The 115,343-nt window shown below is 73.4% G+C and carries 86 protein-coding genes (1 of these 86 cut by a window edge); 51 read left to right on the top strand and 35 right to left on the bottom strand.

Going from position 1 to position 115,343, the window contains the following annotated elements; translation table 11 throughout:
- Positions 1–714, top strand: partial view of a glycoside hydrolase family 43 protein gene (locus tag AC6JBM_RS19345; protein WP_497984983.1) — the end only. It extends 774 nt beyond the left edge of the window; 714 of the gene's 1,488 nt are visible here — the last part of the coding sequence; its start codon lies beyond the left edge, outside the window; the stop codon is at positions 712–714.
- A gap of 22 nt (positions 715–736) precedes the next feature.
- Here AC6JBM_RS19345 and xynC read toward each other — a convergent pair whose 3' ends face one another.
- Positions 737–2,434: a glucuronoarabinoxylan endo-1,4-beta-xylanase XynC gene (gene xynC / locus AC6JBM_RS19340; protein ID WP_497984982.1), complete on the bottom strand. Its 1,698-nt coding sequence runs from the start codon at positions 2,432–2,434 to the stop codon at positions 737–739.
- Between the two features lie 289 nt (positions 2,435–2,723).
- On the opposite strand from xynC, the gene AC6JBM_RS19335 reads away from it, so the two are divergent.
- Both AC6JBM_RS19335 and AC6JBM_RS19330 read left to right on the top strand, forming a co-directional pair.
- Positions 2,724–4,151: an arabinofuranosidase catalytic domain-containing protein gene (locus tag AC6JBM_RS19335; RefSeq protein ID WP_497984981.1), complete on the top strand. Its 1,428-nt coding sequence runs from the start codon at positions 2,724–2,726 to the stop codon at positions 4,149–4,151.
- 109 nt (positions 4,152–4,260) lie between these two features.
- Positions 4,261–5,739, top strand: a complete 1,479-nt coding sequence (locus AC6JBM_RS19330) for a sigma-70 family RNA polymerase sigma factor (protein ID WP_497984980.1) — start codon at positions 4,261–4,263, stop codon at positions 5,737–5,739.
- Positions 5,740–5,789: 50 nt separating this feature from the next.
- Here the strand turns inward: AC6JBM_RS19330 and AC6JBM_RS19325 are convergent, their stop codons facing one another.
- On the bottom strand, positions 5,790–7,238 hold the full coding sequence (locus AC6JBM_RS19325) for an endo-1,4-beta-xylanase (protein ID WP_497984979.1): 1,449 nt from the start codon (positions 7,236–7,238) through the stop codon (positions 5,790–5,792).
- Between the two features lie 354 nt (positions 7,239–7,592).
- Here AC6JBM_RS19325 and AC6JBM_RS19320 point away from each other — a divergent pair, with 354 nt between their 5' ends.
- Together AC6JBM_RS19320 and AC6JBM_RS19315 are read left to right on the top strand one after the other, a co-directional pair.
- Positions 7,593–10,364, top strand: a complete 2,772-nt coding sequence (locus AC6JBM_RS19320) for an FtsX-like permease family protein (RefSeq protein WP_497984978.1) — start codon at positions 7,593–7,595, stop codon at positions 10,362–10,364.
- On the top strand, positions 10,361–13,057 hold the full coding sequence (locus AC6JBM_RS19315; RefSeq protein ID WP_497984977.1) for a hypothetical protein: 2,697 nt from the start codon (positions 10,361–10,363) through the stop codon (positions 13,055–13,057). Before AC6JBM_RS19320 ends, AC6JBM_RS19315 begins: the two co-directional genes overlap by 4 nt.
- Here the strand turns inward: AC6JBM_RS19315 and AC6JBM_RS19310 are convergent.
- The 4 genes from AC6JBM_RS19310 to AC6JBM_RS19295 all read right to left on the bottom strand — a co-directional run bounded on the left by AC6JBM_RS19310 (position 13,030) and on the right by AC6JBM_RS19295 (position 16,866).
- Complete coding sequence (locus AC6JBM_RS19310) at positions 13,030–13,608, bottom strand: DUF3995 domain-containing protein (protein ID WP_497984976.1); 579 nt, start codon at positions 13,606–13,608, stop codon at positions 13,030–13,032. The two genes, AC6JBM_RS19315 and AC6JBM_RS19310, sit on opposite strands and share 28 nt — an antisense overlap.
- 7 nt (positions 13,609–13,615) lie before the next feature.
- Positions 13,616–14,548: an RNA polymerase sigma-70 factor gene (locus tag AC6JBM_RS19305; RefSeq protein WP_497984975.1), complete on the bottom strand. Its 933-nt coding sequence runs from the start codon at positions 14,546–14,548 to the stop codon at positions 13,616–13,618.
- Entirely contained in the window at positions 14,545–15,315 is a 771-nt protein-coding gene (locus AC6JBM_RS19300) for an SDR family NAD(P)-dependent oxidoreductase (protein ID WP_497984974.1), read from the bottom strand. Before AC6JBM_RS19300 ends, AC6JBM_RS19305 begins: the two co-directional genes overlap by 4 nt.
- Positions 15,316–15,441: 126 nt before the next feature.
- Positions 15,442–16,866, bottom strand: a complete 1,425-nt coding sequence (locus AC6JBM_RS19295) for an arabinofuranosidase catalytic domain-containing protein (protein WP_497984973.1) — start codon at positions 16,864–16,866, stop codon at positions 15,442–15,444.
- A 171-nt stretch (positions 16,867–17,037) separates the two neighbouring features.
- Here AC6JBM_RS19295 and AC6JBM_RS19290 point away from each other — a divergent pair, with 171 nt between their 5' ends.
- A complete protein-coding gene (locus tag AC6JBM_RS19290) occupies positions 17,038–18,075 on the top strand; it encodes a LacI family DNA-binding transcriptional regulator (protein WP_497984972.1) in 1,038 nt (345 codons plus the stop codon).
- Positions 18,076–18,218: 143 nt separating this feature from the next.
- On the top strand, positions 18,219–19,592 hold the full coding sequence (locus AC6JBM_RS19285; RefSeq protein WP_497984971.1) for a glycoside hydrolase family 10 protein: 1,374 nt from the start codon (positions 18,219–18,221) through the stop codon (positions 19,590–19,592).
- Positions 19,593–19,689: 97 nt separating this feature from the next.
- Here the strand turns inward: AC6JBM_RS19285 and AC6JBM_RS19280 are convergent, their stop codons facing one another.
- From AC6JBM_RS19280 to AC6JBM_RS19270, 3 genes are all read right to left on the bottom strand, one after another.
- Positions 19,690–20,370, bottom strand: a complete 681-nt coding sequence (locus AC6JBM_RS19280) for a hypothetical protein (RefSeq protein ID WP_497984970.1) — start codon at positions 20,368–20,370, stop codon at positions 19,690–19,692.
- Positions 20,367–20,702 carry a PadR family transcriptional regulator gene (locus AC6JBM_RS19275; protein ID WP_497984969.1) on the bottom strand — a complete coding sequence of 112 codons (336 nt, stop codon included), beginning with the start codon at positions 20,700–20,702 and terminating at the stop codon, positions 20,367–20,369. Before AC6JBM_RS19275 ends, AC6JBM_RS19280 begins: the two co-directional genes overlap by 4 nt.
- Positions 20,703–20,809: 107 nt before the next feature.
- Complete coding sequence (locus tag AC6JBM_RS19270) at positions 20,810–23,200, bottom strand: transglycosylase domain-containing protein (protein WP_497984968.1); 2,391 nt, start codon at positions 23,198–23,200, stop codon at positions 20,810–20,812.
- Positions 23,201–23,389: 189 nt separating this feature from the next.
- Here AC6JBM_RS19270 and AC6JBM_RS19265 point away from each other — a divergent pair, with 189 nt between their 5' ends.
- Positions 23,390–25,999 carry an ATP-binding protein gene (locus AC6JBM_RS19265; protein ID WP_497984967.1) on the top strand — a complete coding sequence of 870 codons (2,610 nt, stop codon included), beginning with the start codon at positions 23,390–23,392 and terminating at the stop codon, positions 25,997–25,999.
- Between the two features lie 1,698 nt (positions 26,000–27,697).
- Here the strand turns inward: AC6JBM_RS19265 and AC6JBM_RS19260 are convergent.
- The 5 genes from AC6JBM_RS19260 to AC6JBM_RS19240 all read right to left on the bottom strand — a co-directional run bounded on the left by AC6JBM_RS19260 (position 27,698) and on the right by AC6JBM_RS19240 (position 41,134).
- On the bottom strand, positions 27,698–31,873 hold the full coding sequence (locus AC6JBM_RS19260) for a DUF6603 domain-containing protein (RefSeq protein ID WP_497984966.1): 4,176 nt from the start codon (positions 31,871–31,873) through the stop codon (positions 27,698–27,700).
- A 29-nt stretch (positions 31,874–31,902) separates the two neighbouring features.
- Positions 31,903–34,131 (bottom strand): ComEC/Rec2 family competence protein, encoded by a 2,229-nt coding sequence (locus AC6JBM_RS19255; protein WP_497984965.1) that lies wholly within the window; start codon positions 34,129–34,131, stop codon positions 31,903–31,905.
- 7 nt (positions 34,132–34,138) lie between these two features.
- Positions 34,139–36,307 (bottom strand): LamG domain-containing protein, encoded by a 2,169-nt coding sequence (locus tag AC6JBM_RS19250; RefSeq protein ID WP_497984964.1) that lies wholly within the window; start codon positions 36,305–36,307, stop codon positions 34,139–34,141.
- Positions 36,308–36,327: 20 nt separating this feature from the next.
- Positions 36,328–39,753 (bottom strand): hypothetical protein, encoded by a 3,426-nt coding sequence (locus AC6JBM_RS19245; protein ID WP_497984963.1) that lies wholly within the window; start codon positions 39,751–39,753, stop codon positions 36,328–36,330.
- A 679-nt stretch (positions 39,754–40,432) separates the two neighbouring features.
- A complete protein-coding gene (locus tag AC6JBM_RS19240; protein ID WP_497984962.1) occupies positions 40,433–41,134 on the bottom strand; it encodes a TetR/AcrR family transcriptional regulator in 702 nt (233 codons plus the stop codon).
- 38 nt (positions 41,135–41,172) lie between these two features.
- Here AC6JBM_RS19240 and AC6JBM_RS19235 point away from each other — a divergent pair, with 38 nt between their 5' ends.
- Entirely contained in the window at positions 41,173–42,582 is a 1,410-nt protein-coding gene (locus tag AC6JBM_RS19235; protein ID WP_497984961.1) for an FAD-dependent monooxygenase, read from the top strand.
- 26 nt (positions 42,583–42,608) lie between these two features.
- Complete coding sequence (locus AC6JBM_RS19230; RefSeq protein WP_497984960.1) at positions 42,609–44,177, top strand: sensor histidine kinase; 1,569 nt, start codon at positions 42,609–42,611, stop codon at positions 44,175–44,177.
- 19 nt (positions 44,178–44,196) lie between these two features.
- Here the strand turns inward: AC6JBM_RS19230 and AC6JBM_RS19225 are convergent, their stop codons facing one another.
- Positions 44,197–45,150: an anti-sigma factor RsbA family regulatory protein gene (locus tag AC6JBM_RS19225; RefSeq protein WP_497984959.1), complete on the bottom strand. Its 954-nt coding sequence runs from the start codon at positions 45,148–45,150 to the stop codon at positions 44,197–44,199.
- Positions 45,147–45,896 (bottom strand): MEDS domain-containing protein, encoded by a 750-nt coding sequence (locus tag AC6JBM_RS19220; protein ID WP_497984958.1) that lies wholly within the window; start codon positions 45,894–45,896, stop codon positions 45,147–45,149. Before AC6JBM_RS19220 ends, AC6JBM_RS19225 begins: the two co-directional genes overlap by 4 nt.
- A gap of 291 nt (positions 45,897–46,187) precedes the next feature.
- Here AC6JBM_RS19220 and AC6JBM_RS19215 point away from each other — a divergent pair, with 291 nt between their 5' ends.
- The 3 genes from AC6JBM_RS19215 to AC6JBM_RS19205 all read left to right on the top strand — a co-directional run bounded on the left by AC6JBM_RS19215 (position 46,188) and on the right by AC6JBM_RS19205 (position 48,535).
- Positions 46,188–46,334, top strand: a complete 147-nt coding sequence (locus AC6JBM_RS19215) for a hypothetical protein (RefSeq protein ID WP_497984957.1) — start codon at positions 46,188–46,190, stop codon at positions 46,332–46,334.
- Positions 46,315–46,923, top strand: a complete 609-nt coding sequence (locus tag AC6JBM_RS19210; protein WP_497984956.1) for an AAA family ATPase — start codon at positions 46,315–46,317, stop codon at positions 46,921–46,923. Before AC6JBM_RS19215 ends, AC6JBM_RS19210 begins: the two co-directional genes overlap by 20 nt.
- Before the next feature lie 217 nt (positions 46,924–47,140).
- On the top strand, positions 47,141–48,535 hold the full coding sequence (locus AC6JBM_RS19205) for a non-reducing end alpha-L-arabinofuranosidase family hydrolase (protein ID WP_497984955.1): 1,395 nt from the start codon (positions 47,141–47,143) through the stop codon (positions 48,533–48,535).
- A gap of 1 nt (position 48,536) precedes the next feature.
- Here AC6JBM_RS19205 and AC6JBM_RS19200 read toward each other — a convergent pair whose 3' ends face one another.
- Positions 48,537–49,103, bottom strand: a complete 567-nt coding sequence (locus AC6JBM_RS19200; protein WP_497984954.1) for a TetR/AcrR family transcriptional regulator — start codon at positions 49,101–49,103, stop codon at positions 48,537–48,539.
- Between the two features lie 102 nt (positions 49,104–49,205).
- Between AC6JBM_RS19200 and AC6JBM_RS19195 the strand changes: the two genes are divergently transcribed.
- On the top strand, positions 49,206–50,276 hold the full coding sequence (locus AC6JBM_RS19195; protein WP_497984953.1) for a saccharopine dehydrogenase family protein: 1,071 nt from the start codon (positions 49,206–49,208) through the stop codon (positions 50,274–50,276).
- A gap of 27 nt (positions 50,277–50,303) precedes the next feature.
- Here the strand turns inward: AC6JBM_RS19195 and AC6JBM_RS19190 are convergent, their stop codons facing one another.
- A complete protein-coding gene (locus AC6JBM_RS19190) occupies positions 50,304–52,211 on the bottom strand; it encodes a GAF domain-containing sensor histidine kinase (protein WP_497984952.1) in 1,908 nt (635 codons plus the stop codon).
- Between the two features lie 217 nt (positions 52,212–52,428).
- A complete protein-coding gene (locus tag AC6JBM_RS19185; RefSeq protein ID WP_497984951.1) occupies positions 52,429–53,664 on the bottom strand; it encodes an amidohydrolase family protein in 1,236 nt (411 codons plus the stop codon).
- Between the two features lie 259 nt (positions 53,665–53,923).
- Here AC6JBM_RS19185 and AC6JBM_RS19180 point away from each other — a divergent pair, with 259 nt between their 5' ends.
- From AC6JBM_RS19180 to AC6JBM_RS19170, 3 genes are all read left to right on the top strand, one after another.
- Complete coding sequence (locus tag AC6JBM_RS19180) at positions 53,924–54,814, top strand: DMT family transporter (protein ID WP_497984950.1); 891 nt, start codon at positions 53,924–53,926, stop codon at positions 54,812–54,814.
- 72 nt (positions 54,815–54,886) lie between these two features.
- Positions 54,887–55,144 carry a hypothetical protein gene (locus tag AC6JBM_RS19175; protein WP_497984949.1) on the top strand — a complete coding sequence of 86 codons (258 nt, stop codon included), beginning with the start codon at positions 54,887–54,889 and terminating at the stop codon, positions 55,142–55,144.
- Between the two features lie 920 nt (positions 55,145–56,064).
- Entirely contained in the window at positions 56,065–57,621 is a 1,557-nt protein-coding gene (locus AC6JBM_RS19170) for a pectate lyase family protein (RefSeq protein WP_497984948.1), read from the top strand.
- Positions 57,622–57,699: 78 nt separating this feature from the next.
- Here AC6JBM_RS19170 and fumC read toward each other — a convergent pair whose 3' ends face one another.
- From fumC to AC6JBM_RS19150, 4 genes are all read right to left on the bottom strand, one after another.
- Positions 57,700–59,172 carry a class II fumarate hydratase gene (gene fumC, locus AC6JBM_RS19165; RefSeq protein ID WP_497984947.1) on the bottom strand — a complete coding sequence of 491 codons (1,473 nt, stop codon included), beginning with the start codon at positions 59,170–59,172 and terminating at the stop codon, positions 57,700–57,702.
- A gap of 4 nt (positions 59,173–59,176) precedes the next feature.
- On the bottom strand, positions 59,177–60,892 hold the full coding sequence (locus AC6JBM_RS19160) for an NAD-dependent malic enzyme (protein WP_497984946.1): 1,716 nt from the start codon (positions 60,890–60,892) through the stop codon (positions 59,177–59,179).
- Between the two features lie 70 nt (positions 60,893–60,962).
- A complete protein-coding gene (locus AC6JBM_RS19155) occupies positions 60,963–61,634 on the bottom strand; it encodes a response regulator (RefSeq protein ID WP_497984945.1) in 672 nt (223 codons plus the stop codon).
- On the bottom strand, positions 61,631–62,764 hold the full coding sequence (locus AC6JBM_RS19150; protein WP_497984944.1) for a sensor histidine kinase: 1,134 nt from the start codon (positions 62,762–62,764) through the stop codon (positions 61,631–61,633). The genes AC6JBM_RS19155 and AC6JBM_RS19150 overlap by 4 nt, the downstream gene beginning before the upstream one ends.
- Before the next feature lie 166 nt (positions 62,765–62,930).
- Between AC6JBM_RS19150 and AC6JBM_RS19145 the strand changes: the two genes are divergently transcribed.
- From AC6JBM_RS19145 to AC6JBM_RS19135, 3 genes are read left to right on the top strand one after another with little or no spacing between them, the layout of a single operon-like run.
- Positions 62,931–63,341: a hypothetical protein gene (locus tag AC6JBM_RS19145; protein WP_497984943.1), complete on the top strand. Its 411-nt coding sequence runs from the start codon at positions 62,931–62,933 to the stop codon at positions 63,339–63,341.
- Positions 63,342–63,380: 39 nt separating this feature from the next.
- Positions 63,381–63,803: a hypothetical protein gene (locus tag AC6JBM_RS19140; RefSeq protein ID WP_497984942.1), complete on the top strand. Its 423-nt coding sequence runs from the start codon at positions 63,381–63,383 to the stop codon at positions 63,801–63,803.
- Between the two features lie 29 nt (positions 63,804–63,832).
- The gene (locus AC6JBM_RS19135; protein WP_497984941.1) at positions 63,833–65,275 is read left to right on the top strand and encodes a multicopper oxidase family protein; all 1,443 of its coding nucleotides are present in this window, start codon (positions 63,833–63,835) and stop codon (positions 65,273–65,275) included.
- Positions 65,276–65,299: 24 nt separating this feature from the next.
- Here the strand turns inward: AC6JBM_RS19135 and AC6JBM_RS19130 are convergent, their stop codons facing one another.
- Both AC6JBM_RS19130 and AC6JBM_RS19125 read right to left on the bottom strand, forming a co-directional pair.
- Positions 65,300–66,532 (bottom strand): MFS transporter, encoded by a 1,233-nt coding sequence (locus tag AC6JBM_RS19130; RefSeq protein ID WP_497984940.1) that lies wholly within the window; start codon positions 66,530–66,532, stop codon positions 65,300–65,302.
- A 66-nt stretch (positions 66,533–66,598) separates the two neighbouring features.
- The gene (locus tag AC6JBM_RS19125) at positions 66,599–67,684 is read right to left on the bottom strand and encodes an LCP family protein (protein WP_497984939.1); all 1,086 of its coding nucleotides are present in this window, start codon (positions 67,682–67,684) and stop codon (positions 66,599–66,601) included.
- A 497-nt stretch (positions 67,685–68,181) separates the two neighbouring features.
- On the opposite strand from AC6JBM_RS19125, the gene AC6JBM_RS19120 reads away from it, so the two are divergent.
- From AC6JBM_RS19120 to AC6JBM_RS19105, 4 genes are read left to right on the top strand one after another with little or no spacing between them, the layout of a single operon-like run.
- Positions 68,182–68,961: a WecB/TagA/CpsF family glycosyltransferase gene (locus AC6JBM_RS19120; RefSeq protein WP_350611387.1), complete on the top strand. Its 780-nt coding sequence runs from the start codon at positions 68,182–68,184 to the stop codon at positions 68,959–68,961.
- 43 nt (positions 68,962–69,004) lie between these two features.
- The gene (asnB, locus tag AC6JBM_RS19115; RefSeq protein ID WP_497984938.1) at positions 69,005–70,891 is read left to right on the top strand and encodes an asparagine synthase (glutamine-hydrolyzing); all 1,887 of its coding nucleotides are present in this window, start codon (positions 69,005–69,007) and stop codon (positions 70,889–70,891) included.
- 43 nt (positions 70,892–70,934) lie between these two features.
- Positions 70,935–71,939: a sugar transferase gene (locus tag AC6JBM_RS19110; RefSeq protein ID WP_497984937.1), complete on the top strand. Its 1,005-nt coding sequence runs from the start codon at positions 70,935–70,937 to the stop codon at positions 71,937–71,939.
- 4 nt (positions 71,940–71,943) lie between these two features.
- Positions 71,944–73,269 (top strand): MATE family efflux transporter, encoded by a 1,326-nt coding sequence (locus tag AC6JBM_RS19105; protein WP_497984936.1) that lies wholly within the window; start codon positions 71,944–71,946, stop codon positions 73,267–73,269.
- 16 nt (positions 73,270–73,285) lie between these two features.
- Here the strand turns inward: AC6JBM_RS19105 and AC6JBM_RS19100 are convergent, their stop codons facing one another.
- The gene (locus tag AC6JBM_RS19100; protein ID WP_497984935.1) at positions 73,286–73,675 is read right to left on the bottom strand and encodes an ArsR/SmtB family transcription factor; all 390 of its coding nucleotides are present in this window, start codon (positions 73,673–73,675) and stop codon (positions 73,286–73,288) included.
- 89 nt (positions 73,676–73,764) lie between these two features.
- Between AC6JBM_RS19100 and AC6JBM_RS19095 the strand changes: the two genes are divergently transcribed.
- Complete coding sequence (locus AC6JBM_RS19095; RefSeq protein ID WP_497986491.1) at positions 73,765–75,744, top strand: heavy metal translocating P-type ATPase; 1,980 nt, start codon at positions 73,765–73,767, stop codon at positions 75,742–75,744.
- Between the two features lie 21 nt (positions 75,745–75,765).
- Here the strand turns inward: AC6JBM_RS19095 and AC6JBM_RS19090 are convergent, their stop codons facing one another.
- Positions 75,766–76,767, bottom strand: coding sequence for a C40 family peptidase (locus AC6JBM_RS19090; RefSeq protein ID WP_497984934.1), 1,002 nt, complete (start codon positions 76,765–76,767; stop codon positions 75,766–75,768).
- Positions 76,768–77,004: 237 nt separating this feature from the next.
- Between AC6JBM_RS19090 and AC6JBM_RS19085 the strand changes: the two genes are divergently transcribed.
- Positions 77,005–77,412, top strand: a complete 408-nt coding sequence (locus tag AC6JBM_RS19085; RefSeq protein WP_497984933.1) for a hypothetical protein — start codon at positions 77,005–77,007, stop codon at positions 77,410–77,412.
- Positions 77,413–77,535: 123 nt separating this feature from the next.
- Here the strand turns inward: AC6JBM_RS19085 and AC6JBM_RS19080 are convergent, their stop codons facing one another.
- The gene (locus AC6JBM_RS19080; protein ID WP_497984932.1) at positions 77,536–78,498 is read right to left on the bottom strand and encodes a M56 family metallopeptidase; all 963 of its coding nucleotides are present in this window, start codon (positions 78,496–78,498) and stop codon (positions 77,536–77,538) included.
- Positions 78,495–78,866: a BlaI/MecI/CopY family transcriptional regulator gene (locus AC6JBM_RS19075; RefSeq protein WP_497984931.1), complete on the bottom strand. Its 372-nt coding sequence runs from the start codon at positions 78,864–78,866 to the stop codon at positions 78,495–78,497. Before AC6JBM_RS19075 ends, AC6JBM_RS19080 begins: the two co-directional genes overlap by 4 nt.
- 168 nt (positions 78,867–79,034) lie before the next feature.
- On the opposite strand from AC6JBM_RS19075, the gene AC6JBM_RS19070 reads away from it, so the two are divergent.
- The 5 genes from AC6JBM_RS19070 to AC6JBM_RS19050 all read left to right on the top strand — a co-directional run bounded on the left by AC6JBM_RS19070 (position 79,035) and on the right by AC6JBM_RS19050 (position 86,142).
- On the top strand, positions 79,035–80,633 hold the full coding sequence (locus AC6JBM_RS19070; RefSeq protein WP_497984930.1) for a dynamin family protein: 1,599 nt from the start codon (positions 79,035–79,037) through the stop codon (positions 80,631–80,633).
- Positions 80,634–80,703: 70 nt separating this feature from the next.
- Positions 80,704–81,222: a hypothetical protein gene (locus tag AC6JBM_RS19065; RefSeq protein ID WP_497984929.1), complete on the top strand. Its 519-nt coding sequence runs from the start codon at positions 80,704–80,706 to the stop codon at positions 81,220–81,222.
- Positions 81,219–83,096, top strand: coding sequence for a dynamin family protein (locus AC6JBM_RS19060; protein WP_497984928.1), 1,878 nt, complete (start codon positions 81,219–81,221; stop codon positions 83,094–83,096). Before AC6JBM_RS19065 ends, AC6JBM_RS19060 begins: the two co-directional genes overlap by 4 nt.
- On the top strand, positions 83,093–85,102 hold the full coding sequence (locus tag AC6JBM_RS19055) for an Hsp70 family protein (RefSeq protein WP_497984927.1): 2,010 nt from the start codon (positions 83,093–83,095) through the stop codon (positions 85,100–85,102). The genes AC6JBM_RS19060 and AC6JBM_RS19055 overlap by 4 nt, the downstream gene beginning before the upstream one ends.
- Before the next feature lie 101 nt (positions 85,103–85,203).
- Positions 85,204–86,142, top strand: coding sequence for a cyclase family protein (locus tag AC6JBM_RS19050; protein WP_497984926.1), 939 nt, complete (start codon positions 85,204–85,206; stop codon positions 86,140–86,142).
- 215 nt (positions 86,143–86,357) lie between these two features.
- Here AC6JBM_RS19050 and AC6JBM_RS19045 read toward each other — a convergent pair whose 3' ends face one another.
- Both AC6JBM_RS19045 and AC6JBM_RS19040 read right to left on the bottom strand, forming a co-directional pair.
- Positions 86,358–87,227: a universal stress protein gene (locus AC6JBM_RS19045; protein ID WP_497984925.1), complete on the bottom strand. Its 870-nt coding sequence runs from the start codon at positions 87,225–87,227 to the stop codon at positions 86,358–86,360.
- A gap of 38 nt (positions 87,228–87,265) precedes the next feature.
- A complete protein-coding gene (locus tag AC6JBM_RS19040) occupies positions 87,266–88,111 on the bottom strand; it encodes a universal stress protein (protein ID WP_497984924.1) in 846 nt (281 codons plus the stop codon).
- Positions 88,112–88,307: 196 nt separating this feature from the next.
- Here AC6JBM_RS19040 and AC6JBM_RS19035 point away from each other — a divergent pair, with 196 nt between their 5' ends.
- From AC6JBM_RS19035 to AC6JBM_RS19025, 3 genes are all read left to right on the top strand, one after another.
- Positions 88,308–89,018 carry a hypothetical protein gene (locus tag AC6JBM_RS19035; RefSeq protein ID WP_497984923.1) on the top strand — a complete coding sequence of 237 codons (711 nt, stop codon included), beginning with the start codon at positions 88,308–88,310 and terminating at the stop codon, positions 89,016–89,018.
- A 208-nt stretch (positions 89,019–89,226) separates the two neighbouring features.
- A complete protein-coding gene (locus AC6JBM_RS19030; RefSeq protein ID WP_497984922.1) occupies positions 89,227–89,826 on the top strand; it encodes a hypothetical protein in 600 nt (199 codons plus the stop codon).
- A gap of 173 nt (positions 89,827–89,999) precedes the next feature.
- Complete coding sequence (locus AC6JBM_RS19025) at positions 90,000–90,740, top strand: sensor histidine kinase (RefSeq protein WP_497984921.1); 741 nt, start codon at positions 90,000–90,002, stop codon at positions 90,738–90,740.
- A 15-nt stretch (positions 90,741–90,755) separates the two neighbouring features.
- Here the strand turns inward: AC6JBM_RS19025 and AC6JBM_RS19020 are convergent, their stop codons facing one another.
- Complete coding sequence (locus AC6JBM_RS19020; protein WP_497984920.1) at positions 90,756–91,220, bottom strand: hypothetical protein; 465 nt, start codon at positions 91,218–91,220, stop codon at positions 90,756–90,758.
- 200 nt (positions 91,221–91,420) lie between these two features.
- On the opposite strand from AC6JBM_RS19020, the gene AC6JBM_RS19015 reads away from it, so the two are divergent.
- Positions 91,421–92,764, top strand: coding sequence for a D-alanyl-D-alanine carboxypeptidase family protein (locus tag AC6JBM_RS19015; RefSeq protein ID WP_497984919.1), 1,344 nt, complete (start codon positions 91,421–91,423; stop codon positions 92,762–92,764).
- Between the two features lie 9 nt (positions 92,765–92,773).
- Here the strand turns inward: AC6JBM_RS19015 and AC6JBM_RS19010 are convergent, their stop codons facing one another.
- From AC6JBM_RS19010 to rfbG, 3 genes are read right to left on the bottom strand one after another with little or no spacing between them, the layout of a single operon-like run.
- Positions 92,774–93,832 (bottom strand): nicotinate-nucleotide--dimethylbenzimidazole phosphoribosyltransferase, encoded by a 1,059-nt coding sequence (locus tag AC6JBM_RS19010; protein WP_497984918.1) that lies wholly within the window; start codon positions 93,830–93,832, stop codon positions 92,774–92,776.
- Positions 93,825–95,084 carry a glycosyltransferase family 4 protein gene (locus AC6JBM_RS19005; protein WP_497984917.1) on the bottom strand — a complete coding sequence of 420 codons (1,260 nt, stop codon included), beginning with the start codon at positions 95,082–95,084 and terminating at the stop codon, positions 93,825–93,827. Before AC6JBM_RS19005 ends, AC6JBM_RS19010 begins: the two co-directional genes overlap by 8 nt.
- Positions 95,081–96,214, bottom strand: a complete 1,134-nt coding sequence (gene rfbG / locus AC6JBM_RS19000) for a CDP-glucose 4,6-dehydratase (RefSeq protein WP_497984916.1) — start codon at positions 96,212–96,214, stop codon at positions 95,081–95,083. Before rfbG ends, AC6JBM_RS19005 begins: the two co-directional genes overlap by 4 nt.
- Positions 96,215–96,683: 469 nt before the next feature.
- On the opposite strand from rfbG, the gene AC6JBM_RS18995 reads away from it, so the two are divergent.
- From AC6JBM_RS18995 to AC6JBM_RS18920, 16 genes are all read left to right on the top strand, one after another.
- Positions 96,684–98,450: an ABC transporter ATP-binding protein gene (locus tag AC6JBM_RS18995; RefSeq protein WP_497984915.1), complete on the top strand. Its 1,767-nt coding sequence runs from the start codon at positions 96,684–96,686 to the stop codon at positions 98,448–98,450.
- Between the two features lie 25 nt (positions 98,451–98,475).
- Positions 98,476–100,251 carry an ATP-binding cassette domain-containing protein gene (locus AC6JBM_RS18990; RefSeq protein WP_497984914.1) on the top strand — a complete coding sequence of 592 codons (1,776 nt, stop codon included), beginning with the start codon at positions 98,476–98,478 and terminating at the stop codon, positions 100,249–100,251.
- Positions 100,248–101,129 (top strand): glycosyltransferase family 8 protein, encoded by an 882-nt coding sequence (locus AC6JBM_RS18985; RefSeq protein ID WP_497984913.1) that lies wholly within the window; start codon positions 100,248–100,250, stop codon positions 101,127–101,129. Before AC6JBM_RS18990 ends, AC6JBM_RS18985 begins: the two co-directional genes overlap by 4 nt.
- On the top strand, positions 101,129–101,383 hold the full coding sequence (locus AC6JBM_RS18980; protein WP_350611435.1) for an acyl carrier protein: 255 nt from the start codon (positions 101,129–101,131) through the stop codon (positions 101,381–101,383). The genes AC6JBM_RS18985 and AC6JBM_RS18980 overlap by 1 nt, the downstream gene beginning before the upstream one ends.
- A gap of 28 nt (positions 101,384–101,411) precedes the next feature.
- The gene (locus AC6JBM_RS18975) at positions 101,412–102,488 is read left to right on the top strand and encodes a Gfo/Idh/MocA family protein (RefSeq protein ID WP_497984912.1); all 1,077 of its coding nucleotides are present in this window, start codon (positions 101,412–101,414) and stop codon (positions 102,486–102,488) included.
- Positions 102,488–103,444: a carbon-nitrogen hydrolase family protein gene (locus AC6JBM_RS18970; RefSeq protein WP_497984911.1), complete on the top strand. Its 957-nt coding sequence runs from the start codon at positions 102,488–102,490 to the stop codon at positions 103,442–103,444. The genes AC6JBM_RS18975 and AC6JBM_RS18970 overlap by 1 nt, the downstream gene beginning before the upstream one ends.
- Positions 103,348–104,991, top strand: coding sequence for a carbamoyltransferase family protein (locus AC6JBM_RS18965; protein ID WP_497984910.1), 1,644 nt, complete (start codon positions 103,348–103,350; stop codon positions 104,989–104,991). The genes AC6JBM_RS18970 and AC6JBM_RS18965 overlap by 97 nt, the downstream gene beginning before the upstream one ends.
- A complete protein-coding gene (locus AC6JBM_RS18960; RefSeq protein ID WP_497984909.1) occupies positions 104,988–106,379 on the top strand; it encodes a class I adenylate-forming enzyme family protein in 1,392 nt (463 codons plus the stop codon). The genes AC6JBM_RS18965 and AC6JBM_RS18960 overlap by 4 nt, the downstream gene beginning before the upstream one ends.
- An 81-nt stretch (positions 106,380–106,460) precedes the next feature.
- Complete coding sequence (locus tag AC6JBM_RS18955) at positions 106,461–108,113, top strand: carbamoyltransferase family protein (protein WP_497984908.1); 1,653 nt, start codon at positions 106,461–106,463, stop codon at positions 108,111–108,113.
- A complete protein-coding gene (locus AC6JBM_RS18950) occupies positions 108,110–108,841 on the top strand; it encodes a sugar phosphate nucleotidyltransferase (RefSeq protein WP_497984907.1) in 732 nt (243 codons plus the stop codon). Before AC6JBM_RS18955 ends, AC6JBM_RS18950 begins: the two co-directional genes overlap by 4 nt.
- Entirely contained in the window at positions 108,823–109,344 is a 522-nt protein-coding gene (locus tag AC6JBM_RS18945; protein WP_497984906.1) for a chorismate--pyruvate lyase family protein, read from the top strand. The genes AC6JBM_RS18950 and AC6JBM_RS18945 overlap by 19 nt, the downstream gene beginning before the upstream one ends.
- Entirely contained in the window at positions 109,341–110,384 is a 1,044-nt protein-coding gene (locus AC6JBM_RS18940; RefSeq protein WP_497984905.1) for an isopenicillin N synthase family dioxygenase, read from the top strand. Before AC6JBM_RS18945 ends, AC6JBM_RS18940 begins: the two co-directional genes overlap by 4 nt.
- A gap of 31 nt (positions 110,385–110,415) precedes the next feature.
- Positions 110,416–111,357, top strand: a complete 942-nt coding sequence (locus AC6JBM_RS18935) for a TIGR03621 family F420-dependent LLM class oxidoreductase (RefSeq protein WP_497984904.1) — start codon at positions 110,416–110,418, stop codon at positions 111,355–111,357.
- An 8-nt stretch (positions 111,358–111,365) separates the two neighbouring features.
- Entirely contained in the window at positions 111,366–111,977 is a 612-nt protein-coding gene (locus AC6JBM_RS18930; RefSeq protein WP_497984903.1) for an HAD family hydrolase, read from the top strand.
- A 17-nt stretch (positions 111,978–111,994) separates the two neighbouring features.
- On the top strand, positions 111,995–113,362 hold the full coding sequence (locus tag AC6JBM_RS18925; RefSeq protein WP_497984902.1) for a condensation domain-containing protein: 1,368 nt from the start codon (positions 111,995–111,997) through the stop codon (positions 113,360–113,362).
- Between the two features lie 20 nt (positions 113,363–113,382).
- Positions 113,383–114,603 (top strand): cytochrome P450, encoded by a 1,221-nt coding sequence (locus AC6JBM_RS18920; RefSeq protein ID WP_497984901.1) that lies wholly within the window; start codon positions 113,383–113,385, stop codon positions 114,601–114,603.
- Positions 114,604–115,343: the final 740 nt, after the last annotated feature.

The raw sequence follows: 115,343 nt of genomic DNA, 5'->3' as shown, positions 1-115,343 counted from the left end.
CTGGGCCGCGAGACGTTCCTGACCCCGCTGCGCTGGGTCGACGGCTGGCCGGTCCCCGGCGACGTGTCGCTCTCCGCGCCCGAGCCGCCCTGGCCGCTGACGGCCGCGGCCGCCGAGCCGGTCCGTGATGACTTCGACCTCGCAGACCTGCACCCGCGCTGGATCTCGCTGCGCGTCCGCACGTCCGAGCACTGCACCACCGGCGACCGGCCCGGCTGGCTGACGTTGCGCGCGCGGGGCGGCTCGCTCGACGACCTCGACGTCACCTTCGTCGGCCGGCGCCAGCAGGACCGGTACTGCGGCGCCCGGACGGCGATCGACGCGGCCGGCGGGCGCGGCGGGCTCGCGGTGCGCCTCGACGAGCGGCACCACTACGCGATCGAGGTCGCGGACGGCGAGGCGCGCGTGCTGGCCCGCATCGGCCCGCTGCGCACAGTCGTCACGGCCCGGGCGGTGCCGGACGGTCCCGTGGTGCTCGGGATCGACACGGGACCCTTCGAGGGCGCGCACGACTCCCGCAGCGGGCCGGACTCCGTGTCCCTCGGCCTCGCCCGGCCGGACGGGAGCCTCGACGCGCTGGCGACCCTCGACGGCCGGTACTTGTCGACCGAGGTCGCCGGCGGCTTCACCGGCCGCGTCATCGGCATGTACGCGGAGCACGGCACCGTCCACTTCGACTGGTTCGACTACCGGCCTACCCCGCCGCGAGGCTGACGGCGGGTGTTCTTCGTGCCGGTCAGGCCACGGTGCAGGGGATGCCGTTGAGGGTGAAGGCCGCCGGTTCGGCGGTGTTGCCGGTGTGGGTGGCCTGGAAGCCGAGGTCGACCGAGGCGCCCGGGGCGAGCGTGCCGTTGTAGCTGACGTTGCGGGCGCTCACCGGGCCGCTGGAGGGGGAGAAGGTGGCGTTCCAGCCCGAGGTGATGGACTGGCCCGAGGGCAGGGTGAAGGCGAGCGTCCAGCCGTCAATGGTCGCGGTGCCGGTGTTGGTGATGCTGATGGCGGCCGTGAAGCCGTTGTTCCAGGTGCTCATCGTGTAGGTGACCCGGGGCGCCGCGCCACCGCCGGTCGACCGGCTGGGCGACGGGCTGACCGGGGCGGAGGGCGTGATGCTCGCCGACGGGCTGGTCGAGGTGCCGCCGATGCTGGTCACGAACGTCATCGCGCTGCGGGCGGGAAGCGTGACGGTGAGCGATCCGTTCGTCATGGCGAGCGCGCTCTGGGGCGCGACGGTCCGGCTGGCGTCGGTGAGCCAGTTCGAGACGCTGCCGGACGCGGCGGTGCCGGCGAGGGTGAACTGCTGGGTCACCGATGCGGTGTTCTTGTTGACGGCGACGATGACGACGGTGTTGCCGCCCCGGTACGCCGAGACGAAGACGTTCGACGCCGGGTTCGCCGTCGCGTCGACCCGCACGTATCCGGGCCGGACGAACCTGGCGAAGTGCGCCATCATGGCGCCGCGCTTGCTGATCTGCCCGTCCTCCCGCATCGGGCCGTAGCTGCGCCGCAGGTACCACCAGACGTACGCCTGGAATTCCGCGTCCACCATGGCGTGGTGCATGTGCTCGGCAACGTCGAGCGCCCCGGGCCAGGCGTCTGCCGAGTCGGTGCTGTTGGGGTAGTAGACCTCGGTCATCCAGAGCTCTTTGCCCGCGCCCTTCTGCTGGAACAGCGGGTACGGGAAGTTCGCGTACGGCGTGCCGTAGAGGTGCGCGCCGATGATGTCCACGTTGGCCAGCGCCGCGGGGTCGTTGAGGATCGGGTCCGACATGGACTTCACGTACTGGAAGGACTCGGGCGCGATCACCCGGGTGCTGATCGCGCCGGCGTTCGCCTTCAAGAAGTTGACGATCTCGGTGGCGGTCCACCACGTCCACGTCGAGGCATAGTCGGGCTCGTTCTGCACCGAGATCGCGTACAGGTTCACCCCGTTGTTGCGCATGTAGGTGGTGAAGTCGTTCAGGTGCTGGGCGTAGGCGCCGTACGCGCTGTACTTGAGGCGCTTCGCGTTGGTCTGACTGCCCCGGGTGAAGGTCTCGGTCATGCTGGCCGGAGGGTTCCACGGCGACGCGAACACCGTGGCCCCGAGCGCGACCGCGCGCTGCGCCGTCGCCAGATCACGGCCCCAGTCCGACTGGTTCTCGTTCACCGGAATTCTCAGCAGCGAGAACCCCAGATGGCCTTCTCCGGTGCCGAACGCGGTGTCCCGCTGCGCCGCCGTCAGGTCGCCGGCCCAGATGGCGTGGGACATGGCGCCGAAGCCGCGGATCGTCTGCCGCGGTGCCGACGGATTGACGTTCGCCGTCGCGGCCGAGGCCTCCGTGGCCCCGAGGACCGACGCCGCGACCGTGAGGACCGGCACGGCCCCCATGGTCGTCAGGACGGCTCTGCGGCTCAGCAGCCTGCTCTCGCCGCGCTCCTGCTGATCTTGACTCATGACTCGCCCTTCCCGTCGTCGGTGCTGGCGATTGTTATCGCTCACAATCGCTTGTGTCGAACGGCGGGCGGCGCAATGCGGCGTTGATTCGCAGTGAACCCCGGTGTGGCGTGAAAGTTCCAATTCGGCGTTTCGGGACTCATCCGGAGTCCGTGTCATAACACTTTTGCGATTGATTGGCCGGCGACGGATGCGCCCTTGAATTGCCGGTGCATTTCTGGCACCGTCGGCGACGCGTTGTGAGCGCTCACACATCGGCACCGTATGAGCCCCCAGAAGGGACACCCCGATGTCTGCACCCTCCATTCGGCGGCGGCGCTGGCCGCTCGTCGCCCTCACCGCCGCGCTGACCGTCGCCGCCGCCGGCGTGACCGGCACGCACCTCGCCTCCGCGGCCACCACCGGCTGCCGGGTCACCTACACCGTGACCAACCAGTGGCCCGGCGGCTTCGGCGCCTCCGTCGACGTCACCAACCTCGGCGACCCGGTCAACGGCTGGCGGCTCACCTGGACGTTCACCGCCGGGCAGACCATCACCCAGCTGTGGAACGGCACCGCCGCCCAGTCCGGTGGCGCGGTCACCGTCACCAACGCCGCCTACAACGCCGCCATCGCCACCGGCGCCACGGCGAGCCTCGGCTTCAACGGCACCTACACCGGCTCCAACCCGGCCCCGGCCACCTTCGCGCTCAACGGCGTCACCTGCACCGGCGGCGTGAGCGGATCGCCGAGCCCGAGCACCTCCACGCCGCCGCCCGGCCCGGCCGGCCCGTGCGACATCTACGCCGGCGGCGGCACGCCCTGCGTCGCCGCGCACAGCACCACCCGGGCGCTCTACGCCGCGTACAACGGCCCGCTGTACCAGGTGCGGCGCTCCTCGGACAACACGACCCGCGACATCGGGGTCCTGTCGGCCGGGGGCTACGCCAACGCGGCGGCCCAGGACACGTTCTGCGCGAACACGACGTGCCTGATCACGATCATCTACGACCAGTCCGGCCGCAACAACCGGCTCACCCAGGCCCCGCCCGGCGGCTTCCAGGGGCCGGCCGCGGGCGGCTACGACAACCTCGCCAACGCCACCGCCGCCCCCATCACCATCGCCGGGCACAAGGCCTACGGCGTCTACGTCGCGGCCGGCACCGGCTACCGCAACAACGCCACGAACGGCGTGGCCAAGGGTGACCAGCCCGAGGGCATGTACGCCATCTTCGACGGCACCCACTACAACGGCGGCTGCTGCTTCGACTACGGCAACGCCGAGACCAACAGCCGCGACAACGGCAACGGCACGATGGAGGCCATCTACTTCGGCAACATCAAGGTCTGGGGCTACGGCACCGGCAACGGCCCGTGGGTCATGGCCGACCTCGAGAACGGGCTGTTCTCGGGCGTCAACGCCGGGTACAACGCCAACGACCCGAGCGTCAGCTACCGGTTCCTGACCGCGATCGTCAAGGGCGAGCCGAACCACTGGGCCATCCGCGCCGGCAACGCCCAGTCCGGCAGCCTGTCGACGTTCTACGACGGCAAGCGGCCCAACGTCAGCGGCTACAACCCGATGAAGAAGGAGGGCGCGATCATCCTCGGCATCGGCGGCGACAACAGCCACGGCTCCGCCGGCACCTTCTACGAGGGCGTCATGACCTCCGGCTACCCGAGCAACGCCACCGAGGACGCGGTGCAGGCCAACATCACGGCGGCCGGCTACCGCTGATCCGCACGGCCGGAGCGGGTCGGGGGAGCCGGGACTGCTTGACAACGTCCCGGGCGGTATGCCGAGATGGACACCCGGCTCCCTCGACCGCAACGGCCGGTGATGGCATTTGGCAACGACGAACGCCGGCCGGGCATCCCTGGCCGCGGCGGCGAAAGCGGGTGACGAGCGCGCGCTCGGCGACCTCCTGGAGGCGCACCTGCCGCTGGTGTACACCATCGTGCGCCGCGCCCTCGCCGGGCACCCGAACGCCGTCGACGACGTGGTGCAGGAGACGATGCTGCGCGCGCTGCGGCAACTGCCGTCGCTGCGCGAACCGGAGAGCTTCCGCGCCTGGCTGGCCGCGATCGCCGTCCGGCAGGCCGGCACCGCGCTGCAGCGCGAGCGCATCACCGCCGGGCGGCGGGCGCCCCTGGACGCGCTCACCGACGTGCCGGACGCCGACGACTTCGAGGATCTCACCGTCCTGCGCGTGGAGCTCTCCGGGCAGCGGCGGCAGGTCGGGCAGGCGGTCGGCTGGCTCGACCCCGACGACCGGGTGCTGTGGTCGCTGTGGTGGCTGGAGATCGGCGAGGAGCTGACCCGCGCCGAGCTCGCCGCCGCGCTCGGCGTCGGCGTGGTGCACGCCGGTGTGCGCATCCAGCGCATGCGCAACCGGCTCGAGCAGGCACGGGTGCTCGTGGCGGCGCTGGACGCGCGGCCCCGCTGCCCGTGGCTGGACACGGTCGTGGCCGGCTGGGACGGCATCCCCGGCCCGCTGTGGCGCAAGCGGATCGCCCGGCACACCCGCTCCTGCGTGGCCTGCGCGCGGGCCGCCGAGGGGATGGTCGGCACCGAGCGGCTCCTGACCGGCTTCGCCCTGTTGCCGGTACCGGCCGCGCTCACCGGCGCCCTGACGGCCCACGACACCGTCATCGGCGCCGGCACCGGCCACCCCGCCGTCGTCAAGGCCACCGCGAGCGGCTCGGCCAAGGCCGGCTGGCTGGCCGGCCTGCCGGTCGCGAAACTGGTCGTCGCCGGCTCGCTGGCCGCCGGGGTCGTGGCCGCCGCCGCGACCTGGGCGGCGGATGAGCCCTCGCCGCCGCCATCGTCGGCGGCGAGCCCCTCCGGCCAAGCGCCGCCGCCGTCATCGCCGCCGCCGTCATCGGAGCCGCCGGTCGCGTTGCGTCCCGGGCCGGTGTCGCTGGAGTTCGCGGCGGCCGCCGGGCGCTACCTCGGCACCGACGGGCAGCAGCTCGGCGTCCTCGTGGAGCCCGGCACCGCGTCGTCGCGGCAGCGGGCCACGTTCGAGGCGGTGCCGGGCCTGGCCGACGCGAGCTGCTATTCGTTGCGGGCCGCCGACGGGCAGTACCTGCGCCACTCGTCCTGGCGGCTGCGGCTGAGCCGCAACGAGGGCACGTGGCTGTTCCGCGGCGACGCGACGTTCTGCCCACGCGCCTCGAGCGACGGCGAGGTGATGCTGGAGGCGTCGAACTACCGCGGGTACTTCATCCACCGCGAGGGCGACCAGCTGTGGGTGCGGCAGGCGGACGGCACCGCGGCGTTCCGCGCCCAGAGCACCTTCCGCGTCCGGCCCGCGCTGGCATAGGCCGGTGCGGCGGTGGGAGCCCACCGCCACACCGGCCCCGTTGGATCGGCTCAGCTCAGGCCGAAGCGCTGGTTCGCCCCGCCCCAGCAGTCGTACAGCTGGACCTGCTGGCCGTTGCCGGTGCCCCAGACGTCCAGGCAGCGCCCGGACTGCACGCCGGAGATGGTGCCGTTGCTGTTGACGTTCCACTGCTGGTTCGTCTGGCCGTTGCAGCTGTAGACCTGGATCGCCGCACCGTTGCCGGACCCGGCGGCGTCGAGGCACATGTTGCCGTACACCTGCAGCTGCTTGCTGGACGTGTACGTCCAGGCCTGGTTGGTCTGGCCGTTGCAGTCGTAGAGCTGGACCCGGGTGCCGTTGGTGTGCGACGCGTTCGGCACGTCGATGCAGCGGCCCGACTGCGCGCCGACGATCCGGCCCCCGCCGCCGCCCCCCGTCGTGGGCGTGGGCGATGGGGACTGGGTGCCGCCGCCGGTCGGCGAGGTGGTCGGGCCGGCGGCGTTGAGGGCGTTGAGGACCGAGGTGTAGGCGGCCTTCTTGTTGCCGCCGCCGTCGAACAGCAGCGGGCTCTCACCCGAGCGCCACGAGTCGCTGTCCCGCACGCCCCACACGGTGATGCCGACGCAGCGCGGCACGTTCATGCAGGCCTGGGTCAGCCCGGAATACTGCGACGTCGACGCGTTGGTGACGTCGACCTCGGTCAGCGCCACGTCCACACCGAGCGCGGCGAAGCTCGACAACGTCGTCTGGAAGTTCGACGGCAGCGAACTGCCCCCGGTGAAGTGCGTCTGCAACCCGACGCAGTCGATCGGCACACCGCGGGACTTGAAGTCCCGGATCATGTTGTACACGCCCTGCGTCTTGCCGTACGACCAGTTCTCGATGTTGTAGTCGTTGTAGCACAGCTTGACGTTCGGATCCGCAGTGCGGGCCGTCCGGAACGCCACCTCGATCCAGTCGTTACCGGTCGCCTGCAAGTTGGACTGCCGGCGGCTGCCGTCCTCGTTGAACGCCTCGTTCACCACGTCCCAGTACGCCAGCTTGCCCTTGTAGTGGGCCATCACCCCGTTGATGTGGTCGATCATCGCCTGCCGCAGCGTGCTGCCGCTGATCCCGCCCCACCAGCTCGGCTGCTGGGAGTGCCAGGCCAGGGTGTGTCCGCGGACCTTCATCCCGCGCTGGGTCGCCCAGTTGTAGATCTGGTCGCCGGCACTGAAATTGAACTGGCCACGCTGCGGTTCCGTGGCATCGGGCTTCATCTCGTTCTCGGCCGTGACCATGTTGAACTCACGCCCGGCGATCGTGGTGTACGTCGAGTCGCCGAGCCGGCCCGCGGCGATCGCCGTGCCGAAGTACCGCCCCGACTGCGCGGCCGCCGCACCGAGCGTGCTCGCGGCGGCGCTCGCGTCCGGGATGATCATGATCGCGCCCGCCACGGCGACGGCGGCGACGGTCCCGCCGATCAACGCCTTGACGCGCAACGATCGTCTGGTTGCCACGATGGGCCTCCTTGTCGGTCCTGGGGCCGGGCCGCCGCCCACCGCACGCGGGCAGGCGGGAGCCGCCGCGCGTGCGCAGGGGTGTCGGTGGGCTGCATGACCCGGACCGCAGAACGGTGGATTTCAATGCGTTGTCATGCTGGCACGGGGGCCGGGGGCGAGCAAGACTTTCCGGAATACTTTCGGAAGGCGCCGCGGCGCGAATGCCCTGGAGTGCACGCGAGACGTGAACAGAGCCCGGAAGTTCCGAAGTTTCGGTGCTGAAAATTTCGCGGCGGCGGGGTCGGCCCGCGGGGCGATCCACTTCGTGGGAGCGATCCCACGCGACGCTCCCGGTCCGGCTATGGTCTCCTCGTGCTGGCCGTCGTCTGGAGCGCCATCCGCATCCGCCGTGGTCCCGCCGTGGTCATGGCGGTGCTCGTCGCGCTCACGGCGGGCGGGCTCGCCGCGGCCGGCTGGTTCGCCGAGCGGGACGCGGCCCGGGTCACGGCCGCGCTGATCGCCGCCGCCCCGCCCGCCCAGCGCACGATCGTCGTGCGCGGCACCATCGCGCTCGGCGCCGACCCGCAGGAGGCGCTGCGGCGCTTCCGGGCGACGACCGAGTCGACGGCGGGGCTTGCGCTGGAAGACGGCGTGGCCGGAGTACAACTTCCGGGCTTTGTCGCGACGGCGACCGGGGAACGGTTCGCGACCGAGCTGCGGTATCGCGACGACGGGTGCGCGGGCCTCACGCTCACCGGCAGGTGCCCGGCCGGGGCCGGCGAGGTGGCGCTGCCCGCGGCCCTGGCCGAGCGGCTGGGCACGACGGTCCAGCACAGCAACGGCCTCGGCCGGCAGCCGCTCACGCTGACCGTCGTCGGCACGTTCGAGCAGCCCGGCGACTATGCGATCACCACCCTCGACACGATCGCCGCGGCCGGGGTGCCCGCCTACGCGACCGAGGACCTGCTGCTGCCCGCCGCGCAGTTCGGCCGCGGCGATCCCGCACCGGTGGCCGCCGCGGTCGCGCGGCTGCAGCGCAGCTCGCTCGAGGTGAGCCAGAACGCCGAGGCGCTGAACCGGTCGGTCGCCGGCGAGCGGTACGCGGTCACGCACGGCATCGTCGTCGCCGCCGTGCAGCTCGTCGCGATCGGGTGGATCGCGATCGGGGTCACGGCCTGGTATGCGGCCGAGGGCCGCCGCTCCGACGCCGCCCGCATCGCGCTGCGCGGGGCGCGACGCTGGCGGGTCCTCGCCGCGACCTCCGGGCAGAGCGCGCTGCCCGCGCTCATCGGCGCCGCCGTCGCCGGGAGGACCGGCCTCGTCGTCGGCGCCGGGGCGCTGGTGCTCATCGTGGCCGCCGACTGGCGGCTCACCCGCGCGCCGGTGCAGCGGCTGCTGCAGTCCGCGCCGCCGCGCCGGGCCGCGCTCGCCGGGGCCGTGCTCGACCTCACCGTGCTCGCCCTCGCGGTCGCCGCCGGCTACCAGTCCGCGGTCACCGGCGAGGCGCCCGTCGACGGCTTCGGCCTCGAACTGCTCACCCCCGTCCTGCTCGCCACCGCCGGGGCCGTGCTGCTGACCCGGCTGCTGCTCCCGCCCGCCGTCGCCGCCGGGCGCGCGGCCCTGGCCCGGGGCCGGGTCACCGCCGGGCTCACCGCGCTGTTCCTGGCCCGGCGCACGTCGGCGTACCGGATCGTGCCCGTCCTCGCCGCGGCCGCCTGCGTGTGCGGGGTCGCCGCGCAGGACTGGGCCCGGGCCGACACCGCGCGCCTGCACCGGGCCCAGGCCGAGATCGGCGCCGACCGGGTGCTGGAGATCGCGCCGGTACCGCCCGAGCGTCTCCTGGCCGCCGTCCGCGCCGCCGATCCGCAGGGCCGCCACGCCATGGCCGTCGTCGTGGCGCACGCGTCCGGCCCCGGCCCGCGGATCCTCGCCGTCGACTCGGCCCGGCTGCGCGCGGTCGCCGCGGTCGACCCCGGCCCCGCGATCGAACGGCTGCACCCGCCCGCCCCGGGGCCGATCGCGTTCACCGGCACGACCCTCACGCTGCGGGCGGCCGGCGGCGGGACGGTCGCCGTGGGCGTGACCCTCGCCGTGCACGGCACCGGGGAAACGGTGCGCGCGGACTTCGGGGCGATCGGGGACGACGGGCCGTACGACTCGGACGTCATGGCCTGCAAGGACGGCTGCCGGGTCGTCGCGCTCGACCTGCGCGGAGACCCCGGAGCGCAGCTCGAACTGTCGGAGCTGCGGGCCGACGGGAAGGTGGTCGTCGACGGGGCCGCGTTCGCCGATCCGGCGCGGTGGCGGACCACCGTCGGCGGCGCGGCCACCGGGTTGCAGCGGCTGCGCGGCGACGGCCGGATGCGACTGGCCACCATCGCACCGGCCCGCGCCACGGAGGTCGACCAGCATCTGTACGTCGTCGACGCCCCGCTGCCGCTGCCGGTCCTGGGCACCCCGGGCAGCCTGCGGGAGCCGGACCAGAGCGGCACCGCCGAGCTCACCCTCGCCGGCGTGGCGCTCCCGGTGCGGCCGTCCACGGTGGACGGGATGCCCGGAGTCATCCTCACCGACCTGGAGTACGCGGACCGGCTCACCACCGGCCTCACGCGCGCCAAGGGCGCCCGGGCGGACGAGCGCGACCAGGTCTGGCTGGCCGCCGACGCGCCGCCGGACATCGTCGGCCGGCTCACCGCGGCGGGCCTGCGCATCACCGGCGGCGACTCCGTGGCGGCCGGCCGGGACCGCCTCGCGCGCCTCGGCCCCGCCGGCGCGCTGCGCTTCCACCTGCTCGCCGCGGCCGTCGGGCTGCTGCTGGCCGGGGCCGCGCTGACCGTCGTCGCGGCCGTGCAACGCCGTCAGCGCCGGGCCGAGTTCGAGGCGCTGCGCCGCCAGGGGGTGCCCGCGCGGGTGCTGCGGGCCGCCGGCCGGTGGTCCGCCCTGGCGCCCGTGGCCCTGGCCCTGGCGATCGGGCTCGTCGCCGCGGCGGCGGCCCGCTGGCTGCTCCGCTCGCCGGTGCGGCCGTTCACCGACGGCTGGCCCGTGCATGAGCCGGCCGTTTCGGTACCGGCACTGCTGGCCGCCCTCGCCGCCGCCACGATCTGCTTCACCGCCGCCGCCCTCGGCTCGGGAGCCCGCCGATGATCGCGCTGACGCTCGCCATGCTCCGGGCCCGCTGGCGCCCGGCCGTCGCGCTGTTCCTCCTGGCCACGCTCGCCTCGGCCGGGGTCGCGCTCGCCCCCGTGTACCTGGCCCGCGCCGAGGACGGCATCGTCGCCGACGAGGTCGCCGCGGCCCGCCCGGACGAGCGCACCATGCTCGTCACCGCCACCCTCGAGCCCAACGCCGCCGGCACCATGGACGACCGTTTCGAACGCGACGGCGCCCGCCTGCTCGACGCGCCCGGCTACACGCGCGTCTTCTCGGCGTCGTTCGTCGCGCAGCCGGTCGAGGAGCCCGCGGTGTTCCTGGACGGGACCCGGCAGGTGACCTTCCGCGACGACCTCTGCGAACACGTGACCGTCCACGAAGGACGGTGCCTGATGAGCCAGGGCGACGCCGTGCTCAGCGAGGAGACCGCGCACCGGTTCGGGGTCCGGCTCGGCGACCCGCTCGCGCTGAGCTCGTCGTCCTACAACTCGTCCACGAGCCAGTTCGTCACCAACGGCGCGCCCGGCTACCTGACCGTGGTCGGCATCGTGCGCCCGATCGCGTCGCCGTACTGGGGCCGCGGCCGCACCGACGCCGCCGTCTACGTCGACCGGCGCAGCTTCGACGGCTTCGTGCGCACCTCGGAGCTGCAGACGTACGACGCCTACCCGCAGCCCGGCGCCATCAGCGTCGCGACCCTGCCGCGGCTGCGAGCCTGGCTGTCCCAGGTGGACCCCGGCGCCGCCGGGGGACAGGCCTCGATCGGTCTCGGCGGCCTGCTCGACCGCATCGACGCCGCCCGCGCCGCGGCCCGGGAGCCGGTGCCGTTCGCGGCCGTGCCCGTCGCGCTGCTCGGCGGTGCCGTGCTCCTCTTCGCCGTCGCGACCGGTGCCCGCGCGAGCCGCTTCGAGCACGGCATCGTCGCGCTGCGCGGCGCCCGCCGGCCCGGCCGCTGGTGGCTCGCGATCGCCGAGCCGGCCGTGCCCGTCCTCGCCGGCGGCCTGACCGGCAGCCTGGTCGCCGGGGCCGGGGTGCCGTCGGCGCTGCGGTACGGGGCCGCGCTCGGCGCCGCCGTGGTGCTCGCCGGGGCCGTGGTGGCCGTCCGGGCGATCTCGGCGCCGCTGAACGACCTGCTGCGGCGGGTGGACCGGCGGGGCGCCCGGTGGCGGTCGGCGACCTTCGACATCCTGGTCGTGCTGCTCACCGTCGCGGCCGTGGTGCACTTCCACACGTCCGGCGACAACGTGTACGGCGTGGCGCCCCTCGCCCCGGCGCTGCTCATGCTGGCCGTGGCCCTGCTCGCCGCGCGGGCGATGCCGCTCGTGGCCGCCCGCGCCGCCGCGGCCGCGCTGCACCGCGGCCGCCCGGTCGCCGCCCTCGCCGCGCTGCGCCTGGCCCGCCAGCCGTCCGGCCGCCGCCTGCTGACCGTGCTCGTCGTCGCCGTGGCGCTGCTCGGGTTCGCGGCCACCGGCGTCGCCGTCGCCGTCGCGGCCCAGGACACGCGCGCCGACATCGCGGTCGGCGCGAGCCGCGTGCTGACCCTCGGCCCGGTCACCCGCCAGCGCCTGCTCGCCGTCACCCGCGCCGCCGACCCCGACGCCCGCTACGCGATGGCCGTCGTCGCGTCGCCGGACCTGCTCGCCGTCGACACGACCCGGCTGTCCACCGTGGCCGTCTGGCGCGACGCCCCGCCCGACGCCGGCCGCACCCTGCACCCGTTCCCGGCCGCGGCGCCCGCGGTCGTGCGCGGCGACACCGTGGCGTTCGACATCACCGCCGCACGCCTCGACGGCCTGACCCCGGACCTCACCGCGCACCTGGCTCCGCTGGACGGCGCCCCCGGCCTCGAGGTCCGCCTCGGTTCGCTGCGGCCGGGCCGCCAGTCGTACTCCGGACCAGCCGCCTGCACCGCGGGCTGCCGCCTGGCCGATCTCGAGGTCGACCTCCCCGGCACCGCCGGCCCGACGGTCGCGCTCACCCTGCACGACCCGCCGACCCGCGACTGGCGCACCCCTCCGGACGCGTCCGTCACCGCCGCCCCCGACGGGGTCACGTTCACGCTGCGGGCCGGCGCCCGCCCCGGCGCGGGCCTGCTGCGCCCGGCCGGCGTCCCGGACCGCATCCCGGTGATCTCGGCCGCCGCGCCGGACGGCCCCCTGAGCGCCTTCGACGACACGCCGGTCCCGGTCACCGTCGCCGCGACCGCCCGCACCCTGCCCCGCCTCGGCGCCCACGGCACCCTGATCGACCTCGAGTACGCCGATCGCCTGTCCGGCGACTCCGGCGTCGCCGACAACGCCGAGGTCTGGCTCGCCGCCGACGCCCCGCAGTCCATGGTGGACGCGCTCACCGCCGCGGGCCTCACCATCACCGGCGAGCGCACGACCGCCGGCGAACGCGCGCTGCTCGGCCGCGCCGGCGGCGCCCTCGGCATGCGGTACTCGCTGCTGGCCGGCGTCGCCGCGGTGACCCTGGGCGTGGCCGGCCTCGTGGTGACGACGCTCGGCGCGAGCCGCGCGGACCTCGTCGCCCTGCGCCGCCAGGGCGTGCCGGCGCGCGTGACGCGGCGCGTGGAGCCGGCGACGCTGGCGGCCCTGGTCCTCTGCGCACTCCTGATCGGCGCGGCGGCGGCCGCCGCGGCCTGGTTCGCGATCGGCCGCTACCTGCCCGCCGTCGCACAGGCCTGATGTGGCGCCGCGCACCGCCGGGCCCGGCGGTACGCGATCGCGGCCATGAGGAAGATGACGCCGCCGAGGGCGAAGTACGCGTCGATCGCACTGCCTGACCACATCGTGTAGGCCGAGGGGTGAGCGACACCGAGCTCCTGCTCGTAGGTGAGTCCGGTCAGGCCGTTGCGCACCAGGCCGGTGGTGCGCAACGAGGTGTCGATCAGCCCCGAGGCGCCGCGCAGCACGAGGAGCACGCCGCCGATCCAGCAGCACCAGGCCAGCACCCAGGCGGGGACCCGGCGGCCCCAGTCCTGATGGAGCGCGAGCGGGACGACCGCGCCGACGACGAACATGATGCCCACCACGACGGTGAAGACCCACATCGTCGCGTTGCGCACCTCCGGCACGGTCGTCTCCGCGTCGCCGAAGCCGAAATGGCCGCCGAACGCCCAGTACACGTGGAACGCGGCGAACACCACCACCCACGCGAAGGCGGCGCGGCCCGCCTTCCGCAGCGCGGCCGGCGCCGTCCGGGACGGGATCTCGATCTGGCCCATGCTGGTGCTCATCTCCCGGTCAGTCCGTGGGCCGGCGGGCCCGCGTCGCCTCGCGGAGGACCGCCCAGGCGTCGGCCACCGGCCCCACGTGCCCGAGCTTGTCGGGGTTGATCACCGCGCGGATCGTCACGATCTGCCCGTCGAGGATGTCGAGGGTCCAGGTGTTGACGACCTTGCCGTCCCGGTCGCGGAAGATCGCGCCCGGCTGGCCGTTCACCTGGTGCGGCTCCACCAGGCCGCCGATGCGCAGGAACGGTGCGACGAGCGCGTCGAGGACCCGGGCCACGTTCCCGGCGCCGAAGAAGGCGGGCTGCCACTGCGGCGCCTTGCCGCCGCTGTCGCCGACCATGCGAACGTCGGCGGCGAGCAGCGCCCGCAGCCCGTCGACGTCCCCCTCACGGAAGGCGTCGAAGAAGCGTCCGGCGAGCTCCTCGCGCTGCCTGCGGTCGGCCTCGAACCGGGGCCGGCCGGCGTCCATGTGGCGGCGGGCCCGCACGGCGAGCTGGCGGCACGCCGCCTCCGAGCGCCCCACCGCCGACGCGACCTCGCCGAAGCCGAACCCGAACACCTCCCGCAGCACGAAGACCGCCCGCTCGAGCGGGCTGAGCCGCTCGAGCAGGACCAGGGCCGCCATCGAAATCGAGTCGGCCAGCTCCGCCGAGCGCTCGGGATCCTCGTAGGGGTCGTCGAGCAGCGGCTCGGGGAACCACGGCCCGACGTACTCCTCCCGCCGCACGCGAGCCGAGCGCAGCACGTCGATCGAGATCCGGGTCACCACGGCCGACAGGAAGGCCTTGGCCGAGGCGGGTTGCGTCGGCGACGCCTCATAGCGCAGCCAGGCCTCCTGGGCCGCGTCCTCGGCCTCGCTGACGCTGCCCAGGATCCGGTACGCGATCGAGAACAGCAGCGGCCGCAGATCCTCGAACTCCTCGGCCCGCCCCGCGCCCGTCACCAGGGCACCGAGCCCTGCTCGTCGAAGAACCCGCCGGTCGGCCCGTCCGCGCCGAGCGTGGCGAGACGCACCAGGACCGCGGCGCCCTGCGCGACCGTGAGGAGCCCGGTGTGGTTGTTGCTGTCCGTGTCGACGAAGCCGGGTGCGGCCGCGTTGACGAGGATCCCGTCCTTGTGCAGCTCCTTGGCGTACTGCACGGTCAACGCCGTCACGGCGGTCTTGGACGGCAGGTACGCGGCCGACGGCAGCAACGCCGCGAACGGGCTGTCCGGGCCCCCGCTGGTCATGGTCAGCGACGCGCCGTGGCTGCTGACGTTGACGATGCGCGGCGCCGGCGAGCGCCGCAGCAGCGGCAGCATGGCATTGGTCACGGCGATCACCCCGAGGACATTGGTCTCGAACACCGCCCGGACCATGTCGAGGTCGACGGAGCTGGGAACCTGATCGTGGGCGTCCTGGGGCGCCACCGGCCCGGAGCCGGTGATGCCGGCGTTGTTGATCAGCACGTCGAGGTGGCTGAACCGCTCCTCGATCTGCCTCGCCGCCTCCCGCACGCCGGCCGGGTCGGTGACGTCCAGGGTGACCGCGATCGCGTCGCCGCCCGCCGCCCGCACCGCCCCGGCGGCCTCCTCGCCGCGCCGCGCGTCTCTCGCACCGATCAGGACCGTCATACCCAGCGCCGCGAGTTGCTCGGCCGCCCCGCGGCCGATCCCCTTGTTCGCCCCGGTAACCAGCGCAACCTTCCGGTGCGCGGTCTGTTCGCTCATCACCAGCTCCTTGCCGCGGGAGGACGTCCCACTCGAAGAATGTGCCTTCGAAACCCAAGACGAGACAGCCCACCGAGCTGTGACGCGCGGACGGCGGTGACCCGCGCACCGGCCGGGGGAGCACCGTCAGCGGTACCCGGCGGCGACGATGTTCGCCTGCACGGCGCTGTCGGTGGCGTCGGACGGGTAGCCGGAGACCATCGCGCCCTCGTAGAACGTCCCCGCGCTCTGGTTCGTGTTCGTCGCGCAGCAGTCGCCGCCGCTGCCGAGCACGATGGCGCCCTGCTTGCGCATCGGGCTGTAGCCGCGGGGCAGGGCACCGTCCCAGAGCGTGGTCAGGCCGCCGGACTGGGCGTTGCTGCCCTTGATGGCGAACCGGGAGGTGCCGTTGTTCTTCAGCATCGCGGTGACGAACTTGCTCGTGAAGGCCCGCTGGTTCGGGTTCCACGACGAGCTTCCGCCCGGGTAGAGGCCGTACTCGAGATCCGCCTGCACCCACGGACCGGTGCCCGAGCATCCGCCGAACCAGCAGCTCGTGCCGAAGTAGATGGCGTCCATGGCCCCGGCCCCGTCGGCGCGGCGCGTGGTCTCGCTGTTGCCGTAGTCGAAGCAGCAGCCGCTGTTGACGTGCGTGCCGCTGGTGATCATGTACATGCCCTCGGGGGCGCTGCCGGTCGGCACGCCGGAGCCGGACCCGTTGTGCCAGTAGCTGTTGCCGGCGTTGATGAAGAGCGAATAGGCCTTGCTGCCGCCCACCGTCAGCGACTCGCGGGTCGCGCTCGCCGGGGTGTCCTGACCGCCCGCGCCGCCGGGCCCCTGATAGGCGAGGTCGTTGCCGTGGCCGGACTGGTCGAACAGGATCGTGACCACGCACGAGGTGCCGGCGCAGAACGAGTCCTGGGCGGACGCGTTCGCGGCGCCGCCGCGGGTCAGCACGCCGATGTTGCGCGTGGTGTTGTCGGAGGAGCGGCGGATCTGGTACAGGCTGCCGCCGTACGAGCCGTAGAGCGCCCGGACCGTGCTGTGCGCCGCGACGCAGGGCGTGCCCCCGGCGGCGTAGATGTCGCACGGGCCGGCCGGCCCGGCGGAGGCCGAGGCGCTCGGCGCCGGGCTGCTCGGGCCGCCCGGGCTGCCGTTGCAGGTGACCCCGTTCAGCGTGAAGCTCGCCGGGGCCGGGTTGGCGCCGGTGGTGCTGCCGTTGAAGCCGAAGCTCACGGTCGCGCCGGTGGCGATGGTGCCGTTCCAGCCGGCGTCGGTCACTGTCACCTGGGCGCCGGACTGGGTGTACGAGCCGTTCCAGAGCTGGGTGACGCTCTGGCCGCCGGTGAAGGCCCATGCGAGCCGCCAGCCGTTGACCGGGTCGCCGAGGTTGGTGACCTCGACGCCGGCGCCGAAGCCGCCCGGCCAGGAGTTGGTGACGGTGTAGGCGACCCGGCAGCCGGTCGTCGCCGCGGAGGCGAGGTGCGGGCCGGCGACGGCGGCACCGGTCAGCAGCAGCGCGGCGGCCGCGAGCAGCGCCGCCCGGCGGAGCGGGCGTCTGTGGTCGTGCATGGGCGTGTCCTTCCGAGGAGGTTGCCGGTGACGGCCGGTCGGATCGGCATTCGCGAATGTGTGTTCGGGAGTGTTAGCGCTCACTTTGCCGATGTCAACCAGCGCCGGGTGCGACCACGGCAGGAGCGCGGGCATAACGTTTTTCGTGAAGGCTCCCGTACACTGCCCGGTGTGATCGACAGGCTCCCGCCGGCCCCGCGCGTGCGCTGGCGCGGTGACCTGCCCGTGGCCGAGATCGCGCAGCTCGCAGGCGTCTCCCAGCCCACGGTCTCCAAGGTGCTCAACGGCCGGGCCGGAGTCGGCGACGCCACCCGCCGGCGGGTCGAGTCCCTGCTGCGGGAGCACGGTTATCGCCGGCCGGCCGGCGCGCCCGGGACGGCGGGCGTCGAGGTGCTCTTCTCCGGGATGCTCAGCTACATCGCGATGGAGGTCGTCCGCGGCATCGAGGACGTGGCCGCCGCCCGGGACCTGACCGTGAGCGCCACCGACATCGGGCGCCGGGCCGCGGCCGGGCAGTCGTGGATCGAGCCGCTGCTGCTGCGCCGCCCCGTCGGGGTCGTCGCCGCCTTCGCCGGGTTCACCGCCGCGCACCTCGAACTCCTCGACGCGGGCGGCATCCCCGTCGTGACCCTGGATCCGATCGGCGACCTGCACCCGACGCCGTCCGTCGGGTCGACCAACTGGAGCGGCGCGCTCGCCGGCACCCGGCACCTGCTGGGCCTCGGCCACCGGCGCATCGGCGTGATCACGGGGCCGGTCAAGGACCTCTCCGCCCGGGCCCGCCTCGACGGTTTCCGGGCCGGGCTCGACGCGGCCGACGTGCCGTTCGACGAAGGGCTGCGCCGCAGCGGTGTCTTCACCTTCGAGGACGGCCGCGACCTCGGGCTCGAGCTGCTGCGGCAGCCCGACCGGCCGACCGCCGTCGTCTGCGGCGACGACCTGCAGGCCCTCGGCGTGTACGAGGCGGCGCGGATCTGCGGCCTGCGCATCCCGGACGAGCTCAGCGTGGTCGGCTTCGACGACATCGAGCAGTGCGCGTGGTGCGGTCCGCCGATGACGACCGTGCGCCAGCCGTTCGCGGAGATGGGCGCCGCGGCCGCGCAGCTCGTGCTGGCCCTGGCCGCGGGGGAGCGCCCGGCCCGCAGCCGGGTCGAGCTCGGCGCCACCCTCGTGGTGCGCGGCAGCACGGCGCCGCCCGCCGGTCGCTGAAACTTTCAGCTCCTTCGAGCCCCTGACCCGCCTTGCGGCCATTCGGCGGGTGCGACGGCACATTGACGTCATGCGAGTGAGCGATAACATTCGCGAAATTCATTCGCCGGATCGCGGGCATCCCGGTCCGACCCGGAAGGGGAATGTCCCTCATGACCCGAACCACAAGAGGTGGACACAGCCGTGTGCGCCTCGCCGTCACGCTCGCCGCGGTGAGCGCCGTGGCCGCGGGCGCCGCCGTCGCCCTCGCCTCCGGTGCGCAGGCCGGCAGCACGCTCGGCGCGTCGGCGGCGGAGAAGGGGCGGTACTTCGGCACCGCCGTCGCCGCGGGGAAGCTGAGCAACAGCCAGTACACCGGCATCCTCGACCGCGAGTTCAACATGATCACGCCCGAGAACGAGATGAAGTGGGACGCGACCGAGCCGTCCCAGGGGCAGTTCCGCTACACCTCCGCCGACCAGATCGTCTCCCACGCCCAGGCGCACGGGCAGCGGATGCGCGGCCACGCCCTGCTCTGGTATCAGCAGGAGCCGGGCTGGGCGCAGAACATGTCCGGCAGCGCACTGCGCAGCGCCATGATGAACCACGTCAGCACCGTCGCCGGGCACTACAAGGGCAAGATCTACGCCTGGGACGTGGTGAACGAGGCGTTCGCCGACGGCAACAGCGGCGGGCGGCGCGACTCGAACCTGCAGCGCACCGGCAACGACTGGATCGAGGCCGCGTTCCGGGCCGCGCGGGCCGCCGACCCGGGCGCCAAGCTCTGCTACAACGACTACAACACCGACGGCATCAACGCGAAGAGCACCGGCGTCTACAACATGGTGAAGGACTTCAGGTCGCGCGGGGTGCCGATCGACTGCGTCGGGTTCCAGTCGCACCTGGGCGGGCTGCCGCCGTCGGACTACCAGGCGAACCTGCAGCGCTTCGCCGACCTCGGGGTCGAGGTGCAGATCACGGAGCTGGACATCTCCGGCTCCAACCAGGCCACCGCCTACGCCAACGTGGTCAAGGCGTGCCTGAACGTGTCGCGGTGCGCGGGCATCACCACCTGGGGCATCCGCGACAGCGACTCGTGGCGCACCGGCGAGAACCCGCTGCTGTTCGACGCCAACGGCAACAAGAAGGCCGCGTACACCGCCACGCTCAACGCCCTCAACGGCCCGGGCAGCACCGTGTCCACCCCGCCGGTCAGCTCCCCGCCGCCGGTGAGCTCCTCGCCCGGGGGCGGGACGGGCAACGGCTGCACCGCGACCGTCTCCCTCAACCAGTGGGACGGCGGGTTCGTCGCCACCGTCAGGGTCACCGCGGGCTCGGCCGCCATCAACGGCTGGACCGTCACCCTGCCGGTGCCATCGGGTGTGACCGTCACCGGCTCCTGGAACGTCACCCGCTCCGGCAACTCCTGGACGAACGTGTCCTACAACGGTCACGTCGAGGCCGGGCAGTACACGGAATTCGGCTTCCAGGCCACCGGGACCGCCTCGGGCCTCAACCCGGCCTGCTCGGCCGCCTGACATTGCGCACATCGGGCTGGACGCGACGCCCGATCGCGTGGCCGTGCGGTTGGCAGACCGCACGGCCACGCACCCGTTCTCGGCTTGCGCCGGCCGATCAGCCGGTGGTCGTCGGCCGTTGCCGGACGCCGGGCAGCAGGCGGCCGGCGGCCGCGACGAGCAGGGCCACGACGACGGCGACGGCCAGCGGGGGGAAGCGCAACAGGCCGAAGGCCGCGACCAGCACCCACAACAGCAGCGTGACGGGAATCGCGGCGAGCAGGGCGGCGCGCGGGCGCGGTGCGGGCCAGCGCAGCGCCGTGGCGACGCCCACGGCCAGGACGGCCAGGAGGTCGACCTGCGAGATCCCGCCGATGGCCACCTGGTAGACGAGCAGCGCGGCGGCGACGCCGAGCATTGTGCGGCGGGCCGAGAGGATCCACGCCACCGCGGTGGCGAGCCGGAGCAGGGCGGGGATCAGCAGGACGAGGGCCACGCTGCGGATGGGGAATGAGCGATCGGCGCTGATGAAGGCCCTTCCGGTTTCGATGTCGTACGCCAGCTTGGCGATCCACGTGCCGATGGCGACGAGGTACGCGGCCAGCAGCAGCGACGCCGCGCTGCCCAGGCGCAGGCGCAGGGCGAGGCCGAGCACGCCGGCGGACTGGCGCAAGCTGGGCCGGGCCCGGCCCTCGTCCAGGTCGAGCAGGAGGCCGAGCAGCTCCTCGCCGCGGGCCGCGCGATGGTCGGCGGGCAGCAGGCGCAGCAGGCGGCGGTAGCGCCGCTCCAGCGGGGTCATCCGCTCAGGCCCAGCTGCGCGCGGCGGACGAGGCGGCGCTTGGCCGCGCGCGCCTGGCTGGCCATGCGCTCCGTCTCGGCCTCGACCACGGCCGCGCCCGCGTCGGTCAGGCGGTAGTAGCGGCGCAGCCGGCCGTTCTCCACCTCGTCGCGCTCGGGCTCGACCAGGCCGCGGGCGGTGAGGCGCTCCAGCGCCGCGTAGAGCGTGCTCGCCCGGAGCCGGACGCGGTCGCCGGACAGTGCGGCCACCTCGGTCACCAGGCCGTAGCCGTGCCGGGGCTGGTCGGCCAGCCCGGCGAGGATCAGAAACGACTGTTCGCTCAATGATTCCACGCCGAGAGCATATACCGCGCGATGGTATATGCGGCGCACGGGCCGTAGGCGGCGGATCGCGCAGCGGAACGGTGTGGATGGGGGCCCTGCCGCAGGGCCCCCATCCGTCACTCGGGCTGGCCGTTGCTCACGACGAGCTGGACCGCGCCGCCCTTGGTCGTGGCGCCGCCCGGGTTGGTGCGGTCGACGGTGCCGGCCGGGCACTTGGACGGCACCTGGCCGGCCGCGACCGTGACCGAGAAGCCCGCCTTGGCGACCTTGTCCCGCGCCTGGTCGACCGGGAGGCACTTGACCGACGGGATGTCGACCAGCTTGCCCTGCGCGCGGTCCTTCGTCGGCGCCGTGAACTTGACCTCGGGCTGGCCGGCGAGCCCGTCGCGCAACACGCCGAGGGCCGCGTAGTTCACCGGCGCGTGCTGCATGTCCACGGTGGTCTCGGGCCAGTCCGGGTCGGTCAGGAAGCCCGACACCGCGAGCTGCTTGGTCATGACGGTGAACGTGGCGCTCTTCTCCGAGTCCGTGGTCCCGGACTTGCCGGCGATCTGACGCTTCACGAAGCCGCGCGCGTACTGCGCCGTCGCCCCGCTGCACTTGCTGGTCGCGGACTGGTCGCCGACCGGGCAGCGGGCCATGTCCACCGCGGCCCGCGCGACCTCGGGGTCGACCACCTGCTTGCACTTCGGGTCGAGGCCCTCGACCTTCTTGCCGCTGTTGTCCTTGACCTCGAGGATCGGGGTCGGCTCGCAGTAGAGGCCGTCGGCGGCGAGCGTGCCGTAGGCGTTGGCCAGCTGCAGCGGGGTCGTGGCCGAGACGCCCAGCGTGAACGCGCCCCACCCGTCCGGCTTGGCCGCGAGGTCGGCGTCCTCCTTGGCGTTGAACTGGATGCCGAGGCGCTGGGCCACGTCCACCACGTGCTTGACCCCGACCTGCTGCTCCAGCGGGACGAAGTAGGTGTTGATGGAGCTGCCGAACGCGGTCCACATGTTGTACGGCCCGGACTGGCCGCCGGAGTTCTTGGGGCAGTAGTGGTTGCCGTTGCACGTGGCGGGGCCGCCGCCGTTGAGGATGAAGTCCGACACGAACTGCTTCTCGGTCTGGATCGTCGTGGCCAGGGGCAGGCCGGACTCCAGCGCCGCAACCGCCGTGAACATCTTGAACGCGGAGCCGGCCTGGTAGCCGGGGATGTCCGCGTCGCCGGTGATGATCGGTACGGTGGTGTTCGGGTAGTTGCCCTTCTGGCCCTTCTTACCCGGGTTCGTGTTCTCCTTGTTGCCGCTCTGGTCGTTGCTGAAGGTCCGGTTGGTCGCCAGTGCGGTCACCCGCCCGGTGCCGGGCTGGATGGCGGCCAGCATGAGGGCGCTGGAGTTGCCCAGGTGGATCTGCTGGTTCTTGGCGACGTCCTTGGGCTGCTCCTGCGCGTACTTCGCCGCGGCCGTCTGCGTCTGGATGTCCAGCGAGGTGACGATGGTGTAGCCGCCGGCCCGCAGCCGGTTGGCGCGCTGGTACTCGTCCTCGCCGAACACCTTCTGGTCGTCCCACCAGCGCCGCAGGTAGTCGCAGAAGAACCCGGCGCCGAGCTCGGGGGAGGCCTGGATGGACTCGCAGCCCTCCGGGGTCCGCTTGCCGACGATGGTCAGCTTCTCGCCGGCGGCGGCATCGGCGGCGGCCTTGTCGATGTAGCCCATCGAGACCATCTGGTTCAGCACGTACTTCTGCCGCTTGACCGCCTCCGGGTAGCCCTTCTCGGTGGCGGGGTCGTTGGTGCCCGGTGCCTTCACCAGCCCGGCGATGAGCGCGGCCTCGGGCAGCGTCAGGTCCTTGGGGTCCTTGTCGAAGTACACGTGCGCGGCCGCGTACACCCCGTAGGCGCCGTGGCCGAAGGGCGCGATGTTCAGGTACCGCTCGAGGATCTCCTTCTTGGAGAGCTTCTTCTCGAGGTCGATCGCGTACTTCATCTCCCGCAGCTTGCGCGTGTTGGTCTTGCCGGTGGCGTCGACCACCTCCTGCGGCGTCTGCGCGGAGTACGCGATGGCCTGCCGCACGTACTGCATCGTGAGCGTCGAGGCGCCCTGCTCGGTCCCGCCCGCGTTCTGGTTGGCCACGAACGCCCGCGCGACGCCCTTCACGTCCACGCCGCGGTGCTCGTAGAACCGGTTGTCCTCGGCCGCGACCATCGCCTCCTGCATGACCTGGGCGACGTCGTCGATCTTCACATCGCGGCGGTTCTCGTCGTACATCATCGCCAGCCGGGTCTTGCCGTCGGCGGCGAGCACGTAGGAGATCTGCGGCGACGGCAGCACGACGAGGTCGCTGGACATGCTCTCGAACGTGTCCGAGCCGGTCTTCGCGGCCAGCCCCGACATCGCCACGATGGGGAACGCCGCCCCGGCGACCACCAGCCCGGCCAGGAGCCCGCACAGCAGCAGCGAAGCCGCGCTGGGCAGCAGGCGTTTCCTCAGAATCCGTACCCGGGCCACGCTGGCGTCCCCCCGTGTCATGCGGCGTCCTTGTGCGTTCGTCGTCCTCGTCCGTCCTAGACGCGGAACACGGAGCGTGAGGTTGCCACCGTTGTGAGAATGTTTTCGCGGTCAGGGTACGGGCTCGGCGGGAACCCCGATCCGGGGGCGGTCGGCCACGATCCGGGAACGTAGTCTGGCTGGGTGGCGGGCCCGGCGGACACTGGCGCGATGGCACTCCTCGAACGCGACTCGGCGCTCGCGGCGCTGGCCGAATACGCCCGGCAGGCGCTGATCGGCGACGGCCGGCTCGTGCTCGTCGGCGGCGAGGCCGGCATCGGCAAGTCCAGTCTCGTCGAGACGTTCGCGCAACGGCTGCCGGCGCACGTGCCGGCCGCCCGGATCGCCTGGGGCCTGTGCGACGGCCTCTCCACGCCGCGGCCGCTCGGGCCGCTGTTCGACATCGCCGAGGAGCTCGGCGGCGACCTGCTGGAGCGGTCGCGGGCCCGAGCCCCGCGCGACGAGCTGTTCACGACCCTGCTGCGCCAGGCCGACGCGCCCGACGAGCTGCACATGCTCGTGCTCGAGGATCTGCACTGGGCCGACGAGGCGACGATCGACCTGCTGCGGTTCCTCGCCCGGCGGTTGCGCGGCGCCCGCATCCTGCTCGTCGCAACGTACCGTGACGACGACCTCTCCTCACGTGACCCGCTGCGGATCGCCCTCGGCGACCTCGCCACCCAGCGTACGACCCGGCGGATCGGCCTCGCCCCGCTGTCGGTGGAGGCGGTCGGGCGCCTCGCCGCCGACAGCGGCCTCGAACCCGCCGGCCTGCACCGGCTCACCGGCGGCAACCCGTTCTTCGTGACCGAGGTCGTCCGGTCCGGCTCGCCCGCGGTTCCGGCGTCCGCCCGCGACGTGGTCCTCGCCCGGGTCGCGACCCTCGGCGACGACGCTCGGGCGGTGCTCAGCACCGGTGCCCTGATCGGCAACCGGATCGACCCGCGCCTGCTCGCCGCGGCCACCGGCGGTTCCCCGGCCGACGTCGACGAGCTGGTGCTGTCCGGCCTGCTCGTCGGCGACGGCGGGCTGCTGACGTTCCGGCACGAGCTGACCCGGCTCGCCGTCGAGCAGGCCGTCCCGCAGCACCGCGTGGGCCCCGTCCACGCCCGGATCCTGGCCGCGCTGCGGGACCTGGACAGCGACGACGACGCCGGGATGGCCTTCCACGCCGAGGCGGCCGGCGACGCGGCGGCGGTGCTGGAGTACGCGGTCCGGGCGGCCCGGCGCGCGGCCGAGCTCGCGTCGCACCGGGAGTCGGCGGCGCAGTACGAGCGGGCGCTGCGCTTCGCCGGCGACCTGCCCGTGGCCGAGCAGGCCGAGCTCTACGACGCGCTCGCGGCCGAGCTGATGCTGGTCGACCGCGGGCCGCGCGGCTGTGAGGTGGCCGAGCGGGCCCGGGAGCTGTGGCACCGGGCCGGCGACCCCCGGCGGGAGGGGGCGGCCCTGCGCCGGCTCTCGGCGGCGCTGCGGTATGCGTGCCGGGGCGAGGAAGCCGTGGCCGCGGCCGAGCGGGCGCTGGCCACGCTGGAGCCGCTGGGCGCGACCGCGGAGCTGGCCGGGGCGTACGCGAACCTCGCGGTCCAGCGGATGGCGAGCGAGCGGTACGAGCAGTCGATCGCCGCGGCCGACCGGGCCCGGGAGCTCGCCGTCGCGCTGGAGCTCCCCGAGGTCCACGCCGACGCGCTGATCACGGAGGGCTGCTCCCGGGCGGTCGTCGGCGGCGACTGGCTGGGACTGCTGCGCCAGGCGCTGGACACCGGCCTCGCGCTCGGGCTGGACGCGCAGGTCGGCCGCGCCTACGTCAACCTGCACCGCATGCTGTGCGCCAAACACCGGTTCGCCGAGGCCGAGCGGTACTACCTCGAGGGCGTCGCCTACTGCGACGAGCACGAGGTGCGCACGTACGCCACCTGCCTGCGCGGCGACTGGGTCAGCACCCTGGCGAGCACCGGCCGCTGGGACGAGTCGCTGCGGCGCAGCGAGCACCTGCTGGCCGGCGCGCTCGGCGCCTCGCCCCTCAACCGGGTCGACCCGCTCGTCTGCGTCGGCATCATCCGTGCCCGGCGCGGCGCCGACGGTGTGTGGCCGCCGCTGGACGAGGCCGCCGAGCTGGTCGACGGCATGGCGGCGCCGCAGTGGGCCGCGACCGTGCGGGCCGCCCGCGCCGAGGCCCACTGGCTGGATGGAGCGCTGCGGCCGGCCCGGCGCGAGGCGGAGCTGATCGCCGACGCCGCCGCCACCGGCGACGAGTGGGCCCGCGGCCTGGCCGACTTCTGGCTGCGCCGCACCGGCTCCGGCCGCCGGGCCGGGGGAACCCTGGCCGAGCCGTACCGGCTGGAGGCCGCCGGCGACTGGGCGGCCGCGGCGGACCGGTGGGAGGCCGGCGGCTCGTCCTACGTCGCCGCCCTGGTCCTGCTGGAGTCCGGCGACGAGCCGTCCCGGCGGCGCGCCCTCGCACTGCTGGACGACCTCGGCGCGACGGCCGCGGCGCGCCTTGCCCGGCAGCGCATGCGGCAGGACGGTGTCCGCTCCGTCCCCGCGGGTCCCCGCGCCGCGACCCGTGCCCACCCGGCGGGCCTGACCCGCCGCGAGCGCGAGGTGCTGGACCTGATCTGCGCGGGCCACACCAACGCGGAGATCGCGGGCCGGCTGTTCATCTCGGTGAAGACCGTCGACCACCACGTGTCCGCGGTGCTGGGCAAGCTCGGCGTGGCGACGCGTTCGGGCGCCGCGAAGGAGGCGGTCCGCCTCGGCCTGGCCCCCGCCGCGCCGCGCTGACGTCGCCGGTCATTGTCGTCCGGTCAGCGTCGCCCGGGTCAGCGACGCTCGACGTCGGCGCGCAGGGCCGGGGCGAGCAGGGCCTTGGCGAGGCTCGCGGAGGCGGCCGCCGTAGCCGGTGCGGCGCCGATCCGTTGCCGCGCGACGGCGGTCACGTCCAGCACCCGGCGGTCGCCGGTCCACTCGGCGGCGGCGGCGCCGAGCGTGAAGTGCAGCGTGTGGTCGGGCTGGACGATGGCGGCCCGGGCGGCCTCGCCGGCGAACAGGTACAGCGCGGTGTTCTCCGACAGCAGGTCCGCGCGGAACCGGTCGAGGGCCTTGCCGTCGGCGCCGGCCGCGGTCACCTGGAGGTCGGGCCAGCCGGACACCGCGTGGGAGCGCAGCAGCAGACCGGACGCGGTCGCGTCGGCGCCACGCAGCACCGCCGCCGTCCACGGCCGCACGCCCGCCGCGCCGACGTCGGCGGCCAGGGTGCCGTCGAGGGCCACGTCGCCGGGGGTGCTGCGCCCGACGCTGAGCGCGCCGTCGAGCAGGCAGGCGACCCAGCCGGCGTGCACGGAGAAGAACCGCAGGGACTCCGGCGGGGCCATCCGCTCGTCCGGCACGAGGTAGCCGAACGGCACTCCCTCCAGCCGGGCAAGGGCGTCGACCCAGGCGGTGACGAGCGCGGGAAGCTCCGGCCGGGACTGGTCGCCGCTCTTGCGGCGCTGCGCGCGGAGCCGCTTCCAGCGGTACAGGGCCGCCGCGAACGGCCGGCTCTGCAGCGCCAGGAGGCGGCCGAGGTCCCACGCGGCGGCGAAGCTGACATCGCCCGGTCTGGAGACGGGCATGAGGTCGGCGGCGGACGCGACCGGCAGCTTGGCGCGCTCCGGGCGGGGCTTCGGCACGAGCGGGCCGCTGTAGCCCGCATCGAGGCGGTCGCCGGTGCCGGACAGGTACGGCATCGGCAGTCGCCCGGACGGGTCGGCGCCCGGCGTGAGCAGTGGCGCGGCGCCGGCGGCGAGGGCCTTGAGCAGCCCGTCGAGGCCGGGCCCGGCCGCGGAGGACGTGAAGCGCCAGCTCTTGAGGCTCACCAGGCGCAGGGTGGGGGAGTCGGGGCCGGTCGCGGCGTACCGGTGCCGGACCGAGACGAGGTGGGCGACGTGCGCGGCACCGGCGCTGGGCAGCCGGTTGCCGATGACGACGGCCCGCTCGGCGCCGGCCGCGTCGCGGCGCACGTGGGCGAGCAGCGCCAGGTCGCGGCGGGTCGAGTCCTGCGCGGGCAACAGCGCCGCGGGCACGTCGATGACGGTGACCTTCTCGTCGGCCGGGAGGTCGCCGGCGGGGCCGAGCTCGGCTGCGGTGACGACCCGCGGGTCCGGCGCGTCGGCCGCGTCGAAGAGGACCACGGCGAGCCACGGCAGGTCGTCGCGGTCCGCGGTCGCGGTCTCCTGCCAGGGCAGGGTGCTGTGGTTGAGGACCACGTGCGGCAGGTCGGCGGTGTAGTCGCCGTGGCCCCCGTCGGGCGGGTAGACGGCGTAGACCTCGTCGGCGCCGAAGGCCGGCCGGGACCCGGCGACGGTGAGCCGGGACGTGCCGCCGAAGTGCTGCGCCGGGATCTTCTTCGTGCCGGTCTCGTCGGTGCCGAGGTCGTGCTTGAACTCGATGAGGTACGTGCCGCCGGGCAGCGCGGGCAGGTGGTACTGCAGCAGCCGCAGCTCACCCGCGACCGCCGAATCGGTGCCGACGAGCGGGGTGGCGCGGGGCCGGATCTCGAACCCGGTGAGCGCGTCGCGGACCAGCGTCGCCGCGTTCGGGTCGGGGCGCAGGTCGCCGCCGAGCTCGGCCCACAGCGCGGCCGGCACGTTGCCGAGCACCGGGGTGAACGAGAAGTGGTGCTCCATCGGCACACCGTCGCGGGTGATCGCGATCGACAGCGTGGAGTTCAGGTGGGCGCCTTGGTGCTCGGGGCGCACGATGTGCATCGGCCCGGCGGCGGGCGCGGCGATCGTGCGCCGGGCGTGACCGGCGGCCTGGACGGGCGTGGCGGTGGGGCCGTCGGCCTCGAACGGCAGCGGCCCGCCGCTCGCGTCCACGGCGAGGCGGGCGACGGCGAGATCGGCGCGGATGCGGGCGGCGGCCGCCGGGATCGCGCTGCCGGCCCGCAGCAGCAGCCGCTGCGGGTCGACGACGCCGAGGTCGGTGATCGCGGGGGCCGGTGGGTTCAGAGCCGGTGGGTGCGGCGTCCTGCTCGCGGATCAGCCCGGCCGCGGCGGTGAGCGTGCACGGGTCGGCGGCGGGCAGGAACCGGCGGAAGGCGGGCCAGTCGATCGGCGCCGGCCCGGTCTGGTTCTGGGCGCCGAACGCCACGTCGAAGGAGATGATCCACAGGGAGATGTGGGCGGTGCCGGCGAAGTCGGGCCCCCAGATGTGCAGGTCGGCACCGACGTCGACGCTGATGTGGTGGGTGCCGAAGAAGTCGAACGTGTAGGACACATTGAAGTCGACGTAGGCGCGGGCGTCGTAGTGGTACGGCTTCCAGGCGATGAGGAAGTCGACCCCGGCGGTGAACGCGGCGCGCAGGTTGCCGCTCTGCCATACGACCTCGAGGTGGCCGCCGGCCATCAGCGCGGCCGGGGTGAGCGCGTAGTAGGCGTCGCCCTTGATGCCCAGCGCCTGGTCGTACTGCCAGTTGAAGCCGATCCGCGGCACCTTCGGGTAGTGCGCCGGCACGGCGTACTGCGGGTGGTAGCCGCCGACGGACAGCACGAAGTCCCCGTCGTGCTCGCCGGCGAACCAGGTGGTGAACGCGAACCCTCCGGTGAGGTGGCAGTCGTGAGAGAACAGGAACGACGCCTGGGTCAGCTGCGCGGCCACGCTGAGCACGCCGGCGTCCGGCTGGAAGCTCGCCCGGACCGCGAGCTGCAGCTCGGCGAGGGGCGCGACCGCGGGGGCGGGCGCCGGCTCCGGGCGGGGCGCGACGAGGGTGGAGATGCCCAGCACGTCGAGCTCGAACGTCTCGCCGAAGCTCACCGCGAGCAGCGCGAACGAGTCGATCATCTGGAACGAGCTGAACCGGACCCCGGCGGCCAGGAACATCTGCCCGGCCGTCGGCGGCACCCACTGGCGCAGCCCGGTGAGCGCGGTGCGCAGCAGGTCCCGCGGCTCCCCGGTGCCGGTCGGCGCGCCGGACACGGCGGTGGCGACGAGCGGGAAGTCGGCGACGCCGGTGATCGGGGGCAGGACAAGAGACCGGTTGTACCCGAAGCCGGCGGCGAGCCCGGTGACGGTGAAGAACGGCGGGCCACCGAGGGTCTTGTCCAGCACCGCGTAGACGAACATCGACGGCTGCCCGTTGAGGTAGACGTAGCCGCCGACCGCGGTGACGGCGAAGGCGGAGGTACGGATGACGGCGGCGCCGTCGTACTCGTCGTAGGGCTCCTTGCCGGGCTCCCGCACCGTGGTGCGCAGCAGGGCGCCGCCGACCTCGACCGGGCCGCTGCGGTAGTCGACGCCGATGCCGCGCAGGTCGAAGCTCGGCGCGAAGTGGTCGATCGGCGAGCCGAGGGTCAGGCCGTCCAGGGACAGGGTCAGCCCGGCCAGCGACAGGGCGGCGTCGAGCAGGAAGCGGACCTGGCCGTCGGCGTACTCGAAGCCGATCCGGTCGAAGTAGACCGGCCCGGCCGAGCGCTGGACGTCGAACCACTTCACCGGATCGGCGCCGGCCCCGGCCGTCTGTGGCTGGCCCTGGGGCTGGGTCGGTGACTGGGTCGCTGCGGCGGGGGCCATCGGCAACGTCAGGTCGCGGGGCGGGGCGCCGCCGCCCAGCGCCAGCCGGGCCGTGATCGTCGCGCCGGACGGCAGCGGCGCCGGCAGCGGGGCGACGGTGGCCGGCAGCAGGGCGCTCAACGCCGCCGACTCGGCCGCGGTGTACTCCCGGGACGCGACCACCAGCCGCAGGTTGTCCACGGCGGCGGTGCTGCCGGCCGGGAACTGGCGGCCGACCAGCGGCAGCCCGGACAGGCTCAGCGACGCGCCGAGGTCCAGACCGAGCACGGCGCCGCCGTCGACGGCGAGCACGACGTCCTTGAGGTCGATGGTGAGGTCCTCCGGCACCGCGGCGGCCAGGTCGGCGCTCAGCACGCCGAGGAGGTCGCGCACGAGGATGCGCCGCCCGTCCTCGGTGTGCCGGTAGGTGGCGACGAACCGGGTCGCGGTCGCGTCGGCGAGCAGGTGCAGGTCGAACTGAAGTCCGGCGACCTCGATGGTGCCGGTGAACTCCTTGCGGTAGCCGGTGCCCTCGCGGCTGACCCGGATGTCGACGGTGGCGGCGAGGCGGGCAGCGGACGCTGCGTCGCCGACCGGCAGCGACACCGAGCAGTGCAGCGCCAGCCCGGCGCCGCCGGTGTCGAAGGACGCCTCCAAGGCGTCGAGGGACGCCCCGGCGATCACCGCCGGCAGCACCGGGTCGACGTCGTACAGGGCGACGATCTGGTCGTGCACGGCCTTGACGGTGAGGCTCTGCCCGGGGCGCAGCCCGCAGCTGAACCGCCAGCCGCCGGCCGCCTCGGCGTGCTCGGCGGTGATGTGGAAGTCGGCGCCGAAGATGGCGCCCCACGCCTCGACGCCGCCGGTGACGCCGTGGCCGTCCTTGACGACGTGGAAGGCGAACGACCGCGGCGCGATCGGCAGCCGCCCGGCGGTGAGCTCGAAGTCGGTGGTGATGGCGGCGGAGATCTCGTAGCGGCCGGCGTCCGGGTAGGCGGCCAGCCGCAGCTCGTTGAGTTCGGCGGCCGGGAAGGCACCCGCCGCGGCGGGGAACCAGGCGGCGGCCAGGGCGCGCAGGTCGACCGGGTGGGCCGGGTCGAGCCGGCCGATCAGGAAGAACGACGGCAGCCCGGCGGTGACGCGGAACCTGACGCCGTCGACGGTGAGGCTGGCGTCGGCCTCGACCCCGCGGACGGCGCGCGCGTCGAGGTCCAGGCCGATGCGGACCGCGTCGATCGCGAGGCTGGTCAGGCCGAGGTTGCGCAGGCCGGCGTCGACGTCGGCGGGGTCGGCCCCGGCGAGCGCGGCCAGGGCGCCCAGGGCCGGCAGGACGTTGCCATCGGCGGGCAGCACCTCCAGCACCCAGCGGCCGGGTCCGCGCAGGGCGAGCCGGACGGTGAAGTCCTGCCCGCCGATGCTCGCGGTGGCGTGCACGTCACCGCCGGCGGAGGCGGCGAAGCGTTCGGCTCGGGAGCCGGTGCGGGCCCGCAGGGTGACGCCGATGCCGCGCAGCTCGACCGAGCCGGCGACGATCGGCCAGGTGCCGGTGGCGTCGGCGGTCAGCGTGAGCTCCGACGCGTCGGCGGGCCGGGACCCGAAGGTGGCGGTGAGGCCGGTCAGCGGCAGCAGGTCGAACACGGCGCCGACCGGCAGGCCGTCCACCAGTAGCCCGCCGCCGATGAGGGTGCCGAACGTGGCCAGGGACGCCGCCGGTCGCGGCCCGTCCGCGAGAGCGAGGGTGATCCGGCCGGTCGGGTCGAGGCCGCCGATGACCGCGACGGTGGTGCCGCCGGCGGTGAGGCCGCCCTCGACGGCGAGCTGCACCGCGAAGCCGCCCGGGTCGGCGGCGGCCCCGGTGAACACCACCCGCACGGCGGTGAGGTGCAGGTCGCGGCCGGTCCGGCCGACCGGCCAGGCGTCGGTGCAGGCGCCCGCGACGGTGAGCGTGCCGCCGGCGAGCGTGATCCGCGGGTCGCCGAGGGTCAGCCCGCCGGCCGGGAGCAGCGTCGTGAGGCGGGGCACCGGGCAGGTGTCCTCGTCGAGGCTCAGCCCGCCGCCGGAGACGGCGAGGCCGAGCCGGTCGTTGAGGTCCGCGAGGGTCGCGACGATGCCGACGGGCTGGCTCATGCTGGGCGCCTTCCTGACCGGGTGGTGCCTTACTTGATGTCCAGGTTCATGGGACCGTTGACGCTGTCGTAGCTGACGGTGAAGAGGGTCGCCGGGTTGACGGCGTCGGCGGCGACGCGCGCCGCGTTGCCGGCACCGTTCGCGGCGCCGCCCGCGAGGCCGATGCGCAGCAACGCCGCCCGCACGCCGTCGCGCACGTCGTCCGGCTCTCCCAGGTAGTGCGCCGCGGCGGTGACCGCCGCCGCGAACGCCGCGTGCTGCGTCGTCAGCCGTGCGTCCGCGGGCCCGTTCAGGGCGGCGTGCCGGGCCGCGCCGACGACGATCCGCGCGGTCTCGGCGGCGTCGAGGACCTGCACGAGGGCGCCCATGGCCGCGCCGAGCACCGCGGCCTGGGCCGGGGTGGCACCGGCGTGGGCCGCGGCGTACGCGGCGATGCCGGCGTAGGCCGCGTCGTCGCGGCCGTTGTTGGTGGCGTAGGCGACGTCGGCGGCGACGGACGCGGCGAGGGCCTCGTTCGCGGTGGCGCCGGCCCCCGTGGCGGCGTTGGCGACACCGGTCCGGTAGCCGGCGCCGACGGCCGTGACCATCGCCGCCCGGATGATCGCCATGCCCTGCACGCCGATGCTGGTGCGGATGGGGGCCGGGTAGGCGTTGATGACGGCGTCGATCGATGCGGGGGTGGCGCCGGGTGCCGTCGTGGCATCGTTGGCCTGCGTGACCAGCCCGTCGAACGGGTTGCCGTTGTTCTCCACGTTGCCGAGCCACATGACCGCGGTCAGCGCCTGCGACGCCTGCTGGTCAGTGGCGCCGGTCGCGCGGGCGGCGGCCTGCACCACGCCCCGGGCCCCGCCGGCCTCCCCGACCTGGTCGACCAGCCCGGGCGCGGGCGCGTATCCGGTGACGGCGTTGGTCGCGTTCCCGGCCGCGATCACGCCGCGGCGGATCTGGCCGACCGGCGACAGGTTCGACTGGGCCTCGGTGACCCGCACGACGATGTGCCCGGGCAGGCCGTTGGCCGGGTGGCCGGCGGTCTGCGAGACCGTGCCGCCGTAGGACAGCGGTGGCACGACGTTGGGTTCGCGGTATCCGGTCAGGAAGTGCTCGACCGGGCGCAGCGGGGGCGGCGGCGGCTCCGGCGGGTGGCGGTTGGCGTTGGTCGGGTCGCCCAGGATCGGGTCCTCCGGGTAGCCGTCCAGCACGTTGATCGTGCTCTCCGCCGGGTGAAAGTGCCGGTTGCGCGGACCGGTGGAGATGATCGCCGCGGCGGGCCGGAGCCGGGTGATGAACTCCCGCGAGGTGGCGGACCTGGAGCCGTGGTGGCTGGACTTGACCACGAGGACCCGCCCCGCCAGGTCGTCGGTGGGGTTGAGCAGGAACTTGACGCCGTCCTGCATCACCGGCAGCATCTCGTGGTTGACGTGCCCGTCCTCCTGGGCCCGTTCGAGGTCGCCGGCGACGAAGTACTTGAAGTTGCCGAACGTGAGCAGGAACCCGAGGCTCTTGGGGTTCTCGTCGTCGTTCTCGGCGTGGACCGCCTGGTTGGAGCAGAACGTCATGGCGCCGCCGGGCTGCAGCACGTACTTGTTCGCGGTGACGCAGATCAGTGACGGGCGGCCGGGGGCGTAGCCGGGCACCGCGGACACGGCCCAGTTCGGCTCGACCAGGCCGTTGCCCCACATGATGTCCTTGCCGAGCAGCCAGTGCGGCTCCCGCCAGTTGCGGGCCGCCGGGTCGGTGCGCGACGGGCGGGCATTGACCACGCCGCGGGGGATCACCGCCTGGCCGGCCCCGTTGTAGTCGACGATGTCGAAGCTGTTGACGTGCTGCGTCGCGTACACGAACGGGCCCGGCTTGTTCGCCGCGGTGGTGCGGTAGGCGTAGTACTCGCTGTCGACGCGATTCCGGACGCCGTGGCCGTCCTCGGTGTAGCGGGAGTCCTCGGAGCCTTCCAGCCGGCCGGTGTCGTAGAGGATCGCGCTGTTGTAGCGGCCGATGTTGTTCTGCAGGAGCCGGCTGATGCCGTAGAAATGGTCCTCGTCGAAGTGGGTCACGGCGATGACGTCGACGGTGGGGATGTTGAGGGTGTTGGCCAGGTAGGTGTTCACCGTGGGCGCGGAGCCGGTCTTGCCGCCGTCGATGAGGACGGTACGCCGGATCGCCGCCTGCGCCGGCGGGTTGCCCGGGTGCCTGGCCACGATGATGGTCGCGTCGCCCACCATGCCGATGTCGAGGTGGTGAATTTCGAGGGTCCACGTCATCGGCCCGTCACTCCCACGCGATCCAGTCGAGCCGCAGGTTCTGCTGCCACCCGGCGTTGAGCGCGTCGAGGCGCAGGATGTTCACCTTGAAGTGGCTCTGGTCGATGTACTTCACGGTCACCGCGAACGTGTCGGTGTAGTAGCCCTCGCTGCGGGCGGTGACCGTGGCGTGCGGCACGACGCCGAACCGCTCCGGGAAGTCGACGCGGACCTCCTTGACGCCGCCGGTGTGCGGCCCGGCCACGAAGTGCCCGGCGAGCATGCGGCCGAAGCGGTGCGAGGTGCCGACGCTGAGGCCGAGCACCTTGGCCACGCCGTTGACGAAGAGGGTGTTGCCCTGCGCGTCGGCCCCGCCGATGGACACCGGGTTGCCGACCGGGTTGATGGCCAGGGGCTTCGCCCCGTGCGACTGTACCCAGCTGTAGTTCTGGTGATACCCGAGGCGCAGGTTGGCCCCGTTGGTGGGGCCGACGATGACGGCGTTGCCGTTGCCGTCCTGCGGGGTGTGCAGCACGTGCAGCCGGCCCTCGGGGTTGTTCGTGGCGACGCCGACCCGGGCCTCGAGGGTCTTGTCGGGCAGGGTCGCGTCGCGGACCACGAGCGGGCCCTTCTCGATGGTGACGGCGAGGTGGCCGTCCCAGTAGCCCGGCATGTTCTCGTAGTGCACGAGCAGCCGGGCGTGACCGGACGGCGGGGCGGCGACCATGCCCTTGACGTCGACGAGGATGCTCTCCCCGGCGGCGAGGGCGGTGATGCTCGGCGTGGTCATCCGCCACGTCAGCGCCATGCCCTCGGCGGTCGGGCTGGTGGTCACCCACCGGTCGGCGCGGATGTCGATGCGCTCCAGCGCGGCCCGGGCGCCGAGGGCGACGTCGGCGGGCTGGGCGTCGAAGGAGAAGATCAGGGTGGAGGGTTCCCCCGCGGTGCTCGGGGTGATCGGGATCGGCCGGCGGGACACGTTGGTGATGCGCAGCCGCAGGTTCGAGGGGCTGACGCCGTCGTCGACGATGCCGTTGACGCCGACGAACCCGGCGTCGAGCGGGATGTGCTGCTGGCCGCGGCGGTTGACCAGGGACAGGTGCTGCACGCGGCTGCCGGTCAGCAGCGAGGTCTCGTCGACGTAGGTCATCTGGTCGTAGCGCAGCTGCACGCGGGTGCCGCGGGTGCCGCCGCGGCCGTCGGCGCCGACGTTGCCGAGCGTGAAACGCACCGTCTCGTCGGGCTTGATCCGCAGGCCGCCCTTGCCGGTCAGCGACACGGTGAAGCCGTCGGCTCCGGCGGCGGTCCGCGCCGTCCAGCCGTCGGGGACGGCGACGGTCGGCGGCGCCTTCGGGTTGACCATGAGGACCCCGGGCCGGAACTGCAGCTCGAGGTGGCAGGCGGTGCTCTTGGCGTCGACGGCGGCGAGCGCGACGGACTGGCTGGCGGTGTTGGTGACCTCCAGCACCATCTTCTGCCCGGCCGGGTCGTCCACGATCGCCAGCACCGGCTGGACGTCGGTGTCGTGCAGGCTGAACGCGAGGGGGTGGCTGCGCCGGAACGCCGCCATCGCGCTGCGGTCCTCCTCCATCACCTGGCGAACCTCGGCGGCGGTGAGTGCGCGCTCGTAGACGCGGACGCCGGCCATGCGCCCGGCGAATCCGAGCTCGCCGAGCTTGGCGGCGGCCAGGGCGAGGCCCCAGCCGGTGTAGCCGAACACGGCCGGGATCGCGGCGCCGGCGGGCTGGCCGTCGAGGTAGCACGTGAGCAGCTTGCCGTCGTGAGTGGTGGCCACGTGCACCCACCGGCCCAGCGGGAGCACCGGGGTGCACGTGGGACCGCCCCAGCGGCCGAGCTGGGTGCTGCCGTTGGGCTCCAGCAGCCAGTGGTAGGCGCCGGCGCCGGGCTGGCCGAGCAGGAGCAGCCAGGAGCGGCGGGCGGGCAGCTTGTCGATGCGCACCCACCCGGCGACGGTGTGCACCGGGTTGGCCGAGGGGACGCTCGGGGCGACGTTGGCGACCGTGACCGTGTCCGCCCCGGCGAAGCGCACGCTGCTGCCGAAGTCGTCGTCGGGCACGACGAGCGGGCTGCCGGTGGTGGTGCCGTGGCGGGCGTGGGCGGAGCTGTCCGGGGCCCGGCCGCCGGTGAGCGCGTCGAGGCGCAGATGCACCAGCAGCTGCTGGTCGAAGCTGGTCATGCGGGGTCCTTTCGGCGGACTCAGGTGCCGGTGGGTTCGTGTCGCAGCTTGAGCCAGCCGCCGCGCAGCCCCTGGACGGCGGCGAACGCGGCCGCGGGGGATGCGGGGCCGATGCGCTCCTCGCCGAGGTCGAGCACCGCGTCGACGATCGCCTCGGCGCCGGCCAGGATGCCGGTGAGCACCGGCTGCGAGCGCCGGTCCCGGGCGACGAGCTCCGCGGTGCCGTCCGGGCCGGGCGGGAGCAGCCAGCCGGCGGCCCGCAGCGCCGTCCAGGCCGGTCCGGCGACGGTCTCGGCGAGGCGGGCCAGCGCGGCGGGCCGGTCCAGCAGCGTCGCGCCGAGCGGGGCGAGGACGGCCTCGACGCCGCCGGCCATCGCCCGGAACGGCGGGTCCAGCCGGGCGGACACCCGCGCGTCTTCGGCGACGGCGAGCAGGCGCTCGTCGGCGGGGACTCGCCGCAGCCAGCCGATGCGGGGATCGGTGAGCTGGTCCCAGAGCCGGTCGGCGAGGGCGGCGGCGAACACGGACCGGCCGATGGTGGCGGCGGTGCCGACCTCGCGCCACGCTCCGGCGTTCTCGCTCACCCAGCCCCAGCGGTACCCGGGCTCCACCGGCAGCGGCAGCCGCAGCCCGTCGGCGCCCGCCAGCACGGCCGCCACCGGGAACGTCATCTCCAGCGCGCCCATCGCCGCGGCGTAGTGCACCGGCGGGACGCTGATCGACTTGACCGGCTGGATGCCGGTGGTGACGTGGACCTTGCCGCGCGGGTCGACGAGCATGCGCAGCACCAGCGGCGGGTCGTCGACGGCGTGGGTCTCGGCGAGCGGGCCGTTGCCGCAGGTGCGGATGAGCGGGTGCCGGCCCGGCGCGGCCTGCGGGCTGCGCAGCACCGGGTCGCCCTGCGGCCAGTACCCGATCATGCCGTCGTCGAGCTGCTCGTGGGCGCCGAACCGGACCGGGAACCGCACCCGGGTGAACGCGTCGGTGTCGCGGGTGCCGCGCAGCATGTCCTGGCGGAACTGGTTCCAGCCCTGGTGCACCGCGGGCAGCCCGAGCAGCTCGAGGTCGAACGCGGCGCGCACCAGCGCGATCGGCCGGCCCACCAGGACCGCCAGGTCGACCTGGTGCTCGGCGACCGGCTCGATGTTGGTCAGGGCGCTGTCCAGCACCGCCATGAACTCCGCGACGTAGGCGGCACCGCCGCCGAGGATCGCGGTGACGGTCTCGCGCAGGTGCACGTTGGCGATGTCGGCGGCGCGGGCGACGCCGGTGCCGCCGGGCGCGCCCGACCAGCGGGCCCGCGCGTCGATCACGCCGAGCGGCGCGCCGCGGTTGTCGTACACCATCAGGCTCGTGTCGACGTGGTCGGGCAGGAACCAGCCGCAGACCGGTGTGGTGTCCGGATGCTCGCTGGTCTCGCCGTCGCGGTCGGCGGCCAGCCAGCGGAACTGCACGCGCGACGGCTGGCTCAGCCGTGGCGGGAGCGCGACGAGGTCGGTGTTGCCCGGCACGGTGAGGCTCTCGGCCGGCACCAGCCGTCCGGTCGGCACCTCGCGGGTCTGCCCGAACGTGTCGACGAGCCGGAGCCGGGCCAGCCGCAGGGCGCCGGAGCGGATCGGGCTGAAGTCGTTGAGCGGCTGCGGCGCGCTGCGGTTGCTGGTGCCGACCGCGGCGGCGACGGCCGCGCCGAACGCGACCTCGTCGGGGAACGCGAGCGGGTCGCCGACGGGCAGCTGCTTGACCAGCCGGTGCATGAGCAGCGCGTCGTTGAACCCGCCGAGGGACTGCGCGAGGCAGTCCATGCCGGCCAGCTCCTCGCAGGCGCGGATGGCGGTGAACACCTGGTCGTCCGGGCCGGCGTTCGGGTGCGCCGCGAGGTACCACGCCTTGACCTTGCCGATGACGGGGCCGATGTCCTCGGGGGCGGTGCCGCCGGCCGCGGCGAAGTACTCGGGCAGGATCTGCTTGTCGAGGTAGTCGCGCAGGCTGTCGCGCATCCGGCCGCCGGCGTGCCCGGTCAGCAGCGTCGTGCCGGTGTAGAGCGCGGCCGCGCCGGCCACCGCCGGGTTCGGGTCGGTGCACACCAGGTCCGGCTCGGCCGGGTCGAGCGCGAAGCCGCCGGTGACGAAGTCCGGGTCGTAGGCGTCGACCTCCGGGTAGAGGTTGCCCCGGGCCCGCAGCGGCAGCAGCTCGACCTGCCATTCCAGCTGGAACGGGTTCCACGGCCGGCCGTCGCTGGGCCGGAACGCGGCGCCGTCCTGGTCCTGGCGGGCCAGCAGCGCGGTGAGCCCCTCCGGGCGCAGCTGGATGTCGCGGACCTCGGCGGCCGGCGCGACGGAGCACGCGAGGACGCCGTCGAAGCCGTGCCGGTCGGTCGGCTTCGCGTCGTCCCAGAGCAGGTGCACGACCGGGTCCGTCGGCTCCCAGTAGCGGGGCGCCGCGAGCTCGCTCAGCTCGTAGACCAGTCCGGCGTCGCGCAGCTGCGGCGTCGTGTTGAAGCTCGCGACCGCGGCCTTCGCGGCGGCGTAGGCGGCGGCGAGCCGGCCCTCCGGGGTGTCGCCGGGCTGCAGTGCCGCGAGCGCCTGCTGGGTGCGTGGCAGCGTGCGCCGCTGCACGAAGGCCCGGACCTCGTCGATGTCGGGGTAGGCGTCGCCGGTGTCCTCCGGCGGATACGCGCACAGCAGGTACTTGTACCAGTCCGCGAACAGCTGCCGCCGCTGCGACTCCGCCTCGGCCGCGGCCCGGTCCCGGACCCGCTGCGCCTCGTTGAGCGCCGCGAGCAGGCCCGCCAGCCCGGGCGGCAGCGGCACGGTGGCCTGCGCCTGCCCACGGTCGGCGTCGGCCGGCTCGGGTCCGGCCGACGCGGGGGCGATCGTCCACAGCCGCCCGCCGCGGCGCGCCACGAATCCCTTCTCGTGGCGCAGCTCGCGAAACTTCGCATCGACGTCGACGAGGCGGTGCTCGATCCGTGACGCGAGCAGGATCGCCTCGAGGTGGTCCTCGACCTGGACGCGGTGGGCCGGGTCGATGCGCAGCGCGAGCGCCACGGACAGCGCCTCGGTCGCGGTGTTGCCCACGGTCAGCGTGGCCGGCATCAGCCGGGCCGGCGTCGTCGTCGCGGTGAACCCGCACGCGGCGTAGCAGACCATCTGGGTCGGCGCGTCCTCGCCCGGGTAGGTCCACGCGGCGCGCTCGCGCAGCACGTCGGCGAACGGGCGGCGCGGTGTCGTGTCGGCGATCGCGCGCACCGTGGCGAGGAAGTCCTGCGCGGGGTCGCTGTACCAGCCCAGCAGCTCGTAGCGCAGCCCCGGAGGAATGGCCGCGCCGATCTGCGGATCGTGGAATCCGAAGACGCTGTGGCAATTCGGATACAGGGCCGCGAAGGTCGGGTCGCTGTATCCGGACTCGGCGTTCAGCAGATATCCGACAGCGGTGACCTGGCGCACGTATTCTGCGTTAGGGTCGCGCTCCTGCCACAGTTCCCGCGGCACCGCCCGGCCCAGATATCGGAATGGCCGGGATGATTGCGCGGACTTCGGGAAAGGCACGGCGACGCCGGAGGCCGAGCCGGTGCCGTCCGGGTGCAGGTATCCGCTCTCCACCACCCAGGCCCGCGGCGCCAGCCCGCCGCCGGTGCGGCGCACCAGCCACCGGTCCGGCACCGCCGCGAACACCGCCCGGTTGCCGCCGCCGGCCGCCTGCCGGCCCCTGGTCAGCGCGTCCGGCAGGGCCCAGTGCAGGTGCATGCCGGCGCGCAGCAGCGCCGTCTCGTCCTCGAAGGCCGGCCCGACGATCTCGTCGCTGATCTGCGCCACGTCGCCGTTGACGTCGCGGGTGCCGTCGAAATACGGCAGCCGGCTGTAGTCGGCGGTGGAGCGCACCACCACCCGGTCGATCGGACAATGCAGAGCCGCAACCTGCACAGGGACGAGCAGCGTGCTATTCATACGACTCCGACCTGCCGCAATTCTCGCCTCGCCGAGAACTTAGCGGCACGTCAATGTTTTTAGCAATCCCTCCAAGGCGGGAACGCATATTCGCGCAGCTGCCCGCAAATCCCGACGGAACCGGGCATACCCGTGCCGAGAATCAAGACCATCGGCCGATGGACGTCCACTGGCGGTGCTAATTCGCAGCCGATCGGGGGATCAAGGACCCGAGGCCGTCCAGCAGCCAGTCCAGGATGGCCTCGAAGGTCTGGGGCGCGGCCGCGTGCCGGTCCGGGTCGGCGGCCCAGCGGCTGAAGTGGGGGTGGGCACCCTCCGCCGCGATGCGCTCCAGATACGGCGCCGCGCTCGCGGCCAGGTCGGCGTCGGTGGGGGAGCCGATGCCGGCGCGCATGGTGCGCTCCTCCAGCAACGCCAGGCCGGAGCCGAACACGTGGCCCAGCACGGTGTTGACGAACCCCATGCGGGTGGCCGCCGGCAGGTGCAGCGGGTCGAGCTCGGCCAGGGCCGCGTCGTAGAGCGCCAGCGCGTTCGGGCCAAGGGGCGGGCGGGCGAAGGCCAGGCGCGCGAACCACGGATGGCGCTGGACGGCGGTCCAGCCCGACGCGCCGAGCGAGCGCAGGGCCGGGCGCCAGCCCTCGCCCCGCTGGACGGTGAACCGGCCGTACACCTGGTCGGCCATCAGGTCCGCCAGGCCGTCCTTGCTGCCGACGTACCGGTACAGGGCCATGGGGCTGCGCACGCCCAGGCGGGCGGCCAGCGCGCGCATGGTGACCTCGCCGCTGGGCTCGGCGTCGGCCAGGTCCGTCGCGGCGGCCACGATGCGCTCGCGGCTCAGCGGCGGGGGAGCGGGAGTCTCGTACCACACCGGACTGTTCATGGTGGACAAAGATTACCAGGGCGTGTACTACGTACACCATGAGTGGACAACGTACACCTGACGTCCTCGTCGTCGGCGGAGGGCTGGTCGGGCTCACCGCCGCGCTCGTGCTGCGCCATCACGGCGTCTCCGTGACGCTCGTCGAGCGCCGCGCCGGCACCTCGCCGCAGCCGAAGGCGCGCCGCTTCCACATGCGCACCATGGAGATCTTCCGCGAGCTCGGGCTGGCCGGGCTCGTGCACGAGGCCGCCCGCGACCTGGCCGGGCACGACCACATGGCCGCCGGGCGCACCCTCGCCGAGGCCGAGCGGCTGCCGCTGTGGCAGCCGGCCGGCGGGCTCGCGGTCGAGGTCAGCCCCGAGCTGCCCTGCCTGCTGGCACAGGACTCGCTCGAGCCGCTGCTGCGCGCCGCGGCCGTCGAGGCGGGTGCCGACGTGCGGTTCGGCACGCCGCTGCTCGGCTTCGAGCAGACCGGGGACGAGGTGATCGGCCGCCTGGAGCACGCCGAGATCCGGGCGCGGTACCTGATCGCGGCCGACGGTGCCCGCAGCGGCATCCGCGAGGCGCTCGGCATCACGCGCGCCGGATCGGGCGCGGTCGGCGGGCCGAGCGTGAACGTGTACTTCACCGCCGACCTCGCCGACGTCGTGCGCGGCCGCGAGTTCAACCTGTGCCAGATCGACCATCCGGAGGCGCCCGGCGGGCTGGCCTCCGTCGACGGGCGCCACCGCTGGGTGTTCATGAGCCCGGGCGGCGACACCGAGCGCGACTGGCCTTCGCTGCTGCGCACGGCGCTGGGAGTACCGATGCCGGATCTCGACGTGCGAAGTGTCCTGCCGTGGCAGGCCGAGATGCTGGTGGCCGACCGCTACTCGGCCGGGCGCGTGTTCCTCGCCGGCGACGCGGCGCACGTGATGCCGCCGTATGCGGCCAGCGGCGCGAACACCGGGATCGCCGACGTGCACAACCTCGGCTGGAAGCTCGCCGCCGTCCTGCGCGGGCAGGCCGCGGCGGGCCTGCTCGACAGCTATCACGCCGAGCGCCGCCCGGCGGGGTGGTTCGCGGCCGATCAGTCCGCCCGCCGCACCGAGTCGTTCAAGCTCGGCACGCCCGACCCGACCCTCGCGCACCCCTACGTGCTGGCGGCCGGCGGGTTCCAGTACACCGCCGGCGCGATCGTCCCGGACGGCTCCGAGGAGCCGACGCTCGACTTCGCCCCGGCGGGCCGCGTCGGCACCCGGGTGCCGCACCGCTGGCTCGACGACGCCCGGTCGAAGTCCACATTGGACGCCGCCGGGCCGGACTGGGCGGTGCTGCCGGGCGGCGGCCGGGTGGACTTCGCGGGGGCCGGCGAGGTGCTGCTCCTGCGCCCGGACCACGTCGTCGCGTGGCGGGGCACCCGCGCCGACGACGCCGCCCGCGTCCGCGACGCGCTGCTCAAGGGCTAACCCCAGCGCGCAGTACCGTTGCCAGAGTGTTGGTCGCCGTCGCGCTGGTGGCCGCCGTCGTCGTGTTGGACAGCAGCGGACTGCTGAGCCCTTGGTGGTCCGTGCTCGTCGACGATGTCGCGCAGCTCCTCGCCGCCGTCGCCGCGACGGTGGCCTGCTGGCTCGCCGCCGCCCGGCAGCGCGGGGTCCAGCGGTGGTGGCGCATCTGGATGGGCGCGGGCGCGTGCGGCTGGGCGCTGGGCCAGGTCGTCTGGTGCTGGTACTTCCTGGCCCGCGGCGAGGAGCTGCCGAGCCTCTCGCTCGCCGACGCCGGCTACCTCGCGCTGCCGGTGTTCGCGTTCGCGGCCCTCGTCACCCTCGCCATCGGCCCGTCCGCGCAGCACCTGCCCCGCCACCTCGCGGGGCAGGCGCTGACGGCGATCGACGGGCTCGTCATCGTCGGCGCGCTGTTCGTGCTCAGCTGGATCACCGCGCTGGGAGCCGCCGTGCACGGCGGCAGCGCCAACCGGATGAGCTACCTGGTCGCGATCGCGTACCCGGTCACCGACCTGCTGCTCACCGTCCGGGTGGTGCTGCTGCTCGGTGCGTCCTCGGTGGCGGACCGCGTCCAGCTGGCCCTGCTCGGCGCGGGCCTGTTCTGCTTCGTGCTGTCCGACAGCGCGTACGCCTACCAGGTGGCCGTCAGCGCCGGCGGCATCCCCCCGATCGCCGACATCGGGTACATCGCCGGGTTCGTCCTGGTCGCCATGGCGGCGTGGACGACACCGGCCCCGCCGGCGCGCTGGGCGGCGCACGGGGAGCTGGGCTTGGGCCGGCTGCTGCTGCCGTACTACCCGGTGGCCGCGATGGCCGTCGCGCTGGTCGTGCAGCGGGTCCGGGGCATCGAGGCCGACGACGTCACGGTGATCGTCGCGTCCACGGTCGTCACCCTGCTCGTCGTCCGCCAGGCGATCACGCTCGTGCAGAGCGCCGACCTGGTCGCGTCGCGCACGCGGCTGCTGCTCACCAACGACGACGCCCGCCGGCAGCTGGAGCGCAACCTGCACGACGGCGTCCAGCAGCGGCTCATCGCCCTGGCGCTGGACATCCGCCGGGCCGAGTCGGACGTACCCCCCGAGCTCACCCGGCTCCGCGCGGAGCTCGACGCCGTCGTCGCCGCGCTGAACGGCACCGTCGACGAGGTGCGGGAGATCTCGCGCGGGGTACACCCGTCGATCCTGACCCAGGGCGGGCTGCGGCTCGGGCTGCGCGCGCTCGCCCGGCGCTCGGCCGTGGCCGTCGAGCTCGACGTGCAGATGGAGGGGCGGCTGCCCGAGCCGGTCGAGGTCGCCGCGTACTACGTGATGGCCGAGGCCCTCACCAACGCCGCCAAGCACGCCGAGGCCACCGTCGTGTCGGCCGGGGCGACGGTGCGGGGTGGCGTGCTGCACCTGTCGGTCCGCGACAACGGGATCGGCGGTGCGGATCCCCGCAGCGGGACGGGCCTCACCGGCCTGTCCGACCGGGTCGAGGCGCTCGGCGGCACCCTGACCGTGGACAGCGCGCCCGGCCGCGGCACGAGCCTGCACGCCGAGTTCCCCCTCGACCGGCCGTGACGAATGCCGAGCCGCCGGGTCAGGGCGCGGGGTTCTCCGCGATCAGCCGGATCGTGAAGCCCTCGGGTCCGGGCCGCAGCGACACGTACGCGCACAGCTGGTACGTCAGCCACAGCCCCAGCCCGCCCGGCTCGCCCGCGGCGATCAGGCCCGCCGCCGGGTCGGCCGGCCCCGGGCCGCGATCGCCGACGGTCACGAGCACGCGACCCGGCTCGGCCCAGGCGCGCAGGCGCACCGGCGCGCGGCCGTGCCGCACGGCGTTGGTGACCGCCTCGGTGACGCCCAGCAGCAGCCCCTGCAACTCGTCGACGTCCAGCGCCGCGATCGGCTGGAGCGCCTCGACGGCCCTGCGGGCCCGCACGAGCGACGGGTCGGTCATCTCGACCGCCGGCGGGAGCGCCTCGAGCGGGTCCGTCCACGGCCGCACCGCGTCGGCGAGGAACTCGCGCGGCGGCCGGTAGCCCGGGCTGGCCACCCTGTCCCCGCCGGCGGTCACCAGGTGCGTGTGCGTGCGCCGCACGTCCTCGAGGACCTCGGGCGGGGCGGTGCGGGTGTCGTAGGGGCAGAGGCCGTACATCGGGAACTCGTCGTACACCTCGTTGGCGGCGGCCTCGTAGCGCGCCCACCACTCCCACGGCACCCCGGCGCCCGGATGGGGCACGTCCCCGGCGATGCGGATCTGGGCCGCGCCCTGGGCCACGTAGCCGGCCAGCATCTCGCGGTGCCGCCGGATCGCGACCGCCGGGCGCAGGTAGTGCCGGCCGCCGTCGATGAAGATGACCCCGCTGTCCCGGCCGAGGGCGGCGCGCACCAGCGACTGGTTGTGCGGCCCGAACAGCGAGACGCTCGGCTCGCCGGCCGCGACCCCGTCGCGCAGGAACGGCAGCACGAGCGCGAGGAACTCCTCGTCGCTGCCGTAGAAGCCGGCCTCGTGCAGGATGCCGTCGTGCCCGGCCGCGGGTCCCGACCTCACGACACCACCACCCGAAGGTCACGCAGGTCCAGCAGGCCGGCCAGCCGCGGTACGGCACTGTGCCGGTCGGCCCGCAGCACCGTCGCCGCGCCGAGGCCCCGCACGTGCCCGACGAGCTGCATCAGGGCCCGGTGGTCGATGAATGTGAGCTCCCGCGCGTCGATCGTCACCGCGCCGCCGACCGGCTCCAGCTCGACGCGCCGCAGCGCCGCCCGCAGCTGCTCGTGCCCGGCCGGGTCGATCTCGCCCGCCAGCACCGCGGCCACCCCCGGCTCCGAGGCCGCGAACATCCGCAACGGCGTCGCGGCCGGCTGCGCGAGCGGGTGCATCCCGGCGAGCTCGGCCACGGCGGCGTCCCCGAGCTTGGCCCGGTTGAATCCGCACAGACCGGACAGCGGGTGGCGTGCCATATACGCGTCGATCATGAATTCGTACCGCCCGAAGGCCGCTCGCCCCTCCGGCGTCGCCACCAGCCGGGTCGAGTCGGCCGCGACCCGCAGGCCGGTGTAGCCGTCGGCGAGCGCCCGCTCGGTCGCGTCCGCCCAGAAGCGCAGCTGCTCGGCCGGGTCGATCGGGCCGTCGGCTTCCTCGCGCAGGAGGCTGAGCACGCGCTGCCCGGCCACTCGGCCATCGGCCAGAAAACGGTCCACGATCGCGTGGTAGTCGGCGGGATCGTCGAAGACCCAGCTGATGTGGTCGTGTCCGCCGAGCGCGTCGACCGCGTCGACGAACCCGGTCCGGCGCATGGTCCGAACGGTAACATGCTTGCCGCCCGGCAAGCTCTTCCCCGGCCGGGCCGGGCGGCCGCACGCGTGCGACCTGAAGTTGTGAACCTCGGGTACCCTTGCGGGTGAAGGGGAGTAGTCCTTCGCCGGTTCGCCGTCAGTTCGGAGCCCTCGCGGTTCCCGGTGGCCGGGCCCCGCGCATCGGGGTGGACGAGACCTTCGACCCAGCTGGTGACGAACACGTTGCCGCGGACAGGGTCGAGGTCTCGCGTGCGAGAGTTCGGTTCCTGCCGGCGGCGGGAAGGACCTCTGATGCCGACCATCGCCGACCGCATTCGCCGGTTCCTGAGCAGCCCCCAGGGGCAGCGGCTGATCATGCGCGCCCAGGCCGAGCTGCGCAAGCCGCAGAACCGCCGCCGCCTCGAGCAGGTCGTCTCCCGTGTCCGCCGTCGCGGTTGAGCGGCCCGGCGCCGGTGGTGACCTGCGCGGCGCGCCGGTCGCCGAGCTGCACTACGACGCCGACGCCGTCCTCGTGGTCGCCGGCGTGCCCGGCGCGGGCAAGACGACCCTGCTGCGCCGCCTGTTCCCGGCCGGCGGCGCGGGCGTGCGGGTGCTGGACTCCGACCACACGCGGGAATGGTGGCGCCAGTACCTCGGCCGGCTCCCGTACCGGTACTGGCGCCCGGTCGTGCACGTCAGCCACTACGCCCGGCTGGTGCGCGCGCTGAACGCGAACGGCCCGATCGTCGTGCACGAATGCGCGACGCGGCCGTGGGCGCGGCGGCTCATCTTCGCCGCGGCGCGCCGCTCCGGCCGCCGGGTGCACCTGCTGCTGCTCGACGTCAGCCCGGCCGACGCGCTCGCGGGCCAGCAGGCGCGCGGCCGGCGCGTGCGGTCGCGGTCGTTCGAGACGCACTGCCGCAACTGGCGGGCCGTCGTGCGCGGCGAGCACCGCGACGCGGCGTCCGTCACCCTCATCGACCGGCCGGGGGCCGCGAACCTGGACGCCATCCGGTTCCGGCGGGGCGAAACTTTCACCTCCCGGTGAGCCGTGCGGACGGTCCTCGGCGCGACTCGCGCGCCGGGGCCGTCCGGCCGGCATAGGGCCTCCGAGCGGCGCGAATGCCGGAATCGCGACCGGTCCGGGGCAACGACCGCGGCCGTGTGGGCGTGCGCCGGTCAGTCTCCGAGGCTCCCCGGCACCGAACGTGTGAGCGATAACATTCGCGAAATTCGTTTCGTACCTGTCGCCCACGGAGGATCTGATGCCGTTCCCTAGGGTGGTGGCCGCCGCCTCGGCCGCCGGACTCGCCGTCGCCGGGGCCGCCGCGGTGCTCACCGCCAACCCCGCCCAGGCGGCCGCCGGCTGCCGCGTCGACTACGCCGTCGCCAGCTCCTGGCCGGGTGGCTTCACCGCCAACGTCACCGTCACCAACTACGGCGAGGCCGTCGACGGCTGGCGGCTCACGTGGTCGTTCGGCGCCGGCCAGACCGTCACCCAGCTCTGGGGCGGCACGGTCACCCAGTCCGGCGCCCAGGTCGCGGTCGCCAACGCGACGTACAACGGCAGCATTCCCACCGGCGCCAACGTCGCCTTCGGATTCAACGGCTCGTGGAACGGGTCGAACCCGGCGCCCACCGGCTTCGCGCTCAACGGCGTCGCCTGCAACGGCGCGCCCACCACCCCGACGAGTACCCCGTCCAGTACCCCGTCCAGTACCCCGTCGACCAGCCCCAGCGCCTCCACGCCGGCGTGCGCGCTGCCCTCGTCGTACCGGTGGTCGTCGACGGGTGCGCTGGCCAGTCCGGCGAACGGATGGGTGTCGCTGAAGGACTTCACCAACGTCGTGTACAACGGCAAGCATCTGGTGTACGCGACGACCCATGACACCGGTTCGTCGTGGGGGTCGATGAACTTCGGGCTGTTCACCAACTGGTCCGACATGGGCTCGGCGAGCCAGAACCGGATGAACTTCAGCGCCGTGGCGCCGACGCTGTTCTACTTCGCGCCGAAGAACATCTGGGTGCTGACCTACCAGTGGGGCGGCACGGCCTTCTCGTACCGAACCTCCAGCGACCCGTCCAACCCCAACGGCTGGTCGGCCCAGCAGACGCTCTTCACCGGCAGCATCTCCGGCTCCGGCACGGGCCCGATCGACCAGACCATCATCGGTGACGGCTCGAACATGTACCTGTTCTTCGCCGGCGACAACGGCAAGATCTACCGGGCGAGCATGCCGATCGGGAACTTCCCCGGCAGCTTCGGCTCCAGCTACACCCAGATCATGAGCGACTCGACCAACAACCTGTTCGAGGGCGTCGAGGTCTACAAGGTGCAGGGCCAGAACCAGTACCTCATGCTCGTCGAGGCCATCGGCGCCAACGGCCGCTACTTCCGCTCCTTCACCGCCTCCAGCCTCAGCGGCTCCTGGACCCCGCAGGCCGCCAGCGAGGGCAACCCGTTCGCCGGCAAGGCCAACAGCGGCGCGACGTGGACCAACGACATCAGCCACGGCGACCTGGTCCGCACCAACCCCGACCAGACCAAGACCGTCGACCCGTGCAACCTGCAACTGCTCTACCAGGGCCGCGCCACCAACTCCGGCGGCGACTACGGCCTGCTGCCCTACCGCCCCGCCGTGCTGACCCTGCGGCGCTGACCTACGGCCGCAGCTCCGCCCGCAGGGTCTCCAGGGCCGTTTCGATGATGTCGAAGAGCCTGCGGTCGTCGTCGGCGTCGAGCCACTCGGTCACCGACACGTACATCAGGGTGACCGAGGTCTCGGCGAGCAGCGCGGCCCGGGCCGGCTCGAGGCCCCGGGCGCGGAAGCCCTCCCGGACCACCTCGGCGAGCGCGGCCCGCTTGTGCAGGTCGCGCTCGCGGAGCCCGGGGTCGGACGCGACGATGGCCCGGCGCTGGCGCAGCGCGGCCTTGCGGCCCTCGAAGTGCGTCTGGGCGACGGTGCGCAGGCCCGCGAGGAGCATCGCCAGCGGCTCGCCGGTCGTCGGGGCCTCGGCCATGAGCTGCTCGGCGAATGCCGGGATCGCGGACTCGTCGGCGAAGAGCACCTCGCGCTTGTCGGCGAAGTGGCGGAAGAACGTGCGCGTCGTCAAACCCGCCCGGGCGGTGATCGCCGGCACTGTGGTCGCGGCGAAGCCCTGCTCGGCGAAGAGCTCGAGGGCCGCCTGCCGCAGCCGCTCGCGCGCGTCGGGTTGCCATCGTGCCATGGCGGAAGTCTAGCGGTGATGACATGGCGTGTCATGGCCGGTATGGTGATGGCACGGCGTGTCGTCATCGGGATGCTCGCCGCACCAGGGCGGAGCTGTGTCATGCACGACGTATGGATTCTCGGCGGGACCGGCCGCAGCGCGCGGGCGATCGCCGCCGAACTGCTCGAACGGGGCATCCGGCCGGTGCTCGTGGGGCGGGATGCCGCGCGGCTCGAGGCGGCCGCCGGCGGCTTGCCGACGCTCGTGGCCGGGTCGGTCGCGGCGACGGCGGACGCGATCCGCCGGGACCGCCCGGCCGTGGTCGTCAACACCATCGGCCCGTTCACCGAGACGGCCGCGCCGCTGCTGCGGGCCTGCCTGCCGGCGAGCCACTACCTCGACCTCGCCAACGACCTCGCCGCCGTCTCGGCGACCCTCGGCCAGGACCAGGCGTTCGCCGCCGCCGGACGCACCGCCGTCACCGGCGCCGGATTCGGGGTGACCGCGACCGAGAGCGTCGTGGTGAAGCTCTGCGAGGGCCGGCCCGCCGCGCGGCGCGTCCGGGTCGACATGGTGCCCTCGCTGGCCGCGGAGGACGGTGTTCTCGGCGACGCCCTCGCGGGCACGATCGTCGAGGGGCTGCCGGGGGTCGCGGGCGGCGGCCGGTACCAGGGCCGCCGCTACCGCGACGGCCGGCTCGCCCCCGCCCGGCTGGCCGCCGACCCGATCCGCCTGACGCTGCCCGACGGCTCGGTGGTCACGACCGCCGGGATGCCGCTCGGCGAGCTCATGGCCGCCCAGCGGGCCAGCGGGGCCGCCGACGTGCTCAGCGCGTCGAGCGAGGCCCCGGCCGCGCCCGTTGTCCGCGCCGTCCTGCCCGCGGCCACGGCCCTGCTGAACCTCGGGCCCGTGCGGGCGTTCGCGCGGCGCCGGCTGGCCGCGGTGCGGTTCGCGGCCCGGCCGAAGCCGCGTGAGCACTCGTGGGGTCACGCCGTCGTCGAGTGGCCCGACGGCAGCCGGCGCGAGGGCTGGCTGCGCGTCGGCGAGGCGCAGGCCTGGACCGGCTCGGTGCCGGCCGAGGTCGTCCGCCGCCTGCTGGACGGCGAGGGCCGGCCGGGCGCGTACACCCCGGCGGCCCTGTTCGGCCCGGCGCTGGCCGAGGCGTGCGGCGGCGAGTACCAGCTGTCGTAGGGTGCGCGCCCGGCGACCTGCCGTCCGTCACCAGTCGGCGTGCGTGCTCGGGCAGGGTGCGAGCTCGAGGGGCAGGTCCGCCTCGAGGGTGGTGCCCCGCCCGGGTGGGCTGCTGATCGAGACGCTCCCACCCAGCGCGTGCACCCGGTCGGCCAGCCCGAGCAGGCCGTCGCCGTGGGCGGGGTCGGCGCCGCCGGTGCCGTCATCGCGCACGGTGAGGCGAAGCCTGTCCTCGCGGACCGCCACCTCGAGCCGGGCGTGCGAGGCCCGCGCGTGCCTGGCGGTGTTCGTCAGCGCCTCCGCGGCGATGCGGTACGCCGCCGTCTCGATCGGTTCGGGGAAGCGGCGGTCGAGGCGCGCCAGGATTTCGACCGGGACGTCCGAACGCCGGGCCAGGGCCTTGAGCGCGGGCTGCAGCCCGCGGTCGGACAGCATCGTGGGGTAGATGTCGCGGGAGACCTCCCGCAGGTCGTCCAGCACCCCGTTCAGCCCGTGCGGTACCTCGGACAGGTGCCGCCGCAGCTCCGGCATGCCCGCCGGGACGCCCGACACCGCGTCGCCCGCCTGGATGCTGATCGCGATGAGCTGCTGGATGCCGTGGTGCAGGTCGCGTTCGATCCGGCGCCGGTCCCGGTCGGCGGCGACGAGCACCCGAAACCGCGAGGCGGCCAGGTCGCAGCGTGCCCGGGCGTTGGCGACGGCGATGGCGATGAGGTCGGCGAAGTCGGCCACCCGCGCCTCCGCGGCCGGTGCCAGCGGCCGCTCGCCGGTCACGGTGGCGTTCACGGCTCCCCAGACCCGACCCTCGACGAGGATCGGGGCCCCGACCGTCCCGCGCACGTGGTGCCGGCGCAGCTGCGCGGCGATGGCGCCCGGGGCGGTGGCGAGGCTGTCCATCCGCGCCGGCCGGCCGGTCCGCCGGACCGTCGCCGTGACGCTGTGGCCGTCCAGGGGCAGCCGCTCGCCGATCGGCATGCCGGTGGCGGCGGACCGCGACACGCCGACCACGGTCGCGGTGCCGTCGCGCTCGTAGCGCACGACGTGCGCACCGTCGCTGCCGATCAGCCGCTCCAGGTCGACCGCGGCCGCGTTCAGGACCGCGGCCGGCGCGGCGCCGCTCGCCACGTGGGTCGCGATGCGCCGTGCCGCGGCCTGTGTCCGGGCGGCGCGTTCCAGGTGCCGTATGCGCCGCTGGAGGGCGTCGCCCATCAGGTTGTACGAGCGGGTGAGGTCGCGGACCTCACCCGCGCCGCTCTCGGGCACGCGGCTGTCCAGCTCACCGCGCGCGAGGCGGTCGGCCATGGAGGCCGCCCGGCGAACCGGCCGGGCGACGGCCCGGCTGGTGTACCCGACGACGGCGCAGCCGAGCAGGACCGCGCTCGCCATGCCGGCGACTCCCGCCGTGATCGCCCGGCCGGCGCGCGCCCGGACCAGCCGGTCGTGCTCGGCCGAGAACTGCTGCTCGCTCGCGGCCAGGCGGTCGAGCCGGGCCCGGAGCTCGGCGACGATGCGCTCGTCCTCCCGCAGCGTCGCCGTGCTGCGCGCGGCGGGGTCGCCGCGCCGGGCCGCATCGAGCGCGGGCATCGCGGAGTCGACGAGGTACGACTGGCTGACGCGGGTGACCGCGCGGGCCTGGCGAGCCTGGTCCGGCGTATGGGCCAGCCGCAGCAGCCGCGCGTCCGCGCGGATCAGCCGGGCCCGCGCCTGCTGCCAGGTCACGAGCAATCCCGGGTCCCTCGTGACGAGGAAGCCCCGCTCGGTCCGGTCGAGGTCGAGAACGCACTGTTCGGCCTCATCCTCGGCGGCCAGCAACTGCGCGGAACGCGCCGAGATCCGATCCGCCTCGCGGTGCTGAACAATCGAGACGAGCAAAGCGCCGAACATGGCCCCGACACCGATAACGACGACCACATAACCCACGACGAAGCGAAGCACCAGCCCACCACGCACGGCAGCCTCCGATCGTGATTGCGGCTCGATCGCCGCTGTCTCAGGCCCACGATGCGGAAAGAATGCGACGGCCGGCCGCAATCGCGGCCCCGTCGGGCGAGCGCCGGCCGCACCGCTATGGCCGCGAACCGAAACGCATTCGAGCCATTTTAGTCGGGCTTCCGGCGCCCCGCCCGCGCCGCGACGTGCTCCTGGTGACGTGCTATTGGTTCAGGCGGGTGCCGCGCCGCCAGACGGCCCGGGTGTTGAGGGTGTCGGTGATGGTGGTGGTCGGGTCGCCGTCGACGAGCAGCAGGTCGGCGCGCAGCCCGGCGGCGATGCGGCCCCGGTCCGTCAGGCCGAACCGCCGGGCCGGGGTGCTGGTGGCGGCCCGGAGCGCCTCGACGGGGGACAGGCCGGCCTCGACGAGGTACTGCAGCTCGTGGTGCACGCTGGCGCCGTGGGCGAGGCCGCCCAGGAAGGGCAGGGGCAACGCGGCGTCGGTGCCGACGAGGATGTCGACGCCGGCGTCGTGCAGCGCCTTCACCGACGCGAGGACGTCGCCGAGGCGGCCCTGCGGGTAGCGGCCGAAGCTCGAGCGCAGGGTCGCCATCCAGTCCTCGGGCAGCCGGGCGGCGACCCGGGGGTCGTCGGCGAGCGCGGCGCCGGTGATGCCCATCATCGAGGCGTCGAGGACCACGCACGGCACCACGAACGCGCCCGAGGCGGCGATGAGCGCGATGATCGCGTCGATGTGGGGGCGGTCCATGAACAGGTGCGCCAGCCCGCCGATGCCCGCCTCGATCGACATGCGGGTGGCGTCGAGGGTGAGCGCGTGCGCGACGGTGAGCATGCCGTGCCGTTTCGCGGCGGCCACGCCGGCGTCGAGCGTCGCCTGGTCCAGCATGGGCAGGCCGGGGTGGCCCTCGACGCTGCCGTCGTCGACCATGAACTTGATGTAGTCCGAGCCCGTCTCGACGAGTCTCGGGACGAACGCGGCCGCCTCCTGCGGCGTGGTGGAGAACGGCATCACCGGCAGTGTCCCGGCCTGCGATGCGCCGGCCGACACACCGGGCGGCGGCCCGGGCCGGAAGTCCTTGGGAAACAGCTCGCTGGGGTGCCCGCCGGGCGGCGTGATCCCGAACCCGGCCGAGCGCACGTCGGCGAGGGTGTCGTCGTCGGTGATGCGGGCCCGGTTGGGGCGGGTGTTGGTGCCCTGCATCTCCAGCTCGGTCGTCACCCCGAACCGCAGGGCCAGCGCCAGGCTCGCGGGGTTGGTGTGGACGTGCGCGTCGATGAGGCCGGGCAGCAGCGTCGCCCCGGCGGCGTCGAGCACCTCGGCGTCCGCGGGCGTCTCGCCGCCCACCGCGGCGATCCGCGGGCCGTCGAGGACCACGGTCGTGGCGCCGAGCACCTCGTGCCCGTCGAAGATCCGCGCGTTGATGATGGCTGTCTGCATGGGGTCCCCTGCCTCCGGGAGATGACGTCACGCTCGCCGCCGACGAACATGTATCTGACGAACGCGTTCGTCACGAACGTACCTCCTGTCGAACGAGTTCGCAACGAACATGTTCGTCACCACAGCCGCGGCCGGTTCACCGCTGCCGCGGCTTCGATCCCGGGGCTCACCCCGCACACCGGCCGGCCGCCGAGCCGCAGGTCATCGCGTGGTGTCCGGGGCCGGGGCAGCGGGTAGGCCGGTTGCCATGGTGTACGCCTTGGCCTTGTCCGCAGCGGCGTTCGTGGGGATCGGCAACGCGGTGCAGCAGCGGTCGGCGGCTCGGGCGCCGTCCGGCGCGGTGCTGCACTGGCGGCTGCTGGGGTACCTGCTCCACCAGAGGCTGTGGCTGGCCGGCATCGCCACGTCGGTGGTCGGCAACGTGCTCAGCGGCGCCGCGCTCGGGCTGGGCAGCGTGGCCGAGGTGGAGCCCCTGAGCGTGATGGCGGTGCTGTTCGCGATGGGCGTCGCGGCCGTGTGGAGCCGGTACCGGGTCGGGTGGCGGGAGTGGTCCGGCGCGACCGCGGTGGTCGTCGGCGTCATCGTGTTCCTGCTCGTCGCCCGGCCCGGCCCGGGCCAGGCGGACGCGCCGGTGTGGCAGTGGGCGCTGGCCGCCACGTCGATCGGCGCGATCACGGCCGCGCTGGTGTCGCTGGCCCGGCGGATGCGCCCGCAGCACGAGGCGGCCGTGCTGGGCCTGGGCGCGGGCATGCTCTTCGGTCTGCAGGCGGCGCTGACGAGCACGGCGGCGCGCCGGCTCTTCGACCGCGGGCTGCTGCCGATGCTGGTCGACTGGACGCCGTACGCCGTCGTGGTGATCGCGGTCATCGGCATCCTACTGGCCCAGAGCGCGTTCAAGCTCGCCCCGCTGCCGGTCTCCTACCCGCCCGTGGCCGCGGCGGAACCGCTCGCCGGCGTGGCCATCGGCATCGGGGTGCTGGAGGGCACGATGCGGATCACGCCGATCGCCCTGGTCATCGAGATCGTCGCGCTGGCGATGATGACCGTGGGCGTCTACGCTCTCGCCTCCTCCCGGCTGGTGGAGGCCCACCACCACGCGCACCATCGCCCCCACCTCCCGCACCGGCACCGGCACCCGCCTCGCGCGTGACGCCGAGGCTCCTCCGGGCGGTGCTCCGCCTGGCTCAACGCGGTCTTCGGTGGGCGGCCCGGACCCCGAATCGTGCTGATCTTCGGGGGAGTGCTGGCGCTGGGCTCGGCGTCGGCCTCCTGCCGTCCTGGCGCTACGGGTTCGTGCTGCTGGGCCGCGGCGGGCGCCCCGGTGCTCTTCGGCCTCCTCACCGGCTCGCTCGCGGGCGTGGTGGGCATGGCCAAGGCGATGAACCTGCGCGACACCTTCCTGCTGATGGTGGTACCGCTGCTGGCCAACGGCCTCGTCGGACCTGCAGCGCCGACAAACTCGCCGCCGAGCGCGGCCTGACCCTCGCCAACGGCGCGTGGTCGAACGGCGACAACCCATTCGCGAACCGGCGGTGCGACGATGCCGCCACGAGCGCCGGGGTTGGCGCGGTGTTCTACCAGCGAGGCATGGCGATGTGTAGATTGGTGGTTGGGAGCGCGGTTGATGAAACGCGGCGAGTGCTTCGGACCCTTCGTCACGCTCGTCGTGGCGCTCGGCACGGCCGCGTTCACGCTGAACAACGGCAGCTCCATGCGGAGCTGACCACCGGCCCGGTCTCCGAGGCGCGGCGCATCGTGGGCATCGCGTTCGAGGATCCGACGCGTGGGAATCGGGTGCAGCTCGGCGACGCCGGGCTGCAGGCGCTGTACATCGTGCTGTGGTCGTTCGAACGGATCGACGTGGCGCGTGACACGCTGCTTGGGCGGTGGCGGTGGCTGGCGCTCAACCCGCGCCGGATGCTGGACATGAGCATCCGGCGGCACGTGCGGATGTATCTGGGATACATCGAGCGGGCCCAGACCGGCGGGCAGGCGCTCGTGCGGCGGACCGATGCCACCACCGAGGCTGGCATCTTCCGGCTCGGGAAGAGGATCGGGCTGGATACGGCGCGAGACGCAGACATGCAGGGCCGTCATAGAGGCCGGCTGCGGAGCCGTCGTCGGTCACATGGATGCCTCCGGGTGGATCACTTGCCCCCCGAGAGGTGGTCCCGGTTCAGGGTCGCCTCATCGGCCGTGCGGCGCGGTGAGGGGGCTGCCCGAAACTTTCACGGGTGTCAATCGTTCCGAGGGGGTTCGGCGCGCCGGGCGCTGCAACAATCCTGCACACGTCGATCCATTGACTTCTGCTCGGCCTGGCGCCAGTTTGATGAGGAATGCGCTTTCCTGGCGGCCGCGGGAGTAGCGACACCCCATCGAGTGAGACGAAGGTGAGCGAGGATGAGACGACCAGTCGCGTTGCGGCTCCTGGCGGTCGGTGCGGCGGGCGCCGCCACGGCGATCGGTGTGGCCCTGGTGGTACCGCAGGCGTCGGCGGCGACCGGCGGCGTCACCGGGTACGCGACCCAGAACGGCGGCACCACCGGCGGCGCGGGCGGCCAGACGGTCAAGGCCACCACCGGGACCGCGATCCACACCGCCCTGTGCAACCGGGCCTCGAGCAGCACCCCGATCATCATCCAGGTCGAGGGCACGATCACCGTCGGGAACACCGCCAAGGTTTCCGGCGACAGCTGCAACACCGCCGCCGGGGTCATCGAGCTCAAGCAGATCAGCAACGTCACGATCGTCGGGGTCGGTGCCGGAGCCGTCTTCGACCAGATCGGCATCCACATCCGCGAGTCCAGCAACATCATCATCCAGAACGTGACCGTGCAGAACGTGAAGAAGTCGGGCTCGCCCACCTCGAACGGTGGCGACGCCATCGGCATGGAGAGCAGCGTCCACAACGTCTGGGTGGACCACAACTCCCTGCTGGCGTCGGGCGGCGAGGACCAGGGCTACGACTCGCTCATCGACATGAAGGCGGGCACGAACTACGTGACCGTCTCCTACAACACGCTGCGCAACTCCGGCCGGGGCGGGCTCATCGGGTCCAGTGACAGCGACACGGGCAACGGGCCGGTGACGTTCCACCACAACCTGTACGAGAACATCGACTCCCGCACGCCCCTGCTGCGCGCGGCCACCGCGCACATCTACAACAACTACTACGTGAGCCTGAACAAGTCCGGCATCAACCCGCGCGACGGTGGCAAGGCCAAGGTCGAGAACAACTACTTCAAGAACTCCCAGGACGTCCTGGGCACGTTCTACACAGACCTGATGGGCAGCTGGCAGGTCGCCGGCAACATCTTCGACAACGTCACGTGGACCAGCCCCGGCACCGAGAACCACCCGGCGGGCCCGAACGTGCAGTCCAACACCAGCATCAGCATCCCCTACGCGTACAGCCTCGACGCCGCCAGCTGCGTGCCGACCGTGGTCACGCAGACCGCCGGGGCCAACAAGGGCCTGCAGGTGTCCAGCGGCTCCTGCTCGGTGACGACGCCGACCGCCACCACGCCGGGGCCGACCGCCAGCGCCAGCCCGACGCGGACCGCGAGCCCGACCCCCACGCAGTCGCAGCCCCTGGGTACCAACCTGAGCATCGGCGCCGGCGCGGACGGCTCCAGCAAGGCGAGCGGGACGAGCTACGGCAACGTCATCGACGGCAGCCTCAGCACCTACTGGTCGCCGTCCGGCACGACCGGCGACATCTCGGTCAAGTGGAGCTCCGCCAAGTCGATCTCCAAGATCAACATCCGCGAGGCGTCCGGCTCCGCCGGTGCCATCGGCTCCTGGCAGGTCATCAACGCCGACACCGGCGCCGTGCTGAAGTCCGGCAGCGGCGCGGGCGTCATCAGCTTCACGTCGACCTCGCTGAAGAAGATCACGTTCAGGATCACCGGCGCGTCGGGGACGCCCAAGGTCGCCGAGTTCGAGACCTACGCCTGAGCACCCCTGCGGGCCAAGGGTGCGGTGACCGCCGACCGCGGCGGTCACCGCACCCGCATCTGACCCCGAGACGGTGCTTCACCCGTTCGGTCCGACGTCGGCCGCGCCCGCATGGGTGAGGAGCTCGGGCACGACGATCCGCTCGTACATCTCGTCGCTCACGCCCCGCCGCCGCGCCGCCTCCTTGAGGGTCAGGTCGTCGTCGATGGCGAGATGCGCGATCTCGGATGCCTTGTCGTAGCCGATGACCGGCGACAGCGCCGTGACCATCATGACCGAGCGTTCCACGTTCTGCCGCAGCCGGTCGCGGTTGAGCTCGAGGCCTTCGACGAGAAACTCGCGGAAGTGGTCGGCGGCGTCGGCGAGGATGCGGATCGAGTGCAGGACGTTGCTGATGACGACGGGGCGGAAGGCGTTGAGCTCGAAGTTGCCCTCGTTGCCGCCGATGGCCACGGCGGTGTCCGACCCGAGCACCTGGACGCACACCATGAGCATCGCCTCGGCCTGGGTCGGGTTGACCTTGCCGGGCATGATCGAGGAGCCGGGCTCGTTGGCCGGCAGGATCAGCTCGTGCAGGCCGGTGCGCGGGCCGGAGCCGAGCCAGCGCATGTCGTTGGCGAACTTGAACAGCGCCGTGGCGATCCCGCGCAGCGCGGCCGACGTGCGCACCAGCGCGTCCAGGGAAGCCTGGGCGGCGAACTTGTTGGGCGCGGTGACGAACGGCCGGCCGGTCAGCTCCGCGAGCACTTCCGCGGTGTCCTCGCCGAAGCCGGTCGGGGCGTTGAGGCCGGTGCCGACGGCGGTACCGCCCATCGCCAGCCGGTACAAACCCCGCATGGTTGAGGCGAGGTGCTCGACGGCGTCCTCGAGCTGGGCGGCGTAGCCGGACCACTCCTGGCCGACGGTGAGCGGGGTGGCGTCCTCCAGATGTGTCCGGCCGACCTTCACGACGTCGGCCCACTCCCGGCTCTTGACCGCGGTGGCGTGGTGCAGCCTGGCGAGGGCCGGCAGCAGGCGCTCCTCGATCGCGGTGATCGCGGCGATGTGCATGGCGGTGGGGAAGGTGTCGTTGGAGGACTGCCCCATGTTGACGTCGTCGTTCGGGTGGACCGGCGTCTTGGAGCCCAGTTGCCCGCCGACGAGCTGGATCGCGCGGTTGGAGATCACCTCGTTGACGTTCATGTTGGACTGGGTGCCGGAGCCGGTCTGCCAGACGTACAACGGGAACTCGCTGTCGAGCTTTCCGGCGATCACCTCGTCGGCCACCCGTGCGATCAGGCCGGCCTTCCACTGCGGCATCCGCCCGGCGCCGGCGTTGACGATCGCCGCGGCCTTCTTGACGTAGCCGTAGGCGTGGTAGACCGCCTTGGGCATGCGGTCGTCGCCGATGTCGAAGTGCACCAGGGAGCGCTGGGTCTGCGCGCCCCAGTAACGGTCGGCCGGCACGGCGACCGGGCCGAGCGAGTCGGTTTCGGTGCGGGTGCCGGTGGCGTCGATGCCGATCGGCACGTCGCGCACCTCGGGCCCGCCGTTCGGCTTGCCTGCGGCCATCTCGTCACCCGGCCTTCACGGGACGGTACTCCGGCTGCCACATCGCGTTCTGGACCTGCTGTACCGGATCGGTGAGCTCGACCCGGGCAAGGCCCTCCTCGGCGGCCCGCTTGGCCACCGCGACCGCGACGGTGGCCGACACCTCCCGCAGACGCTCGACGTGCGGCAGCAGCGACGCACCGGGTGTGCTCACGTCCGCCAGGCCGGCGACGGCTTCGGCGGCGGCCGCGAACATCCCGTCGCTGATCCGCCTCGCCCTGGCCACGACGGCGCCGAGGCCGAGCCCGGGGTACAGCAGGGCGTTGTTCGCCTGCCCGATGGCGTAATGGACGCCTTGGTAGGCGACCGGCGGGACCGGGATGCCGGTGGCGATCAGGCCGCGGCCGTCGGTCCACGGGATGAGCCGGTCGGGCATCGCCTCGATGCGGTCCGTCGGGTTGGACAGCGGGAAGATGATGGGCCAGTCCACGTGTCCGGCCATCTCCCGGACGATGTCCTCGGTGAACGCGCCGTGCACGGTCGAGGTGCCGATCAGCATGGTCGGTTTGACGTTCGCGACGGTCTCCCGGAGCCCGATGCGCCCGTCGCGCCGCCAGGAGGCGACCTCGCCGGCCGGCCGGGCGTACGGGGCCTGGTAGTCGCGCAGGTCGGTCATGTCGTCGGTCAGCAGGCCCTGCTTGTCGACACACCAGACCTGCCGGGTCGCCGCGTTCCGGTCCGCACCGTCGCGGACCATCGCGTCGCGGAGCTGGTCGGCGATGCCCACCCCGGCGGTACCGGCGCCGAAGACGACGATCCGCTGGTCCCGCATCCGGGTGCCGGCCACCCGCACCGCGCTCAGCGCCGCGGCGAGCACGATCGCGCCGGTACCCTGCATGTCGTCGTTGAACGTGCACACCCGGTCGCGGTAACGCTCCAGGATCCGCCGGCCGTTGCTCGGCCCGAAGTCCTCCCAGTGCAGCAGCGCGTTCGGGAACAGCTTCGTCGCCGCCCGCACGTAGGCGTCGACGAACTCGTCGTAGCGCGGCCCGCGCTCCCGGGCGTGCCGGTTGCCGAGATAGTCCGGATCGTTGAGCAGTTCCTCGTTGTCGGTCCCGACATCGAGCGCGACCGGAATCACCCGGCCCGGGTCGATGCCGGCCGCGGCGGTGTAGACGGCCAGCTTGCCGACCGCGATGTCGATGCCGCCGGAGCCCCAGTCGCCGATCCCCAGGATCTCCTCGGCGTCGGAGGCCACGATGAGGTCCACGTCGTCCGCGCCCAGCCCGGTGTCGGCCAGCGCCTGCTCCACCCGGTCAGGCTCGTCGATCGACAGGTACACCCCGCGCGGGCGGCGGTACTCGTGGCTGTACCGCTTGATCGCCTCGCCCACGGTCGGGTCGTAGACGATCGGCAGCATCTCGCGCAGGTGCTCGGCCAGCAGCCGGTAGAACAGGACCTCGTCGTTGTCCTGCAACATGGCCAGGAAGATGTTCTTGTGCAGGTCGGAGGGCTGGTGGTGGTACTGCTCGTACACCCGCCGCACCTGGTCGTCCAAGGAGAGGATCGCCGGGGGCAGCAGGCCCTCGAGCCCCAGCGCGATTCGCTCCTCGCGGGTGAAGGCCGTGCCCTTGTTCAGCAAGGGTGTGTCGAGCACTTCCACGCCCCGCGCCGTGGTGACATATGCGCCGTTCTCCGACCGGAACCGCCGCCTCACGGCGACCCGCGTGCCTACGGTCATCGATTCGCCTCCGGTTCCTCCCGATCACCTCGCAACGCCGGTCTCAGTACCCCCTGGCGGCGCGGAATCGTCACGCGGTCGGATGAAACGAGGTGGAGCCGGGGGAGACCAGGCCGGTCTCGTAGGCGAGGACGACCGCCTGGGCCCGGTCGCGGAGGGCGAGCTTCTGCAACAGGTGCCGGACGTGGGTCTTCACCGTCGCCATCGAGATCACCAGTTCCGCGGCGATGTCCGTGTTCGACAGGCCGCGGCCGATGAGCTGGAGGATCTCGCGCTCGCGGGGAGTCAGGTCGGCGAGGCCGGCGGACGGCGGCGGAGCCGGTGGGCGGTTGACGTAGTGGCTGACCAGGCGGCGCAGCACGGTCGGGGCGAACAGGGCGTCGCCGGCCGCCACGACCCGCACCGCCTCGACCAGCTGCTGCCGGCCGACGTCCTTGAGCAGGAACCCGCTGGCGCCCGCACGGAGCGCCGCGAAGACGTGCTCGTCCAGGTCGAACGTCGTCAGGATGAGGACCCTCGTGTCGAGACCGGCATCGACGATACGGCGCGTCGCCGCGATGCCGTCGGTCCCGGGCATCCGGACGTCCATCAGCACCACGTCCGGCCGCAGGCGCTCCGCCTGCGCGAACGCCTCGGCGCCGTCCACGGCCTCGCCGACCACCTCCAGGCCGGCGACCTCGAGCACGAAGCGGAGCCCGGAGCGAACGAGGTCCTGGTCGTCGGCGATGAGGACGCGGGTCATGCCGCCTCGATCGGCAGCAGCGCCCGGACGGCGAACCCACCGTCGGCGGCGTTGCCGGCCTCCAGGCTGCCGCCGTGGATCCGCACCCGCTCGCGCATGCCGACCAGGCCGTGCGCGTCGGGCGAGGGCACGCCGCGGGCTCCGGGGCCCCGGTCGCACACCTCGATCCGCAGCGCGTCGGGCAACCAGTGCAGGCCGACCGTGACCGGCGCGCCCGGGGCGTGCTTGGTCGCGTTGGTCAACGCCTCCTGCACGATGCGATACGCGGACAGGTCGAGACTCGGCGGCAGCGGTACCGGCGCGCCGTCCACGGCCAGATCCACCGCCTGGCCGCCGTCGCGGGCCCGGTCCACGAGCGCGGGCAGCTGGGCCAGCCCCGGCAGCGGCTCCCGGTCCGGGTCGCCGGCGTCGGCGCGCAGCACCCCGAGGAGCCTGCGCATCTCGGTCAGCGCCTCGACGGCGGAGCCGCGGATCACGGCGATCGGGCGCTTCGCGAGCGCGGGATCGTATTCGAGCGCCGCCTCCGCGGCGTCGGCCTGCACGGCGATGACGCTCACCGCGTGGGCGACCAGGTCGTGCAGCTCCCGGGCGATCCGGGCGCGCTCGTCCGCGACCGCCGACCGCTCGCGCCGGTCGCGCTCCTGTTCCAGATGCCGGGTCAGCTCCTCCAGCCGGCGGTTCCGGCCGCGCTGACGGCGCACCAGCACCCCGACCGCGGCCGGTGCCAGGACGACGAGGACGGCGCCGACGTATTCCCCGACGATCACTCCCTGCATGGCGGAGCCGGCGATGCCGAAGATGGTCCCGATGAGGACCGTCGCGGCGGCCAGGTGCCGGTCGTTCACGTATGCGGTCACCGCGTAGAAGAGCAGCACCGCGGAGGGGTAGCCGACCAGCAGGAATCCGTCGGCCGGAATCAGCCAGACGGCCGAGCCGGCGAGCGCGGCCACCACCGGATGGGTCCGGCGCCAGGCGATCGGCGCGGTCGAGCCGAGGGCCACGAGCGCGCCGACGGGGGCGGCGGCGATCGGCAGGAACACGAGGACCTGCGCCAGCGCGACAGCCGCCAGCAGCGTCGCGACCACCCTGTCGGTGGTCCCGAGCTGCACGAACCGCCGCCATGGTGACACGGGGCCACGGTAGGCGGTCCGCTCGTGGCGTGTCATCAGCCCCTGGGCTGAGCTCGCTCTCGGCCCACCGGCTCAGCCGCGGTTCCGCCCGTGGGTCGATGAGCGAGGGCGGTGCCCGGCCGCACGATCGACGGCGACAACACACCGACACGAACCGGAGCCACCCATGACCACCACCACGACCAAGACCACGACCGAGGCGACCACCGCCGTGCGGCGGCGGGTGCCGATCGCCGTCCGCGGCGCCCAGCTCCTGCTGCTGGTGCCGCTCGGCGCGTTCCAGCTCGTCGCGACGATCGCCTTCTCGATCATCATGCCGCTCGCCGGCAAGGACTACATCGCCGCCGTCTGGGCGCCCGTCATGGCGCTCGCCTGCATCGTCACGGCGCTGCGCCTCGGCCGCGGCTCCGCACGGACGCTGCGCACGGCGCTGGCCCTGCTCGCGGCGCAGACCGCGTTCGGCCTGCTCAAGCTCATCGCGTTCGGCGAGTCGGCCTCGCTGGTGTTCCTGGCCGTGACCGCGCTCTGCGCCGGGCTGCTCGCGCTGCCGGCGTCCCGGCGCCACTTCCACGCCTAGGAACCGTTCGCCCGCCACAACGAGCAGGAGCCAAAGCCCATGCGATCCACGTACCGAGTTTTCGCCTATCTCATCGCGGCCGGGGTGCTGGTCCAGGCGGCCACCGTCGCCTACGCCTGGTTCGCGGTCATCCAGGACATCGACGCCGGCGGAGTCTTCGACAAGAACGCCGGCGCCAATCCCGGCCACTACGCGCACGGCATCATCGGCATGGCGGTCATCCCGCTCATCGCGCTGATCTTCCTGGTGCTGTCCTTCTTCGCCAGGATTCCCCGCGGCGTCACGTGGGCGGGCATCACGTTCGGCCTGACGGCACTGCAGGTGGCGCTGGCGGTCGTGTCGTTCAGCGCACCGCTGGTCGGCGCGCTGCACGGCATCAACGCCGTCGCCGTGCTGGCCGCCGCGCTCGTCGCCGCGCGCCGGGCCGTCGAGCCGGTGCCCCAGCAGCCGGTCGCGGCCTGACCATGAGGCGCGGGCAATGGAGAGCCGTCGTGGCGATCGCGGCGGCTCTGGCCGTGCTGGGCCCGCTGGGCTGGTGGTGGCGGGCCAGTCTCATGCCGGGCACCTACTCCGTCATGGACATGGGGCATCCCGACTACGGCGGCGGCCCCCGTGTCGGGCACAGCACCATGCATCACGGCGGCACCGAGGTCACCGCCCTCACCGGCCCGCGCGACCGGCCCGCCGACGTGTCGGTGACGCTGGTGGCCCGCGCCGAGCGGATCGGCCTTCCCGACGGTCGCACCGTGGGGGGGTACACGCTCAACCATGCCTCGCCGGGACCGCAGATCCGCGCCAGGCAGGGGCAGCTGATCGAGGTGCGGCTGGTCAACGAGTCCGTGCCGGACGGCGTCACGCTGCACTGGCACGGCTACGACGTGCCGAACGCGGAGGACGGCGTGGCCGGCGTGACCCAGGACGCCGTGGCACCGGGCGAGTCCCACGTGTACCGGTTCGTCGCGAAGGACACCGGCACGTACTGGTACCACTCCCACCAGGTCTCCCACGAACAGGTGCGGCTCGGGCTGTTCGGCGCGCTCGTGGTCGACCCGCCGACCGGCGCGCCCGCCGGCGTCGACCGGCTCGCGCTGGTGCACACCTACGGCGGCCGCCGCACGGTGGACGGCCGCCCGGGCGAGACCCGCGTCGCCGCCGCCCCCGGCAGCACGGTGCGCGTCCGGCTGGTCAACACCGACCAGGGCACCATCCGCGCATGGGTGTCCGGCGCGGCCTACCGCCTCGTCGCCGTCGACGGCCGGGATCGCACCGCCGCGCCCCCGGTCACCGCCGCCGCGATCGTGCTGCCCGCCGGTGGCCGGGCCGACGTGGAGTTCGCGGTACCGGACGGGGGCGGCGCCGTGCGGGTCGACGTCGGCGCGGCAACGGCGCTCGTGGTCGGCCCCGAGGGCGCGGCGGCCGCGGCGACGCCGGAGCCGGCGGCATCGATCGATCTGCTGTCGTACGGCGAGCCGGCGCCGATCGGCTTCGACCCCGCCGGGGCGACGCGACGGTTCGACTACCGCATCGGGCGGCGCTTCGGCTTCCTCGACGGGCGGCCCGGACTGTGGTGGACCATCAACGGCAGGCTGTACCCGGACGTGCCCATGTACATGGTCAGCGCCGGAGACGTCGTGCGCATGACGATCGCCAACGACAGCGGCGAGACGCACCCGATGCACCTGCACGGCCATCACGCGGTGGTGCTCAGCCGCGACGGGGTCGCGGCGACCGGCAGTCCATGGTGGACGGACTCGCTGGAGGTCGCCGACGGCGAGACGTACGAGATCGCGTTCGTCGCCGACAACCCCGGCGTGTGGGTCGACCACTGCCACAACCTGTCACACGCGGCAGAAGGACTCCTCGCGCACCTCGCGTACACGGGCGTCACCACGCCGTACCGCATCGGCGGCGGCGGCCACAACCACCCCGAGTGAAGCCGACCTGTCGCACGCGACCGGTCAGACGTCATCGTGGATGATCTCGATGCGACGCAGTGATGGCACGAGCGGGGCCAGGAGCATCGCCGCCGCCGCGACCCCGCCCCCGGTGACAGCGACCGTCGCCGCCCCGAATGCCGCCGCGAGGACCGGCGCGGACATCTGGCCGACGGGCAGGGACACCGTCGACCAGAACTCGTCATGAGCGCCGACTCGGGACAGGAGACGCTCGGGAATGTTGGTGTAGTTGACGGTTTCCCAGACGACGGTGAAGAACTCGACGGCCACCCCGGTCAACAGCGACGCCGCGGCCAGCCAGAACGTGTCCGCGCCGGCGCCCAGCAGCACGAGCGGGAGGGTAGCCAGCGCCATCGAGAACAGCGCCGGCGTCATCGGCCGCCGCGTCAGCCGCACCTTGACCAGCACCACGCTGGCAAGCAGCGCCCCGACACCCTGGGCGCTCAGCACCAGGCCCCAGCCCGCGGCGCCGACGGTGTCGTGTGCGATCACCGGGCCGAGGATCTGCCAGACGCCCCTGTTGGCCGCGTTGAACACGGCGAAGGCCAGCGTCACCGACCAGATCCACGGCCGGGACGTGAAGTATCGCCAGCCCTCCCTCATGTCGGCGAGCATCGTGGGGCCGTCCTTGCCGCGCGGCGCCGGCGCGGGCAGCGAGATCCGGGAGAAGCAGGCGACCGCCAGCAGGAAGGAGGCGGCGTCCGCGGCGATCGCCCAACCGCCGCCGACCGAGGCGGTCAGCAGGCCGGCGGCGGTCGGACCGAGAATTCGCGTGACGTTCCTGGCCGAGGCCAGCAGGGAGCTGGCCGTTTGCAGGTCGCGCCCGGTTGCGAGGTTCGAGACGATGCCGCGCAGCGCGGGTGTCGTCAGCCCTTGGAACACGCCGTTGCCGGCGGCCAGCGGCAGCAGCAGCGCCGGGTGCTGATGGGTCAGGAGCAGGGCCGCGACGCCGGCCTGGGTGACGCCCGCGCCGAGACCGGTGAGGCGCAGCACGGAGTCGCGGCGGTAGCGGTCCGCGATGCCGCCGCCGAAGAGCATCGTCGCGACCGTCGCCACCAGGGCCGAGGCGGTGACCGCGGACAGCCAGGCCGCGCTGTAGGTGATCGCAAGGACCCCGAAGGCCAGGGCGACCGGCGACATGAAACTGCCGGCCATGGAGATCGAGAGGCCGGCGAAGAACCACCGGAAGGCCGGTGAGCGCAGAGGCCCTCCGGAAGCGGCTGCTGCCTTCGGCACGGGATGCCACGCTGCCAGCCCCGGCCGGATGCATCAACCCGGTTTCCCCACAGCTGCCGGCCGGCCCTATGCGGCGTCGCCGGCCACCCAGTCCGGATGCGCCGCGACGAATGCCGGCAGGGTGTCCTCGCGCACGGCGCTGAACAGCTGCAGGCTGGTGTCGCTGAGAATCTCGGTGTCCTGGCCGTTGATGACCTCGGAGTTGAAGGTGCCGCCGTTGGTCTTCAGCATGGTCAGGGAGCCGGAGCGGATGTCGCGCAGCGCGAAGATCCAGTCGGCGATGGAGATCCCCCCGCTGTCGAAGGTCAGCGCCTGACCGGCGGCGCGCAGCACCTGGTCCAGCTTGCCGGGGCTGGTGAGCACGCCGCTGCCGGTGGCCTGCTTCAGGACCGCCTTGATGAACTGCTGCTGGTGGCGCTGCCGCCCGTAGTCCCCGTCCGGGAGCAGCTCGCGCTGCCGCACGTAGTCGAGGGCCTGCCAGTCGGCCAGGTGCTGACAGCCCGGCTGGTACACCTGCGGGGTGACCCCGGGGACGGCAACCGGCCCGTCCTCGGTCATGTCGTACGGCATCTGGTACCGCCCATGGGCGTCATGGCCGATGTGGACCGAGACGGTCCGCTCGTCCACGCACATGTCCACCCCGCCCAGGGCCGCGACCAGCGACTTGAACCCGGCGAAGTCGACGATCGCCCCGCCGTTGAACGAGATCCCGGTCAGCTGCTTGATCGTCAACGCGAGCAGCCCGAACCCGCCCGCCCGGCCGGCGCCGTTGCCGAAGCCGTCGGGGAACGCCGCGTTGACCTTGGCGTGGCCGCCCTCGAACCCGCTCCTCGGATAGGGCGGGATCGACACGTACGAGTCCCTGGGCACCGAGACCAGGTAGGCGGCGTCGTGACTCGCCGGGATGTGCACGATCATGATCGAGTCCGCGTTGTGGTCGACGTCCGGGCTGTCGTCGCGCTGGTCGATGCGCTGGTCGATGCCGACCAGCAGCAGGTTGATCGGCCCGTCGATGCTGACGTGCGGGTCCGCCGCGTCGCCGAGCAGGTTCTCCTGGCCGATCGCGGCGGTGTAGCGGTTCAGCAGCGCCCGGGAACCGGCGAGTGCGGCGGCGCTGACCAGCACGAGCAGCACGCCGACGACGACCAGCACACGGGCCCAGCGCCGGGGCCGGCGAGGCTGCTTCGGACGCGGCGGACGCCGCCGGCGCGGTGGGTCTGCGGGCCGGTCGGCGGCCGTTTCGCGTGGCGGGACGCTGGCTCGCACCACCGCCCGCCCACGGGCCCGACCGGCGCCTGCATCAGGAATTGGATCGCCCATACCGTCTCTGTCCTCGAGCCGGGCCGGCCGCGAACCGGAGCGCCGGGGGCCGTGCCATCTGCGTGACATCGCAAGCGTAAGAGGCACGCACCGGGCCAGGCGACGGATCGGCAGGTGATAGCGCAGGTGGAGCGGCCGCACACCCCGCAAAGTCACCTCGGCCCGCCCGGCGCGCCGCGTTTACCGGGAACCGGTCGGGTACAGGCGCGCTCGAACATCCCGCAGTTGAGGCCGGCGTTCGATGCCTCGAGCCGGTCCGGTGATCGGCGCGTGTCGCGGGGCGAGGGGAAGGAAGATCGTTGGTCGTCGACGCGGGAAAACGCAGCGTCATGGGGGTTCTGGTCGATGTCATCGATTACGACACCGCGGTCGCGAGGGTGATCGCGGCCGCCCAGCAGCAGCGCCCGTTCATCCTGACCGCGCTGGCCGTGCACGGCGTGATGACCGGCTTGTCGGATCGGCGGCACAACGCCCGGCTCAATGCCTTCGACGTGGTCGCCCCGGACGGCCAGCCGGTACGGTGGGCGCTGAACCTGCTGCACCAGGCCCGCCTGCGCGACTGGGTGAGCGGCCCGGAACTGACCCTCCGGGTGCTGCGGCGCGCGGCCGACGAGGGGTTGCCGGTCTACCTCTACGGTTCCACGCAACGCACCGTCGACCGGCTGGTCGAGGCGTTGACCCGGACGATGCCGACGCTGCGTATCGCCGGTGCCGAGCCGTCGCGATTCCGCGACGCCGAACCGGGCGAGTATGCCCGCATCGCCGAGCGGATCAACGCCTCGGGGGCCCGTGTGGTCCTGGTCGGTCTCGGCTGCCCGCGGCAGGAGTCGTTCGTCCACGCGATGCGGCCGCTGCTCGCCATGCCGCTGCTGGCGGTCGGGGCCGCCTTCGACTACCACTCCGGCCGGCTGCGCTCCGCACCGCGCTGGATGCAGCGCAACGGCCTGGCCTGGCTGCTGCGGCTGGTCCTTGAGCCGCGCCGGCTGTGGCGGCGCTACCTGATCCTCGGACCCCGGTACCTCGTGCGGCTGTCCGCGCAGAAGGCCGGGCTGTGGGAGCCGTACGTCCCCGCGCCCTCGCACCGGCCGGTCGAACCCGCACCGGTCTGACCGCACCCGCCCCTGTTCACCGATCGACCGAGGCGGAGGATTCATGTGCGGAATCGCCGGCATGGTGCTGGCCAACGACACGCGTCCCGTGGACGAGGACCGGCTGCGCGCCATGTGCCGCAGCCTCGCGCACCGGGGCCCCGACGAGGACGGGTTCTTCCTCACCCCCACCGCCGGCCTCGCGGTGCGGCGCCTGGCCGTCATCGACGTGCTGCACGGCCGGCAGCCGGTGCGGTCCGAGGACGGCACCGTGCACGCGGTGCTCAACGGTGAGATCTACAACCACCACAGGCTGCGGCAGTACCTCGCCGCGCGCGGGCACACGTTTGCCTCCGGCAACGACGCCGAGGTGATTCCACATCTGTACGAGGAGTTCGGCACCGGCTTCGCGCGGCACCTGGAGGGCATGTTCGCCATCGCCCTGTACGACAGCGCCCGTCACCGCCTGGTCCTGTCCCGCGACCGGGTGGGCGTGAAGCCGCTGCACTACGCCGAGCGCGCCGACGGCCTCGTCTTCGGGTCCGAGATCAAGGCGGTCCTGTGCGCCCTTCCCGAGCGCACACCGGACCTCCAGGCGTTCAGCGCGTACCTGTCGCTCATGTACGTGCCCGCACCGCGGACGATGTACCGGGAGATCCGCAAGCTCGAACCCGGCACGACGCTCGTGTGGCAGGACGGCCGGTGCACCGCGCAGCGCTACTGGGCGCTCGCGGACGTGCCGCAGCGGCAGGATCTCACCGTCGCCCGTGCGGGGGCGATCCTGCGTGAGCTCCTGGTCAACACCGTCCGTCAGCAACTGGCGGCCGACGTACCGCTCGGCTTCTTCCTCAGCGGCGGCATGGACTCCGCCACCGTCGTCGCCGCCGCCCGGCGCGCCGAGCCCGATGCCAAGCTGAAGACGTTCTCGGTGGGCTTCTCCGACCGGTCCTACGACGAGCGGGACGGGGCCGCCCTCGTCGCGGACAGGTTCGGGACCGACCACACCGAGCTGCTGGTCGAGCCGGCGGCGCAGGACGTCGTGGACGGCATCCTGCCGGCCTTCGACGAGCCCTTCGCCGACCCGTCGATGGTGCCCACGTACTACCTGTGCCGGCTCGCCCGCCGGGACGTGACGGTGGCGTTGAGCGGCGACGGCGGGGACGAGCTCTTCGCCGGCTACCTCACCTACCAGGCCGACAGGTACGCCCGCTACTACCGCCACCTGCCGCGCGCGGTGACGACCGGGCTCGTGCCGAACCTGCTGCGGTACCTGCCACGCTCCAGCGCGCGGGCGAGCTTCGACTTCAAGGCGCGCCGCTTCGCCGAGAACGCCGTCGAGGAGCCCGGCCGCAGCCACTACCTGTGGCGGGTCGTCTTCCGGGAGGCGCACAAGGCGCGGCTGCTGGAGCCGGACGTGCTCGCCGAGCTGTGCGACACGTACGACACGCACGAGCCGCACTACGACGCCGGCGCCGGGTTCGACCGGCTGACCCGGTTCCAGTACACCGACGCCCACGTCTACCTGCCCGACGACGTGCTGACGAAGGTCGACCGGGTGAGCATGGCGCACTCCCTGGAGGTACGGGTGCCGCTGCTGGCCACGCCGATGCTCGAGTTCGCCTTCTCCCTGCCGGGCCGGATGAAGCTCCCGGGCCGGCAACCGAAGTGGCTGCTGCGTCAGGCGATGGCCGGCCTGCTGCCGCCACAGACGCTCGCCATGGGCAAGAAGGGCTTCAACGCCCCGCTGCCGCGATGGCTGCGCGGCGTGTACCGGCCGCTGGTCGGCGACTACCTGTCCCGCGACGTCCTGCGACGGCAGGGCTATCTGCGCTTCGACGCGGTCAACGAGATCGTCGAGCGCCACCTCAGCGGTGTGGCCGAACACGCCCGCGAGATCTGGATCCTGCTGCTGTTCACCATGTGGGCCGAGCAGGAGAAGGCATACCGATGACGACGACGGCGCCCGCCCGCTTTCCCCGGAGGTACAACAACCCGTGAGACACTGGGTGCTGCTCATCCCGCTGTTCCTGGCGTGCCTGCCCGCCGTCGTCCTCACCTCCTCGGTTCCCCCGCCGGCTCGGGCGTGGGCCTGCCGGATCGCCTTCGTCGTCACCGCGACGCTGATCGTCGCGCCGTGGATCTGGCTGCGGCTGGGCCACGACGTGCCGGCGCGGGCCGCCATGATCCTCATCACCGGGTCGTTCGCGGGCGGGATCGTGCTCAGCGGCGCCACCGCCGGGATCGTGGAGGACAACGCGCCACCGTCGCCCGCCGTCCAGCACGCGGTCCTGCGGTACCACACCGCCTGCACCGTGCGCCGGGAGCCGCGGGGCAAGCGGGTCCTGGACGTCGTCGGCGCCCTCGTCGGGCTCGCGCTCACGCTGCCGCTGTGGCCGATCATCGGACTGCTCATCTGGTTCGAGGAGCCGGGGCCGATCTTCTTCACCAAGAACTCCGTGGGCCGCGGCGGACGCACGTTCCGGCAGTTCAAGTTCCGCAGCATGCAGTACGGGGCCGAACGGCTCACCGGACCGGTCGTGTCGCCCGCGGGGGACCCGCGCACGCTGCGGGTCGGTCGCTGGCTGCGTCGCTGGCACCTCGACGAGCTCCCGGAACTGATCAACGTGCTCAACGGCTCGATGGGCCTGGTCGGGCCGCGGCCGCTGCGTACCGTGCTCGTCGAGAAGCACCTCGAGGCGGTTCCCGGATACGCCGAGCGGCACACGGTACGGCCCGGCATCGCCTGCATCGCCCAGATCGAGAAGTTCCACATGCCGCCGCAGGAGCGGCTGGTGAAGGACCTCGCCTACATCGAGCACCAGAGCGTGCGGCTCGACCTGCAGCTGCTGGTCCGCGCGGTGCTGACCACGGCCCGCGGCGAGCGTCATTACGACGAGCCGGTGCTCGCCCCGCCGAGCCCCGTCACGGTGCCGGCGACCCGCAACGACGGACAGCTGCCGGGTCTGGTCGAGCATGCCAGCCGTACCCAGGACGCCTGAGCGGATGCGCCGCCCGCAGGGGTTGCGGGGCGCCTCCCGGTTCGTCGGCGCCGGCCTGCTCGACCAGCTGGTGATCGCCGCGGCGAACTCGGCGAACACGCTGCTGGGCGGAATCCTGCTGCCGAAGGCCCGCTTCGGCGCGCTCGCGCTGGCCCTCGCCGTCGGCTACCTCGCGATGTACCTCAACCGGGCCGTCGTCGGCGACGTCCTGCTCGCCCTGGCCTCCCGCTACGACGGCGACCCCCGGGACCGCCTGGCCCGCAACGGCCTGGCCACCGCGCTGTGCTCCGGAGTGGTGACCACCGCCGTCTTCGCCGCGCTCTGGGCGGCCTGGCCCAGCCGCGGCCAGATCGACCTGCGCGAGCTCGTCTGGCTGGCCCCGTTCATGGTCCCGATCATGCTGCACGACACCGCCCGCTGCGACTATCTCGCCGACCGCCGCCCGGACAAGGCCCTCGGCATCGACCTCGTCTGGGCCGGCACCCAGGCCGCGCTGGTCGCCCTCATGATCGCCACCCACCACGCCGGCGCCGGCGGCCTGCTAGCCGTCTGGGGTCTCGGCGCGACCGCGGGCGCGACGGTCTACCTGCTGCGCGAGAAGCGGCTGCCGTGGCGGGGCAATCCGCTCGCCTGGCTGGCCGAAACCCGCCATCTCTCCGGCTGGTTCACCATCACCGCCATCGTCGCCCAGTTCCACGTCCTGGCCATCAGCTTCACCGTCGCCGGCCGCCTGTCGAAGATCGACCTGGGTAACTTCCGCTTCGTGCAGACCGTCCAGCTCCAGCCGGTCCAGAACCTGGTCACCGCGATCAGCAGCCTGGTCACCCCGCGGGCCTCCCGCCACGCCGCCGAGGCCGCCAGACCCGCCCCCGAGGGCACCGCCGCCGCCGCGACCCTGCGCCGCCAGACCCGCCGGCTGGCCGTCGCCTTCGCCGCCCTCGGCGCGCTGATGGTGCTCGTGGTCTGGCCGGTGGTCTCGTACGTCCTGGTCCACACGCACAAGTTCGCCGAGGCCGCCCCGCTGGCCCTGCCGATCGCCCTGCAGGGCGCGATCTACCTGGTGCAGGTGCCGTTCACCGCCGCGATGCGCGGCATGCACCAGGCCCGGGGGCTGTTCGTGCAGTACGTCGTCTTCGCCGTCGTCTCCCTCAGCGGCCTCGCCCTCGGCGCCGGCTGGGGCGGCCTGCACGGCGCCGCCTGGGGCCTGCTCATCGGCTCCGCCGCCGGCCTGATCTGCATGCTGGTCCTCTACGCCAACACGGTGCGGCGGCTCGGCCCGCCGCTCGCGACGCCGACGCCGGCCCGCGTGGAGGCCCCGCAGAACGCCTAGCCCACGGGCCCGGGGATCAGACGGGCGTGCCTGCGGGGACCGTGTGCTGGTGTGCCACCGCGTCGCCGCGGGGATGGTCGGGCAGGTTCCGGTCGGCGTGGTCGGCGTGGAACAGCGCCTCGGCGAGCAGGGCGCGCACGTGGGTGTCGGCGGCGGAGTAGTGCACGAACGTGCCTTCCCGGCGTCCCCGGACCAGCCCGGCGAGCCGCAGCTTGGCCAGGTGCTGACTCACCGCCGTCGGGGCGGCGCCGACGAGTTCGGCGAGGCAGGCCACCGACGACTCGCCCTGGAGGAGGGCCCACAGGATCTTGATCCTGGTGGGGTCGGCGAGCAGCCGGAACCCCTCGGCGGCGAGGTGGACCTGCTCGTCGTTCGGCATCTGAAAGTCGGGCAGCTCGGTGTGCACCCGACCAGCGTAACCGCATCCTCCGTATTCGTCTGCTCATCTGCCTGGCTATCTGCATGCCTACGCAGGTACTGTTGTCCCCCGTGACCATGACGTCGACACGACCACCCGCCACGGCGCCGGCCGGGCTGACCTCCGGCCGGCCGCGCCGTCTCGGCGCGCGCATGTGGGCACTGGCGGAGATCCGCTGGGCGGCGATCGCCACGGTGCTCTTCGCCGCGGGCGGCCTGACGCAGCTGGCCGGGGCCCCGGCGCCGGTGTGGTGGACCCTGTACCTGGCCTGCTACGTCACGGGCGGGTGGGAGCCGGCCCTCGCCGGCCTACGGGCGCTGCGGGAGCGCACCCTCGACGTGGATCTGCTGATGATCGTCGCCGCGATCGGGGCGGCCGCGATCGGGCAGGTCTTCGACGGGGCGCTGCTCATCGTCATCTTCGCCACCTCGGGCGCGCTCGAGGCGTTCGCCACCGCCCGGACCGCCGACTCCGTCCGAGCCCTGCTCGACCTGGCCCCGCAACGGGCGACCCGGCTCGACCCCGACGGCACCGCGACGGTGGTCCCCGCCGCCGCCCTGCGGGTCGGTGACCTGGTTCGAATCCGGCCGGGCGAGCGTATCGGGGCGGATGCGGTGGTCGTCGCCGGAAGCAGCGACGTGGATCAGGCCACCATCACCGGTGAGCCGCTGCCGGTGGCGAAGACCTCCGGTGACGAGGTGTTCGCCGGCACGCTCAACGGCACCGGCGCGCTGACCGCCCGGGTGCACCGAGCGGCCGGCGACTCGGTCGTCGCCCGGATCGTGGCCATGGTCGAGCAGGCGTCCGCGACGAAGTCCCGCACGCGGCTGTTCATCGAGAAGGTCGAGCAGCGGTACTCCATCGGCGTCGTCGTCGCCACCCTCGCCCTGTTCGCGATCCCGCTGCTGTTCGGCGCCGACCTGCGGTCCACCCTGCTGCGGGCGATGACGTTCATGATCGTCGCGTCACCGTGCGCGGTCGTGCTGGCCACCATGCCGCCGCTGCTGTCCGCGATCGCCCTCGCCGGCCGCCGTGGCGTGCTCGTCAAGTCCGCCGTCGTGATGGAACAGCTCGCCGATACCACCGTCGTCGCCTTCGACAAGACCGGGACTCTCACCACCGGCGCGATCCGCGTCGCCGGCATCCACCCCGCCACCGGCTCCGGGCTCGACGAGAGGGGCCTGCTGCGGCTCGTGGCCGCCGTCGAGACGCACAGTGAGCACCCCCTCGGCGCGGCCATCGTCGGGGCCGCACGGGAACGCGGCCTGGACATCCCGCCCGCCGAAGGCTTCCGGGCCACGCCCGGGCACGCCGTCGAGGCGATCGTCGGCGGCCGCCACGTCCGAGCCGGCAAACCCGCCCTGTCCGGCGCCGCCGACCCGGGCCGCGCGGACGTGCGGCGGGTTGTCACCGACGCCCACGACGCGGGGCGCACCGCGGTCGCCGTCGTCGTCGACGGTGCACCGGCTGGCGTGGTCGTTCTCGCCGACCAGCTCCGTCCCGAGGCCGCGGCCACCGTCGCGGCCCTGGGCGTGGTCACCGGCACCCCGCCGGTCCTGCTCACCGGCGACAACGCCGGCGCCGCGCGCCGTCTCGCCGCCGACACCGGCATCACTGACGTCCACGCTGCCCTGCTGCCCGAGGACAAGGTCGAGCGGGTCCGCGCCATGCGGCAGCAAGGGGAGCGGGTGATGGTCGTCGGTGACGGCGTCAACGACGCTCCCGCCCTGGCCACCGCCGACCTCGGCGTCGCCATGGGCCGCCACGGTTCCGACCTGGCCCTCACCAGCGCCGACGCGGTCCTGGTCCGCGACGACCTCGCCGCCCTGCCTCCGCTGATCGCCCTGTCCCGCCGGGCCCGCCGGGTCGTCGCCGCGAACCTCGTCATCGCCGGTACGTTCATCACCGTCCTCGTGGCGTGGGACCTCCTCGGTCACCTGCCGCTACCGCTCGGGGTCGCCGGGCACGAGGGCTCCACCGTGATCGTCGGCCTGAACGGGCTGCGCCTGCTCACCGACGCCACCTGGCGCCGCGCAAGCCGAAACGCGGCCGCATGAGCCGCCGGGCCTCCGCCCCGGTCAGCTGGGCCGGCGGTACCCCGTGATGGGCCGGCCTTCGAGCTTCGCCATGCGGACGTAGTCGCCGGTGGTCGGGGCGTGGACCATCCAGCCGCCGCCGACGTAGAGGCCCACGTGGTGCAGGTCGCTGTAGAAGAACACGAGGTCGCCGGGGCGTAGGTCGGCCTTCGCGACCGATTTCGCGTCCTCCCACTGCCACTTGGTGTAGTGCCGCAGGCTCACCCCGGCGGCGGCCCAGGCGGCCATGGTCAGTCCGGAGCAGTCGTAGCCCTTGGGTCCGGTGGCGCCCCAGATGTAGGGCTTGCCGATGAGCTCGCACGCCTTCTTCGCGGCCGTGCCGCCGGCGCCGCCGAGGTAGTCGACGGGGCAGGCGACCGGTTTCAGCGTGCCGGTGGCGCCGCTGGAGCCGTACGCCTGCTGCCGGAGTTTCTGCAGTTCGGAGATCTTTCCCTCGATCTGCGTCTTCTTCGCGGCGAGTTCCTTGTCCTGGGTCGTCTGCTGGGCGATGAGGGCGTCGAGGGCCTGCTTGTCGGCGGCGAGCCGGTCGCGGGTCGCGGCGACGTCCTGGATCTGGGCCCGCTCGTTGCGGGCGATGGCGTTGACGACCGTGAGCTGGTCGAGGGTGTCGGTCGGGGTGCTGCCGGAGAGCAGGACCTGCATGGTGGTGACGCGGCCGATCTTGTACTGGCGGACGGCGATCTCGCTGATCTTGCCCATCGCCGCGTCGACCTGGTCCTGCAGCGGCTGGAGTTGTCGCTGCAGCTTCTCGGCCTTGGCCTGGTTGTCCTTGAGCTGCGTGTGGACCTGGTTGTACTGCTCGATGGTCGGCTCGAGCTGGTTCCACATCTCGTCGATCTGCTGCTCCAGCTCCGCGGGGGTCGGCTCGGCCTGGGCCGCCCCGGTGCCGGCCAGCAGCACCGCGACCACGGTCGCCGCGGCGACGAGGACCCTGTGCGGTGGCGGTGGGCAGATGCGCGGCATGTGGGCACGGCGGAACGGCACGTCCGCGAACCTTACGCACCGACGCACAGCCAGACAAGCCCATCTCCTAGCCGCAGTAGCAGATATACCGCGCGTATTGCCGCTCTGACCAAGGGTGCGTGCGGGTCAAACTAAGCTCCTTAGGAAATGAGGTCGTGGATGATGCCATGGCACGTTTTCGGGAGTCGGAGCTACTAAGCAAGATAGTAGTGTCCCTCGATGTCGGAGCCATTCCCTTGGTATGAAAGGACCACCCTGATGAGCGAGTACGGCGACTTCGACGGCGCGCACTTCGAGACCGGCCAGGAGTCGAGCGCGCTGGACCAGTTGCACCAGGCGTCGGGCAGTGAGCAGGACTACGACTCGCAGTTCGGCGTCTACGGCGAGGACCACAGCTCCGCCGAGTCCACCGACTTCCAGACCGGCAAGCACGTCGAGTTCGAGGGCGCGGACGGCAGCCGGTACGAGTCGACGGATTTCACGAACTACTCCAGCGACTCGGAGACGTCGGACTCGGTGTTCGCGGCCGAGGGCGGCGAGTCGGCCCACAGCGCGGACTTCTCGCAGCTGGACGCCATGCAGGCCCGGTTCGCGAGCACGTTCGCCGAGGGCACGCAGCTGAGCGCGGGCCCCGGCGACTCGGGCCTGTCCATCGCCTCCAACTGACGCCGCTGCCACCCGGGGGCTGTACTACTAGGCGAGTTAGTAGTACAGTCCCTTCCGGGTCGTGTCGGAGCCTGCCAATCCCCTTGGAAGTCGTGCCGGCACGACCCTTTGTGTGACCGTGAACTACATCGACAGCAGCGTCGGGGCCCAGGCGACGTACCGGTCGAACGCCGCCATCGCGGCCGGGGCGGCGAGGGCGGCGGCGGTCGCGGCCACGATCGCGGCGCGAACCGGCCACGACAGCGGCGCCGGCGGATCGAGCAGCCGATGCAGCCGCTCGAGGCTGTCGCCGCCGCGGGCGGCCAGGGCGCCGTCCGGCGCGCCGGAGGAGCCGGGCTGGGCCATGCTCACCAGGGCCCGGGCCAGGTCGATGCGGGCGGCACCGCGGGCCGCGGTGTCGTCGGCGCACAGCTCCACCAGCCGGTCCACCTGGCCGCGGCCGAGCGTGAAGCAGCGGGCCGGCGGGAACGCGGCCGCGAGCAGCCGCATCCAATGGGTGATCTCATAGTGGTGACCGGCGTGATGCGCGCGCTCGTGGGCGAGGACGGCGGCGAGCTCGGGGGCCCGGAGGCGCTCGACGGCGGCCGAGGTGAGCACGATCTCGGCCGCGCGGCCGGGCCGGCTGGGTCCGGGCAGGAGGTAGGCGGCGGGCTCGTCGTGGCGCACGATGCTGGCCCCGGGCAGCGGCGACGGCAGGCCGCCGAGCCGCACCGCGAGCCGCAGCTCGGCGCGGCGGGCCCGGGCGGCGATCACGAGGCGCCGGCCGTTGACGGCCAGCCGCCCGCCGAGCAGGACCAGGCCGAACAGGCCCGCCACGGCCGCCACCTGGGCCGCGCGGTCGTGGCGGCCCAGGAGAGCGTCGAGGCAGATGTGCCAGGCGCCCTTGACGAGATCGTGGGCGCGGTCCCAGTACAACAACAGCGTCAATGCGGTGAACACCGCCGACAGGAGCACCGCACCGGACCAGCCCAGCCACGCTGCGACGGCGAGCCGGGGCGCGCGGACGACCCAGCGCGCCGAGGCCAGCCGCGGCGCGGCGATGAGCGCCAGCGCCATGGTGAACGCGGCGAGGAGGAACGGGCTCACCGGCCGGCGATCCGGCGTTCGTAGGAGCGCAGCGCGGCCTGCAGGGCGGCGGCCTCGTCCAGGCTCATCCGCCCGACGAAGTGGGTCAGCGCCTCGATCCGGTCACCGCTGTCGACGAGGGCGTTGTGCATGGCCTGGGCGACGCACTGCTCGCGGGTGAGCGCGGGCGTGTAGCGATAGGCCCGGCCGTCCTGTTCGCGGGTGAGCCAGCCCTTGCGGTACAAGTTGTCGATCACGGTCAGCACCGTCGTGTAGGCGAGCTCGCGATGCCAGGCCAGCCCGTCGAGGGCCTCGCGGACCGTGGTCGGCTCGCCGCGCCTCCACAGCAGCTCCATGAGCGCCGCTTCCAGATCGCCGAACCCCTGCACGCACCCTCCCGCCGACGAAGCCCCATCGTATCCCAGATCAACTAATGCACATAGGAGTGCGCCCGGCCAGGCGCGCATACCCTTTCGGGGGATTTAATGGCGTGACTGTCGTGAACAGACTGAAGACCCTCAGTCGTGACCGGAACGGGATGACAAGTGAACACCGACTTGACCGAATCCGCAGCCATCGCCCTGCTGACTCGCCAGGCCGCACGGTTCACCAGCAGCAGCGACCGGTTCGGTTACCGCAAAGACCTGCACGACCTGCTGGCCGGGGCCGAGCGGAGGGTCAGGCGGCCGATGCGGCTGGCCGTCGTCGGCCGGATCAAGTGTGGCAAGTCGACGCTCGTCAACGCGCTGATCGGGCGCGGCCTGGCCAGCACCGGCACGACCGAGATGACGTTCACGGTCGCCGAGTACCGCCACGACGAGCGCGAGTTCCTGCGGGTGCACTACCGGGATGCGACCGGCCGGGCGCCGGCCGAGTTCGGGCTCGACGAGCTGCACCGGCTCAACGACCGCGACCCGGGCCGGCTGGACGAGTTGCGCAGCATCGATCACGTCGAGGTGCACCTGCCCGCCGAGCTGCTGACCGAGGTCGGGCTCCTGGACACCCCGGGTCTCGGCAGCGTGTACGGGGACGATTCGGCGAGCACCGAGCGCCTGCTGGCCACCATGGACCGCACCCTCGCCGACGTCGGCAAGGCCAGCGGCGAGGCGATGGCCCAGGCCGACGCGGTGCTCTATCTGTTCACCGACGATCTGGGCGGTCCCGACCTCGAGGTGGTGACCGGGTTCGTCGGCGGCGGCGACGGCTCCGAGCCGTTCAACTCGCTGCGGGCGTTCGGGGTGCTGAGCCGGTGCGACGGGAGCTGGGGGCCGCGGACCGCGGCCGTGGAGTACGACCCCTTCGGCCCGGCCCGGGCGAGGATCCGCGCGTTCCAGGACGACGACGACCGGATCGGCGAGCTCTTCCACACCGTGGTCCCGATCGCGGGGCTGCTCGCCGAGGGCGCGTTCCGGCTGGATGCCGGGCACCTGTCGGATCTGCGGGCGCTCAGCTCGAGCGGGCTGCCGGAGCTGGTGCGATGGTTGCGGGGTGAGCGCTCCTTCCTGGCCGAGGAGACCGACTGCCCGCTGCCGCTGTCCGCCCGGTCTGCGCTGGCGGCGGTGCTCGGCTGCTGGGGGGTGTTCCGGGCCTGCGTCCACCTCAAGGACGGCCGGTCCGACGAGGAGCTGCGGGCCGCGCTGGTCAGGGACAGCGGGGTCGCCGACGTCGTCGCGCTGGTGCGCGGTCACTTCGGGCGGCGCTCGACCCTGATCAAGCTCAACGCCCTGCTCGCCGAGGTCGAGCGGACCGTCGCCAGGCATCGGACCGAGGACGGCGGCCGCCCCGACGCGAATCTGACGGAGGTGACCAGGGCGGTGGCGGAGGTCCGCGAACGGGTCCTCGGGTTCGCCGACCTCGAGCTGCTCCGCGGCCTGCGGCAGCCCTCGGTCAGCCTGGGCCCGGGGGAGGCCGAGCGGGCGCGCCGCCTCGCCGGGGAGTTCGGCACCTCCTGCGCGCAGCGGCTCGGCCGTCCCGCCGGGACCCCGCCCGCCGCCTTCGCGGCCGTCGCCGATGAGGAGGCGGCGTACTGGCGGCGCCGCCTCAACGAGGACCTCAACGGCAACCCGACCCGGCACCTGCTGCGCACCCTGAGCCGGATCGCCGACGAGGTCGCGTACCGGGTCCACACGGCCGCGGACCTGCTCAGCGGCTACTGACCGATGCTCGTGACCGATGCTCTTGACCGAGGCTACCGATGGAGGCTTCCGCACGGATGAGGAGACGGTTGTGATGCTGCCGTTCCGGCGCCCGGCCCGCCCCAACCACCAGCTGCACCAGCTGGTGCGGGAGGCCGCGCTGCGGGCCGGGACGCCGGCGCCCGGCGAACCCCGCGACGACGACGAGCTGTTGCAGGTCGGCCGGCACGCCCTGGCGGTGCTCGCCGACGCGCTGGCCACGGCGCGGGCCGTGAGCCCGCCGCCCGCCGCGGCGCAGGGCTGGGACAGTGCGCCGGTCGCGCTCGAGCTGGCCGGGGTCCGCGAGCGGCTGCGGGACGTGTCCGACGGCACGAACGAGGTGTACACGTGGCTGCTGGACCGGCTCGACGTGGTGCTGGACGGCCTGCAGGTCACCGAGTTCGCCGACGACGGGCCGGTCGTCCCGCAGCGGCATCGGGTGGTGGGCACGACGCCGGGCGGACCGGCGGGCCGGATCGCCGCCACGGCCCGCCCGGGGCTGCGGCTCGGCGCCGGTGTGCTCCGCCCGCAGGACGTCGTGATCTACGAGAGGGAGGACGAGGCGCCATGACCGACCCGGTGAGGCTCAGGTTCGACGCGGTACGGGCGGTCGCGGCGGAGGCGGCCCGGCAGCTGCCGGACCCGCGGCTGTCCACGCTCGGCCTGTCCACGCTTGCGGCACCGGCCTGCACGGTCGTCGCGTTCGGCAGCTTCGACCGCGGCAAGTCGACGATGCTGGCCGCCCTCGTCGCGGACCGGGCACTGTTCCCGCACGAGGCGGCGGAGAACACGGCGGTCGCCACCACCGTGTACTTCGGCCGTCAGGCGCGGGCCTTCGTGCGGATCGCGGACGGCTCGCAGGTGCGCGAGCGGGAGATCGATGTCGACAAGCTGAGCCGGTACGTGAGCGAGCAGTCCCGGCGCGGGGCCGCCGACGACGTGGTCGAGATCCAGATCCGCAGCCCGCAGCCGCTGCTCGCAGCCGGTCTGGTCCTGGTCGACACGCCGGGCATCCTGAGTCGCAACCCGGCGCACAACGCCATCGCGCACCGCCGTGCCCGCGAGGCCGACGTGCTGCTGGTCGCGGCCGCCGTCGATCGCCCGTTGACGAAGGACGAGCTGGACGAGCTCGCCCGCATCGGCCGGGGTCCGCGGTTCGTGCTGGTCGTGACCAAGGTGGACAGGGCGAGCCGGGCCGCCACCGCGGCGTACGCGAGGGAGAACGCCGACCGGGTCGCGCAGGCGACCGGCCGGCCCGCGGGCAGCGTCCCGGTCGCCGAGGTCACCGCCGAGGAGGCCCTGTACCTGACGGCCGACGGCGGGGGCGGCGAGGAGGACACCGGCATTCCGGGGCTGCGGCGGATGCTGCTGGCCGAGGCGGCCACGCTGCTCGCCGCGAAACTCGACGCCGCCGCCGACCTCCTGGACACCGTTCTGGCGGAGATCGCGGCGGCGGCCGGGGAACGCCTGACCGCGCTGCGGGCCCAGGTGGACGACGCCGCGGCGGTGGCCCGCCGCTCGGACGAGCTGCGGGCCCGGCTGGCCCGCCTCGACCACGCGATCGCACGCGCGCCGGACGAGCTCACGCAGCGCTGCCGGGCGGCGGCCGACCGCGTGGACGCCGAGCTGACCGACCAGCTTCGGCTGCTCAAGGGCCAGATCCGGGCGGAGCAGGGACTGTACTCCCCGCGGCTGGACCCCCAGACGTACGCCGCCAACTTCGCCGAGCGGATCCTGCGGCTGCGCGAGGACGCGGACGCCGCGCTGACCAACGCGGTCCTGAAGGTGTGGGCCGGCTGGGCCGCCGAGTCGGGCCTCGACCTCGACCTCGACCCTGGCGCCGCCGACGATGTCGCCGGTGTGCGGGCCGGCAAGCGCTGGGAGGTGGTGACCCGGCTGGTCGACGACCGGCCGGTGCTCACCTTCGCCGCTATCAGGGCCGGCGCGGTCAACGGCCGGACGCTGGCGATCACCGGCGGGGCGATCGGCGGCATGGTCGGCGGCGTCGTGACGTTCTTCGCCCCCGGCCTCGGGGTGCTGCCCGGCGCCGCCGTCGGCGCGCTGCTGGGCCACCTGGTCGGGTGGGCGTCGGGCATCCGCGACACGCTCCGCGAGGAGCGCCAGCGGTGGCGGGAGACCGGCCTCAACACCCTGAGCGGCCAGGCCCCGGCCTGGGTCGACGACCAGATCAAGCAGCATCAGGACTGGCTGGGCCGCAGCGGGCCACTGATCGCCGAGGCGGTGCGCGACGAGTTCATCCGGCAGGCCGGCGCCGCGCGCGACGAGGTGCTCGCCGAGCTGGACGCCGCCGATGCCGTCGCCGGCACCGGCGGTGCGGACCCGGCGGCGCTGCGACGCCTGGCCGACGAACAGCAACGGCAGCGGGAGGCGGCGCTCCGGCTGGCGGCCGAGCTTCGGGACGCGCGGAACGGGGCCGCCGGGTGAGCGGCCGTCTCGTCTACGCCATCGACTTCGGCATGACCACCTCGTCGCTGGCCGTCCAGACCGGCGACGACGAGCCGCGGCTGGTGACCGACCCGGCGTCACCGGCCCGGAGGATCACCGCGATCCCGACCGCGGTCTGCCGCACCGGCGGCGAATGGCTGGTCGGCACCGCCGCGGTGAACGCCCGCCTGGCGGCGCCGGACGGGTTCGCCGACGAGTTCAAGCGCGACCTCGGCGGCGGCCGCACGTTCGTGCTCGGCGGCGAGCGGTACACCGCGGCCGACCTCACCACCGAGGTGCTGCGGTTCCTGCGCCGGCAGGCCGCCCGGCTCGTCACCGCCGAACCTGACGTGGTCGTGCTGACCGTCCCGAGCGTCTGGGAGCAGGGCTACCGGCAGGAGGCGCTGCGGCAGGCCGCGATCCAGGCCGGGTTCGCCGGTCGGACACTGCACATCGTGAAGGAGCCGGTCGCGGCCGTCGTCCATGCGCGGTCGCAGGGTGCCGTACCGGATGATCGGCCCTTGCTCGTGTACGACCTCGGCGGCGGGACGTTCGACTGTGCCGTGCTGGCGCCGCCGGAGGACCAGCGGCAGGCGCTCGTCCTCCCCGGCGGACTCGCCGACGTCGGCGGCGCGGAGTTCGACCGGATGATCCTGGCCGCGCTCCGCGGCGACGGGCGGCTGCCGGCCGGCGTCGAGACGCAGGCGTACGCGCTCGCCGCCTGCGAAAGCCTCAAGCGGCGGCTGTCGGACAGCGGCGTGGAGGTCGCCACCGAGCAGGTCCAGGGCTCGGCCGTCACCATCAGCTTCACCCGGGCCGAGCTGAACACGCTGATCCGCCCGGACCTGGAGCGGACGGTGCACGCGTCCGAGCAGGTCGGCCTGGTCGAGGACTGGGCCGCGCTGGGCGCCGTCGTCCTGGTCGGCGGGTCCAGCCGGATCCCGCTGGTCCGCGAGCTGCTCGAGGCGAAGGCGCCCGGCCGGGTCGTGACGGTGCCCGAGCCCGAGCTCGCGGTCGTGCGCGGGGCCGTCGCCGAGGCGCGCGCGATCGCCGGCGACGCCGACCCGGTGGCGGCGCCGTATCCGCCACCGCAGGCCCGCGCCGACATCGTGGGGGCGCCGACGGCCCGCGCGGCGGGCACCGCGCGGCCCGGCTGGGGCACCGCGGTCGCCGTGCTGGTCGTCTGGCTGCTCGGCGAGGCGGTCCGGGTGTGGCTGCGGCAGCAGTACGACCCGTGGAACCTCACCCCGCCCGCCCTCGCCGTGCTCGTCGCCGCCGGCACGCTCGTCGACCACCGGCGGCGTGACCGGCCCGCCGGGCGACGCCCCAGCATGTGGGTCGTCACGGTCGCGGGCGTCGCCGCGGCGTACGCGTTCCTCCAGATCGTCATCTACGTCTATCGCGCGGTCAGCGGCGGAAACCACACCGCCGACTGGATCGGCGCCGCCGCCGCGCTCGGCATCCTCATCGTCGCGGCCTGGGCTGCCGTTGCCCTCGGCGACGCCCGTACCGCGGCCGAGCGGGTGGCCGACCGGGAGGCCGACGCCGCAACGCTGGCCCAGCTCGCGCAGCGGCAATGGTTCGGACCCGGCGAGCAGCCCAAGGCGCCCTACCACCGGCTGCTCGCCTACTCGGCCGTCCGCATGCACGAACTCCCGGTGACCGGGGCGACGTCCTTCCACTACGCCATCTCGGCCGGCAACTTCGTCCTGCTCGTCCACGAGGCGACGGACGCCCGTGCCCGTCCGTCGCTGTCCGACCAGCTGCAGAGCTGGCGCACGCAGCTCGGCGGGACGGCCCGGGTCGAGGCGTTCGTCGTGCTCCCGGGCGGGCGCCCGCCCAGGCTGTCGAGCGTTGACCGCACCCGCTACGGCTACGAGCTGGCCACCGCCGCGACCTTCGTGGACCTCGTGTGGACCCTGTTCGCGGGCGAGACGACCGTGAGCTACCCGATCAACAGCGTCCTGCTGCGCCGGGCGGCCCGGTCGTCGTTGGTCGGTGCTTGACGAACTCGATCGCGCCCGGAGTAGTACGGTCGGGGCTCACCCGCGGTGTCTCGAACCGCGTGACCGGAGGAGTCGGTGCAGGGATGACGGCGGGGCGACCGATGCCCACACAGGACGACGTGCTCGCGTACTTCGACACGCTGTCGAACTGGGGACGGTGGGGCGACGACGACGAGCTCGGGACGCTGAACCACATCACCGACGAGGTCCGGCTGGCGGCGGCGCGGGCCGTGCGCCACGGCAGGAGCGTGTCGTGCGCCTGGGAGGTGGCCGTCCCGGAAGAGATGGAGCGGTCGACGACGACGTGCCCGTGCGCCGCCGACATGCCGGGCGCCGAGCACATGCCGGTGCCCGCATTCCGCAACGACCGGCGCTGGGGCTTCTCCTCCGAGCGGCTCGGCATCACGTTCCACGGCAACACCCTGACCCACGTCGACTCGCCGTGCCACATCTTCTGGGACGGCACGATGTACAACGGGCGGTCACACGCGTTGGTCGATGCCGCAACGGGTTCGGCGTGGGCGGCCGTCACGGCGGCGGCGAACGGGATCGTCACGCGCGGTGTCCTGCTGGACATCGCGAGGGTCCGCGATGTGGCGTGGCTGGAGCCGGGGCAGGGCGTGTTTCCCGAGGATCTGGAGGAGGCCGAGCGTCGCCAGGGTGTGCGGGTGCGACCCGGCGATGCGGTACTTCTGCGGACCGGCTACGGCCGCGCCCGGCACGAGGCCGGTGCGGACGGCGGTTTCACGCAGGCCGGCTGGCACGCGTCCTGCCTGCCGTGGCTGCATGAGCGGCAGGTCGCGCTGATCGGCGCCGACACACCGCAGGACGTTCAGCCCTCGGGGTACGACGACGTGCTGATGCCGGTTCATGCCGTGAGTCTCGTCGCGATGGGCCTGTGGCTGCTCGACAACTGCGACCTGGAGGCGTGCGCGACCACGGCGGCCGAGCTCGGCCAGTGGGACTTCCAGCTCGCGGTCGCGCCGGTCCGATTCGCCGGCACGTCGGGCAGCCCGGTCAACCCGATCGCCACGTTCTAACCCGATGACTCACCCGGCAACGCGTCGCCTTCGGCGTAGATTGGTGGTTGGGCCTACGAGACGTGCGGGAGAGCCCAACTGGATGACAGTTGAGCTGAGAGGCTGAACACGACCGAGAGGTCGACCGGCGATCCCCACCACCTGATCCGGGCAATGCCGGCGAAGGGAAACCGCCTCGTAGGTCTTTCATTGTGCCCGGGCCACGGACGTGCGTGCTATCGGACGACGGCGACCGGGCAGTCGGCGTGACGGATGACGGCCTGGCTGACGGAGCCCAGCAGCAGCCCGGTGAAGCCGCCGCGCCCGCGGGACCCGACGACCAGCAGCTCCGCGCCGGCGGACCGCTCGGTGAGCACCGCCGCCGGGCGGCCGTGGACCACGGCGGTGCGCAGATCGACGTCGGGGTACTGCTCGGCCCAGCCGGAGAGCGACTCCACCAGCGTGCGGCGCTCGTCGTCGCGCGGCGTGTCCTGATCGCGGATCAGCGGCAGGATGTCGTCCGGCCTGGTGGGCTCCGGCCGCAGGTAGGCCAGGACGGCGGTGAGCCCGGCACCGCGGAACGACGCCTGCTCGAACGCGAACTGCAGTGCGCGCTCGGCGTCGTGGGATCCGTCGATGCCGACGAGGACGCGGCCGGCCTCGGGGCCGCCCGGCCGGGCGGAGTGGCGCACGATGACGACCGGGCAGGCGGCGTGGGCGGCGAGTTCGACGCCCACGGAACCGGCGAGCAGGCCGGTGAAGCCGCCGAGGCCGCGGTTGCCCACGACGACGGCGATGGCGTGCCGGGAGGCGGTCACGAGCGCGGCGGCTGCCTGCAGGGCGGGCGTGTCGGTGCTGATGTCGAGGTCCGGCGCGACGTCGCGGGCCCGGAAGACCGCCGCGCCGAGGATCTGCTCGGTGGACTCCCGCACGGCCTGCTCGTACGGTCGCGGCGGCGCCTGCGCGAACACCGGGGGCCACACGAACGCGTGCACGACGCGAAGCGGGCGGTGCCGGAGCATCGCGTCGGCGGCGGCCCACGCCACGGCGCTGAGACTGCTCGGTGAGCCGTCGACGCCGACGACCACCGCGTTGTCGGTACCCATGACACATGCCTCCCTCACACACGTGTGTGCGGCGTGCGTCAGTGGCGGGCGACGAGGACCGGGGCCGGGGCGTGGTCCAGCACCTGCTGGGTCACCGAGCCCATGGTGAGGTCGTCGAAGCCGCCCGTTCCGCGAGGACCGAGCACGATCATGAGCGCGTCGCGGCCCTCCGCGAGCAGCACCGGAGCCGGCGCACCGCGGACGGCGCGCAGGTCGACCGGCACGGTCGGGTACTTCGCCCGCCACGGTTCCAGCCCGGCGGCCAGCATGTCGTAGGCCCCGGCGGCGCATTGGGTGAGGTCCGTGGCCCGGCCCCAATGGTGGGCGGGCTCCTGCCAGGCGCGCACCGCGACCAGTGGCACACCGCGCGACATCGCCTCCGCGAACGCCAGCTCCACCGCGAACTCGGCGTGCGCGGAGCTGTCGGCGCCGACGACGATCGGCTGATGCTGCGGCAGCGGTACGTCCGGGCCGGCCCACCGCTCCGCATGGTGCACGACGAGCACGGGACAGTGCGCGTGCGCGGCCACCTGCAGGCCGACGGAGCCGATCCGCAGCGAGCCGAAGCCTCCCATTCCCCGGCTGCCCACCACGAGGAGCGAGGCGGACTGCGACTGGTCGAGGAGCACACGGGCCGGGCTGCCGCGCCAGGTGGAGGTGGTGACGTGCAGGCCGGGGTGCCAGGTGCGGGCCTCGGCCGCGGCGTGCAGGGCGACCTCGTGCTCGTCGGTCGCCCGTTCGAGGGCGCCCGCGACGGCGATCGCGTGGGTGACCCGCAGCGGCTGCCCGTGGCGCACCGCCTCGTCCACGGCCCAGCGGACCGCGCCGAAGCTGGCCGGCGAGCCGTCGACACCAACGGTCACCGGTCGGCGATTGGCGGTCATGACAACCTCCCGATGTCGGCGGATCCACCGCGGGGAAACTGCCTTCCACCTTCACCATGCCCCGGCGCGCGCCGCGGCGGCGAGGGGGCGTCCGGGTTGTTTCCGGAACGCCCCGGGTTCGCCGGCCGTGGCGGTTGCGGCGAGGTCGATGCGAGAAGGACACCGTCGCGTTTCCTTGGGGTTCGACAATTCAGTGATGCCAATGTCGAACCGTGGTTCGCCGCGCATCGTCGCGCTCCTGATGGTGCCGTTGCTGTTGCTGGCCGCCTTGGCAATCTGCTGCGGCAATGCCGGCTTGCAGTTTCGCGACAGGTCTCCGGGGCCGTCCGAGCCCGCCAGGCTGGCCTCGTCATCGGCCGTGATCGAAGCCGACCGGACGTCGACCGCGACACTCGACGCGCGAATGTCCGAAATCTTGGCCGTCGTCGGCCGGGCCGAGGCCACGGCGGTGACCGACGTGTGCGGCATCCGCTCGTCCGGCTCGATGTTCGGCGGGTCCTGGGTCGAGTGCCAGCGCGTGGTGACCGCGTACCTCGGCACCGCCGACATACCGGACAAAGCCGGCTGGGACCAGGGCCTTCAGCAAGCCGGTTGGTTCGCAAGCGGCGGGCAGTCCCAGCCGCCGCTGTACTACACCAAGAACGCCACCATCCAGATCGACTGGATGCGGCAGCCGGCGACGCCCGGCCCCATGCAGGGCGCCGGCGCGCTCACTGTGCGGTATTCCAACCCCGCCTATCGCGAGCAGAAGTCCGTCGATGTCGCGACGTTTTTCCCGCGGTACCAGTACGTGGTCATGGTCACCGTCAACGACGACTACTACCCCGTCCGCGCCATTCCCTCCTCACCGCCGCCCCAGAACGACCACGCTTGCTACACCGGCAGCGGCCGCTGTATCGGCGGCTGAGCGCACAAAGCACTTGGTGCAAAGCCGACAACGGTCGGATAGCCGACCTTCCCGGCATCCACCGCCCGACCGTGCGCCCGCCCGTATGCCACCAGACTTGATGACCATGAACGCGCCACACCAGCCGCCCTACCAGGGCGCTCCCTATACAAATTCGCCGTACCTGCCGGCGAGCCGCTCGCCGAGGCGCAGGAACGTCCTCGGCCTCGTGCTCGGCCTCGTCGGCGGGGTGTTCGTGCTCTGCCTCGTCCTCGGGGCGGTCCTCGTCCTCGCCGACGGCCGCGACGACAAGCCCACCACCAACTCGGCCTCCCCGGCGGCCACCCGCGCCGCGAACCCGGGCGGCGGCTACAAGCAGCCCACCGACCGGTGCGCGCTCGCCGACCCGAGCCTGCTCGGCCAGCGCGCCGGCACCGGCACGGGGGAGCCCCTCGAGGAGAAGACCAAGTACACCCTCAACGGCTGCGAGTACTCCCTCTCCGCCGCCGACGGCGCTCAGACGCTCAAGGTGTTCGCCAACGTCGACGACGACACCGCGGCCCGCTACCAGGAGTCCTCCGACGCGTACCCGAAGATCTCCGGCTTCAACGACGAGAAGGTCACCGGCTGCGGCTCGCAGGGCTTCTTCAGCAGGCGGCTCAGCGCGGGCGACAAGCGCCTCGAGGCGGTCCTCGTCTGCGTCGAGCAGAACCTGTACGTCGAGGTCCGATTCAACGCCGGCGGCACCGAGCCCTGGGACTCCGACGCCATGAAGACGAACATGACCACCCTCGCGAAGGGCGTGATGGCGAAGACCCCGAAGGCATGACGCTTGTCTGAGCCGAACGTGTCGCCGCCGGCCCGCGTGCGGCGACGCGTTCGGCGCCGCGCCGTTGCGAGGACGGGTACTCCATCGGCGGTACGCACGGCTCGGCTGCGGCGACCGCGGTACGTACGATCACCGCGGCTGGCCGACGACGTGGCACGGGCCTGGTCGCGACAGTGGAGGCGTTCTGCTCCACCGTGGCGTATGCCCAGGTGACCCTGCAGTCCGACGCAGACGTCGGAGGTGTCGAGAAGATCCTGGACCAGGCTCACCTCAGCGGGGTGGAGCTGACCTACGGCGGTACGGCGTTCGATCATCGGAGGCAGGTCCGCGAGGAGCGCGTCCGAATCGCCCGCGACCTCCGGGACGTCGTCGCCAACCACATCACGCTCGTCAACGCGCAGGCGGGCGTCGCGCACCACCTGCTGCGCACCGACCCGGACCGCGCCTACCAGGCCCTCGCCGGCATCAGGGACACCAGCCGGGCGACCGTCGGCCTGCTCCGTGCCGACGACGAGCCGGACAACCGGCAACCCGCACCCGGTTTCGCCGAACTCGACGCGCTGCTGGACGGATTCCGCCAGGCCGGGCTCGACGTCCGGGTGACCCGCAGTGGCGTCCCGCGACCACTCACCGGCACCGCCGACCTCGCCGCCTACCGCATCGCGCAGGAGGCACTGACCAACGCCCGCAAGCACGGTAGCGGAGGAGCCGTGGACCTGGACCTCACGTACAGCACCGACACCCTTGACATCACACTCGCCAATCCGGCTCGACCGGGCGTACAGGGGCCGGGCACGGGCCACGGCCTGATCGGCATGCGGGAACGCGCCGCGTCGGCAGGAGGCCGGTTTTCGGCCGCCATGACGGCCGGGCGATTCGTCCTCCACCTCAGCCTGCCGTTGGCGGCGGACTGACCGGCGGGCGGCGCGTCAGCCGCGCTGGCGAGCCGCCACCACCGCGCCGTGCAGCGTCTCGTGGAACGCCCGGCCGGCCGGGTCGTCGCCGAGCGCGAGGAACCAGGACGCGGCGCGGCCGCCGTCCCACCGAGCCTGGACGCTGACCCCGGTGTCGATGACGAGCCGCGGGTCCTCGCGCTGGATCGCGGCGATGTCGGCCAGGCGGGTGGACTTCACGACGACGCCGCGCTCGGCGCCGGCGGTGAGCACGATCAGGGCGTGCGGGAGCAGCAGCCCGATGGTGCGGTGCTCGGGCTCGCCGCGACGGAACAGCCCGCGTCGCTTGAGGCTGACCGATCGTGTGTCGACGCCGGCCACCGGGGCGACGGCGCCGAGCAGCCGCTCCTCGGCGTGGCGCTCGACGGCCTGGCGCAGGACGGGGTCGAGATCGGCGTAGGCGAGGGTCCGGCTGCTGCGGTCGTACAGGTGCATGGTCACGGCTCGTATGGTCCCGCCTTCCCGCCGATCACGCCGTCGCGGAGCGGACACCGCGCGGGTCGCCGCCGGACGGTTCACCCGATGGGCCGATCGGCGCCAGCTTCCGGGCGGCCAGGAGTCGGGGCCGGGTTCGGACGTTAGCCAGCGGTCGGTTCGGGTAGGGCGCGGCTTCGCTGAGCGTTTGGCCGTGGGGGGTCGAGTTGACCGAGACCAATACCGAGACCGAGACCAATACCAATACTGAGAACGAGACCGAGGCCGTTACTACGACCGAGACCGAGACTGAGCCCGAGACCGATACTGAGATCAGTGCGGAACTGGAGCCGGCGGTCGCACCGCGGCCGGCTCGCCGTCGAGAGCTGTGGCTGTCCGTGGCCGTGGCGGCCGTGGTGCTGACCGCCGGCGGATTCGTCACGTACGGGTTGGCCAAGCCGGTGCCGGTGCCGCAGATCGTGCAGACCGTCGCGCAGACGTACACGATCCCGGGCGCCGCGCCGGCGATGCCGTGGCCGAAGGCCGGGCAGGCGGCGGTCGACATCGACGGACTCGGACGGGTGGGCACCTCCGGCGGTGCACGACCCGTGCCGATCGCCAGCGTCGCCAAGGTGATGACCGCGTACCTCATCCTGCGGGACCATCCCATGCGCCTGGACGAGGACGGCCCCACGCTGACCGTCTCGGCCGAGGAGGCCGCGACCTACCCGTCCCAGTTCTCCTCCGGCGAGTCGGTGGTCAAGGTGGTGGCCGGCGAGACACTCACCGAGCGGGAGGCGCTCGTGGCCCTGCTCCTGCCCTCGGCCAACAACATCGCCCACATCCTGGCCCGGTGGGACGCCGGCGACGACGCCGCGTTCGTCACCAAGATGAACCAGGCCGCGGCCCAGCTCGGGATGGCGAACACGCACTACACCGACCCGTCCGGACTCGAAGCGGCCACCGTCAGCACCGCCGCCGACCAGGCCACCCTGGGCCGGCTGGCGATGCAGATGCCGGTGTTCGCGCAGATCGTGGCGATGCCGCAGGCCGCGCTCCCCGTCGTCGGGCAGGTCAGCAACGTCAACACGCAGCTGTACCAGGACGGGATCATCGGCATCAAGACCGGGTTCACCGACGAGGCCGGCGGCTGCCTGCTCTTCGCGGCCGAGATCTCCGCGGAGGGTCACCGGTACAAGGTCGTCGGCGCCGTGCTCGCACCCGGTCCGAACATGACGGACGCGTTCGAGGCCGCCCGTCGCCTGATCCAGGCCAGCGGCGGCCTGCTGCACCGGTACCGGGTCGTGGCCGCCGACGACGTCGTGGCGACCGTCCGCGGGGCGATGGGCAGGAGCACGACGCTCGTCCCGGGCGGCGACGTGAACGTGCTCGGCTGGCCCGGCCTGACCTACCGGATCGAGATGCTGGGCAGCGTGCGGGGCCGCGTCGCGGCGGGTGCCGGGGTCGGCGCGCTCAAGCTCACCGCCTCGGACACAACCATGACCGCCGCCCTCCATGCCACGCACACGCTGAAGCCGCCCAGCAAGTGGGAGCGCATCACGCACGTGTGAGCGGTCGAATCACGGATTCGGCACAAGACCGGCCGAGCGTGCGGACGGTGTCGACGCGGCGACCGCGAGGACCCCGTTGATCAGGGGCAGGGCGAGCGTCGCACCGGACGCCATGCCGAGGCGCATGCCCAGGTCGAGCAGGGGCTCGAGGCCGAGACCGGCGAGCAGGGCGCGGTGGGCGGGCTCGGTCGAGCGGTGTGCGGCCACGAGGTAGCCGGCCGCCGTAGGGCACAGCCGCACCGCGAGGAGGGCGGCGACCGCGGTCATGGTTCCGTCGATCACGACCACTTGGCGCCGTCCGGCGGCGGCGAGGATGACGCCCACGTTGGCGGCGATCTCGAAGCCGCCGAGGGCCGCGAGCAGGGCCAGCGGGTCGTCGGCGGGGACGTCGGCGTGGCGGGCGAGGGCGACGTCGACCAGGTGTCGTTTGCGCGCGACGACGTCGGCGGGGACGCCGGAGCCGGCGCCGACGACGTCGGCGGTGGCGATGTCCAGCAGCCGGGCGGTGAGCGCGGCGGCCGGGGTGGTGTTGCCGACGCCCAGTTCGCCGATCGCGAGCAGCCCGGCGTCGGCGAGCCGCTCGGTGGCGTACCGCGCGCCGCCGAGCACGGCCCGGACCGCCTGCGCCGGCGCCATCGCCGCGTGCCGGGTGATGTCGCCGGTGCCGGTTCCTATTTTGTACCGCTGGTCGCCGACGGCCTCGGACAGCCCGACGTCGGCGCACTCGACCCGGGCCGGGACCCGCGCGGCGAGGGTGCAGACGGGTGCGTGGCCGGCACGGATCAGCTCGAGGACGCGGGCGGTGTAGCCGTGGCGGTACACCGACGTGCCGTGCCGGGCGACGCCGTGGTCCCCGGCGAGGACGCTCACCACGGCCGGGAGCGGCCCCGGCGCGGCGTCCCGGCGGATGCCCGCGACGCGGTGCGCGACGGCGTCGAGGGCGCCGAGGGCGTCCGGCGGCCGGGCCTGGGCCCGCTGGCGGAACTGGGAGTGGCGCGCGCTTCGCGGGTCCGGCGGGGTCACCGCCGCGCACAGGGCGTGCACGGCGGCGAGGTCCGGCTCAGGCATGGCTCCTCAGCCCGGCCAGCCGGTCGGCGATCGCCGCGATGCCCTCCGCGAAGCGGGCGTTGGTGAAGTGCTGCTCGACGCGGGCACGGGCGGCCGCGCCGCGGCGGGCTCCCTCCGCCGGGTCGGCCAGCGCCGCGGTGAGCGCGGCGGCGAGGTCGCGGGGGTCGAGCACCCGCGCGCCCGACGGGCCGGTGACCGGCACGGGCCATCCGTAGCGGGCGTCGGGCACCAGCTCGCGCAGCGAGTCGACGGCGGTGCACACCACCGGCCGCGTCAGGGCCATCATCTCGGCGCAGACGTAGCAGAAGGACTCCCAGAGGCTCGGCACCACGGCGACGTCGGCGACCGACATCCAGCTCAGCGCGGCCCGCCGCGAAATGTCGCCCAGGAACGTGACCCGGTCGGCGACCCCGAGCTCGCCGGCGAGGCGGCGCAGCGCCGGCTCCTCGGGGCCGACCCCGACCAGCGCCAGGTGCATGGCGGTGTCCGGCGCGTGGACGTCGGGCAGCGCCCGCAGGAGCTCGGCGAAGCCCTTGACCGGCACGAGCCGGCCGCAGGCGACGAGCAGCGACGTGTCCGGCCGCCCGGCGAGCAGCTCGGCGCGCAGCCGCGGGCCGTCCTGGGCGGCGCGCACGGCGTCGATCTCGGCGAGGTCGACACCGAGGTGGACGACGCTGTGCGGGGCGGTGCTGTGCGGGTAGTAGCCGGTGATGGCGTCGCTGAGCGCCTGGCTGATGAAGGCGGTGTGGTCGCAGCCGGTCACCGCCTTCTCCTCCAGCAGGACCAGGTCGCGCCGGTCGCCGGAGACGCCGGTCGTCACGTGGTGGGCGTCGCGGTCGTACGGCACGATCGCCCGGAAGTCCTGGAGCAGGATGTTGACGGTCGCGACGCCGTGGCGGCGGGCGAACATCGTCGCCTCGGGGTGGCAGAACAGGTCGGGCAGGAGCACCACGCCGGGCGGGCCCAGCTCGTCGGCGAGGGCCTCGGCCGCGGCGTAGAGCCGGCGGTGGCTGCGCACGCTCTGGTCGGCCAGGCCGGACTCCTCGTTGTAGACCAGGCCGGTGGCGGCACGGTGCACCGTCACGCCGTCGATGTGCTCGCGGGAGTCGCGGTCGGTGCCGGGGAGGGTGGACACGACGACGACCCGCCGGCCGAGCGCGGCCAATCCGGCGGCGAGGTTGCGGGCGACGGTGCTGGTGCCGCCGACCGTGTTCGGCGGGTACTCGCGGGAGAAGACGAAGGCGTGGCTCATCGCGCGGCACCTGCCGTTCGGTCGGGGAGTCGGGGAAGTCCGAGCACGGTGTGCAACTGGGCGGCGGTCGCGTCGACGGCCGCGGTGCCGGCGGCGACGGCGTGGTGCCACGACACGATGGCGTCGGCGCTGCCGTCGAGGTCGAACCGGTGCTGCCAGCCGAGTGCCGCCGCGGCCCGCCGGCCGTCGAGGCGCAGGACGCCGTCCTCGGCGAATCCGGGCTCGCGGCCGGCGACGACCGGCACGCCGGTGCCGCCGTGCCGGGTCCACGCGGCGATGAGGGCGTCGACCAGTTCCCGCACGCTGGCGCCGTTGCCCGGCGGCGCGAAGTTGTAGACCTCGCCGGGGGCGACGGCGCCGGAGCCGAGGCCGTCCATGAGGCGCAGCAGGCCGTGCACGACGTCCAGGACGTGCTGCCACGGCCGCACGGCGTCCGGGTTGCGCAGCCGGATCGGCTGCCCGGCGGCCAGGGCCGCGAGCGTGTCCGGCACGAGCCGGTTCGCCGCGTGATCGCCGCCGCCGATGATGTTGCCGAAGCGGATCGAGCCGGCGGCGACCGGCAGCCGGGCGGTGCGGTACAGCTCCTGGTAGGCCTCGAACACCAGCTCGGCGCCGGCCTTGGAGACGCTGTAGGGGCAGCCGCCGCCGAGCTCGTCGATCTCCCGGTACGGCCACGGCCAGGCCCGGTTGCGGTAGCACTTGTCGGAGGTGACGTGCAGCAGCACCGGTGGCGCGCACAGCCGCACGGCCTCGAGCACGTTGACCGAGCCGATCACGTTGGTGGTCAGGGTCGTGCGCGGGTCGGCGAGGCCGACGCTGACGAGCGGCTGGGCGGCGAGGTGGACGACGGCGTCGAATCGGCCGTCGCGCATGACGTCGTGCAGCGCCTCGAAGTCGCGGATGTCGCCGGTGACCCCGGTGACGCCGAGGGCCGCCAGCTCCGCTGCCCGGGCCCGGGTGTGCGGGGTGTCGTCGGTGGCGTAGCCGACCACCTCGGCGCCGCCGGCGAGCAGTGCGGTGCTCAGCCAGGAGCCGACGAAGCCGCTGTACCCGGTGACGAGCACGCGCGTTCCGGCGCGGTCGGTGCGGAGTCTGACATCGGGGCGGGGGTGTTCCAGATCTGCGTTCACGGGTCATTCCCCTTGACCGTTCGCAATGGGACGGCGGCCTTACGTGCTGCATGTCCGGACCAGACCGTAGGGGAGATCCACACTCCGTCGCAAGTACTGAGCGGATCTGTGCAACTGCATTGCGTGAGGTCCTTCGGCACCGAACGGCATTCGGTAGCGACGTTCCGTAGCGCGAAATCGGGCGAGTTCCCCTCATATTCCCCGCCGGCGGGGCATCTTCGGTGATCAAGGTTGCTGATGGTGAGGAAGCCCGACGACTCCGGAGAGTTCGATAGTTGCAAAAATTGGTTGGATAGTTGCCATGCTCGGTCGCATCTCGGTAGGGTCACTCGGGCCGACGGCGGGAGACATTGGCGGCCGTGGATTGATGCTCCCGTTTCCGATATCGCTGCCGGCTCCCTGCGAATGGCTCAGCCGGACGTGGTGCCGCACCCCGAAACCCTGCCAGCGCGGCGAACGAGGAGATGTGATGCGCGAGGTCCGGCGGTTGTTCGCCGTGCTGCCGCGGGGCGACCGTGCCCTCGCGGCCGCCTGGTGGGGGCTGGTCGCGTTCGGCGGCCTGCTGCCGTCGGCGTTCAGCGTGACGGTCGGCGTGCTGGTTTCGGCGCTCCAGCGCGGGGACAGCCCGCGGACACCGCTGGTGTTGCTCGGGGCGGTGTTCGTCGCCGGTCTGGTGCAGGCGCCGATCCTGAGCCAGGTCGGCGCGAACCTCGGCGACCGCGTCGCGCTGCACCTGCACCGGCAGCTGCTGGTGGCCGCGACCGCCCCGCAGGGCGTCGAGCACCTGGAGTCGCACGAGCGGGCCGGCGACCTGGCGGTCGCGAGAGACTTCGACACCGGCATGTCCGGGCCGCAGCTGTCGCTGTCGCTCGGCATCATCTCCGGTGGGCTGGTCATGATCATCACCGGCGTGATCCAGGCGTTGCTGCTGTTCGGGCTGGCCTGGTGGGCGCCGCTGCTCATCGGCGCGGCCTGGGCCTCGACCCACGTACTCCTGCGCGAGAGCACCTCGTGGGACCTCACCCAGGACGAGGTCCGGGCCAGCCAGCAGCGGGCCGAGTACACCTACAGCCTGGGCGTCGCCGGCCCGGCGGCGAAGGAGATCCGGGTCTTCGGTCTCACCGACTGGCTCGTCGGCCGGTTCGTCACGAGCCGGCGGGACCTCGTCGACCGGCGGCTGCATTCCACGCGGGTGCGGCAGCGCCCGCTGCGCTGGGCGCTGCTGATCCTGCTCGCGGCCAACGCCGTGCTCTTCTGGTGGATCGCCCGGCAGGCGGGCGCGGGCCACATCGACAGCGGCCGGGTCGTCGTGTTCGCCCAGGCCGCCGTCGGCGCCAGCCTCATCGCGTTCGGCGGGTTCAACTGGGCCCTCGCGCTGGCCGCCGACAACGTCGAGTCGGTGCTGCGCGCCGAGCGGGGCATGGCCGAGACCGGTGCGCTGCCGTCCGGCACGCGGGACGCCGGCGGTCTGCCGGCCGCCGAGATCCGGTTCCGCGACGTGCGGTTCACCTACCCGGGCCAGGACCACGAGGTGCTGTCCGGCCTGGATCTGGTCATCCCGGCCGGCACGTCGCTCGCCGTCGTCGGGCTCAACGGCCAGGGCAAGACCACGCTCATCAAGCTGTTGTGCCGCCTGTACGACCCGACGTCCGGGCAGATCCTGGTGGACGGCAAGGACCTGCGGGAGTACGACGTCACCTCGTGGCGGCGCCGGCTCACCGCGGTCTTCCAGGACTTCGCCCGGTACGAGCTGCCGCTGCGGGAGAACGTCGCGCCGCTCGGAGCACCGGACGAGGTGGTGCTGGACGCGCTCGCCGACGCCGGCGCCGCCGACCTGCGCCGGCTCGACACGGTGCTCGCCCCCGGCTACGACGACGGCACCGACCTGTCCGGCGGCCAATGGCAGCGGGTGGCGATCGCCAGGGCCCTCGCGGCGGTACGCCAGGGCGCCGGGGTGGTCGTGCTCGACGAGCCGACGGCACAGCTCGACGTCCGCGGCGAGGCCGAGATCTTCGACCGGGTCCTGGCCGCCACCCGCGCCTGCACCACGCTGCTGATCTCGCACCGGTTCTCGACCGTGCGGCACGCGGACCGGATCTGCGTGCTCAGCGACGGCCGGGTGGCCGAGCTCGGCACCCACGACGAGCTCATGGCGCTCGGCGGCAGCTACCGCGTCATGTTCGACATGCAGGCGTCCCGGTTCGACGAGGAGGACACGCACCGTGCCAGCCGCTGACCAGTTGCCATCGTCGCTGAGGTCGTTGGCCCTGTCGTTGCGGCTGGGGCTGCGGGCCCAGCCCGTGCTCATGGTGGCGGCGTTCGCCGTGACCGTGCTCGGGGCCGCGCCCGACGCGCTGCTCGCCCTGGCGCTGTCGCGGCTCGTGGCCGCCACCGCCGACGGCGACGCGCGCCGGATCGCCTTCGCCGCCGCGGCCCTCGCCGCCCTCGTGACCGCGACCTGGCTGCTCGGCCTCGGCGCGGGCCGGATCAACACCCGGCTGACCGACCGCGCGGCCGTCGACGTCGAGTCGTACATGGTGCAACTGCACGCCAGGATCCCGACGATCGAGCATCACGAGCGGGCCGAGTACGTCGACCGGCTCGCGCTGCTGCGCGACCACGCGTCGGCGCTCAGCCAGCTGTACCAGATGCTCTTCTCCAATCTCGGGGTCGTGCTGCGGCTGTTCATCACCGTCGGCCTGCTCGCCTCGATCCGCCCCTGGCTGCTGCTGCTCGTGCTGCTGGCGATCCCGCCGGTGCTCGTGTCGGACTGGCGCGGCAAGGTGGAGAAGCGGGCCGAGGAGGCCGGGGCGCAGGCCGAGCGGCGGGCCCGGAGCCTCTTCCTGCTCGGCACCACCCCGCAGGCGGCCAAGGAGGTCCGGGTCGGGCGGCTGCAGGAGCGTCTCGTGGAGCTGGCCGAGACCTCGTGGTTCGCGCGGTACCGGGGGATGGCCCGGGCCCGGTCGGTGTCGGCGGTGTGGCTGTCGGTGGCCTACGCGATCCTCGGTGCCGCCCTGGTCGCCAGCGTCGCGTTCGTCGCCACCGGCCCCGACGCCGCCGCGGCCGCCGTGCTGACCCTCGCCGCGGGCAGCCGGCTGTCGCAGTACCTCGGCCAGGCCGTCCGCGACATCCACCTGTTCCGGCTCATCTGGCTCGACGGCGCCCGCCGGCTCGCCTGGCTCGACGACTACGCCCGCGCCGCGGGGCACGCCGGCGACGGCCCGCCGCCCGATGCGCTGCGCCGGGGCATCCGGGTCGAGGACCTCACGTTCCGGTATCCGGGCGCCGACCGCGACGTGCTGGAGCACGTGACGCTGGACCTGCCGGCCGGCGCCGTCGTGGCGATCGTCGGCGAGAACGGGGCCGGCAAGTCGACCCTCGTGAAGCTGCTGTGCCGGTACTACGCCCCCACCGCCGGGCGGATCACCGTCGACGGCGCCGACCTCGCGGCCATCGCGCCGGCGGCCTGGCAGGAGCGCGTCGCCGGGACCTTCCAGGACTTCGTCAAGTTCGAGTACCCGGTCCGGGAGGCGGTCGGCGTCGGCGACCTGCACCGCGACGACCCGGACGCGCTGCCGGACGCCCTGGCCCGGGCCGGCGCGACCGACCTCGTCGCCGGCCTGCCGCACGGCCCCGACACGCAGCTCGGCGCGACCTGGGCCGGCGGCGTCGACCTGTCGCACGGGCAGTGGCAGAAGATCGCGCTGGCCCGCGGGTTCATGCGGCGCGACCCGCTGCTGCTCGTGCTCGACGAACCGTCCTCGGCCCTCGACGCCGTCGCCGAGTGGGAACTGTTCGAACGCTACGCCGCCGCGGCCCGGGAACCCGCCGCCGGCGAGTCGGGACGCATCACGCTGCTCGTCTCGCACCGGTTCTCCACCGTGCGGATGGCCGACCTGATCGTGGTCATCGACGACTCCCGCCTGGTGGAGCACGGCACCCACCAGGAGCTCATGCGGCGCGACGGCCTGTACGCGGAGCTGTACAACATCCAGGCCGGCGCCTATGCCGACAGCCAGCCGGGTGCGCGCGCGTGAGCGCCGTGCCGATCGTGTTCGCGGTCGACGACTCGTACCGTGTGCCGCTGCTCGTCGCCCTGGAGTCGCTGTGCGTCTCGCAGCCCGCCGGGGCGCGCGGGCTCACGGTGGTCGTGCTGCACGAGGGGCTGGACGAGCGGACCCGGGCCGACATCGCCGCCGTCGCCGCCGACCACGACCTCGATCTGGTGCTGCGCCGCGCGGAGCTGCCGGACCTGCCGTACAACACGGCCTTCGGCGGCGCCCGGGCCAACTATCTGCGGCTGGCGATCCCGGCCGCCGTCGCGGCCGCCGGCCGGGCGGTGTATCTCGACGCCGACATCGTCGTGCGCGGCGACCTGCGTCCGCTGCTCGACGCCGACCTGCGGGGCCTGCCGTTCGGCGCCGTGCAGGACACGGTCAACCCGACGCTGGCGGACGGCCGCGCCCTGCCCGGCTGGCAGGAGCTCGGGCTGGACGGCGACCGGGCGTACTTCAACAGCGGAGTCATGGTCTTCGACATCGCCGAGTGCCGGCGCGACGGGCTCTTCGAGCGGGCCTTCCGGGCCGTCGCCGAGCATCCCCGGCATCTGCGGCTGTGGGACCAGGACGCGCTGAACCTCGCCGCCCGCGACCGCTGGCACCGGCTGCCCCGGCGGTTCAACACGATTCCGCTGTCGGCGCTGCGCCGCACCCCGTGGATTCGGCTGCCACCGGAGCGCCTGCCCACCGACGCGGCCCTCGCCGCCGAGGAGGCCGACGCCGTCGTCATGCACTACGTCTCGCCGTCCAAGCCCTGGCGGGGCCTGCTGCCGGCCGGACCGGCCGCGGACACCTACAGCCTGCACCTCCACGCCGTCACCCGGCGCGTGGCCGGTACCACGAGAAAGGGAACCTGATGAGCGACCGTCAGAAGATCGTGGACACCATCACCGAGCACCTTCGGACCGTGCTGACCGACGTCGGCGACGGCCCCATCGCCGAGGACCGCGACCTGCGCGACTTCGCGGGGTTCGACTCGCTGGGGATCCTCGAGACGCTGGTCTGGCTGGAGTCCACGTTCAGCGTCACCATCCCCGACGAGGAGCTGGTGGTCGACGACTTCGCCGCCGTGGGGAAGATGGCCGACTACGTGCAGAGCAAGGCCGGCTGAGCGGCCCGGCGAGCACGGGGGAAGTCCGGTGAACCTCCACCTTCTTCCTGGTCCGGCGCCGCTGCGCACCGTTGTGGTCGGCGCCGGGGGCATGGGCATGACCTGGCTGCGGGCCGTGCAGTCGCATCCCGGCTTCGACCTCGTCGGCATCGCGGATCTCGACGAGCGCCGGGCCCGGGGCGCGGCGATCCGGCTGCGCCGCCCGGACCTCACGGTCACCGGCGACCTCGCCGGGCAGCTGGCCCAGGCGCCCGACGTGTGCGTCAACATCACCCCGCCCGCCGCGCACTTCGCGGTGTCCTCCGCGGCGCTGTCGGCCGGCCTGTCCGTGCTGTCGGAGAAGCCGTTCGCCGCGACCCTCGGGGAGGCCGTCGCGCTGACCCGGCTGGCCGGCGAGCGCGGCCGCCTGCTCATGATCGCGCAGTCGCGGCGCTACGAGCCGGGCCTTGAGCGGCTCCGGGACGTGGCGCGCACCCTCGGCCCGCTGGGCCTGGTGAGCGTCGAGTTCCATCGGGCGTACCGCGACGCCGGTTTCCGCCTCGCCATGGACCATCCGCTGCTGCTCGACATGGCGCCGCACACCTTCGACGCGGTCCGGTTCGTGACCGGGGAGCGGCCGGTCGCGGTCACGGCAACCGAGTACAACCCGCCCGGCAGCTGGTACGCCGGGCCCGCCGCCGCCATCGTGGCCGTCGAGTACACCAACGGCGTCCACCTCGGGTACACGGGCTCGTGGTGCTCGGAAGGACTGGAGACGTCGTGGACGGGCCGGTGGCGGGTGTCCGGCAGCCACGGCAGCGCCGCCTGGGACGGCGAGACCGCCCCCGTCGCCGAGCTCCGTGCGGACCTGCCTCCGGCGGCCGCCGCGACGACGGAGCCAGGCCAGGCATCCGCGGACCCGGCCGCTCTGGTCACGGCCGCGCTCGACGAGTTCGCGGCGGCGCTGCGGGGCGGCCCGCCGCCCTGGGGCGAGGCGTCGGACAACCTGCTGACGTTCGCCACGGCCCAGGCCGCGATCGAGTCGGCCCGGCGCGGCGCGCGGGTCGAGGTCGACGAGCTGCTCGCGCGGCACGGGGCCGAGCTGGGGCAGAAGGCGGCGCGCTGATGCTGCGGCTGGCGTTGGTCCAGGAACGAGCGGCGTTCAACGACGCGGACGCGAACCTGGCGGCCGGGATCGCCGCGTGCCGGCGCGCCCGGGCCGCCGGCGCCGACCTCGTCGTCTTTCCCGAGCTGTGGCAGATCGGGTACGCCGCCTGTCCCGACGGCACGCAGCGCGACGCCTGGCTCGCCCGGGCCGAGCCGCTCGACGGCCGCTGGGTCGGCGCGTTCCGCGAGCTGGCCGCATCGGCCGGGATCGCCGTCGCGGTCACCTTCCTGCGGCGCACCGACGCGGGCCCGGCCAACGCGACCGCCGTCATCGGCAGCGACGGCGCACTGGCACTCGTGCACGACAAGGTCCACGTCTGCGACTTCACGTGGGAAGCCGTACTGCGGCCCGGGGCCCGGTTCCGAGCCGCCCCGGTGCGCACGCGCGCCGGCCCGGTCCGCATCGGCGTGATGACCTGCTTCGACCGCGAGTTCCCCGAATCGGCGCGGTCGCTGGCACTCGACGGTGCCGAACTCATCCTCAGCCCCAACGCCTGCCTCATCTGTGACGACCGGCTCGGTCAGCTCCGGGCCCGCGCGTTCGAGAACATGCTCGCCGTGGCGATGGCCAACTATCCGCGACCGTTCATGAACGGCCGCTCGGCGGTCTTCGACGGCATCGCCAGCGCGGCCGACCGGCCCCGCGACCACCAGATCCTCGTCGCCGGCGCCCGGCCCGGCCTGCTCGTCGCCGACGTCGACCTCGACGCGTTGCGCCGCTACCGCGCCCAGGGCCTGTGGACCCACGCGCGGCGCCGGCCCGACGCGTACCGCAACCTGGCCAGCAATCCGTCCATGCCCCAGAAAGGCGGTGACCCATGCGAGTACTCGGTCTCGGCGGATCACACCACGACTACGGCGCCTGTCTCGTGCGGGACGGTGTCGTCGTGTCGGCCGTGGAGGAGGAGCGGCTGACCAGAGTGAAGATGGCCTTCGGGCTGGGTCCCCGGCTGGCCAAGGCCGAGGCGGTGGACTACGTGCTGCGCGAGGCCGGCCTCGGCATCGGCGACGTCGACCTCATCGTCGCCAACGACTTCCTCAACCCCGTGTACGCGGCGCGGTTCGCCGACCGGGTGCACTGGATCGGCCACCATCTCTCGCACGCCGCGAGCACGTTCTACACCTCGCCGTTCGAGGAGGCCGCGGTGCTGGTCCTCGACGGCCGCGGCAGCGACGTCGGCACCGACGCCGGGCTGTGCTGCGAGACCACGACGTCCTATCGCGCGGACCCGTCCGGGCTGCGCCCGCTCGCCGCCCACGCGGGCCGGGTCACCCTCGCCGACGAGCGGTCGGTGGACCCCTGCGAGGACTCGATCGGCTGGATGTACGAGCTCGTGTCGCGCGAGATCGGCTTCGGCGGCCCGGGCGGGCAGGGCGCCGGCAAGACGATGGGCCTGGCGGCCTACGGCGGCCCCCGGTACGTCGACGCCATGCGCGAGTGGTTCAGCCTGTCCGACGGCCGGTTCCGCCAGTCGACCGAGCAGCAGATCGCCATGCGCCGGCACATCGTCTCCGAGCTCGCCGGGGCGGGGGAGCGGGGCCGCGACGAGGTCCGCGCCGACCTCGCCCACGCCGTGCAGCACCACGTCGAGCGCATCATCGTCGAGCTGGCCCGATGGCTGCACAAGCAGACCGGACAGTCACGGCTGTGCCTGGCCGGCGGGGTCGCGCTCAACAGCGTGGCGAACTTCAAGATCCTCGAGGAGACGCCGTTCGAGGAGGTGCACATCGTGCCGGCCGCGGGCGACAGCGGCACCTCGCTCGGCGCCGCCCTCTACGGCCACTACGTGCACGGCGGTGCCGGGTGGACCCCCTTGACCGAGCCCTTCACGCCGTACCTCGGCCGGGAGTACGGCACCGCCGACATCGACGCGGCCCTGGACGCCGTGTCCGACCGGGTGAGGGTCAGCCGCCCCGCCGAGCTTCTCGTGAGCGTCGCCCTGCGGCTGGCCGCCGGTGACGTCGTCGGCTGGTTCCAGGGGCGCTCCGAGATCGGGCCGCGGGCCCTGGGCAACCGCAGCATCCTCGCCGACCCGCGACCGGCCTGGATGAAGGACCGGATCAACGAGAAGGTCAAACATCGCGAGCCGTTCCGTCCGTTCGCGCCGATCGTCCGGCAGGCCCGGCAGGCGGAGTTCTTCGGCACCGACATCCCCGTCCACTACATGCTGCTGGTGGCGCCGGTCCTGGAGCACAAGCGCCAGCAGATCGCGGCGGTGACCCACGCCGACGGTACGGCCCGGCTCCAGACCGTGACCGCCGCGCTCAACCCGAGACTCGACGCGCTCCTGGCCGCCTTCGAACGGCTGACCGGGGTACCGGTGCTGCTCAACACCTCGTTCAACGACAACGACGAACCGATCGTCGAGTCGCCGGTCGATGCCCTGCGCTGCTTCCTCAACACCGACCTCGACGCCCTCGTCCTCGGTGACACCCTGGTCACCAAGGTGCCGGCGCCGTGACCGGCCGCCTGTTCGCGGCGCTGGGCGACCGGCTCGCCGGCCAGGTCGTCGCCTCGGCCCGCGGTGAGGTGCCCGGTGCGCGGGTCCGGGCCGGCGCCGAGCGGCTCGCCGCCTGGCTCGACGGGCTCGACGGGCTCGACGGACACGGCCAGGCGCGGGGCCCGTTGGTCGCCGTGTGCGGGACCGCGGTCGGGACGCTGGTCGCCACCCTCGCGGGCGACCTCGCCGCGGTGCCGGTCGTCCACGTCGACCCGCTCGATCCGGCGCCGCCCGCCGGGCTGCGGGTCGGCGACCAGCCCGGCCCGGCCGAGGGCGCCTACCGCGACCCCGAGCTCGGCGTGTACGCGGACCGGGGCACTGCCGGCGACGCCCCGGCCCCTGCGGCCCCGCACACCCAGACCTTCCTCACCTCCGGGTCGACCGGAGCCCCGACCGGCGTGGTCCGGGGCGCCGACGCGATCCTCGCCGACGGCCGCCGAGTCGCGCAGTTCCTCGGCTACCGGCCCGGGAGCCCGGTCGTCGTCGCGGTGCCGCTGCACCACGCCTACGGCTTCAACTACGGCCTCGTCGCCGCGGTCCTGGCCGGCTCCGGCATCTACCACTGCGGGCCGCGGACGATCCCGTCGCAGCACGCTCGGGCCGCGGCACGGACCGGCGCGCGGGTCCTCATCGCCCACCCGGCGCACTACCGGACCGCGGCGCAGGAGGCGGTCCGGGTCGGTGGGCCGGTGCTCGGCCCGTTCGAGCGCGCCGTGTCGGCCGGTGCGCCGCTGCCGCCCGGAGCGGCCCGGGACATCGCGCGATGGCATCAGCTCAGGCTGTACAACTGCTATGGCTCTTCGGAGGCCGGGGCGATCACCCTCAGTCCGGCCGACGGCACCGAGGCGCCCGGCGACATCGGCGTGCCGCTTCCCGGTGTGGAGGTCCGGCTCGGCGAGCGGCACGGCGACGTCGGCTGCGAGCTGCTGGTGCACACGTCCTCGCTCGCGGACGGCTACCTGGGGGCGGACGGTGTGCGCCCGCTGCGCCTCGACGACGGGTGGCTGCGCACCGGCGATCTGGCCGAGCTCGACGGTGGCCGCATCCGGCTGCGCGGCCGCATCGCGTCGGTCATCAACGTCGACGGCGAGAAGGTGAACCCCGAGGAGGTCGAGCGGGTCCTGGCCGCCCACCCGGCGGTGGCGGACGTCGACGTGCGGGGCGAGCCCGACCTCCTGCGCGGGCAGGTGCCGGTGGCGCACGTGGTGCTGCGCGCGGCCGTCCCGGACGCGGACCTGCTCGCCTGGTGCCGCGCCCGGCTGGCGCCGGCCAAGGTGCCGCGCCGCTTCCAGGCGCACGCCGAGCTGCCGCGCACCGCGACCGGCAAGCGCATCCGGCACGACCGGTGAGCCACGACCGGTGATCGCTGCCGCGGCGGTGCGGCACTGCACGAGGACAACGTTTCCGAGTCGACCGAAAGGACTGGCGACATGCGGGTGCTCGGCCTTGGTGGGTCGCATCACGACTTCTGCGCGTGCCTGGTGGAGGACGGCGAGGTGATCGCGGCGGTGGAGGAGGAGCGGCTGACGCGGGTGAAGCAGGCGTTCGGCCTGGGCCCGCGGCTGGCCCGCTGCCTGGCCGCCGACGCGGTGCTGCAGGAGGCCGGGCTCGGGATCGACGACGTCGACCTGGTCGTGGCCAACGACTTCCTCAACCGGGTGTACTCGCTGCGGTTCGACAACCGCGTGCACTGGATCGGCCACCATCTGTCCCACGCCGCGAGCACCTTCTACACGGCGCCGTTCGACAGCGCGGCCGTGCTGGTGCTCGACGGTCGCGGCAGCGCGGTCGAGGGCCCGGACGGGCTGCGCGGCGAGACCATCACCCACTACGCCGCGGACTCGGACGGGCTGCGGACCGTCCGTCAGCAGCTCGGCCGGGTGACCCTGACCGACGTGCGCATGGAGGACCCCAACGAGGACTCCGTCGGCTGGATGTACGAGGCGGTCTCCAAGGCGATCGGGTTCGTCTCCCGGCGCACCGGCATGGGGGAGCCGGGCAAGACGATGGGCCTGGCCCCGTACGGCGGCCGGCGGTACGTCGACGCGCTCGCGGAGACGTTCCACCTCGCCGACGGCGAGTTCCGCCAGTCGTACGCGCAGCAGGACGCGCTGCGCGAGCTCATCGCGGGGGAGCTGGCGAAGGCGCCCGACGAACGCTCGCGGGAGGCCGTCCGGGCGGACTTCGCGTTCGCGGTCCAGGCGAATACGGAACGCATCGTGCTCGAGCTGGCGCGGTGGCTGCACGAGGCGACCGGCGAGCGGCGGCTGTGCCTGGCCGGAGGGGTGGCGCTCAACAGCGTGACCAACTACCGGCTGCTGACGGAGACGCCGTTCGAGCAGGTGCACATCGTGCCGGCGGCGGGCGACAACGGCACCGGGCTGGGTGCGGCCCTGTACGGCTACCACGAGATCGGCGGCCACCCGCGCAAGGACACCCGCACGCCGTTCTCGCCGTACCTCGGCCCGCGGCACGGCACCGCCGACATCGACGCGGCCATCGAGCAGTACCGGCGGCAGCTGCGCGTGGAGCACCCCGACGAGCTGTTCGACCACGTCGCGGCGCAGCTCGCGGACGGGGCGATCGTCGGCTGGTTCCAGGGGCGCTCCGAGATCGGGCCGCGGGCGCTGGGCAACCGCAGCATCCTCGCCGACCCGCGACCCGCCGGGATGAAGGACCACATCAACGCGAAGGTCAAGCACCGCGAGGCGTTCCGTCCGTTCGCCCCGGTCGTGCTGGAGAGCCGGCAGGCCGAGTTCTTCACCTCCGACGCGCCGAACTACTACATGCTGCTGGTGCCGGACGTGCGGCCGGAGCACCGGGCCACGATCGCCGCGGTCACCCACGTGGACGGCTCCGCGCGCATGCAGACCGCCAGCCCCCGGCTCAACCGGCCGCTGTGCGACCTGCTGGCCGCCTTCGACCGGATCACCGGGGTGCCGGTGCTGCTCAACACGTCGTTCAACGACAACGACGAACCGATCGTGGAGACGCCCCAGGACGCCATCCGATGCTTCCTCAACACGGAGATGGACCTGCTCGTCCTCGGCGAGACGGTGCTGCGCAGGAGCGGTGCGGCATGACGGCCGTCCCGCGCCCGCCGGTGGTGCTGTTGTGCGGCGGCCTCGGCCTGCGCCAGCGCACCGACACCGACGACCTGCCCAAGGCCCTGCGCCCGCTGCCGGACGGGCAGCCGTTGCTGCTGCACATCATGGAGTACTACCGCGGCTTCGGCTGCACGGAGTTCGTTCTCTGTGTCGGGTACCGCGCCGAGGCGATCCGCGAGGTCGTACGGCGCGCCCACCCGGTCTCCGGCGGGCTGCGGATCACGTTCGTGGACAGCGGGGCGGAGGCGGGCAAGTGCGTGCGCCTGCTGGACGCCCGGCCGCACGTGGGCCGGCGCCGGTTCCTGCTCGGCTACAGCGACGTGCTGTCCAGCCTCGACCTCGACGACCTGATCCGCACCCATCAGGCCGGACGCGGCCTGGTCACGCTGGTCGCCACCCGGGTCCGTTCCCGGTACGGCGTCGTGCGCTTCGGCGAGCGGACGCTGGTGACGGCCTTCGACGAGAAGCCGGTCGACGACACGCTCATCTCGGCCGGGTACTTCGTCTGCGAGCCCGAGCTGTTCGCCGAGCTGTCACCGGGCGCGTCCTTCGAGCGCGACGTGCTGCCACGGCTCGCCGCGCGGCGCACGCTGCACGGGTTCCGGCATGACGGCATGTGGGTCGGCCTCGACACGTACAAGGACTTCCTGGAGGTCGAGTCGCTCGTGCAACGAGAGGGGGCGGCGTGGCTGACCCGGGTTTGACGCGCCTGTTCGTCGCCCAGCACGAGCGGCCGCCCGGTGCCGCGGCGCTGGACTTCGCCGCCCTGTCGCCCTACCACCGGTGCCTGCTCATCACCGACGGGACCGTGACCAGCCTCCTCGAGGCGTACGCGCTGGAGGCGGTGCGCACCCGCTGCCTCGACCGCGCCGCCGGCCGGCTCACGCCGGTGCAGCAGCGGTGGCTGCGCGTCGATGCCGGGGCCGCGACCCTGGCCCGCCGGGTCGTGATCGAGGGGGTGCGGTCCAACGCGGCCTATCTGTCGGCCTCGTCGGTCCTGATCCCCGACCGGCTGCCCCCGGACTTCGTGGAGGCGCTGGCGCACGAGCACGCCAGCATCGGCAGCGCCCTGATCGGCGCCGCCGTCGAGCACCGGCGAGAGCTGCTGTGGTTCGACCGGCCGGCGGGGACGGTGGCCAGCCGCACGTACCGCGTCTTCATCCAGGGCCGGCCCGCCCTGCTGATCACCGAGGAGTTCCTGCGATGAGCCCCGTGACCGATCCCTCGGTGACCCTCGTGGACGGGTTCGTGCCGGTCATCGACCTGGCGACGGCGCAGGGCCCGTCGCCGCGCCGGCTGGCCGCCGCCCGCACGCTCGGCCGGGTCTGCGCGACCAGCGGATTCTTCGCCGTCGTCAACCACGGCATCCCGGCCGCCACCACGGCGGCCCTGCAACAGGCGACGCGCGCGTTCTTCGCCCTGCCCGCCGAGCAGAAGGAGGCGCTGCGGGTGGACCCCACCGACCCGCTGATGCGTGGCTACGGCCGGGAGACGGAGCCGGCCATCCAGCGCGAGCAGGGACCCGGCGGCAGCCAGCTGGAGACGTTCGTCGTCAACCGGCTCGGCGAGCCGCTGCCGGCACCGCTGCGGCCGGCGAACGGGGACGAGGCGCTGTGCGCGGCGAACCGGTGGCCGGCGCTGCCCGGCTTCCGTGAGGCCTTCCTGGCGTACTTCGCCGAATCCGAGCGCCTCGCCGCGCAGATCATGGGGCTGTTCGCGCTGGCGCTGGACCTGCCCGAGGACTGGTTCGAGGACAAGTTCGCCGCGCACGCGACGAGCATGGCCGCGAACCGGTATCCGGGTCAGCCGGGACGCCCGGCCAAGGACCAGCTGCGCAAGGGCGAGCACACGGACTGGGGGACGCTGACGATCCTGCTCAAGGACGAGGCCGACGCCGGCCTGCAGGTCCTCGACCGGGACCGGCGGTGGGTGAACGTGCCGTCGGTGCCGGGCTCCCTCGTCGTCAACATCGGCGACCTCATGGCCCAGTGGACGAACGGCCGGTGGGCGAGCACCGTGCACCGGGTCGTGCACACCGGCGACGACACGGGACACGACGACCGGTACTCGGTGGCCTTCTTCCACCAGCCGAGCTACGACGCCCTCATCGAGTGCATTCCCAGCTGCGTGACCGAACAGCACCCGGCCCGCCACGCGCCGGCGACGTTCGGCGACTACCTGACCGCGAAGATGCGCCGGGCCTACCTGCACCGGCGCATCGCGGAGAACCTGCGGGCGCCGCGGTGATCCGCGCCGGTGGCCCCTCGAAAGGAGCTCCATGAGTATCGATCGTCGATTCCGGTTCGCCGTGCTGGCGAACGAGGTGCCGAGCGCGCAGAGCTGGCGGGAGCAGGCCCGGACCGCCGAGGACCTCGGCTACACCGGCCTGCTCGTGCCGGACCACCTCGGCCGGGAATGGGGACCGCTGGTGTCCCTCGCGACCGCGGCCGAGGCGACCGGGCGGATCGCGCTCGGCACCCTCATGCTCGCGACCGATCTGCGGCATCCGCTGGTGCTGTTCAAGGAACTGGCGACGCTGGCGCAGTTCGCCGGCGAGCGCCTGGAGATCGGCCTCGGCGCGGGATGGCTGGCCCAGGACTACGCACGGGCCGGGATCCCGATGGCACCGGCGGGCGAGCGCATCGACCGGCTCGCCGAGGCGACCACGATCCTCAAGGCACTGTGGCGGGGCGGCTCCCTGGACCATCGGGGAACGCACTACACGCTCACCGGGGCCGTGGCCGAGCCCGCACCGCCGGCTGCCCCGGCCGTGAAGTGGGTGCTGGGCGGCGGCGGCCGCAGGATGCTCTCGGTCGCCGCCGAGCACGCCGACATCATCAACGTCAGCGCGCGGCTCGCCGCCGCGGAACGCGGACCGTCGTTCTTCGCCTCGGCGCGGCTGGCCGACTTCGACCGCCGGTACGACTGGATCCGGTCCCTGACGCAGAGCCGGTTCGACGACATCGAGATCCAGTGCCTCGCGCAGGTCTGTGCCGTCACCGCGGACCGCGACCGCTACGGGCAGCGGGTCCTCGCGCGCGCGTTCGGCATGGACGCGGCGGACGCCCTCGACTCGCCGCTGGCGCTCGTCGGCTCCGTCGACGAGATCTGCGACCGGCTCGAGCGCCTGCGGGAGCGGCTCGCGATGAGCTACTGGGTGCTCCCCGCGGCGCAGCTCAAGCCCTTCGCCGACGTGGTCGAGCGACTGACCGGAACGTGAGCCGGCCGGTGACTGCCCCAATCGAGCCGCCGCCGAGCGGCATCATCTTCGATCTGGACGGCACGCTGGTCGACTCGCTCGACCTGCACCGGCGGGCCCTGGGCGCCGCCGCGGCCGCGGCCGGGCGGGCCGAGCCGAACGCGGCCCGCGTCTTCATGGCGCAGCGTGCGACGGACATCGGTACCGTGGCCGCCTTGGTCGGCGACGCGGACCTGGACACCGCGTGGCGCGCCTACCACGACGCCTTCCTCGAGCTGATGCCCGGCAGCGGGCTGCGGCCGACGGCCCGCACCCCGGACGTCCTGCGGCGGCTGGGCGAGGCCGGCATCGCGGTGGGCATCTGCACCGGACGGACCCGCGAGCTGGCCGCGGCGCTGCTGCGCTACTGCGGTCTGGACCTCGACCTGACCGTGGCCCGCGAGGACGTCACCGCGCCCAAACCGGCGCCCGACGGGCTACGGCTGGCCGTCGACCGGCTCGGGCTCGATCCGGGGACCACGCTGTTCGTCGGCGACAGCGCGGCCGACCGGGCCGCGGGTGAGGCGTGCGGAATCCGCACGGTGCTGGTCCCGGTGGCGGCCGTGCCCGGACTCGTGTGGCCGCAACTCGTCTGGCCGTAGCCATGGGAAGGACTCGAATGGCGGTACATTTCAACGCCGAAGGCGCCGGGCCGGGTCCCCTCACCTGGGGCCAGCTCGCCATCTGGGAGGTCCTGCGCTGGCTGCCGGCCGACGACGCCTCGCTCAACATCACCGGCTCGTGCGCCGTTCCCGCCGGCGTGGCGCTGCCGCAGGTGCTGGCCGCCGTCGGTGCGCTCGTGGAGCGGCACGACTCGCTGCGCAGCCGCTACTTCGACACGCCGGACGGGCCACGGCAACAGGTGCGGGACCGCGGCGAGCTGGCGGTGCCGGCGCACGACATCGGGGCGGGCTCCCTCGACGACGCCGTGGCCCACCACCTGCGCATCATGCGGGCCGGGCACTTCGACGACGCGGTCGACCTGCCGCTGCGGGTGGCAGTGCTGACCGACGCGGGCCGCCCGGTCAGGGTGCTGATGGTGGTCAGCCACATGGCGGTCGACGGCTGGAGCTACCAGATCCTGCTGCGGGACCTGGCGGCGCTGCTCGCCGGCGAGACGCTCGGGCCGGTGGGGCAGCAGCCGTTGCAACGCGCCGCCTTCGAGGCGTCCGAGCCGGGCCGGCGCCGCGAGGCCAGGACGCTCGCCTACTGGGCCGAGCGGCTGGCCGGCACCGGCGACCGCATGATGCGCAACGCCAGTGCCGATCCGGTTCCGAAGCTCGCGTGGGCGGAGATCCTGTCACCGGCGCTGGCCGCGGCGACCCTGTCGTTGTCGGCCCGCTACGCCGTCAGACCGTCGGCCATCGCGATGGCCGCCACGGCGGTCGCGCTGACCGAATGGACCGGCCAGCCCGACGTGTCGATCCGCACGATCGTCGCCACCCGCTTCCAGCCGGAGAGCCGCGACATGGTGGCCGCGTTCAACCAGAACGCCCTGTTCCACCTGCCCGTCCGCGAGGAGGGGCGCGACGCGCTGTTCCGCCGGGCCGGGGACGCGGCCATGCGCGCCTACCGCAACAGCGAGTGCGACCCCCGCAAGCTCGGCGCGGTCATCGACGCCATCGCGGCCGAGCGCGACATCGTCGGCCGCGGGTACTGCTTCTTCAACGACGTGCGGTTCGCCCGCGAGGGCCGGGTCGTCGTCGACATCGACGCCGCGGACGAGGCGGCCCGGCGGGTGCCCGCCCTGCTGCACCTGACGCGGGTGTCGGAGGTCCAGCGGCCGAGAACGCCGAAGGACGCCAATTTCTTCTTGTACCTCAACGAGATCGGCGACCGCGCGGACCTCACGCTCTGCGTCCGCGAGGGCTTCCTCGGCGCCGCAACGCCCGCCGATTTCCTCAGAAGCCTGGAGCGCACCGTGCTGGACGCCGCGCTCGACCCGCAGTACACGGTGCGGCAACCGACCTGGACCCACGACCGCTGATCAACCGGAGGTGTACGCACATGCAACTGGCCCAGCACGAGACGGCAGGCTGCCCGATCGTCTTCCCCGCGGAGCGCGACAACCCGTTCACGCCACCGGCGGCCTACCGCGACGGCGCACCGGACGGCCGGCCGCGGAAGGTCACGCTCGCCTACGGCGGTGAGGCCTGGCTCATCACACGCTACCGGGACATCAGGGCGCTGCTCGCCGACGACTCGCTGCTCAGCGCGGACGGCACCCGGGACGGTTTCCCCGCGGTCCCGCTGTCCTACCGCGACCCGCGGCCCGGGGTGTTCGTCAACATGGACTCGCCCGAGCACACCCGGCTGCGGCGGTTCCTCGCCCACGAGTTCAGCGCCTCCGCCGTCGAGGCCCGCCGACCCGCCGTGCAGGAACAGGTCGACCGCCTGCTCGGCGCGTTCATCGAGCGCGGGCCGGGCGGCGACCTGGTCGAGGGCTTCGCCGACGTGCTGCCCCGCCACGTCTCGGCGAACCTCTTCGGCGTGCGCGGCGACGACAGCGGCTTCGTCGAGCAGTGCAGCCGCGCGCGGGCGACGCACGACGGCTCGGCGGCGCGGCGGCACGCGTCGGGCCAGAAGATGCGCCGGGTCCTCGGCGACCTCGTCGCCAGCAAGATCGACGAGCCGACCGACGACCTGCTCGGCCGGCTCGTCGCGGGCGCTGTCGCATCGGGCGACCTCGAGGTCGAGGAGCTCGTGGGGATGGCCACCCTGTTGCTGGCCGCCAGCCTCGAGGCGACGTCGTGCCTGATCAGCCTGACGACGTTCTCGCTGCTGCGCGACCCGGAGCAGGGCGCGCTCGTCCGCAGCGACCCGGCCCGCTGGATCCGCCCGGCCGTCGACGAGACGCTGCGCTACTGGACCATCATCCAGCACGGCCCGATCCGCGCGGCCAAGGTCGACATCACCATCGACGGCGAAGTGATCCGCGCCGGCGAGTCGGTCGTGCTGCACCTGCACTCGGCGAACTGGGACAGCGCCGTCTACCCCGACCCGGAGGTCTTCGACATCCGCCGCGTCGGCGCGCCCCACCTCTCCTTCGGCCACGGCGTGCACCGGTGCCTCGGCGCGGGCCTGGGACAGCTGGAGGCCTGCACGGCCGTGGAAGCGATCTTCACACGGCTGCCGGACCTGCGGCTGTCCGTGCCCGTCGAGGAGGTCACCTTCCGGGAGACCCAGGACCTGCTCTACGGCTTGCGGAGCCTGCCGGTCACCTGGTGAGCGTCGCGTCGGTCATCGGCCGCGGCCGCCTTCGCCAGGCCGGCCGCGGCTTGTCACCGGCTCAGCCGGGCCGGCCGGGCCGAACGCCCATGCGAGGCCGCCCCTGCGGCTGACCTGCCGATGACGACCGGCGAGCTTTTCGAGGAGCTGTTCCTCGCGGACCACAACCGCGTCATGGTCGCGGCTCGGCATCCCGACCCGCGGGTGCGTCACTTCGCGGCGCCCTACGCGGGGCGAGATGACCTGCGGTTCATGCTGTGCGACCCGGAGCCGGAGGTCGCCGCGGCCTCGGCCATCGCGGAGCGCGAACGGCCATGGCGCCGGCCGACCTGCCCGATCGACACTGCCATGCAATCCGCGGCTGCGCCGCCGGGTCGCACGGCGCCCGGATCTGCCTGCCGGGTTGGTCGACCAACTCGGCGTCGACCCCGACCATGCATCACCCCGATGCACGGCGACGACTGGTGGCCGTCCGCGATCCTGACGCGGACCCGGCGGTGATCGACCACCTGACCACCGACCCCCATCCATGGATCCGCAAGGTGATGGCCCGGTGTCCACGCCTGCCCGCCGATCGGCTCACTGGCCTGCTCGACCACCCCGGACTCGCCGCGGATGCCGCCGCCGACCCGTCGCTCGACCGGAGATCGGTCACCGACCGCGATCGCACCATCCGCGCATGCCCACCCGGCGCCGTCGCGAGGCGCGGCAGCGGGTTGCCGCGATCATGCTCCTTCCCG

It is taken from the genome of Dactylosporangium thailandense (genome assembly GCF_059739745.1).
Note: the sequence above shows the minus strand (reverse complement) of the source record. Positions and strands in the feature narration are given on the sequence as shown.

What these genes read in the sequence shown, in the direction of transcription:
- xynC (WP_497984982.1), bottom strand. Translation starts at nt 2,434, where the DNA reads ATGAGTCAAGATCAGCAGGAGCGCGGCGAGAGCAGGCTGCTGAGCCGC.
- AC6JBM_RS19335 (WP_497984981.1), top strand. Translation starts at nt 2,724, where the DNA reads ATGTCTGCACCCTCCATTCGGCGGCGGCGCTGGCCGCTCGTCGCCCTC.
- AC6JBM_RS19315 (WP_497984977.1), top strand. Translation starts at nt 10,361, where the DNA reads ATGATCGCGCTGACGCTCGCCATGCTCCGGGCCCGCTGGCGCCCGGCC.
- AC6JBM_RS19310 (WP_497984976.1), bottom strand. Translation starts at nt 13,608, where the DNA reads ATGAGCACCAGCATGGGCCAGATCGAGATCCCGTCCCGGACGGCGCCG.
- AC6JBM_RS19300 (WP_497984974.1), bottom strand. Translation starts at nt 15,315, where the DNA reads ATGAGCGAACAGACCGCGCACCGGAAGGTTGCGCTGGTTACCGGGGCG.
- AC6JBM_RS19295 (WP_497984973.1), bottom strand. Translation starts at nt 16,866, where the DNA reads ATGCACGACCACAGACGCCCGCTCCGCCGGGCGGCGCTGCTCGCGGCC.
- AC6JBM_RS19285 (WP_497984971.1), top strand. Translation starts at nt 18,219, where the DNA reads ATGTCCCTCATGACCCGAACCACAAGAGGTGGACACAGCCGTGTGCGC.
- AC6JBM_RS19280 (WP_497984970.1), bottom strand. Translation starts at nt 20,370, where the DNA reads ATGACCCCGCTGGAGCGGCGCTACCGCCGCCTGCTGCGCCTGCTGCCC.
- AC6JBM_RS19270 (WP_497984968.1), bottom strand. Translation starts at nt 23,200, where the DNA reads ATGACACGGGGGGACGCCAGCGTGGCCCGGGTACGGATTCTGAGGAAA.
- AC6JBM_RS19265 (WP_497984967.1), top strand. Translation starts at nt 23,390, where the DNA reads ATGGCACTCCTCGAACGCGACTCGGCGCTCGCGGCGCTGGCCGAATAC.
- AC6JBM_RS19260 (WP_497984966.1), bottom strand. Translation starts at nt 31,873, where the DNA reads ATGAGCCAGCCCGTCGGCATCGTCGCGACCCTCGCGGACCTCAACGAC.
- AC6JBM_RS19255 (WP_497984965.1), bottom strand. Translation starts at nt 34,131, where the DNA reads ATGACGTGGACCCTCGAAATTCACCACCTCGACATCGGCATGGTGGGC.
- AC6JBM_RS19250 (WP_497984964.1), bottom strand. Translation starts at nt 36,307, where the DNA reads ATGACCAGCTTCGACCAGCAGCTGCTGGTGCATCTGCGCCTCGACGCG.
- AC6JBM_RS19240 (WP_497984962.1), bottom strand. Translation starts at nt 41,134, where the DNA reads ATGAACAGTCCGGTGTGGTACGAGACTCCCGCTCCCCCGCCGCTGAGC.
- AC6JBM_RS19235 (WP_497984961.1), top strand. Translation starts at nt 41,173, where the DNA reads ATGAGTGGACAACGTACACCTGACGTCCTCGTCGTCGGCGGAGGGCTG.
- AC6JBM_RS19220 (WP_497984958.1), bottom strand. Translation starts at nt 45,896, where the DNA reads ATGCGCCGGACCGGGTTCGTCGACGCGGTCGACGCGCTCGGCGGACAC.
- AC6JBM_RS19215 (WP_497984957.1), top strand. Translation starts at nt 46,188, where the DNA reads ATGCCGACCATCGCCGACCGCATTCGCCGGTTCCTGAGCAGCCCCCAG.
- AC6JBM_RS19205 (WP_497984955.1), top strand. Translation starts at nt 47,141, where the DNA reads ATGCCGTTCCCTAGGGTGGTGGCCGCCGCCTCGGCCGCCGGACTCGCC.
- AC6JBM_RS19200 (WP_497984954.1), bottom strand. Translation starts at nt 49,103, where the DNA reads ATGGCACGATGGCAACCCGACGCGCGCGAGCGGCTGCGGCAGGCGGCC.
- AC6JBM_RS19195 (WP_497984953.1), top strand. Translation starts at nt 49,206, where the DNA reads ATGCACGACGTATGGATTCTCGGCGGGACCGGCCGCAGCGCGCGGGCG.
- AC6JBM_RS19185 (WP_497984951.1), bottom strand. Translation starts at nt 53,664, where the DNA reads ATGCAGACAGCCATCATCAACGCGCGGATCTTCGACGGGCACGAGGTG.
- AC6JBM_RS19170 (WP_497984948.1), top strand. Translation starts at nt 56,065, where the DNA reads ATGAGACGACCAGTCGCGTTGCGGCTCCTGGCGGTCGGTGCGGCGGGC.
- fumC (WP_497984947.1), bottom strand. Translation starts at nt 59,172, where the DNA reads ATGGCCGCAGGCAAGCCGAACGGCGGGCCCGAGGTGCGCGACGTGCCG.
- AC6JBM_RS19160 (WP_497984946.1), bottom strand. Translation starts at nt 60,892, where the DNA reads ATGACCGTAGGCACGCGGGTCGCCGTGAGGCGGCGGTTCCGGTCGGAG.
- AC6JBM_RS19155 (WP_497984945.1), bottom strand. Translation starts at nt 61,634, where the DNA reads ATGACCCGCGTCCTCATCGCCGACGACCAGGACCTCGTTCGCTCCGGG.
- AC6JBM_RS19145 (WP_497984943.1), top strand. Translation starts at nt 62,931, where the DNA reads ATGACCACCACCACGACCAAGACCACGACCGAGGCGACCACCGCCGTG.
- AC6JBM_RS19140 (WP_497984942.1), top strand. Translation starts at nt 63,381, where the DNA reads ATGCGATCCACGTACCGAGTTTTCGCCTATCTCATCGCGGCCGGGGTG.
- AC6JBM_RS19120 (WP_350611387.1), top strand. Translation starts at nt 68,182, where the DNA reads ATGGGGGTTCTGGTCGATGTCATCGATTACGACACCGCGGTCGCGAGG.
- asnB (WP_497984938.1), top strand. Translation starts at nt 69,005, where the DNA reads ATGTGCGGAATCGCCGGCATGGTGCTGGCCAACGACACGCGTCCCGTG.
- AC6JBM_RS19105 (WP_497984936.1), top strand. Translation starts at nt 71,944, where the DNA reads ATGCGCCGCCCGCAGGGGTTGCGGGGCGCCTCCCGGTTCGTCGGCGCC.
- AC6JBM_RS19095 (WP_497986491.1), top strand. Translation starts at nt 73,765, where the DNA reads ATGACGTCGACACGACCACCCGCCACGGCGCCGGCCGGGCTGACCTCC.
- AC6JBM_RS19085 (WP_497984933.1), top strand. Translation starts at nt 77,005, where the DNA reads ATGAGCGAGTACGGCGACTTCGACGGCGCGCACTTCGAGACCGGCCAG.
- AC6JBM_RS19060 (WP_497984928.1), top strand. Translation starts at nt 81,219, where the DNA reads ATGACCGACCCGGTGAGGCTCAGGTTCGACGCGGTACGGGCGGTCGCG.
- AC6JBM_RS19050 (WP_497984926.1), top strand. Translation starts at nt 85,204, where the DNA reads ATGCCCACACAGGACGACGTGCTCGCGTACTTCGACACGCTGTCGAAC.
- AC6JBM_RS19045 (WP_497984925.1), bottom strand. Translation starts at nt 87,227, where the DNA reads ATGGGTACCGACAACGCGGTGGTCGTCGGCGTCGACGGCTCACCGAGC.
- AC6JBM_RS19040 (WP_497984924.1), bottom strand. Translation starts at nt 88,111, where the DNA reads ATGACCGCCAATCGCCGACCGGTGACCGTTGGTGTCGACGGCTCGCCG.
- AC6JBM_RS19035 (WP_497984923.1), top strand. Translation starts at nt 88,308, where the DNA reads ATGCCAATGTCGAACCGTGGTTCGCCGCGCATCGTCGCGCTCCTGATG.
- AC6JBM_RS19010 (WP_497984918.1), bottom strand. Translation starts at nt 93,832, where the DNA reads ATGCCTGAGCCGGACCTCGCCGCCGTGCACGCCCTGTGCGCGGCGGTG.
- AC6JBM_RS19005 (WP_497984917.1), bottom strand. Translation starts at nt 95,084, where the DNA reads ATGAGCCACGCCTTCGTCTTCTCCCGCGAGTACCCGCCGAACACGGTC.
- AC6JBM_RS18995 (WP_497984915.1), top strand. Translation starts at nt 96,684, where the DNA reads ATGCGCGAGGTCCGGCGGTTGTTCGCCGTGCTGCCGCGGGGCGACCGT.
- AC6JBM_RS18980 (WP_350611435.1), top strand. Translation starts at nt 101,129, where the DNA reads ATGAGCGACCGTCAGAAGATCGTGGACACCATCACCGAGCACCTTCGG.
- AC6JBM_RS18970 (WP_497984911.1), top strand. Translation starts at nt 102,488, where the DNA reads ATGCTGCGGCTGGCGTTGGTCCAGGAACGAGCGGCGTTCAACGACGCG.
- AC6JBM_RS18965 (WP_497984910.1), top strand. Translation starts at nt 103,348, where the DNA reads ATGCGAGTACTCGGTCTCGGCGGATCACACCACGACTACGGCGCCTGT.
- AC6JBM_RS18955 (WP_497984908.1), top strand. Translation starts at nt 106,461, where the DNA reads ATGCGGGTGCTCGGCCTTGGTGGGTCGCATCACGACTTCTGCGCGTGC.
- AC6JBM_RS18950 (WP_497984907.1), top strand. Translation starts at nt 108,110, where the DNA reads ATGACGGCCGTCCCGCGCCCGCCGGTGGTGCTGTTGTGCGGCGGCCTC.
- AC6JBM_RS18940 (WP_497984905.1), top strand. Translation starts at nt 109,341, where the DNA reads ATGAGCCCCGTGACCGATCCCTCGGTGACCCTCGTGGACGGGTTCGTG.
- AC6JBM_RS18935 (WP_497984904.1), top strand. Translation starts at nt 110,416, where the DNA reads ATGAGTATCGATCGTCGATTCCGGTTCGCCGTGCTGGCGAACGAGGTG.
- AC6JBM_RS18925 (WP_497984902.1), top strand. Translation starts at nt 111,995, where the DNA reads ATGGCGGTACATTTCAACGCCGAAGGCGCCGGGCCGGGTCCCCTCACC.
- AC6JBM_RS18920 (WP_497984901.1), top strand. Translation starts at nt 113,383, where the DNA reads ATGCAACTGGCCCAGCACGAGACGGCAGGCTGCCCGATCGTCTTCCCC.